88 protein-coding genes and 1 pseudogene (1 of these 89 running past the window's edge) are annotated in these 115,343 nt (G+C 61.4%); 33 read left to right on the top strand and 56 right to left on the bottom strand.

The annotated features are described in order from the left end of the window. On the bottom strand, positions 1-1,158 hold the 5' portion of the coding sequence (locus AOA60_RS15805; RefSeq protein ID WP_099585226.1) for a DUF6543 domain-containing protein. The gene continues 3,981 nt to the left of window position 1, outside the view; only the first 1,158 of its 5,139 coding nucleotides appear in the window; it begins with the start codon at positions 1,156-1,158; its stop codon lies off the left edge, out of view. A gap of 179 nt (positions 1,159-1,337) precedes the next feature. On the opposite strand from AOA60_RS15805, the gene AOA60_RS15800 reads away from it, so the two are divergent. Next, positions 1,338-2,375 (top strand): Ldh family oxidoreductase, encoded by a 1,038-nt coding sequence (locus AOA60_RS15800; RefSeq protein WP_099585225.1) that lies wholly within the window; start codon positions 1,338-1,340, stop codon positions 2,373-2,375. Positions 2,376-2,493: 118 nt separating this feature from the next. Here the strand turns inward: AOA60_RS15800 and AOA60_RS15795 are convergent, their stop codons facing one another. Continuing rightward, the gene (locus tag AOA60_RS15795; RefSeq protein ID WP_099585224.1) at positions 2,494-2,814 is read right to left on the bottom strand and encodes a YqjD family protein; all 321 of its coding nucleotides are present in this window, start codon (positions 2,812-2,814) and stop codon (positions 2,494-2,496) included. A 163-nt stretch (positions 2,815-2,977) separates the two neighbouring features. On the opposite strand from AOA60_RS15795, the gene AOA60_RS15790 reads away from it, so the two are divergent. Further along, positions 2,978-3,232, top strand: coding sequence for a hypothetical protein (locus AOA60_RS15790; protein WP_099585223.1), 255 nt, complete (start codon positions 2,978-2,980; stop codon positions 3,230-3,232). Here AOA60_RS15790 and AOA60_RS15785 read toward each other — a convergent pair. Next, a complete protein-coding gene (locus AOA60_RS15785; RefSeq protein ID WP_099585222.1) occupies positions 3,204-4,124 on the bottom strand; it encodes a LysR family transcriptional regulator in 921 nt (306 codons plus the stop codon). The genes AOA60_RS15790 and AOA60_RS15785 overlap by 29 nt on opposite strands. Before the next feature lie 91 nt (positions 4,125-4,215). Between AOA60_RS15785 and AOA60_RS15780 the strand changes: the two genes are divergently transcribed. Beyond that, positions 4,216-5,142 carry a carbon-nitrogen hydrolase family protein gene (locus AOA60_RS15780; protein ID WP_099585221.1) on the top strand — a complete coding sequence of 309 codons (927 nt, stop codon included), beginning with the start codon at positions 4,216-4,218 and terminating at the stop codon, positions 5,140-5,142. Positions 5,143-5,212: 70 nt separating this feature from the next. On the opposite strand, the gene AOA60_RS15775 is transcribed toward AOA60_RS15780, so the two are convergent. Genes AOA60_RS15775 through AOA60_RS15765 form a run of 3 tightly spaced genes read right to left on the bottom strand, consistent with a single transcriptional unit; the run spans position 5,213 to position 7,690 of the window. Further along, a complete protein-coding gene (locus AOA60_RS15775) occupies positions 5,213-5,770 on the bottom strand; it encodes a GNAT family N-acetyltransferase (protein ID WP_099585220.1) in 558 nt (185 codons plus the stop codon). A gap of 18 nt (positions 5,771-5,788) precedes the next feature. After that, complete coding sequence (locus AOA60_RS15770) at positions 5,789-6,250, bottom strand: LEA type 2 family protein (protein WP_099585219.1); 462 nt, start codon at positions 6,248-6,250, stop codon at positions 5,789-5,791. A gap of 12 nt (positions 6,251-6,262) precedes the next feature. Then, positions 6,263-7,690, bottom strand: a complete 1,428-nt coding sequence (locus tag AOA60_RS15765) for a nucleobase:cation symporter-2 family protein (RefSeq protein ID WP_099585218.1) — start codon at positions 7,688-7,690, stop codon at positions 6,263-6,265. Between the two features lie 232 nt (positions 7,691-7,922). On the opposite strand from AOA60_RS15765, the gene AOA60_RS15760 reads away from it, so the two are divergent. Next, the gene (locus AOA60_RS15760; protein WP_099585217.1) at positions 7,923-9,548 is read left to right on the top strand and encodes a methyl-accepting chemotaxis protein; all 1,626 of its coding nucleotides are present in this window, start codon (positions 7,923-7,925) and stop codon (positions 9,546-9,548) included. 90 nt (positions 9,549-9,638) lie between these two features. Here AOA60_RS15760 and AOA60_RS15755 read toward each other — a convergent pair whose 3' ends face one another. The 6 genes from AOA60_RS15755 to AOA60_RS34645 form a co-directional block, all read right to left on the bottom strand. Continuing rightward, a complete protein-coding gene (locus AOA60_RS15755; protein WP_099585216.1) occupies positions 9,639-10,616 on the bottom strand; it encodes an NAD(P)-dependent oxidoreductase in 978 nt (325 codons plus the stop codon). Next, on the bottom strand, positions 10,613-11,905 hold the full coding sequence (locus AOA60_RS15750; protein ID WP_099585215.1) for an MFS transporter: 1,293 nt from the start codon (positions 11,903-11,905) through the stop codon (positions 10,613-10,615). Before AOA60_RS15750 ends, AOA60_RS15755 begins: the two co-directional genes overlap by 4 nt. A 45-nt stretch (positions 11,906-11,950) precedes the next feature. After that, positions 11,951-12,892, bottom strand: coding sequence for a sugar kinase (locus AOA60_RS15745; RefSeq protein WP_099585214.1), 942 nt, complete (start codon positions 12,890-12,892; stop codon positions 11,951-11,953). Next, the gene (locus tag AOA60_RS15740; RefSeq protein ID WP_099585213.1) at positions 12,885-13,667 is read right to left on the bottom strand and encodes a sugar phosphate isomerase/epimerase; all 783 of its coding nucleotides are present in this window, start codon (positions 13,665-13,667) and stop codon (positions 12,885-12,887) included. The genes AOA60_RS15745 and AOA60_RS15740 overlap by 8 nt, the downstream gene beginning before the upstream one ends. 182 nt (positions 13,668-13,849) lie before the next feature. Next, complete coding sequence (locus tag AOA60_RS15735; protein ID WP_099585212.1) at positions 13,850-14,869, bottom strand: LacI family DNA-binding transcriptional regulator; 1,020 nt, start codon at positions 14,867-14,869, stop codon at positions 13,850-13,852. 360 nt (positions 14,870-15,229) lie between these two features. After that, complete coding sequence (locus tag AOA60_RS34645) at positions 15,230-15,316, bottom strand: lipoprotein (RefSeq protein WP_368731580.1); 87 nt, start codon at positions 15,314-15,316, stop codon at positions 15,230-15,232. 57 nt (positions 15,317-15,373) lie between these two features. On the opposite strand from AOA60_RS34645, the gene AOA60_RS15730 reads away from it, so the two are divergent. The 3 genes from AOA60_RS15730 to AOA60_RS15720 all read left to right on the top strand — a co-directional run bounded on the left by AOA60_RS15730 (position 15,374) and on the right by AOA60_RS15720 (position 21,089). Further along, a complete protein-coding gene (locus AOA60_RS15730; RefSeq protein WP_368731578.1) occupies positions 15,374-16,390 on the top strand; it encodes a hypothetical protein in 1,017 nt (338 codons plus the stop codon). A gap of 231 nt (positions 16,391-16,621) precedes the next feature. Beyond that, entirely contained in the window at positions 16,622-18,601 is a 1,980-nt protein-coding gene (locus AOA60_RS15725) for a hypothetical protein (RefSeq protein ID WP_099585211.1), read from the top strand. A gap of 220 nt (positions 18,602-18,821) precedes the next feature. Further along, a complete protein-coding gene (locus tag AOA60_RS15720) occupies positions 18,822-21,089 on the top strand; it encodes an autotransporter outer membrane beta-barrel domain-containing protein (RefSeq protein WP_099585210.1) in 2,268 nt (755 codons plus the stop codon). 57 nt (positions 21,090-21,146) lie between these two features. Here AOA60_RS15720 and AOA60_RS15715 read toward each other — a convergent pair whose 3' ends face one another. The 4 genes from AOA60_RS15715 to AOA60_RS15700 all read right to left on the bottom strand — a co-directional run bounded on the left by AOA60_RS15715 (position 21,147) and on the right by AOA60_RS15700 (position 26,864). Continuing rightward, the gene (locus tag AOA60_RS15715) at positions 21,147-21,608 is read right to left on the bottom strand and encodes a hypothetical protein (protein ID WP_099585209.1); all 462 of its coding nucleotides are present in this window, start codon (positions 21,606-21,608) and stop codon (positions 21,147-21,149) included. Positions 21,609-21,813: 205 nt separating this feature from the next. Next, positions 21,814-22,455, bottom strand: coding sequence for a DUF1345 domain-containing protein (locus AOA60_RS15710; protein ID WP_099585208.1), 642 nt, complete (start codon positions 22,453-22,455; stop codon positions 21,814-21,816). 136 nt (positions 22,456-22,591) lie between these two features. After that, a complete protein-coding gene (locus tag AOA60_RS15705; RefSeq protein ID WP_099585207.1) occupies positions 22,592-25,693 on the bottom strand; it encodes an efflux RND transporter permease subunit in 3,102 nt (1,033 codons plus the stop codon). 13 nt (positions 25,694-25,706) lie between these two features. Further along, the gene (locus AOA60_RS15700; RefSeq protein ID WP_099585206.1) at positions 25,707-26,864 is read right to left on the bottom strand and encodes an efflux RND transporter periplasmic adaptor subunit; all 1,158 of its coding nucleotides are present in this window, start codon (positions 26,862-26,864) and stop codon (positions 25,707-25,709) included. A 177-nt stretch (positions 26,865-27,041) separates the two neighbouring features. Here AOA60_RS15700 and AOA60_RS15695 point away from each other — a divergent pair, with 177 nt between their 5' ends. Next, positions 27,042-27,743: a response regulator transcription factor gene (locus tag AOA60_RS15695; RefSeq protein WP_099585205.1), complete on the top strand. Its 702-nt coding sequence runs from the start codon at positions 27,042-27,044 to the stop codon at positions 27,741-27,743. A 3-nt stretch (positions 27,744-27,746) separates the two neighbouring features. After that, positions 27,747-29,048: an ATP-binding protein gene (locus AOA60_RS15690; protein WP_099585204.1), complete on the top strand. Its 1,302-nt coding sequence runs from the start codon at positions 27,747-27,749 to the stop codon at positions 29,046-29,048. On the opposite strand, the gene AOA60_RS15685 is transcribed toward AOA60_RS15690, so the two are convergent. The 3 genes from AOA60_RS15685 to AOA60_RS15675 form a co-directional block, all read right to left on the bottom strand. Continuing rightward, positions 29,049-29,723 (bottom strand): anti-sigma factor, encoded by a 675-nt coding sequence (locus AOA60_RS15685; protein WP_099585203.1) that lies wholly within the window; start codon positions 29,721-29,723, stop codon positions 29,049-29,051. It lies immediately after the preceding gene. Next, on the bottom strand, positions 29,720-30,244 hold the full coding sequence (locus tag AOA60_RS15680) for a sigma-70 family RNA polymerase sigma factor (protein WP_099585202.1): 525 nt from the start codon (positions 30,242-30,244) through the stop codon (positions 29,720-29,722). The genes AOA60_RS15685 and AOA60_RS15680 overlap by 4 nt, the downstream gene beginning before the upstream one ends. 62 nt (positions 30,245-30,306) lie before the next feature. Continuing rightward, positions 30,307-30,828: a DUF3455 domain-containing protein gene (locus tag AOA60_RS15675; protein ID WP_099585201.1), complete on the bottom strand. Its 522-nt coding sequence runs from the start codon at positions 30,826-30,828 to the stop codon at positions 30,307-30,309. A gap of 194 nt (positions 30,829-31,022) precedes the next feature. On the opposite strand from AOA60_RS15675, the gene AOA60_RS15670 reads away from it, so the two are divergent. Beyond that, positions 31,023-31,808, top strand: a complete 786-nt coding sequence (locus AOA60_RS15670) for a sulfite exporter TauE/SafE family protein (RefSeq protein WP_099585200.1) — start codon at positions 31,023-31,025, stop codon at positions 31,806-31,808. A 28-nt stretch (positions 31,809-31,836) separates the two neighbouring features. On the opposite strand, the gene AOA60_RS15665 is transcribed toward AOA60_RS15670, so the two are convergent. Further along, positions 31,837-33,075 carry an acyl-CoA dehydrogenase family protein gene (locus tag AOA60_RS15665; RefSeq protein ID WP_099585199.1) on the bottom strand — a complete coding sequence of 413 codons (1,239 nt, stop codon included), beginning with the start codon at positions 33,073-33,075 and terminating at the stop codon, positions 31,837-31,839. 266 nt (positions 33,076-33,341) lie between these two features. Between AOA60_RS15665 and sfnG the strand changes: the two genes are divergently transcribed. Continuing rightward, the gene (sfnG, locus tag AOA60_RS15660; RefSeq protein WP_099585198.1) at positions 33,342-34,427 is read left to right on the top strand and encodes a dimethylsulfone monooxygenase SfnG; all 1,086 of its coding nucleotides are present in this window, start codon (positions 33,342-33,344) and stop codon (positions 34,425-34,427) included. Positions 34,428-34,440: 13 nt separating this feature from the next. Here the strand turns inward: sfnG and map are convergent, their stop codons facing one another. Next, positions 34,441-35,196 (bottom strand): type I methionyl aminopeptidase, encoded by a 756-nt coding sequence (gene map / locus AOA60_RS15655; protein ID WP_099585197.1) that lies wholly within the window; start codon positions 35,194-35,196, stop codon positions 34,441-34,443. After that, complete coding sequence (locus AOA60_RS15650; RefSeq protein ID WP_099585196.1) at positions 35,196-35,396, bottom strand: ParD-like family protein; 201 nt, start codon at positions 35,394-35,396, stop codon at positions 35,196-35,198. The genes map and AOA60_RS15650 overlap by 1 nt, the downstream gene beginning before the upstream one ends. A gap of 272 nt (positions 35,397-35,668) precedes the next feature. Here AOA60_RS15650 and ilvA point away from each other — a divergent pair, with 272 nt between their 5' ends. Both ilvA and AOA60_RS15640 read left to right on the top strand, forming a co-directional pair. After that, positions 35,669-36,700 carry a threonine ammonia-lyase, biosynthetic gene (ilvA, locus tag AOA60_RS15645; protein WP_099585195.1) on the top strand — a complete coding sequence of 344 codons (1,032 nt, stop codon included), beginning with the start codon at positions 35,669-35,671 and terminating at the stop codon, positions 36,698-36,700. Positions 36,701-36,918: 218 nt separating this feature from the next. Then, positions 36,919-37,188, top strand: a complete 270-nt coding sequence (locus AOA60_RS15640; RefSeq protein WP_099585194.1) for a DUF1652 domain-containing protein — start codon at positions 36,919-36,921, stop codon at positions 37,186-37,188. Here AOA60_RS15640 and AOA60_RS15635 read toward each other — a convergent pair. The 13 genes and pseudogenes from AOA60_RS15635 to AOA60_RS15580 form a co-directional block, all read right to left on the bottom strand. Continuing rightward, positions 37,185-37,583: a hypothetical protein gene (locus AOA60_RS15635; protein WP_099585193.1), complete on the bottom strand. Its 399-nt coding sequence runs from the start codon at positions 37,581-37,583 to the stop codon at positions 37,185-37,187. The two genes, AOA60_RS15640 and AOA60_RS15635, sit on opposite strands and share 4 nt — an antisense overlap. A gap of 78 nt (positions 37,584-37,661) precedes the next feature. Then, a pseudogene (locus AOA60_RS33930) lies at positions 37,662-37,742 on the bottom strand (DUF2790 domain-containing protein); the annotation flags it as partial. A gap of 15 nt (positions 37,743-37,757) precedes the next feature. Continuing rightward, positions 37,758-38,696, bottom strand: a complete 939-nt coding sequence (locus AOA60_RS15630; protein ID WP_099585192.1) for a carbohydrate kinase — start codon at positions 38,694-38,696, stop codon at positions 37,758-37,760. A gap of 12 nt (positions 38,697-38,708) precedes the next feature. Beyond that, positions 38,709-40,190 carry a xylulokinase gene (gene xylB, locus AOA60_RS15625; RefSeq protein WP_099585191.1) on the bottom strand — a complete coding sequence of 494 codons (1,482 nt, stop codon included), beginning with the start codon at positions 40,188-40,190 and terminating at the stop codon, positions 38,709-38,711. A gap of 126 nt (positions 40,191-40,316) precedes the next feature. Then, positions 40,317-41,798 carry a mannitol dehydrogenase family protein gene (locus AOA60_RS15620; RefSeq protein WP_099585190.1) on the bottom strand — a complete coding sequence of 494 codons (1,482 nt, stop codon included), beginning with the start codon at positions 41,796-41,798 and terminating at the stop codon, positions 40,317-40,319. A gap of 18 nt (positions 41,799-41,816) precedes the next feature. After that, the gene (locus AOA60_RS15615) at positions 41,817-42,926 is read right to left on the bottom strand and encodes an ABC transporter ATP-binding protein (RefSeq protein WP_099585189.1); all 1,110 of its coding nucleotides are present in this window, start codon (positions 42,924-42,926) and stop codon (positions 41,817-41,819) included. A 23-nt stretch (positions 42,927-42,949) separates the two neighbouring features. Further along, a complete protein-coding gene (locus AOA60_RS15610) occupies positions 42,950-43,780 on the bottom strand; it encodes a carbohydrate ABC transporter permease (protein ID WP_017848429.1) in 831 nt (276 codons plus the stop codon). A gap of 10 nt (positions 43,781-43,790) precedes the next feature. Continuing rightward, entirely contained in the window at positions 43,791-44,681 is an 891-nt protein-coding gene (locus AOA60_RS15605; RefSeq protein ID WP_099585188.1) for a carbohydrate ABC transporter permease, read from the bottom strand. Between the two features lie 150 nt (positions 44,682-44,831). Then, positions 44,832-46,154 carry a sugar ABC transporter substrate-binding protein gene (locus tag AOA60_RS15600; RefSeq protein ID WP_099585187.1) on the bottom strand — a complete coding sequence of 441 codons (1,323 nt, stop codon included), beginning with the start codon at positions 46,152-46,154 and terminating at the stop codon, positions 44,832-44,834. 242 nt (positions 46,155-46,396) lie between these two features. Next, positions 46,397-52,207 (bottom strand): hypothetical protein, encoded by a 5,811-nt coding sequence (locus tag AOA60_RS15595; protein ID WP_256592838.1) that lies wholly within the window; start codon positions 52,205-52,207, stop codon positions 46,397-46,399. Then, on the bottom strand, positions 52,180-52,692 hold the full coding sequence (locus AOA60_RS33045; RefSeq protein ID WP_178075365.1) for a hypothetical protein: 513 nt from the start codon (positions 52,690-52,692) through the stop codon (positions 52,180-52,182). The genes AOA60_RS15595 and AOA60_RS33045 overlap by 28 nt, the downstream gene beginning before the upstream one ends. A gap of 150 nt (positions 52,693-52,842) precedes the next feature. Further along, positions 52,843-53,748, bottom strand: a complete 906-nt coding sequence (locus AOA60_RS15585) for an AraC family transcriptional regulator (RefSeq protein ID WP_099585185.1) — start codon at positions 53,746-53,748, stop codon at positions 52,843-52,845. Positions 53,749-53,820: 72 nt separating this feature from the next. Continuing rightward, a complete protein-coding gene (locus tag AOA60_RS15580; RefSeq protein WP_099585184.1) occupies positions 53,821-55,110 on the bottom strand; it encodes a glycosyltransferase in 1,290 nt (429 codons plus the stop codon). 158 nt (positions 55,111-55,268) lie between these two features. On the opposite strand from AOA60_RS15580, the gene tpx reads away from it, so the two are divergent. The 7 genes from tpx (at position 55,269) to AOA60_RS15540 (ending at position 68,442) form a co-directional block, all read left to right on the top strand. Continuing rightward, entirely contained in the window at positions 55,269-55,769 is a 501-nt protein-coding gene (gene tpx / locus AOA60_RS15575) for a thiol peroxidase (RefSeq protein ID WP_099585183.1), read from the top strand. Positions 55,770-56,000: 231 nt separating this feature from the next. Continuing rightward, entirely contained in the window at positions 56,001-57,299 is a 1,299-nt protein-coding gene (locus AOA60_RS15570; RefSeq protein ID WP_099585182.1) for an MdtA/MuxA family multidrug efflux RND transporter periplasmic adaptor subunit, read from the top strand. After that, a complete protein-coding gene (locus tag AOA60_RS15565) occupies positions 57,296-60,397 on the top strand; it encodes an MdtB/MuxB family multidrug efflux RND transporter permease subunit (protein ID WP_099585181.1) in 3,102 nt (1,033 codons plus the stop codon). The genes AOA60_RS15570 and AOA60_RS15565 overlap by 4 nt, the downstream gene beginning before the upstream one ends. Continuing rightward, entirely contained in the window at positions 60,394-63,501 is a 3,108-nt protein-coding gene (locus tag AOA60_RS15560) for an efflux RND transporter permease subunit (protein ID WP_099585180.1), read from the top strand. The genes AOA60_RS15565 and AOA60_RS15560 overlap by 4 nt, the downstream gene beginning before the upstream one ends. Next, positions 63,498-64,967 (top strand): efflux transporter outer membrane subunit, encoded by a 1,470-nt coding sequence (locus tag AOA60_RS15555; protein ID WP_099585179.1) that lies wholly within the window; start codon positions 63,498-63,500, stop codon positions 64,965-64,967. The genes AOA60_RS15560 and AOA60_RS15555 overlap by 4 nt, the downstream gene beginning before the upstream one ends. A gap of 578 nt (positions 64,968-65,545) precedes the next feature. Continuing rightward, positions 65,546-67,642, top strand: a complete 2,097-nt coding sequence (locus AOA60_RS15545) for a bifunctional diguanylate cyclase/phosphodiesterase (RefSeq protein ID WP_099585178.1) — start codon at positions 65,546-65,548, stop codon at positions 67,640-67,642. 53 nt (positions 67,643-67,695) lie between these two features. Then, the gene (locus AOA60_RS15540) at positions 67,696-68,442 is read left to right on the top strand and encodes an SDR family oxidoreductase (protein WP_099585177.1); all 747 of its coding nucleotides are present in this window, start codon (positions 67,696-67,698) and stop codon (positions 68,440-68,442) included. Positions 68,443-68,565: 123 nt separating this feature from the next. On the opposite strand, the gene mapR is transcribed toward AOA60_RS15540, so the two are convergent. The 3 genes from mapR to AOA60_RS15525 form a co-directional block, all read right to left on the bottom strand. Then, positions 68,566-69,975: a GntR family transcriptional regulator MpaR gene (gene mapR / locus AOA60_RS15535; RefSeq protein WP_099585176.1), complete on the bottom strand. Its 1,410-nt coding sequence runs from the start codon at positions 69,973-69,975 to the stop codon at positions 68,566-68,568. Positions 69,976-70,012: 37 nt separating this feature from the next. Then, entirely contained in the window at positions 70,013-71,422 is a 1,410-nt protein-coding gene (gene ccoG, locus AOA60_RS15530; RefSeq protein ID WP_099585262.1) for a cytochrome c oxidase accessory protein CcoG, read from the bottom strand. A 184-nt stretch (positions 71,423-71,606) separates the two neighbouring features. Further along, positions 71,607-71,846 carry a DUF3203 family protein gene (locus AOA60_RS15525; protein WP_099585175.1) on the bottom strand — a complete coding sequence of 80 codons (240 nt, stop codon included), beginning with the start codon at positions 71,844-71,846 and terminating at the stop codon, positions 71,607-71,609. Positions 71,847-71,966: 120 nt separating this feature from the next. Between AOA60_RS15525 and AOA60_RS15520 the strand changes: the two genes are divergently transcribed. Continuing rightward, the gene (locus AOA60_RS15520) at positions 71,967-72,458 is read left to right on the top strand and encodes an MgtC/SapB family protein (RefSeq protein ID WP_099585174.1); all 492 of its coding nucleotides are present in this window, start codon (positions 71,967-71,969) and stop codon (positions 72,456-72,458) included. On the opposite strand, the gene AOA60_RS33040 is transcribed toward AOA60_RS15520, so the two are convergent. After that, positions 72,436-72,612 (bottom strand): hypothetical protein, encoded by a 177-nt coding sequence (locus AOA60_RS33040; RefSeq protein ID WP_178075366.1) that lies wholly within the window; start codon positions 72,610-72,612, stop codon positions 72,436-72,438. The genes AOA60_RS15520 and AOA60_RS33040 overlap by 23 nt on opposite strands. Positions 72,613-72,816: 204 nt before the next feature. On the opposite strand from AOA60_RS33040, the gene AOA60_RS15515 reads away from it, so the two are divergent. The 4 genes from AOA60_RS15515 to AOA60_RS15500 all read left to right on the top strand — a co-directional run bounded on the left by AOA60_RS15515 (position 72,817) and on the right by AOA60_RS15500 (position 81,698). Beyond that, positions 72,817-74,805 (top strand): alpha-1,4-glucan--maltose-1-phosphate maltosyltransferase, encoded by a 1,989-nt coding sequence (locus AOA60_RS15515; protein ID WP_099585173.1) that lies wholly within the window; start codon positions 72,817-72,819, stop codon positions 74,803-74,805. A gap of 93 nt (positions 74,806-74,898) precedes the next feature. Next, positions 74,899-78,246 (top strand): maltose alpha-D-glucosyltransferase, encoded by a 3,348-nt coding sequence (gene treS, locus AOA60_RS15510; RefSeq protein ID WP_099585172.1) that lies wholly within the window; start codon positions 74,899-74,901, stop codon positions 78,244-78,246. Continuing rightward, positions 78,243-80,480 carry a 1,4-alpha-glucan branching protein GlgB gene (gene glgB / locus AOA60_RS15505; protein WP_099585171.1) on the top strand — a complete coding sequence of 746 codons (2,238 nt, stop codon included), beginning with the start codon at positions 78,243-78,245 and terminating at the stop codon, positions 80,478-80,480. Before treS (AOA60_RS15510) ends, glgB begins: the two co-directional genes overlap by 4 nt. Positions 80,481-80,531: 51 nt before the next feature. Next, entirely contained in the window at positions 80,532-81,698 is a 1,167-nt protein-coding gene (locus AOA60_RS15500; protein WP_099585170.1) for a diguanylate cyclase, read from the top strand. A gap of 8 nt (positions 81,699-81,706) precedes the next feature. On the opposite strand, the gene AOA60_RS15495 is transcribed toward AOA60_RS15500, so the two are convergent. The 3 genes from AOA60_RS15495 to AOA60_RS15485 form a co-directional block, all read right to left on the bottom strand. Beyond that, positions 81,707-83,893, bottom strand: coding sequence for a GAF domain-containing protein (locus AOA60_RS15495; RefSeq protein ID WP_099585169.1), 2,187 nt, complete (start codon positions 83,891-83,893; stop codon positions 81,707-81,709). 172 nt (positions 83,894-84,065) lie between these two features. Next, positions 84,066-84,917 carry a CAP domain-containing protein gene (locus AOA60_RS15490; RefSeq protein ID WP_099585168.1) on the bottom strand — a complete coding sequence of 284 codons (852 nt, stop codon included), beginning with the start codon at positions 84,915-84,917 and terminating at the stop codon, positions 84,066-84,068. 81 nt (positions 84,918-84,998) lie between these two features. Then, positions 84,999-86,213, bottom strand: a complete 1,215-nt coding sequence (locus AOA60_RS15485) for an MFS transporter (protein ID WP_099585167.1) — start codon at positions 86,211-86,213, stop codon at positions 84,999-85,001. Between the two features lie 113 nt (positions 86,214-86,326). Between AOA60_RS15485 and AOA60_RS15480 the strand changes: the two genes are divergently transcribed. Further along, the gene (locus AOA60_RS15480) at positions 86,327-87,208 is read left to right on the top strand and encodes a LysR family transcriptional regulator (protein ID WP_099585166.1); all 882 of its coding nucleotides are present in this window, start codon (positions 86,327-86,329) and stop codon (positions 87,206-87,208) included. 56 nt (positions 87,209-87,264) lie between these two features. Continuing rightward, the gene (locus tag AOA60_RS15475; RefSeq protein WP_099585165.1) at positions 87,265-87,942 is read left to right on the top strand and encodes a GNAT family N-acetyltransferase; all 678 of its coding nucleotides are present in this window, start codon (positions 87,265-87,267) and stop codon (positions 87,940-87,942) included. 21 nt (positions 87,943-87,963) lie between these two features. Here the strand turns inward: AOA60_RS15475 and AOA60_RS15470 are convergent, their stop codons facing one another. The 3 genes from AOA60_RS15470 to AOA60_RS15460 form a co-directional block, all read right to left on the bottom strand. Further along, positions 87,964-89,211: an FAD-binding oxidoreductase gene (locus AOA60_RS15470; RefSeq protein ID WP_099585164.1), complete on the bottom strand. Its 1,248-nt coding sequence runs from the start codon at positions 89,209-89,211 to the stop codon at positions 87,964-87,966. 62 nt (positions 89,212-89,273) lie between these two features. Next, the gene (locus AOA60_RS15465; RefSeq protein WP_099585163.1) at positions 89,274-90,221 is read right to left on the bottom strand and encodes a dihydrodipicolinate synthase family protein; all 948 of its coding nucleotides are present in this window, start codon (positions 90,219-90,221) and stop codon (positions 89,274-89,276) included. Positions 90,222-90,239: 18 nt separating this feature from the next. Then, positions 90,240-91,181 (bottom strand): 4-hydroxyproline epimerase, encoded by a 942-nt coding sequence (locus tag AOA60_RS15460; RefSeq protein ID WP_099585162.1) that lies wholly within the window; start codon positions 91,179-91,181, stop codon positions 90,240-90,242. A 187-nt stretch (positions 91,182-91,368) separates the two neighbouring features. Here AOA60_RS15460 and AOA60_RS15455 point away from each other — a divergent pair, with 187 nt between their 5' ends. Next, positions 91,369-92,148, top strand: coding sequence for an AraC family transcriptional regulator (locus AOA60_RS15455; RefSeq protein WP_099585161.1), 780 nt, complete (start codon positions 91,369-91,371; stop codon positions 92,146-92,148). Between the two features lie 84 nt (positions 92,149-92,232). After that, positions 92,233-94,296, top strand: coding sequence for a maltose alpha-D-glucosyltransferase (gene treS, locus AOA60_RS15450; RefSeq protein WP_099585160.1), 2,064 nt, complete (start codon positions 92,233-92,235; stop codon positions 94,294-94,296). Between the two features lie 28 nt (positions 94,297-94,324). On the opposite strand, the gene AOA60_RS15445 is transcribed toward treS (AOA60_RS15450), so the two are convergent. Continuing rightward, the gene (locus AOA60_RS15445) at positions 94,325-94,804 is read right to left on the bottom strand and encodes a nuclear transport factor 2 family protein (RefSeq protein WP_099585159.1); all 480 of its coding nucleotides are present in this window, start codon (positions 94,802-94,804) and stop codon (positions 94,325-94,327) included. A 42-nt stretch (positions 94,805-94,846) separates the two neighbouring features. Beyond that, the gene (locus AOA60_RS15440; RefSeq protein WP_099585158.1) at positions 94,847-95,410 is read right to left on the bottom strand and encodes a TetR/AcrR family transcriptional regulator; all 564 of its coding nucleotides are present in this window, start codon (positions 95,408-95,410) and stop codon (positions 94,847-94,849) included. Between the two features lie 124 nt (positions 95,411-95,534). Here AOA60_RS15440 and pssA point away from each other — a divergent pair, with 124 nt between their 5' ends. Both pssA and AOA60_RS15430 read left to right on the top strand, forming a co-directional pair. Next, the gene (gene pssA, locus AOA60_RS15435; RefSeq protein WP_099585157.1) at positions 95,535-96,878 is read left to right on the top strand and encodes a CDP-diacylglycerol--serine O-phosphatidyltransferase; all 1,344 of its coding nucleotides are present in this window, start codon (positions 95,535-95,537) and stop codon (positions 96,876-96,878) included. Between the two features lie 104 nt (positions 96,879-96,982). Beyond that, a complete protein-coding gene (locus AOA60_RS15430) occupies positions 96,983-99,859 on the top strand; it encodes a hypothetical protein (RefSeq protein ID WP_099585156.1) in 2,877 nt (958 codons plus the stop codon). Here AOA60_RS15430 and efeO (AOA60_RS15425) read toward each other — a convergent pair. From efeO (AOA60_RS15425) to AOA60_RS15400, 6 genes are all read right to left on the bottom strand, one after another. After that, the gene (gene efeO / locus AOA60_RS15425) at positions 99,757-100,578 is read right to left on the bottom strand and encodes an iron uptake system protein EfeO (RefSeq protein WP_099585155.1); all 822 of its coding nucleotides are present in this window, start codon (positions 100,576-100,578) and stop codon (positions 99,757-99,759) included. The genes AOA60_RS15430 and efeO (AOA60_RS15425) overlap by 103 nt on opposite strands. A 29-nt stretch (positions 100,579-100,607) precedes the next feature. After that, entirely contained in the window at positions 100,608-101,915 is a 1,308-nt protein-coding gene (gene efeB / locus AOA60_RS15420; protein ID WP_099585261.1) for an iron uptake transporter deferrochelatase/peroxidase subunit, read from the bottom strand. Positions 101,916-101,929: 14 nt separating this feature from the next. After that, the gene (gene efeO / locus AOA60_RS15415; RefSeq protein ID WP_099585154.1) at positions 101,930-103,132 is read right to left on the bottom strand and encodes an iron uptake system protein EfeO; all 1,203 of its coding nucleotides are present in this window, start codon (positions 103,130-103,132) and stop codon (positions 101,930-101,932) included. 10 nt (positions 103,133-103,142) lie between these two features. Further along, entirely contained in the window at positions 103,143-103,988 is an 846-nt protein-coding gene (gene efeU, locus AOA60_RS15410) for an iron uptake transporter permease EfeU (RefSeq protein WP_099585153.1), read from the bottom strand. 115 nt (positions 103,989-104,103) lie between these two features. Next, positions 104,104-105,096, bottom strand: a complete 993-nt coding sequence (locus tag AOA60_RS15405) for a DUF3829 domain-containing protein (RefSeq protein ID WP_099585152.1) — start codon at positions 105,094-105,096, stop codon at positions 104,104-104,106. Continuing rightward, complete coding sequence (locus AOA60_RS15400; RefSeq protein ID WP_099585151.1) at positions 105,093-106,691, bottom strand: J domain-containing protein; 1,599 nt, start codon at positions 106,689-106,691, stop codon at positions 105,093-105,095. The genes AOA60_RS15405 and AOA60_RS15400 overlap by 4 nt, the downstream gene beginning before the upstream one ends. Before the next feature lie 130 nt (positions 106,692-106,821). Here AOA60_RS15400 and AOA60_RS15395 point away from each other — a divergent pair, with 130 nt between their 5' ends. Then, positions 106,822-107,838 carry an AraC family transcriptional regulator gene (locus AOA60_RS15395; protein WP_099585150.1) on the top strand — a complete coding sequence of 339 codons (1,017 nt, stop codon included), beginning with the start codon at positions 106,822-106,824 and terminating at the stop codon, positions 107,836-107,838. Positions 107,839-107,940: 102 nt separating this feature from the next. After that, positions 107,941-111,777, top strand: a complete 3,837-nt coding sequence (locus AOA60_RS15390; RefSeq protein ID WP_099585149.1) for a hypothetical protein — start codon at positions 107,941-107,943, stop codon at positions 111,775-111,777. Positions 111,778-111,874: 97 nt separating this feature from the next. Here AOA60_RS15390 and AOA60_RS15385 read toward each other — a convergent pair whose 3' ends face one another. The 3 genes from AOA60_RS15385 to AOA60_RS15375 form a co-directional block, all read right to left on the bottom strand. Then, on the bottom strand, positions 111,875-112,897 hold the full coding sequence (locus AOA60_RS15385) for a sel1 repeat family protein (RefSeq protein WP_099585148.1): 1,023 nt from the start codon (positions 112,895-112,897) through the stop codon (positions 111,875-111,877). Beyond that, positions 112,897-114,798 carry a phosphatidylserine/phosphatidylglycerophosphate/cardiolipin synthase family protein gene (locus AOA60_RS15380; protein ID WP_099585147.1) on the bottom strand — a complete coding sequence of 634 codons (1,902 nt, stop codon included), beginning with the start codon at positions 114,796-114,798 and terminating at the stop codon, positions 112,897-112,899. Before AOA60_RS15380 ends, AOA60_RS15385 begins: the two co-directional genes overlap by 1 nt. Then, positions 114,795-115,343, bottom strand: a 549-nt coding sequence (locus AOA60_RS15375) for a DUF2345 domain-containing protein (RefSeq protein WP_143522449.1), incomplete at its 5' end; no start/stop codon positions are given. The genes AOA60_RS15375 and AOA60_RS15380, both read right to left, overlap by 4 nt.

Genomic DNA, 115,343 nt, shown 5'->3' with positions numbered 1-115,343 from the left:
CGCGTGGGAGTTGCTGATCATCAGCGTACTGGCCAGCTCGACATAGTGGTGATAGGGCGCGTGAACCTGCACCTTTTCTATGCGCAGGTGGCGGGCAGATTCGGTCCTGGCGGCCTGGTTCGGGAGGAGCACGGCTCGCAGCGATTGGCTTTCCTCAGTGGACAGGATCTCGTCCTGGTGCTTGAACAGCAGGTCGGCGCGAAATTTTTCACTCATCACCTCGGCAAACAGCTTCAGGCGTGAATTGCCCGCGTTGATATCTTCGTTCCAATAGGTTTGCAGCAGGCTGCCGAGTAACTTCGCGAGAATACCGCTGGTTTGTTCGACCACGCTGTCCCAGCGTCGCTGGTCCTGGATCAGTTGCTCCTGGGTAAAAGCGCGGGTGTCATGCTTGGAGTTGAAAAACGTGTGGGTTTGATCCGTTGGCCAGGCTTGATTGACATAGAACCGCAACAGCACGTCGCGCAGAGGGTCTGAGGCGACCCAGCGGCTGTTCTCCCCGGCCGAGGCGAGGCTGAAGAAGTTTACCCGGGTATCCGCCTGGTTCAGGCCTGGAAAATAGGACCGCGCCATGATGCCGAGCAAGGTGTCGAGCATGCTGTGCAGGTTGGGCAGTTTGCGCAACTCGTCGAGCATCCACGCGACGTTTTTCTGTTGCGCGGCCAGGATGGCCTGCTCCTGGTCATGCATCACCGCGCCGAGGATGACTTCAGCGGTCACGGTAGGGCGTGCCGTCACCGGCAGTAGATCACGCTCGCTGATCGCCAGAAACCGCAGCAAATCGACGCGCTGCTCGGGTTGCGTGAGGCGCTCCTGCAATTCACTGAGCAGGAAGGCGCGGCTCTCGAACAGCTCCAGGCCGCCATAAGGGGTGTAAAGCACGGCTTTGTTATCGTCAGGGGTCGGGCTCATCATAAATGCGCCGGCCAGAGCAATGGCGGATTGCCCCGTGGGGTTGAGCAACAAGCGTTCCACCCGCATCGGGTAGCTGTGCATGGCCGGGTTCTGGCGTGCAGCGTCGTTGGCGCCGTACAGCGTGAACAGCCAATCGAGGTCCTTGACGGTAAGCCCCAGCGCGCGCTCACGCTGCGTGGGGGTTTTGCGCCTTACCGGACGCAGGAATTCATCGAGAAAGTACGGCGGGGTGATGTGCGCCATGGTACGCGTCTCCAACGTGGCGGGTAGTAAGCCCTCAAGGTAGGGGCTGCCACAGAGTGCTTGGCGGTACATAACTGGGTGGGTTCGCAAGCAGCCGTTGACAGCAAGCACGGCAGGCGTTGTTTAATCGACGGTCTGGATTGTTGTTGTCTCTTCCAATTATAAAATCGGAGCTACAGATGTCTGCCCAGTCCCCGATAGTTGAACATGCCACTGCCTTGATTGAGTTCAACGACCTGGTGGGGTTGTTGCACGCGGTGTTTATCAAGCACGGCACCTCACCCGAGGTTGCAGCGATCCTGGCGCACAATTGCGCCAGCGCCGAGCGCGACGGCGCCCATAGCCACGGGGTCTTCCGCATCCCTGGTTACCTCAGCACCCTGGCCAGCGGTTGGGTCAACGGCAAGGCTGTGCCTGTGGTCACTGACGTGGCGTCCGGCTTTGTGCGCGTCGATGCGTGCAATGGGTTCGCCCAGCCAGCCCTGGCTGTGGCGCGAGGGCTGCTGGTCGAGAAGGCGCGCAGTGCCGGCATCGCATTGATGGCGATCCATAACTCCCACCACTTCGCGGCCCTGTGGCCAGACGTCGAACCCTTCGCCGAAGAGGGCTTGGTGGCGCTGAGTGTGGTCAACAGCATGACCTGCGTGGTGCCCCATGGCGCCGACCGGCCGTTGTTCGGCACCAACCCCATCGCCTTTGCCGCGCCGCGTGCCGACGGTGCCCCGATTGTGTTCGACCTGGCCACCAGCGCCATTGCCCACGGCGACGTGCAGATCGCCGCGCGCAAAGGCGAGCGATTACCGCCGGGCATGGGCGTCGACAGCCTCGGCCAACCCACCACCGACCCTAAAGCCGTGCTTGAAGGCGGCGCGTTGCTACCGTTTGGCGGCCACAAAGGCTCGGCATTGTCGATGATGGTCGAGCTGCTGGCGGCGGCGTTGACTGGCGGCAACTTCTCCTTTGAATTCAATTGGGCTGATCATCCGGGGGCGCGTACGCCGTGGACCGGGCAGTTGCTGATCGTGATCGACCCGAGCAAAACCGCGGGGCAGAATTTTGCCGAGCGCAGCCAGGAACTGGTGCGGCAGATGCATGCGGCGGGGTTGCGACGGTTGCCCGGTGATCGACGTCATCGCACACGGGCGAGGTCGTTGGAGGCGGGAATTGAGCTACAGGCTCAGGACTTGGCGCAATTGCAGGCGTTGGTGATGGACTGAGCAGAGGCTGTGAGGCTGCGTTGGCGGCCCCGCAGATTGCGGGGTGTCAATACGTCCGCCACGCAGCCTCGCCAAGGCTCGACAGCTGCTACTCGAACCTGATGCGTATCGGGCTCGATCAGTTACGACGACCCAGCAACAGGCCCACTACCAGGCCAAAGCCCGCGGAAATCGCCACGGTCTGCCACGGGTGGCCACCGATGTAGGTCTCCGTGGCATCCACCACCGGCTTGCTGCGCTCGCGCACGCTGGACACCGAGTCCAAGGCTTGCTTGAGTTTGATTGCGACTTGCTCGCGCAGGGTTTCGCCTTCTTCGCCCACCAGGGCAGCGCTGCTTTTGAGCAATTTGTCCGACTCTTCGATCAGCGCGGTGAGTTCGCTGAAGGCTTGATCCTTGATTTGGTCTTCGACGGCTTGGGCAGCAGTTTTGCGGGCCATTGGGTGACTCCTTGCGAGTGAATGTGACAGTGAACAATGGAGTATCGCGTGATGGCAAAAGTTGCAGTTTTTTTGCCGTGGCGTGCTCTTGAGCAAAATCCGAATCAGGAAATTTCGACCTACAGTGTAAGATGTCGCCTATTTGTGCAGCAGGTAATTCAACATGAGCTTCAATCTCGCCAACAAGACCCTCGCCGAACGCGCCGAGCTGGAAGATGAAAAGTCCCGACTCTACGACCTGTGGCAAACCAACCTGGGCAAGGCCAAGGGCGAAGCGGCGCGGTTGTTTGGCGAGCGTGCCAAGCGCAAGGGCAAGTGGGCCGAGTGGGTTCGCGCAGAGCTTGATGGCATGTCGCCGCCGGAGTTTTCCGGCATGGTGCGCAGCGAAGTCAACAAGTTGATGGCGGCGGCGAAGTAAAGCTGGCGGCAATCGCTTCGCGTACTTTGAGCAGCATCGGATCCAACTGGGCCTGGGTGCGCCAGCCCAGTTCCACCGGGTAACGCGGCAGTGCCAGCGGGCAGGGCAATACGCGCAAGCCGGTCATCTCGGCAATCGCCTGTGCCGCATGCCCCGGAATGGTTGCCACCGCGTGGCCGCCCTTGAGCAAAAACGGCAGCGCGGCAAAATGGCTGGTCGACGCACACACTTGGCGACTCAGCCCTTGCGCTGCCAACCCCTCATCGGTGATGCCGATAAACCCGCCGGACGACACCAGCACATGCTCGCGGGCGACGAACTCGTCCAGGCTGATGCTCACCTGTTGCGGCGCGAGACTGTTGGGGTCCACCAGACAGCGGTAATCACCTTCTGCCAACACCTGCCGACTCAAGCGGTTCTGCGCAAACCCGCCGGCGGTAACTGCCAGGTCGAGTGTGCGGTCGAGCAGGGCGTCAGCGACGATCTGGCTGTGGGTCTGACGAAAAATCACACGCAGTTTCGGTAAACGTCGGGCGATCTCCTGCATCAAGCGGCGGCCGTAGGCAATTTCAAAGTCGTCGGACAGCCCCAGTACCACGGAGCGCCCCTGATAATGCGGATTGTCCGGGTTGACCATGGCCAGGCTTTGCCGGCAGCGCTCCAGCGCCTCAGTGATCACCGGCTTCAATTGGTTGGCCCGCAGCGTCGGCGCCAGGCCTCGGCCAGTGCGCACGAACAACGGGTCGCCGTAGACCTCGCGCAAGCGGCGCAAGCCCGCGCTGATGGCCGATTGCGTAACACCCAGGCGCAACGCTGCGCGGCTCGCGCTGGATTCGTCATGCAGGGCTTCGAAGGTTTTCAGCAGGTTCAAGTCGACCTGGGCGATATTCATTTGGCTCATATCATTCAGTGCTGAGGTGGGCTTTATTCATGATCACGGCTGGCCGGAGAATGGGCAACCCCCCTTCTTCGGAGTGATCGTGATGCCTGTTTCCACTGTAGCGGCTTTGCAAATTGGCTCATTGCCGGGCGGCAAGGCCCAAACCCTTGAGCAAATCCTCGGCTACGAGGACGAGATCACACGCAGCGGCGCGCAACTGGTGGTCATGCCCGAGGCGCTGCTCGGCGGTTATCCCAAAGGCGAAGGCTTCGGCACGCAACTGGGCTACCGCCTGCCCGAGGGGCGCGAAGCCTTTGCCCGTTACTTTGCCAACGCCATTGATGTGCCTGGCGTCGAGACCGAGGCGCTGGCCGGCCTGTCGGCGCGCACCGGGGCCAGCTTGGTGCTTGGCGTGATCGAGCGCAGTGGCAGCACGTTGTACTGCACCGTGTTGTACATCGAGCCAACGGGCGGCCTGGTGGCCAAGCACCGCAAACTGATGCCCACCGGCACTGAGCGCCTGATCTGGGGCAAGGGTGATGGCTCGACCTTGCCGGTGATCGACACGGCAGTCGGGCGGATCGGCGGCGCCGTGTGCTGGGAAAACATGATGCCGCTGCTGCGCACGGCGATGTACGCCAAGGGCGTGGAGGTGTGGTGCGCGCCAACGGTGGACGAACGCGACATGTGGCAGGTGAGCATGCGCCACGTGGCCCACGAAGGACGCTGTTTTGTGGTGAGCGCGTGCCAGGTGCAGGCATCGCCCCACACGTTGGGGCTGGAGGTTGCCAACTGGCCAGCAGACCGCCCGTTGATTGCGGGCGGCAGTGTGATTGTCGGCCCCATGGGCGATATTCTCGCCGGGCCATTGCTGGGTGGCGCGGGGCTATTGACGGCGCAGATCGATACCGATGACTTGGTGAAGGCGCGGTATGACTATGACGTGGTGGGGCACTATGCCCGCCCGGATGTGTTTGAGCTGACGGTAGATGAACGCGCCAAGCCAGGCGTGCGCTATATCACCGATTGAAACCGGGTCGACATGCTGGAGGCCGGCTTGATAAGCCGGCTTCACACGGTTTGAGTGTAAGAGGGCGCCCTCAGCGTTTGTGGGCTTGGGATTCCAACCACTCCTCGCGGGTCATCTCCCAGATATCCCGTAGGAAAGTGCCTTCGACAAACTGCCCCTCATCCGTCCTGATCAGCCGCATCCCCGTACGCTCGGAAATCCGCCGCGACCCCAGGTTGGGTGCGGCCTTGGGCACACGCATCAGCGGGCGCTGCAGCACGGTGAACCAATAGTCGGTCACCGCCGCACTGGCTTCGGTCATCAGCCCATGGCCCTGCCACGGTAGCGCCAGCCAGAAACCACGGTTGTTATCCACTTCATCCATCAGGCTGACATTGCCGATCAGTTGCTCAGGCGCGGTTTTGAGGCGGATTGACCAATGCCATTCCTCGCCCCGAACCATTGCAGGCAAAGCCACGTTTTGCAGATAGGAGAGGGCGCCGTCGACTGGGTAGGGCCAGGGCACGAGGGCGTTGAGGTAACGCACCACCTCCCAGTGGGGAAAGTGCTGTTGGACCGCGTCGGCATCGTCCAGCGTCAGCGGGCGCAGGATCAGGCGTTCGGTATAAAGGGTGGGCAGCGCATCCATGTTGCAGGAACTCCATGTTTACCAAGTGGCAGAGTTAGGCAGGTCCAGGGTACCGCGATCCACAAACCGCATCGTGCCAAACAACCCGCCCGCGAGTTTGCCGCGCAGTACATAAGGCAAATTGTTCAAGCTCTGGGTTTGGCTCAAGCCCAGGGTTTGGCGCAACACAGAGAACGCCGAAACGCTGACCGGTACCCTCAGCACCGTCTCCGAAAAGCGTGGAATGCTGCCGGCCTGATCGCTCACGCCGGAGGCTAACGGTCGGCCATTGACCTCCAGGTCCAGGGCCACGCCGTTGTAGTCGATCGCTGTTTCATTGGGGTTTTGCACCCGCAGTTTCACCACGAAGCGCACTTCCAGTTCCTGGCTTTGCAGGGGCTCGATGCCCACCACCGTGATGTTGACCGGGTCGCGGTTGGGGAACAGCGCGCAGGCGCTCAAGGTCAGCAGCAACAGTGATAGAACCATGAGCTTGCGCATACAAAGGTGCTCCTATTTCGTGACGTCCGGGTCCTGCATCACTTTGAGGGTAGAGGACTCCGGATCAAATTCATCTTCTTGCAGTGCTATGAACTCTTCCGGCAGGAAAATGTTCAGCAGGATGGCACAGAACGCGCCCACGGTAATCGGCGACTCGAAGATGTTGTGCAGGGCCTTGGGCAGGTCACGCAGCACTTCCGGCACGGCGGCGACGCCCAGACCCATGCCGAGGGAGATGGCCACGATCAGCACATTGCGCCGGTGCAGCCCGGCTTCGGCGAGGATCTTGATGCCCGCCACGGCCACCGTGCCGAACATGATCAGGGTCGCGCCGCCCAGCACCGGCTTGGGCATCAGTTGCAGCACTGCGCCGATCATCGGGAACAGCCCCAGCAGCACCAGCAAACCCGCGATGAAGTACGCCACGTAGCGGCTGGCCACGCCGGTCAGCTGGATCACGCCGTTGTTCTGGGCGAAGGTCACCATCGGCAGGCTGTTGAACGTGGCGGCCATCGCCGAGTTGAGGCCGTCGGCCAGCAGGCCGGACTTGATGCGCTTGATATACAGCGGGCCTTTGACTGGCTGCTGGGAAATCATCGAATTGGCGGTCAGGTCACCGGCCGCTTCCAACGGCGAAATCAGGAAGATCACCGCTACCGGGATAAACGCCACCCAGTCGAACGAGATACCGTACTTGAACGGCACCGGCACGCTGATCAAAGGCACGTGGGGCAGGGCGGCCAGGTCGACGCGGCCCATCCACCACGCCACCACAAAACCCAGGGTCAGGCCGATCACGATCGAACCCAGGCGCAGGAACGGGTTGTTGAAGCGGTTGAGCACCACGATGGTCACCAGCACCAGTGCCGCCAGGCCCATATTGCTTGCGGCCCCCAGGTCGCTGGCGCCAAAGCCGCCCGCCATGTCGGTGACCGCCACCTTGATCAGCGACAAGCCCATCAAGGTAATGATGGTGCCGGTCACCACCGGGGTGATCAGCTTGCGCAGCTTGCCGATGAACTGGCTGAGCACCACCTCGATAAACGCCGCGAAAAAGCAGATGCCAAAGATCGTCGAGAGGATTTCGTCGGTGCCGCCGCCACGGGCCTTGACCATGAAGCCCGCACTGAGGATCACGCTGATAAACGAAAAACTGGTGCCTTGCAGGCACAGCAGCCCCGAACCTATCGGGCCGAACTTACGCGCCTGTACAAAGGTGCCGAGCCCCGACACAAACAGTGCCATGCTCACCAGATACGGCACTTCGCTTTCCAGCCCGAGCACACCCCCGACGATCAGGGTTGGGGTGATGATGCCGACAAAACTCGCCAAGACATGCTGCAACGCGGCAAAGATCGCCGCAGTGAAGTGCGGGCGATCTTCCAGGCCGTAGATCAGGTCGGATTTATAGCGCGGGCGGGGGGCTTGAGCGTCAGACAAAATGCGGGCTCGGGTCAGAAAATGGAGGCGCAGGATGCCAGAAACGGTCGATCGTCAGAAGTGTAAAAAAATATTTATGAGTGCCCTGCGTAAAACCCTGCACTCAGCCGATAACGTGTATAGGCCCACCGATCAATAACAACAGTGGGCCGAGGTCTGAGCGGTGCGTTGACGCCGGCGGATCGTTTCGCGGCAAGGATGCGCGCAAACACTACTCCAGAGAGTCTCGTCTATGTCCCTCCGTCACCTGAATATCGCCCCTCGTGCTTCTCTCGGTTTCGCGTTTATCGCGTTGTTAGTGGTTGTTCTTGGCGTGTTTGCGGTCAACCGCATGACGCTGATCCGCGAGGCGTCGGTGGCCATGAGCGCCAACCAGCTACCCAGCGTGACGTACTTGGGCACGATCACGGAAAACGTGCTGCGCATGCGCATCCTGTCGTTTCGCGTACTGGTCAATCGCGATCCTGCCGCGTTGCAGGAAGCTGAAACCCGCATCGGCGTGCTGACCGACAAGGTCAAGACAGCCCAGGCCGGTTACGCCACGTTGCCTGCCGGGCCGGAAGAGGCGGCGTTGTACAAGACGTTTGGCGCCACCTTGGACAACTACTTAAAGGCCCAGGCCGACATGCTTACCCTGTCCAGACAAGGCAAAGTCGATGAGATGCGTGCGCTGATCAACAGCCGCATCAAGGACGGCACCGACCAGATGGGCGAGCAACTGAACAAATTGATCGCTATCAATGCCGCCGATGCCAAGGCAGCGGACGCTGAAGCCGGGCACGGCTACGACAGCGCGATCACCGGCGTAATCGTAGTCTCGGTCGCCGCCGCCTTGCTCACGGTGTTGCTGGCCTGGCTGCTGACCCGCAGCATCGTCACGCCGTTGCGCAAAGCCGTGGCCGTGGCCGAAACCATCGCCGCCGGCAACCTCAGCACCGCCATCGCAGACGACGGCAACGACGAACCGGCCCGTTTGATCGGCGCCCTGGCCGCCATGCAGGCCAACCTGCGTCAGACCATCCAGCACATCGCCGGCTCGGCCACGCAACTGGCGTCCGCCGCCGAGGAACTCAGTGCGGTCACCGAAGAAGCCTCCAAAGGCTTGCAGCAACAGAACAATGAAATCGATCAGGCCGCCACCGCCGTCAACGAGATGACCGCAGCGGTGGAAGAAGTGGCGCGCAACGCCGTGTCCACTTCCGAGGCGTCCAGCCAGTCCAACCAGGCTGCACGCGAAGGTCGCGACCGGGTGGTGGAAACCGTTGGTGCGATCCAGACCATGACCCAGGACGTGCAGAACACCGCCGCGATGATCGAAGGCCTGGCCACCCAGGGCCGCGATATCGGCAAGGTGCTTGACGTGATCCGTGCGATCGCCGAGCAGACCAACCTGCTGGCGCTCAACGCCGCCATTGAAGCGGCCCGTGCCGGTGAAGCGGGGCGCGGTTTCGCGGTGGTGGCGGATGAGGTGCGCGCCCTGGCCCATCGCACCGCACAGTCGACCCAGGAGATCGAAAAAATGGTCGCCGGCATCCAGAACGGCACCGGCGAAGCCGTGCAATCCATGCAGCAAAGCAATCAGCGCACCCAGAACACCCTGGAAATGGCGCGCGCCGCCGGTGTGGCGCTGGAGCAGATCACCCAGTCCATCAGCTTGATCAACGAGCGCAATCTGGTCATCGCCAGCGCCTCGGAAGAACAGGCCCAGGTGTCCCGCGAGGTTGACCGCAACCTGGTGAATATCCGCGACCTGGCTACCCAGTCGGCGGCGGGTGCCAACCAGACCAGCGCGGCCAGCCATGAACTGTCGCGCCTGGCGGTGGATTTGAATGGGATGGTGGCCAGGTTTGTAATTTGATTCACTTTGCAATGCAATCCAACTGTGGGAGGGGGCAAGTCGAATCGTCGCACCGCCCCTCCCACATTTGGTTTTGTGTTGTGTCAGGGGTTATTGCTTCCAGGACCCTGGATTCACCAGGTTTTTCGGCTTTTCCCCTGCCAGCGCCGCGAGCAGATTATCCACCGCACACTTGGCCATCGCCTCCCTTGTCTCATGAGTCGCCGAGCCGATATGCGGCGTTGCCACCACATTGTTCAAGCGCAGCAACGGTGAGGCGTGATTCAGCGGCTCCTTCTCAAACACATCCAATCCAGCTGCCCGAATCGTGCGTTGCTGCAACGCCTCGACCAGCGCCGCCTCATCCACCACTTTGCCCCGCGAGATATTGATAAAAATCGTCTCGGGGCCCATCAGTGCAAATTCCTCTGCGCCAATCAGTTTTTCGGTTTCTGCCGTGAGCGGCAACGTCAGGCAGACGAAATCGGCTTCTTTGAGCAATGCCTGCAAGCTGCGGTACTGCGCGCCAAAGCGCTGTTCCACCTGCGGCTTGGGTGAATGGCTGTGGTAGATCACCGGCATGCCAAAGCCAAAATGCCCGCGCTGGGCCAGGGCTTCGCCGATGCGGCCCATGCCGATGATGCCCAGGGTCTTGCCGTGCACATCGCTGCCAAAGTGCGCAGGGCCGATGTTCTTGTTCCATTGGCCGGCGCGCACCATATCGGCCAGTTCCACCACGCGCCGGGCGGTGGCGAGGATCAGCGCAAAGCCCGTGTCGGCGGTGGTTTCGGTGAGCACGTCCGGGGTGTTGCTGAGGAGGATGCCGCGCTGGGTCAGGTAGTCGATGTCGTAGTTGTCGACTCCGACCGACACGCTGGCCACGGCCTCCAGGTGCGGCGCGAGGTCCAGCAATCTGGCGTCCAGGCGCAGGCTGGCGCCCAGCAGGCCATGGGCGGCCGGCAGGGCGTCGCGCAACTTGGCCAGGCCGGTGTCATCCAGGGCTTCGATCAGCGTGACCTCGGCGTGTTCATGCAGGCGGGCCATCAGCGGCGCGGAGAGTTTCTTGTACAACACGACAGACTTTTTCATGAGGTCTTTACCTTCAACTCCAGAGTGGGTGCCGGCGAGCGGTCGCTGGCACCGGGCTTGAGGAAAATCGTCAGCACCACCGACAGCATCAACGCACCGCTCATCAGCAGGTACGAAGCGCCGGGCGAACCGGTGCTGCTATTGAGATAACCCACCAGGTACGAGCCGCCGAACGAACCGAGCGCGCCCATGCTGTTGATCAGTGCCATGGCGCCACCGGCAACGTTGGCCGGCAGGATTTCCGGGACGATGGCGAAAAACGGCCCGTAAGGCGCATACATGCAGGCCCCGGCAATCACCAGCAGGGTGTAGGACCACCAGAAGTGTTCGGCGCCGAGCACGTAGGAGGCGTAGAACGCGATGGACGCGATCAACAGCGGCGGCCATACAAAGCGTTTACGTTTTTGCAGCTTGTCCGAGCCCCAGCTCACCACCAGCATGCCGATCACCGCCGCCAGGTACGGCAGCGCCGACAGCCAGCCGGCCTCGACCATGTCCATCTGCAAACCGGCTTTGAGGATCGACGGCAGCCACAGCACAAAGCCATACACGCCGATGCTCCAGCAGAAGAACTGCAACGCCAGGATGATCACCTTGGGCGAGCGGAACGCTTCGGCGTAATTCTTCACGGCCTTGATGCCGACCTGTTCGGCGGCGAGGGTGGTTTCCAGGCTGTGCTTTTCGCTGTCGCTCAGCCACTTGGCATCCTTGGGCCGCTCATCGGCCAGCTTCCACCAGATAAACGCCCACAACACGGCTGGCAGGCCTTCGATGATAAACATCCAGCGCCAGCTGAAATGCTGCACCAGGTAGCCCGACACCACCGACATCCACAGCATGGTCACCGGGTTACCGAGGATCAGGAAGGTGTTGGCCCGCGAGCGTTCCGCACGGGTGAACCAGTGGCACAGGTACACCAGCATCGCTGGCATCACCGCGGCTTCGACCACGCCGAGCATGAAGCGAATGACGATCAGCATGTAGGCGTTGGACACCACGCCGGTCAGTGTGGCCAGGCCGCCCCACAGGATCAGGCTGACGAAAATCAGCTTTTTGACACTGCGCTTCTGCGCGTAGATCGCCCCCGGCACCTGGAAGAAAAAGTAGCCGAGGAAAAACAGTGCACCCAGCAATGACGACATACCGGGGGTGATCATCAGGTCTTCGGCCATCCCAGAGGCGGCGGCAAAGCCATAGTTGGCGCGGTCCAGGTAGGCCAGGCTGTAGGTGATAAAAACGATGGGCATGATGTACCACCAACGGCGGGTGGCGAGTTTCACGGTTTCCATGGGGTTGCTCCTGAGCTTGTTGTAGTTGTGGCAACAGGGTGTGGGTCACGCAACGGATCGGGTGGGTAGTTCTGCGCGGGTCGGCAGGCCTTCCATATCGCCACGGCTTTGCACGGCGCGGCTGCCGATCCAGTTGCCGCGTTGCACCGCCTCGGGGAAGCTGAGGTTTTCCAGCAGGGCGCTGATCATGCCCACGGCAAAGCCGTCGCCGGCACCGACGGTGTCCACCACCTTGTCCACGCGCACGGCGGCGACAAAGCCTTGGTCCAGATGGGTACGGAAGTAGGCGCCGTCCGGGCCGAGCTTGATGGCCACGGCTTCGGCGCCCTGGTCGAGGTAGAACGCGGCGATATCGGCCGGGTCGTCGAAACCGGTCAGCAGGCGGCCTTCGCTCAAGCCCGGCAATACCCAATCGGCCAGGCCGGCGAGGGTGTTGATCTGGCGGATCATCTGCGTTTGGCTGGCCCACAGCGACGGCCGCAGGTTCGGGTCGAACGACACACTGCGCCCGGCTTTGCGCATCTGGGTCATCAACTCGACCGACAGTTCGCGAGTGGCCTCGGACAGCGCGGGAGGAATCCCGGTGGCGTGCAGATGGCGGGCCTGCAGCAGCGCCGGGCTGATGGCCGCGATGGACAAATGGCTGGCGGCGGAGCCTTTGCGGAAGTACTCCACCTGCGGATCGGCGCCGGCTTCTTCGCGGGACTTGAACTGAAAACCGGTGGGGTGCAGCGGATCGACGGCCACGTGCTGGCAATCCAGACCTTCCTTTTGCAGGGTGTCGACCACAAAGCGGCCGAGCGAATCGCTGCCCACCCGACTCAGCCACGCCACATTAAAGCCCAGCCGCGACAGGCCAATGGCGACATTGCTGTCGGCCCCGGCAATACGCTTGTGAAACTGGCTGACCTGGGCCAGATCGCCAGGCTGCTCGGCGACCAGCATCGCCATGGTTTCACCAAACGAGAGGATATCGATCTCAGACATGGGCATGCTCCGCAGTGGGTTGGCCTAGGACGGCGAGGGCGGCGACCTGCTGCGCGGTCACATCGATCAGGTCATCGCCTTGCAGTGGAAATTCCACCGCCCGTGTAATGCCTTGAGTCATATGCTTGAGCAGTTGTTCCCACAGATGCAGGTCGGTGGCGCCGGGCGGCAGCGCCACCAGCTTGCCGTCCGGGCGACGGGCCACGGCCTTGCAGTGCAGGTAGTCCACATGCCGGCCCAACAGGCGTGCGGCGGTCAGGGCAGATTGGTCCTGCCACTGCCAGTTGCCGATATCGAAGGTCATCTTCACCGGCAGGCCCAGGCGCTCGACCTCGGTAAAGAACCGTTGCATCGGCTCGATGCGCCCGCCGTGCAGGGTCTGGTCGTTTTCCACCAACAGCTGGACCGGGTGGCGATTGAGCAGGGCGTGCAGGCTTTCCAGGTCGTTGGTGTCGGTGAAGTAACCGAGGGAGACTTTCAGCCAGCGCGCGCCGAAAGCCTGGGCGCGGTCCAGGGTTGCGCTCAGTTCGGCGTTGGGCTGGGCGCGGCCGGCAACCCATAATTCCAGGGGCGATGAGAACACCGCTTCCAGGCCTTGGGCGGCAGCGGCTTCGGCCAGTTCGGTGGGCTGCTCGGCGGTCAGCAGCTCTTCGCGCCATTCGATGCGCTGGGCACCGGCCGCGGCCAATAGCTGCACAAAGCTCAACTGGCCCTGTTGGCGTACCAAGTCCGCGCCGTAGCTGGAAAGGCTGATGGAGACGGGGTATTTATGCATTGTTGTGTACCTCTGAAACCGGTTTCATTTTTCGACGTGATAAAAATTCAATCAACCTTGACGCGTCCGCAAGTTTCGCCCCGTAGCAGCTGTCGAGCGCAAGCGAGGCTGCGTTAGGCGCCCCGCAGATCGCGGGGGTGTCAATACATCCGCTACGCAGCCTCGCCAAGGCTCGACAGCAGCTACGGGGAGGGGCACAGGGTTGAGCCTCTGATGATCAGTTGTGGCAGAAAATCCAGGGTGCGTGTTGGCGCAGCGTCACCGCGCAAACGCTTGAGCAGGCAGTCGAACGCGCTGGCGCCAATCGCCTCGGTCGGCTGGGCGAGGGCGGTGATGCCGTTGCCCACTAACGGATACCAATCCAGGTCATCCAGGGCGATCAGGCCCACGTCGTCGAACAGGTTGCAGCCCAACGCCTTGAGTGCGCGGGTGCAGGCCAGTGTGGCGACGCCGTTGGCACAGAACACCGCCTTGGGACCGGTTTTAGTGAGAAAGGCCTGCAGGCCGGTTTCAAGGTTGCCATCCAGTTCCAGCACCACGCCAGTCAGCGATGGGCGCCGGGCAATCTCGGCCTTGAAGCTGTCCAGGCGTTCTACCCGTGAGCTGGTGCCGTCGGCGGATTCGCTCACCAGCAATAGCTGGCGATAACCCTGTTGTTCCAGATGCTCCACCGCCATGCGCACCGCTGCCGGGTTGTCCAGCCCGACCAAGTCGCTGTGCAGCGGCTCGACCTTGCGGTCCACCAGCACCAGCGGCATTTCTCGTTGCAGTTCCAGCAGTTGTTCAAGGTGATGGCCGAGGGTGTTCACGATCAGCCCTTCGATGTTGTAAGAGCGCAGTGCGGCCAGGTGCTGGCGCTCCTGCTCGTCGTCGCGGTCGGTATTGCACACCACCAGGCTGTAGCCGTGCTGGCGGCAGGCGGTTTCGACGCCGTGCATCACAGCAATGGAATAGGGGTTGCGGATATCGGCCACCAGCATGCCGATCAAGCGCGTGCGCCCACGTTTCAAACCACGGGCCATCTGGTTGGGGCGGTAGCCGAGTTGCTCGATGGCCTGTTCGATGCGCAGGGCGATGGCGTCGGAGAGCAGGGCGCGGTCATCGCCGATGAAGCGCGACACGCTGGCTTTGGACACGCCGGCGTGTTGGGCGACGTCGAGCATGGTCACGCGGCTGCGTTGGGCGGCGGAGAATGAAGTCACGGCGGAGCCTTTCTTATTGGAATTCGCATTGCACTGAAACCGGTTTCAGAAGACACCAGCCATTGCTTTCAGTCAAGAGGAAATTCGCAGGATGACACCGTGTTCAGGTTGATAAGACCGACGGGCGGCAATTGCACCTGTTAGTTCTGACAGTATCCAGGTGGGCGTTTCGGGTGTTCAATCAGCCTCAAGTTAACGGCATAAGCGTGTTGGATGTCGGGTCCACAGGAGGGCGGCATGAGCAAGTCAAAACCGATAAAATCAAAGCCCAAAAAATCACTGGCGGGTAAGGTTGCTGGTGGTTCTGAGGCCCTCCTGGCTTTGGATGGCCCCCGGGTGGTTCGCGCGCGGTCAGATGGATTAGTACCTGCGCAGTACTATTTCAACAATCTGGAGTGCGAAATTGTTACTCCATGGACCTTTCTGCCCGCAGCCGGCGAGACTCATTACGTTATAGCCGTATGGGATGACCACGGCGCCACACCCGTCGACGTGCTACCGGCCTTGCCACTGGTTGGCCCACTCACCCCTGGGGACTTCCCTATTTCATTTGAAATTCCCCAGTCTTTCCTGCTGAACAGTGCGATTGTCGATCTCTCTTTTCGAATCCATCTCGACTCGCCAACCTCACCAAATTTCGATACTTCTAACCCAACGCTGCTCAGAATAGACCGCGATGCGCCTGGTGTGGGAGGGCCGCTGGCACCGGCCATTTTCCCGGTTGATCCGATCACTGACGCTTACTTGGGCATGACGCCACTGGTGCCTATGGAAGTTCCCGGGGGTTATCTGGGACGTGAGATTGGTGATGAAATACTGATGTATTTTTCGGATATGAACACATTACCGACCGGTGCTCCCGCTGTGGTTTCCCCGCCGCTGATCAGTGCTACTGGGCAAATATTCGTGAATGTCCCCAGTACGGTGTTCCAGAATTTCCCGGGTGCTGCTTTTATTTTTTGCTTCTACCGGCTGCGCGATCGCGCCGGTAATCTCAACCCAGAGTTTTCCCTGGTAGCGCAGGCCGCGCTGCGAGTGGGGCTGCCCGCCCCGACTTATATGCGGCCGCGCTTTCCGCAGGCTGACTCCGAACCGATATTGAACCCGAACAGATTTATGACGTGCGCCTGCACACCCAGAATCTGGTTCGGTGTCGAAATTCGCATTGACCCGAATACAGGCCCGGGCGCGGGTATCCTGCACGGAGACTTGGTCGTGATGCACTTTCAGGGATACCGCCAAGCCCCCGATGTGGATCCACTTCCTGACATCGTCGATACACAAAGTCACCTTTGGGACGAGGTCGCAGACGACTTGGGTTACTCCTTCTGGATTCTCGATGTAGAACGTTTGATCCGTCCGCTCAAGAAGGAGGCGGGAGGGGAGGCGAATTACAGGGTGTACAGGGGGGGGGTATTGATTGGCCGGTCTGCCTCCCGGTTCGCACGGTTTGACCGCGTAGTGCCGTCGGCGCCACCCACTCGCTATTGCTGGATTAACGGCAATGCGCCTGAGCCCTGACCCCGGGGCGCACGCGCACAACCCCCTGTGTATTTAGCGCTATCGGGGCGCTGAGGCGGATTTCATTGCAAGCATTTAGTGTTGTGGCTATGCCGCATATGAAGCGGTAGGGAGAGGTATTGCCGGGAAATGAGTTCGTTGGCACTTAATATCGGAGGTCGAACGCAGCCCGGCGGATGAGTGGTTTTTTTGTAAGAAACCTATATTGAACGAACGTGGAGATCATCAAAAATGAGCAGCAATCCGAATGTTCCACTGGATCCCCAGGCAGCTCCAGCCGCTCCCACTATCGTGGGTGCACTGGATGATGACTCCGGGACGATTTTGGCTATTAATGCGACGGCCGACCTCACTGTACGATGCAAAACTGGCGACATTTCAGATTACGATGATTTTATCCAAGTCGAAATGGCGGGCAGAACGCCACCGATAAGATGGGAGGAAGTGACACCGCCGATTCAAATGAGTACGGACCCTGCTTTCCCTATCCCTGATAGGTTCGATGTCACCGTACCCGCTCCAGCAGGTGGTTTCCAGCATGGTTTCTATCAGCTACGTAGCGTTCAATACCTCAATATCGGTGGTTTTCCGGCAGCGGTGGGAGAACATTCGGACCCTGGTAATTTTACCGTTGACCTGCTTTCGCCCTATTCCGATGCCTCCTTTCGTGAGCAGCCCGCTGCCGTAGTATGGCCCGCAACACTTCCCGTAGGTGCGGTGATCGACAATGACTATTTGATTATGCACCGCGGGGTGCAGTTCGATATTCCCGATAACACCTTCGTACCTGTCCCTGGCAGGTGGGCTGCCGGTGACTTCATTACCTTCTACTGGAGCCCGGTGATGTTCCCGCGCCCAATGGACATCGTCAGCCCCCCCGGTGGGATTCAAATGCTGCCGACAGGCAATATGTATTTCCTGCCGGCAGCAATGATTGATTTAAGCGGGGACTACTACGCGTTCTACACCCTCACAGACCGGGCGGGTAACGTCAGTCGCCCTTCGTTCGTCGAAACTCGGCGCGTTGCGTTGATCGACGATCCGGATCGCGGAACCCCGCATTTACCGCTGGCACCTGTACCCGATCCTGGTGAAACAGACAACTTGATTGATATCAAGGATTACCTGCTTAACCCTGAAGTATGGGTCAGGACGTATAACAATCACGCCCCCTCGCTTGATCGGCTGGAAGTGGATATTGGTGGCCTGGGTTACAACGGTCTGGGAACGCCATTCACAACGTTCCCGCAGATATTCGGTGGTTTGCAGGCTGCATTCCTTGCCGCTTATACCCAGGACATTGGGCCACAGCCGACGACCGTACAGTATCGAATTTCCCGCAATGGCACTCTTTTCCCTTCGTTCATTCACACGTTCATGCTCGATTTGTCGGTAGGCGGTCCCGTCAACCCTGGGACGCCAGGTTCACCCAACCCCAACCTTAACCAGGCCCACGTATTCGGTGCTATCTCGACGACTCCGGATGTATTGCTGCCTGCCGATGCTGGTCAACAGGTGCGCGTGGACATCGCGCCGTGGACCGTTGCAGTGTTGCCGCATCCGGGGTTGTCGATCATCTTCCTCTGGGAGGATGAGCGGGTCGGACCGTTCCCTGTTAGCGCGACGGCTAATCCGATCTCGTTCTTTATTGACTGGGACGTAGTCGCCCGTCATGGCAACAACATGAAGACCATCAAGTATCTGGTCCTCGACGCGGGGACAACCAACGAAAACGAGTCGCCACCCACCACGGTCGATGTGCAGGGCGCCGTCGTCGTGGAGTTGGCGAAAGCGGAGTATGTGGTTGCGACCGCGGGTCGTTGGTTCTGTTCGGACTTGGAGACCCGGACGTCCGGCACTCCGCCCGTGCTGTTTGGTAAGGTTTATGTGCCAGGCGATACACGCATGGCCCTCGGTGTGCCACTGACATTGACGTTGAGCCTTACCAATACCTTCGCCGGCCTGCCACCTGGGCCGTTCCCGTTGACGCTTACTCACCCGAGCTTGAGCCAATCCGACATCGACAACGGGATCACGTTTGAAATTGACTATCAGCCTTACCTGGCCCAGGCCCCGAGGGGCACATGCGTGGCGACCTATGAAACGGTTCTGAACAATGGAGTGACTGGCCATGGTGAGTTGTCGGACATACGGAGCACGCTGGCGAATACCCACTTCTTCTGCGACGGGACCAATATTCCCTCACCTTGATCAAGACTGAAAAGAATAGGGGAGCGCCGCTCCCCTTTTTCGCTTTGCGCAAGTATTTCCCTCTGCCCTGATCGCTGCTGGTTCACTCGCCTTAATAAGATAAGTCCTACATAGTTTGGGATGCTTGATCCGTACTCTCTGCGCCGCACAGGTAAGGCTCCATTCCTTGGGAACGAGCCAAACCGTTTTCATCGGCTCTACCCCCAGAGAGTGAACGACCATGCACGTACCAGCCCAATTCAAGCTCAAGCCCCTGAGCGCGATTATGAAAGTCCCGACCATGACCCTGCTTATGTTTGCAGCGGTTCATGGGGCTGCCCACGCCGATAATTTGAGTGGCGAACAAAAGACCATTGACGCCAGTGAAACGTCCAAAGACTGGCAACTGGATCATAAGTCCGAACTGACCCTTAATGGCGCCTCTGCACAGAGTATCCGGGTCAATGATTCTGCGTTGATCGTGAACGCCGGCAGTCGAGTGAATGATATCCGCGCTACGCAAGGCTCGACTGTCAGCCTCACGGGTGCACATGTGGAGTCGAGCAACCCGTCGTTTGGCGCCGTACGCCTGGATGACAGCAGCGCAACCATCACCGGCAGCACCCTGATCAGCCATACCAATTTTGGCTTGCAGGCGTTCCAGAGTGCCGGTTCGCTTAAGGGTGGGGTTGCTGAAGTGTTCAGCAGTGTCATCAAAGGCGCTACCGCCGGTGCGCTTGCGCAAGGTAACAGCGAGCTGCATTTCAACCAAAATACCTGGGTTGAAGGCACCGGTGCCGACAGTGCCGGCGTTCGACTGGACAGCGGCGCACTCGTAACCGCCAGCCAAAGTACATTGATCGGTGGCAAGAACGGTGTACTCATGACGAACCTGTTGAACAGCGCTGAAACCGGCAAGCTGGTGCTGGACAACTCGCATGTCGAAGGTCGTACGGGTTCCGCGATTCTTGTAGAAGGCAGGCCGGGTCGTGTTCCGACGGTCGACATCGACGTACGCAATGGTTCGACCTTGACCGGTGGTAACGGCACGCTGCTGGAAGTGAACGGTGGCGCGATCGCCAATATGAATATCGATAACAGTCGTTTGAACGGCAATGTCATTGTCGAGGATGGCAGCACCGCGCATTTGAGCCTGCAGAACAATGCCGGCCTTACCGGCCAGTTGAAAAATGTCACCAGCCTGAACGTGGGCGATGCGTCTTTTTGGGAGTTGACCGGCGACAGCCAGGTGGGCGCCTTGAACCTGGCTGGTGGTACGGTGAAGTTTGGTGCCACTGATGCGTTTTATCAGTTGGACCTGGACACCCTGGAAGGCAACGGCACCTTTGTCATGGGCACCGATTTTGCCCGTGGTATCACGGACTTTCTTAACATCGAGGGTGAGGCCAAGGGCAATCACAGCCTGTTGCTCGCTGCCAGCGGTGCGGAGCCGGTCAACCCTGAAGACATTCGCATCGTACACACCGGTGGCGGCGACGCCCATTTCTCCCTGGTGGGCGATGTGGTCGACGTAGGTGCCTACTCCTACGGCTTGAAAAAGGAAGGGACCGACTGGTTCCTTGACCCGAACAATCGCGTGATCAGCCCTGGCACGCGTTCGGTACTGGCGCTGTTCAATACTGCACCTACCGTGTGGTACGGCGAGGCAACTTCACTGCGTACCCGTATGGGTGAATTGCGCTTCGAACCGGGCCAGTCGGGTCTGTGGATACGCGGTTATGGCAACAAATACAAAGTGTCTGACAGCACGGGCGTAAGCTACGACCAGACCCAACAGGGCTTTACCCTGGGCGCCGACATGCCGCTGGCCGATAGCCAGTGGTTGGTGGGTGTGATGGCCGGTCACAGCACGTCTGACCTGAGCCTCAAACGCGGTACGTCCGGTAACGTGAAAAGTTACTACCTGGGCGCTTATGCCACCTGGCTGGACGAGGAGAGTGGCCTGTATTTCGATGCGGTCGCCAAGGTCAACCGGTTCCACAACGAGTCCAAGGTCGGTTTGAGCGACGGCACCACGTCGAAAGGCAAGTACAACAACACCGGTGGTGGTTTGTCGGCTGAGTTCGGTCGCAACATCAAGCTCGACGACGGCTTCTTTGTTGAGCCGTATGCCCAGGTGTCGACCGTGGTGATCCAGGGTGCCAATTACAACCTGGACAATGGCCTGCAAGCCAAGGGTGAGCGTACTCGCTCGATCATGGTCAAGGCGGGTGCAACGGTTGGGCGTGATATCCAACTCGACAGTGGCAGCGTGGTCCAGCCCTACCTGCGGGCGGCAATGGTGCACGAGTTTGCCAACAACAATAAGGTGTCGGTGAACAACAATGTATTCAACAACGACCTATCTGGCTCGCGTGCCGAGTTCGGTGCGGGGGTGGCGGTGAAGCTGTCGAAGAACCTGCAACTGCATGCTGACCTTGAACACAGCAGCGGCGGCAAAGTTGAACAGCCTTGGGGTGCCAACGTCGGTGTTCGTTACACCTGGTAAATCCCGATTAGGAAAAAGCCCGTATCGCTAGATACGGGCTTTTTTTTGTTTGCTGGTTCAGGTGTGAATGTCGAAGTTAATGACCAGCGAGTGTATCTCTCCGTTCGGGTCGGTTTCGGTGGTAACAACGGCGGAGCCTTGTACCTTGATAAGCTGCGGGGAGATTTGTTGAATGGACAAGGTGCCGATAGTGCCGCGAACAGCATAGTGTTCGTTCGCTGTCTTGACCGATAGCCAAATTCTGGTGGGGGGGGAGTAATTCTCCGCCAAATTTAACGTCGTGCCCGCCGGCGTGTGATCCGCAAACTCAATGTCGATTGTCCGCACTGTATCGTGGCCCACGGTGTTGCGCCCGGTAATACGCAGAATGCGTTGGGAGGTGTCATTCACAATAGTGATGGTTTGGATGTCGATTTCCTGGCTATCCAGGAACACAGAGAACGTTCCCTTTGCATTACGTAGCCGGGGGATCAATACGCTCTGTTGGTGGGGAGTCAGCGTTGCAGTTTGTGCTGGCATGATTGCGTCTCCATCTTTGATGAATAGGTCAAAAACACGGAACGGTGCCTGGCTTTATCAACAACTGTCCTCGAAACAGCCACCGTACCTTGGTTTCAATTAGACGCGTTTTCTTGAATAAATCTACTGTCAGATATGACAGCTCAATAGGTCGGTTCTTTATTTCTTTTAGGCTTAAGCAAGTGCTCAGCAGGAGGGGGATCGCTTAGCCGAAGAGCCCTGCCGCAATATTGATCGAGAATCCCAGGATCGCTGTATTGAACAGAAAACCGATCAACGATTGCCCCAGCACCACCTTGCGCATGCTGCGGGTGGCCACACCCACATCCGAGGTCTGCACCGCGACGCCGATGGTGAACGAGAAGTACAGGAAGTCCCAATAATTGGGGGTCAGCAACCCTTCGGCAAAACGCAACGCCGGCTCCTTGCCGTCCCAGGTGTAATACAGCCGGGCGTAGTGCACGCTGAAAATCACCCCGATCAGCAACCACGAACCGATCACCGTCAGCCCGGTGAAACCGTAGTGCAGCAGGCGTTCGCCGGTCGCCAGGTCCTTGCTGCCGACCAGTTCAAAGGTGATGGTGGCCAGGCTGGCGATGGCGGCGATGCAGACCATGAACAACACCAGGCCGGCGTTTTCGTCTTCGATCTCGGCAATGCGTTTGACGTCTGGCGCCTTGGCGCGGATGGTCAGCCAGAGCATCAGCACCAGGTAGGTCCAGACCCCGGCGTTCCAGCCGATGAGGATTTTGCTGGCGATTGTTTCGGCGGGTACCAGAATGCCCACGGCAAGGCCGAGCACGGCGGCGCTGGAGAGGCGAGGGTGGGTGCGGGCGAGGAAGGGCATGGGAGCTCACAGCTGACAGTGGGTCAACTGACTGTACCTCATCACGTGGGAGGGGGCTTGCCCCGATAGCAGTAGGTCAGTGAAAGGTATTTCAACTGATACACCGCCATCGGGGGCAAGCCCCCTCCCACATGTTTTAACCCGGGTTACCGGAAGATTTCTTCACCAGCTTCATGACCACCACAAAAAACACCGGCACAAACACCACTGCCAGCGTCGCGGTGATCATCCCGCCAATCACCCCGGTACCAATCGCTTGCTGGCTCGCGGAACTGGCCCCGGTGGCAATCGCCAACGGCACCACGCCGAGGATGAACGCCAGTGAGGTCATGATGATCGGGCGCAACCTGAGCCGCGCGGCTTTCAGGGTCGCGTCGATCAGATCTTCACCTTGGTCATACAAGTCCTTGGCGAATTCGATGATCAGAATCGCGTTCTTCGCCGACAGGCCAATGATGGTAATCAAGCCGACTTTGAAGAACACATCGTTGGGCATGCCACGCAAGGTCACGGCCAAGACTGCGCCGAGCACGCCGAGCGGGACCACCAGCAACACCGAGGTCGGGATCGACCAGCTTTCGTACAGCGCCGCCAGGCACAGGAACACGATCAGCAGCGACAGGCCCAGCAGGATCGGTGCCTGAGCGCCGGACAAGCGTTCCTGCAACGACAACCCGGTCCATTCCTGACCCAGGCCCGCCGGCAGTTGACTGACCAGGCGCTGGATTTCTTCCATCGCCTCGCCGGTGCTGTGCCCCGGCGCCGCTTCACCGCTGATGGCAATCGCCGGGTAGCCGTTATAGCGCGTCAACTGCGCCGGGCCCTGGGTCCATTTGGCCTCGACAAAGGCCGACAGCGGCACCATTTTCCCGGCGTTGTTACGTACGTTGATTTTCATCAAGTCCGCCACCTGGCTGCGCTGGTCGCCTTCGGCCTGCACCACCACGCGCTGCATGCGGCCCTGGTTGGGGAAGTCGTTGACGTAGGCAGAGCCAATCGCCGACGACAGCACATTGCCCACATCCGCAAACGACACGCCCAGGGCGTTGGCTTGCTTGCGGTCCACTTCCAACTGCACTTGCGGCGCTTCGGCCAGGGCGCTTTCACGCACGTTAGCCAGGATCGGGCTTTTTCCGGCGGCCGCCAGCAACTCGGTGCGCGCCGCCATCAACGCGGCATGGCCGACGCCACCACGGTCCTGCAAACGGAACTCAAAACCACTGGACGTGCCCAGGCCATCCACCGGCGGTGGCAGCACGGCGTAGGCAATCGCGTCTTTCAGCTCGCTGAACGCCATGTTGGCGCGGTCGGCGATGGACGCGGCGGAGTCTTCATTGCTGCGTTCGGACCAATCCTTCAAGGTGGTAAACGCCAACGCCGCGTTCTGCCCCGAACCGGAGAAGCTGAAGCCCATGATCATGGTGGTATCGCCCACGCCCGGTTCGCCGGCGTTATGCGCTTCGATTTGCTCCGCCACCTGCACCGTGCGGTTTTTACTCGCGCCCGGTGGCAACTGGATATCGGTGATGGTGTAGCCCTGGTCTTCCACCGGCAGGAACGAGGCGGGCAGGCGCATGAACATCAGCCCCAGGCCCACCAGCAGCACCAGATAGATCAGCAGGTAACGGCCGCTGCGCTTGAGGGCGTAGGCCACCCAACCTTCATAGCGGTCGGTGAGCTGCTCGAAGCGCTTATTGAACCAGCCGAAAAAGCCGCCCTTGGCATGGTGCTCGCCCTTGGCAATCGGCTTGAGTAGGGTGGCGCACAAGGCCGGGGTCAAGGTCAGGGCAAGGAAGGCCGAGAACAGGATCGAGGTGGCCATCGACAGCGAGAACTGCTGGTAGATCACCCCCACCGAGCCCGCCATGAACGCCATCGGCAGGAACACCGCCACCAGCACCAGGGTAATCCCGACGATGGCGCCGGTGATCTGGCCCATGGCTTTCTTGGTTGCGTTCTTGGGCGACAGGCCCTCGGTGACCATGATCCGCTCGACGTTCTCTACCACCACAATCGCATCGTCCACCAGGATGCCGATGGCCAGCACCATGCCGAACATGGTCAGCACGTTGATCGAGAAACCCAGCAACAGCATGGTGGCAAACGTGCCCATCAGCGCAATCGGCACCACCAGGGTGGGGATCAGCGTGTAGCGCACGTTCTGCAGGAACAGGAACATCACCGCAAACACCAGCGCCATGGCCTCCAGCAAGGTGTACACCACCTTGGTGATCGAGACTTTGACGAAGGGCGAGGTGTCGTACGGGATCTTGTATTCCACATTGGCCGGGAAGTAGCGCGACAGCTCATCCATCTTCGCCCGCACCAGGGTCGCGGTGTTCAGCGCGTTGGCGCCGGGTGCCAGTTGCACGCTGACGGCGGTGGAGGGCTTGCCGTTCAGGCGCGTGGAGAACTGGTATTCCTGGCTGCCGATTTCCACCCGCGCCACGTCGCCGACGCGCACAGTGGAGCCGTCCGGATTGGCCTTGAGCACGATGTCGGCGAATTCCGCCGGGGTTGAAAGCTGGCCCTTGACCAGGATCGCGGCGGTGATTTCCTGGGTCTTGGTGCCCGGCAGATCACCAATGCTGCCGGCGGAAACCTGGGCGTTCTGCGCGCTGATGGCAGTGTTCACGTCAGCCGGCGTCAGGTTGAAGCCGATCAGCTTCTGCGGGTCGATCCAGATGCGCATGGCCCGTTCGGCGCCGTAGAGCTGCGCCTTGCCCACGCCGTCCAGGCGCTTGAGTTCGTTCATCACGTTGCGCGCCAGGTAATCGCTGAGCGCCACGTCATCGAGCTTGCCGTCACTGGAGGTCAGGGTCACCAGCAGCAGGAAGCCGGCGGAGACTTTCTCCACCTGCAAGCCTTGCTGTGTCACCGCCTGGGGCAGTCGGGGTTCCACGGCCTTGAGCCGGTTCTGCACATCGACCTGGGCCATTTCCGGGTCGGTGCCGGGCTGGAACGTCGCAGTGATGGTTGCCGAACCAAGGCTGCTCTGGGATTCGAAATACAGCAAGTGATCGGCGCCGTTGAGCTCCTGCTCGATCAGGCTGACCACGCTTTCATCCAGTGTCTGGGCCGAAGCGCCGGGGTACACCGCGTAGATCTCGACTTTCGGCGGCGCGACGTTAGGGTACTGGGCCACCGGCAATTGCGGGATGGCCAGCACGCCGGCCAGCAGGATAAACAGGGCGACCACCCAGGCGAAAATCGGGCGGTCAATAAAGAACTGCGGCATGGTCGAATAATCCTTATTGGCCCAAAGCCTGGGCAGGTGTCGTCGGGCTGTCGTCTACCTGGACTTTTTCACCGGGCCGCGCGTGTTGCACACCTTCGACGACGATGCGATCACCGGGTTTGAGGCCGCTGCTGACGATCCAGCGGTCGTCGATCACCGCACCCAGTTCCACCGGTTGCTGGCTGACGGTCTGCTCGGCATCCAACAGCAACACCATCGGGATACCGGCACTGTCGCGGGTGATGGCGCGTTGCGGCACGCTGATGCCTTGCTTATCGACCGCTTGCTCCAGGCGCACCCGCACAAAGCTGCCGGGCAACAGGTCGAGGTCCGGGTTGGGGAACTCGCTGCGCAGGATGATCTGCCCGGTGCCGGGATCGACGCTGATGTCGGAGAACAGCAATTTGCCTGGCAGCGGGTAGAGGCTGCCGTCGTCCTGGATCAGCGTGGCCTTGGCCTGGTCCTGGCCGACCTGCTTCAAGCTGCCGGCGCGGAAGGCGCGGCGCAGGTCATTCAACTCGCGGGTCGATTGGGTCAGGTCGGCGTGGATCGGGTCCAGTTGCTGGATGATCGCCAGGGGCGTGGCTTCGTTCTGGCCGACCAGCGCGCCTTCGGTCACCAGGGCGCGGCCGATGCGCCCGGAAATCGGCGCGGTCACAGTGGCGTAGCCCAGGTTCAATTTGGCGCGCTCGACGGCGGCGTTGTTGGCGGCGACTTCGGCGTTGGTCTGGCGCACCGCCGCGCGGGCATTGTCGTAGTCCTGGCCGCTGATGGCGTTGCCTTCCACCAACTGGCTGTAGCGCTGCTCTTGCAGGCGCGCCTGGAACGCATTGGCTTGCGCCTTGCTCAGGTTGGCCTGGGCGCTGTCGAGATCGGCCTTGAAGGGCGCCGGGTCGATGCGAAACAGCACGTCGCCCTGTTTGACGTCGTGGCCTTCCTTGAACACCCGTTGCATCACCACACCGGCTACCCGCGCACGCACTTCGGCAATCCGCGGCGCGGCGATGCGTCCGCTCAGTTCGCTGGTGATGGACAGGGGCTTGGCTTGCAGGGTTTCGATACGCACCTTGGCCAGGGGCATTTCTGGCGCCTCGGCGGCGGAGTTGCCACACGCGCCCAGCGCCAGGGTGAGGGCCAACAGGCAAAACGGCGCCAACAGATTCTTCGACATGCTCTTATCCCAATAGTGACTGGCGCATCCTAAAGTCACCTGCGCCGTGGTGCTGTGAAGCTGTGTAGGTGGTGTGTGAAGAAATGTAAGGTACTGCACATCATCCCAATGGGGACGTATATCCTTACAAAATCTCGCAATTCCAAAGATCCCCCACTGTATTCATGGAACACCTTCATGCCCGACATCCTCCTGGTGGAAGACGACGCCGCACTTTCCGAGCTGATTGCCAGCTACCTGGAGCGCAATGGCTATCACGTCAGCGTGCTCAGCCGTGGCGACCTCGTTCGGGAACGCGCCCGCCTCAACCCGCCGGACCTGGTGATCCTTGACCTGATGCTGCCGGGCCTCGATGGCCTGCAAGTGTGCCGCCTGCTACGTGCCGATTCGGCCGGCCTGCCGATCCTGATGCTCACCGCCCGCGACGACAGCCATGACCAGGTGCTGGGCCTGGAAATGGGTGCCGACGACTACGTGACCAAACCCTGCGAGCCACGTGTGCTGCTGGCTCGCGTGCGTACCTTGTTGCGCCGCAGCAGTTTGTCCGAGCCCCAGGTGGCCAACGACCAGATCCTCATGGGCAACCTGTGCATTGATCTGTCGGAGCGTACGGTGGTGTGGCGCGAGCAGCCGGTGGAGCTGTCCAGCGGCGAATACAACCTGCTGGTGGTGCTGGCCCGGCATGCCGGTGAAGTGCTCAGCCGCGACCAGATCCTGCAACGCCTGCGCGGCATCGAGTTCAATGGCACCGACCGCTCGGTGGACGTGGCCATCTCCAAGCTGCGCCGCAAGTTCGACGATCACGCCGGCGAGGCGCGCAAGATCAAGACCGTGTGGGGCAAGGGTTATCTGTTCAGCCGTTCCGAGTGGGAATGCTGAGCCATGTTTCGTGTGCTGCTGCGCCTCTACCTGATCACCATCGTCACCTACAGTGCGGCGATGTACCTGATTCCCAAACTGGTCATCCAGCTGTTCGAACACCGTTACCTGGATTACAACGTCGAGCAGTCCCGTGGCCAGCAAACCCTGATCGTCAGGCAGTACCAACGGGCGCCGGTGGAGCGTTGGTCCCAGGTGACCGAGCAACTGGGCCGCGACTTTGCACCGCTCAAAGTGCAACTGCTGCTGCGCCAGGACGCCAGCTACACCCCGCAGGAAGCAGCGCTGCTGGAGCAGGGCAAACCGGTGATTCGCCTGGGGGAGTGGGGCTGGATGGAAGAAATCAGCTCGCCGCTCAACCAGCAGTTCGTGGTCAAGCTGACCGTCCCGCCAGACCCGCTGGACATGAACCTGCTGTACTGGTCGATGAATGTGCTGATCGGTGCGGCGTTGCTCGCGTGCCTGCTGTTCTGGCTGCGCCCGCACTGGCGCGATCTGGAACGCCTGAAAAGCACCGCTGCCCAATTGGGCAAGGGCAACCTGGCCGAGCGCACACGTATCCCGCCCAGCTCCAACATCGGCAGCCTGGCGGCGGTGTTCGACACCATGGCCGACGACATCGAACACCTGCTCAACCAGCAGCGGGATTTGCTCAACGCCGTCTCCCACGAACTGCGCACGCCGTTGACGCGCCTGGATTTCGGCCTGGCGCTGGCGCTGTCCGAAGACTTGCCCGAGGCCAGCCGCGAGCGCCTGCACGGCCTAGTGGCGCATATCCGTGAGCTGGATGAACTGGTGCTGGAGTTGCTCTCCTACAGCCGCCTGCAAAACCCGGCGCAACTGCCGGAGCGGGTGGACGTAGTGCTTGATGAATTTATCGACAGCGTGCTGGGCAGCGTCGACGACGAGTTGGAAAACCCCGAGATCGTCATCGACGTGGTGCTCGACTGCGCCGTCGAGCGCTTCAGCCTCGATCCACGCCTGACGGCCCGCGCCTTGCAAAACCTGTTGCGCAACGCCACGCGCTACTGCGACAAACGCATCCAGGTGGGGGTCAAGGTGTGTCCCAAGGGGTGTGAAATCTGGGTGGATGACGATGGTATCGGCATCCCGTTGGACCAGCGCGAGCGCATCTTCGAACCGTTCTACCGCCTCGACCGCAGCCGCGACCGCAGCACCGGCGGCTTCGGCCTGGGCCTGGCCATCAGCCGCCGCGCCCTGGAAGCCCAGGGCGGTACCTTGACGGCCCAGACATCGCCGTTGGGCGGCGCACGGTTTCGCGTGTGGCTGCCGTGCGTCGGTTGATCAGAGCACCTTGACCGCACGGCCGATGGCCTGGATCGGCCCGGTGGGTTTGCCGGTCGGCGAGCCGCGCGGGTCTTCCAGGGTCAGCTCGAACAATTGGTTGTGCGACAGCGGCGGGAGCCGGTCCAGCGGCACCGACAGCGTTTGACCCGGCTTGACCAGCCCCAGTGATACCGGACCTTGCCAGCCATCGCCCTTGGTCCAGAACTGCAGGGCCTTGTCCGCCGGAACCTCCATCACACCCAATGGAATCAGCTGGATGTTCTGGTCATTGCTGGCCTGGATCACCCAACCCGGTGCCTGGCTTTGCGGTGCCACCAGCACCACCACAAAGGCCGGATCCGCAATGGGCGGGCGGGTCAGCAATAACGTCGCCAGCACCACACCCGCCGCCAAGCCGGCAGCCGCCAGGCCACGCCACAACGCCAGCAGGTTCCACCAGGGGATGCGGGCGTCCGGGCTGGCGGTGTGGCGTTCGATACGCCGCCATAACTGTGCTGAAGGCAACACCGGTTCGGCCAACGCAGTCAGGGGCAGCAGGCGCTGTTCCCAGGCATCCACCGCCGAACGCAACTCGGCATCGTGGGGCAGGCGTTGCTCCACCTCGGCCCGTTGTTCGGCGGGCAGGGTGCCCAGCACGTATTCGCTGGCCAATTCGTCCAAGGGGTTGTTCATGCCATGCACTCCCGCAGCGCGGCGAGGCTACGTTTGATCCAGGCTTTGACGGTCCCCAGCGGGGTATCCAGCCTCGATGCGATTTCGCTGTGGGAATAGCCGTCGACATACGCATGCAGGATGCAGGTGCGACGGGCCGGGTCGAGCTGCTCCAGGCAGGTGTGGATCTGCCCGGAACGCGCGGAAAATTCAAACGTGTCAGTGGGCGCTGCGACCTGTTCGTGTTCGTCGCCCAGCGGCACCTCACGGTAATGATTGCGCACCAGATTCAGGGCCAGGTGACGGGTCACGCTGAATACCCAACCCCGCGCCGAACCACGGCTGGGGTCGAAACTGCCAGCGCCGCGCCAGATCCTGATAAACGCGTCATGCACGATATCCTCGGCCAGCGCCCGATCACGCACGATACGCAGGGCTACGCCGAGCAAATGGCTGCTGTCCTGCTCGTACAGTCGGCGCAGGGCGCGTTGGTCGCCACGGGCACAGGCCAGCAGACAGGCTTCGTAATCAAACACGCGCATCCCTCAAATGGCTGAACCCCTGTGGCGAGCGTGCCCGCCACAGGCAGCGTAGCGCAGTTTGCTCAGTTGGCCGCCCAGAAGATGTAGTCGGCCTGGTACTTCACCACTTCCTGCTTGCCCTTGTTGGCGGCTGTGCATTCGCTGCTCGGCGCCACGCCGCCTTTCAGGGCGACACGCTGGATGTAACTCACGCCACTCATCGCGCCTTTGCCTTCGGCCGGGTTGGCCTTGACCAGTTGATACGGCAGGTTGCCCGGACTCGATGGCGCCACGGCCAGTTGTGTACCGGTGATTTTCGAACCGTCCTTGGCTTGCCAGGTGGCAGGTGGGCCGAAGTAAGTGCCGACTGGCTTGCCGCTGCGATCATTGAGCACGGCCTTGGGGCCGACGAAGGTCCATTCGGTCTGGCCCGCAGCGTTGGCTTTATCACGGCACTCGTAGGTGATTTCGCCGACGCCGGTGGTTTCCATCGCCACTTTATGGCCGTCCGGCACCTTGATGCTGTCGGGCAGGCCGGCCTGGGCAAAGGCGGCAGGGCTGGCCACGAGCAAACCGGTGAAGCAGAGCAGGGCTTTAGCGTTCATGGGTGTTTCTCCATTAGATGAAACAGCAGGGTTGCTGCAAGGACTACCCATGGGCACGCCAACTGGATGCAGGGCTCGGCAAAAAAAACTGCATCAGGCGAAAAAGATCTAAAGTCAGATCATATTGGTATAAGTCGTTATAAGAAAAATCGCTATCCTGCCGCCAGAAATTTATAAGGCCGCGGGTAGCTGTAATGGAAGTGGGTAACTTTGGTTTCGTAATTGCCGGCCTGATCGTGGGTTTTATCGTGGGCATGACCGGTGTCGGCGGGGGCTCGTTGATGACCCCGATCCTGTTGTGGTTCGGCATCAACCCGGCCACGGCTGTGGGTACTGACCTGCTGTACGCCGCCATCACCAAGTCCGGTGGCGTGCTGGTCCACAGCAAGAACAAGAACATCGACTGGACCATCACCGGCTGGCTGACCCTGGGCAGCGTGCCTGCGGTGCTGCTGACCCTGTGGTTCCTCGCCAGCTTGCACACCGACCCGACGGCGATGAACGCGGTGATCAAGCAAGCCCTCGGCGTGGTGCTGCTGCTGACGGCCCTGGCGATCCTGTTCAAGAAAACCCTGTTGGCCTTTGCCCAGCGCCATGCGGGCGACAGCTATCACATGAACCCGCGCAATCTCAACGCGCTGACGGTGCTTACCGGCGCCATCCTCGGCACCATGGTCGCCCTGACCTCCATCGGCGCCGGCGCACTCGGTACCGTGGCGTTGTTTATCCTGTACCCGTTCCTGGCCACCCGCCGTCTGGTCGGCACCGAAATCGCCCACGCCGTGCCCCTGACCCTGGTGGCGGGCCTGGGCCATGCGGGCATGGGCAATATGGACTGGCACCTGCTGGGTTTTCTGCTGATGGGCTCACTGCCGGGCATTTATGTGGGCAGCCACATGACCGGCAAGATCCCGGACGGCGTGCTGCGCCCGTGCCTGGCGATCATGTTGATGGCGGTCGGGTACAAACTGGCCTTCTAGGCTATAGGCACTCCAAGTGTGCCAGGCCTCAGTGCTTTGCCGGGCCGTTGCCGATCTGCCATACGAACGGCGGCTCAGTTCCATTGATCACCCAGTCCCCCACAATCCGCGCCTTGTAGATCACCGGGTTGTGCGACGACACCGTCCGCGCATTGCGCCAGTGCCGATCAAGGGCCTTGCCCTGGCGCACATCTGACGCCCCCAGCGCATTGAACAGCTCGCTGGTCGCGCGCTGGATCAACTGCGACACCACCACCTGCGCCGTCGCCGATTCAATCTCGGCCGCCACATTGGCTTCGCGCTCCACCGCATCATCACCGCCAAACCGTGCCACGTAGGCCTGTTGTGCCGGTAACGTCGCCCTCAAGGCACTGGCTTGCGCGGCATACACCAGCGCCGCCACTTCGCCGACTACCTGTTGAATCTGTGCGTCCTGGCTCACATGGGGCGCATTGCCATGGCTGTAGATGCGCTTTCGGCTACGCACTTGATGGGCCACGTCGCGCAGGGCCGCACGGCCGATACCGGCCAAGCTGGCCAGCAGCACCAACTGGTAGAACGCGGTCTGGTATTTGAAGCGGGTGGCGAAGTCGATGACGTTGTCGGTCTCGACCTCGGCGTCGGTAAAGCGCGAAGTGCCGCTGCCAGTGGTGCGCTGGCCGAAGCCGTCCCAATCGTCGCTGTGCACCACGCCCGGCTGGCGTGCGCGGGTGGCGGCGATCACGTCGCCGCCGGTGTCGCTGCGCTGGGCGTACACGTCGATCCAGTCAGAGAAGATGCTGCCGGTGCTGTAGAACTTTTCACCGTTGAGTTTCCACTTGTCGCCGTCGGGGCTGACCTGGGTGACCACCTCCCCGATGGCCACGTTGCCGATTTCGGTCCAGGCGCAGCCGACGATGTCGCCGTCGACAAACCGCTTGAACCACAGGTCACGCCCGGCGCTCGGCGGCGCATTCAGGCGGTCTTCGGCAAAGGCGAAATGCCCGCGCAGCGCCTGCGGCACGTTGGAGTCGGCTTCGGCCAGTTCGATCAACAGTTCAAACAACTGGGGCAGGGACGCACCGCCGCCGCCGTATTCCACCGGGACGCGCACCGCGCCAAAGCCGGCCTCCTTGAGCCATTGGATCGGCTCATGGGGCAGGGTGCGGCTGAGTTCGCGCTGCACCGCACCGTCGGCAATGCGCTGGAAGATCGGCCGAAAACGCGCAGCCAGGGTGGGGTAATCGACGCCGATGGACAGCGGGTTGATGACGTGATGTTCAGTCATGGGCAAGGCTCCGGGGCAGTGGTCAATGCAGGGGGGATTGCACACTCCGTGCCGGGTGCGTGGCCCAATGTTTACGGGGGATTTGCCTGGATCACTGTTGCGCCAGCAACAGCAATCCGACAAACCGGCGCAATCCCTGACATTTGCCTGCGCGCCCACCATGGCCTGATTTTTGGCCGCAACCCTGATGGCGTGGGCGTTTGCGTCTGGCTGGCACGCTTGCTGCTCAAGCCCTGTTACATCCCTTTTGCACGAGGTACCGTTCGATGAGTCAGCAAGCCGTGAAATTTGCCTATTGGGTGCCCAACGTCAGCGGTGGGCTGGTGGTCAGCAAGATTGAACAACGCACCGACTGGGGCATCGACTACAACCGCAAACTGGCGCAACTGGCCGAAGCTGCCGGCTTTGAGTATGGCCTGACCCAGATCCGTTTCACCGCCGGCTACGGCGCCGAGAACCAGCATGAATCCGTGGCGTTCAGCCATGCGCTGCTGGCGGCCACCACCACGCTCAAGGTCATCGCGGCGATCCTGCCTGGCCCGTGGCAGCCGGCGCTGGCGGCCAAGCAACTGGCGACCATCGACCAACTCACCAATGGCCGCATCGCGGTGAATATCGTCAGCGGCTGGTTCAAGGGGGAATTCCAGGCCATCGGCGAACACTGGCTGGAGCACGATGAGCGCTATCGCCGCTCCGAAGAATTTATCCGCGCCCTCAAAGGCATCTGGACCCAGGACGACTTCACCTTCAAGGGCGATTTCTATCGCTTCAATAACTACACCCTCAAGCCCAAGCCACTGGGCCAGCCGGAAGTGTTCCAGGGCGGCAGTTCACGGGCGGCGCGGGACATGGCGGCACGAGTCTCCGACTGGTACTTCACCAACGGCAACACCCCGGAAGGGATCAAGGCCCAGGTCGATGACATTCGCGCCAAGGCGGCGGCGAATAACCATTCGGTCAAGGTCGGCGTCAACGCATTTGTGATCGCCCGCGACACCGAAGAAGAAGCCCGCGCTGTGCTCGCCGAGATTATCAACAAGGCGGACCCGGAAGCGGTCAATGCGTTTGGCGATGCGGCCAGGCAGGCGGGCAAGGCTTCACCGGAAGGCGAGGGCAACTGGGCCAAGTCCAGCTTTGAAGACCTGGTGCAGTACAACGACGGCTTCAAGACCAACCTGATCGGCACCCCGCAGCAGATCGCCGAGCGCATCATTGCACTCAAGGCCGTGGGGGTGGATCTGGTGCTGGCGGGGTTCCTGCACTTCCAGGAAGAAGTGGAGTACTTCGGCAAGCGCGTGTTGCCGCTGGTGCGTGAGCTGGAAGCCAAGCACGGAATCAGGGAAGTGGCCTGAGCCCAGGCCAGACTCAGGCGCCTGGCTGCAAGGTCAACACCTCGAACCCGTCCGCCGTCACCGCCACGGTGTGTTCCCACTGCGCCGACAGGCTGTTGTCCTTGGTAACCACCGTCCAGCCATCCTTGAGGCTGCGTGTCTTGGCGCCGCCCTGGTTGAGCATCGGCTCGATGGTAAACACCATGCCTTCGCGCAGCTCCAGACCGGTGCCGGGGCGGCCGAAGTGCAGGATCTGCGGTTCCTCATGCATCTGCTTGCCGATGCCATGACCACAGTATTCACGTACCACGCTGTAGCCGTTGGCCTTGGCGTGGCTCTGGATCGCGTGGCCAATATCACCCAGGCGGGCGCCGGGCTTGACCTGGCGGATGCCGGCCCACATCGCTTCGAAGGTCATCTCCACCAGGCGCCGGGCCTTGGGGGCAACGGTGCCGATCATGTACATCTTGCTGGAATCGGCGATGTAGCCGCCTTTTTCCAGGGTGATGTCGATATTGATGATGTCGCCGTCCTTGAGGATCTCCTTGGCGCTGGGCATGCCATGGCACACCACCTCGTTGATCGAGGTGTTGATCGAGAACGGGTAATCGTATTGCCCCAGGCTGGCGGGGCGGGCTTTGAGGTCGTTACGGATGAAGGCTTCGACGGCGGCGTCCAGCTCCAGGGTGGAGCGGCCGGCGGCGACAAAACCGTCGAGCATGCTGAACACCTGGGCCAGCAGGCGCCCGGCTTCGCGCATCACGGCCAGTTGGGCGGTGGTCTTGATCATCAGCTGCGCCCCCGGATCAGGTCGGGTTTGTCGAGCAACAATCGGTTAATCAGCTCGTTGTAGGGCAGGCTGGGGTTGAGTTCGGCGAGCAGGCCGATCTTGATCCAGAACTCGGCCTGAGCGTTGATGGAACGGTCCATCGTCGCGCTGGCCAGGCGCAGTTGTTCGTGCAGTTGGTCGGTGATCTTGACGATGCCCATGGGGTTCACTGTTTAAGTTGGATATACAAAGCATATACGTTTCGTATGTCCGGCGTAAACCCCACGGGCTAAATGGCGCTGGGTCATTGACTTGCACGGCAACGCCCGGTTAATTTCGTGACATGACATTTCAAGCCTTCCGCAGCCAGCCAAGCATTATTACCGCCATTCCTCATTTGGCGGGATAGCACACGGCTGCACCCAAACCCGCCTTAGAGGCGGGTTTTGTTTTTCCGTCTCCAGGGCCATCCAAAAAAAGCCAGGAGACACCGATGAACGCATCAACCCCAAGGGCTAGCCAAGACACCGCACTGCTTGAGCACTACGTGAAAAAGATCCTCGCCGCGCCCGTCTACGACCTGGCGGTGCGCACGCCGTTGCAGGCGGCGCCGGCGTTATCGGCGTTGCTCGGCAACACGGTGCTGCTCAAGCGCGAAGACTTGCAGCCGACCTTTTCCTTCAAGATCCGCGGTGCCTACAACAAGTTGGTGCAGCTCACCGACGAGCAAAAGGCGCGTGGCGTAGTGACGGCCTCGGCAGGCAATCACGCTCAGGGCGTGGCGCTGGCGGCGCGGGAGCTGGGGATCAAGGCGCGTATCGTCATGCCCTGCAGCACGCCGGAGTTGAAGGTCTTGGGTGTGCGCTCCCGAGGCGCCGAAGCGGTGCTGCACGGCGAGAGTTTCCCGTTCGCCCTGGCCCATGCGCTGCAACTGGCCGAGACCTCGGGCTGTACTTTCGTTTCGCCGTTCGATGACCCGGACGTGATCGCCGGCCAGGGCACCGTGGCCATGGAACTCCTGCGCCAGCAACAGGGCCCGCTGGACGCGATCTTCGTGCCGGTGGGCGGTGGCGGCCTGATCGCCGGCATCGCCGCCTACGTCAAATACCTGCGGCCCGAGGTGCGCGTCATCGGGGTCGAGCCGGAAGGCTCCAGTTGCCTGCTGGCCGCCTTGCGCGCCGGTGAACGCGTGGTGCTGCCCAGCGTGGACGGGTTTGCCGACGGCACCGCAGTGGCGCAGATCGGCGCCTACGGGTTTGAAATCTGCCGCGATTGGGTGGACGAGGTCATCACCGTGAGCAACGACCAGCTATGCAGCGCGATCAAGCTGATCTACGACGATACCCGCTCCATCACCGAACCCTCCGGCGCACTGGCGGTGGCGGGCATTCGCAAGTACGTCCTGGAGCATGGCGTGCGTGCCCAGACCCTGGTGGCGGTGAATTCCGGGGCGAATATCAACTTTGATAGTTTGCGACATGTTGCTGAAAGGGTCACAGCGTACGCACACGAACTGCAGGGTTAAACGTTTAATCGTGGCTGTTCGCCGATGATATAAACGCTTCGGGCGAGGCCAGGTTTAAGTTATATAAACTTGTACCGTTCTTATGAGGAATTGTTACTACACGCGCGCATTTTGTTGAGTACGCTGAGTGGATGAAGGCGTCTTCCAAGGCTGGCAAGCGCCTGCATGACACATAACAAAACACTCTGTTGGCAGTCTCAAAAAAGGAGAGGTTAGCCATGCTTTCGGAACTAGAGCTACGCAGCATTATTGAAGGAAGTTTCCTGCCCAAACGGTGCGAATGCACCAAAGCCGAAGATGCTTCGCTGACGATCAAGGTCTACGACGACCGCGACCGTGACCGGGTGGATTTGGAAGTCAAAGGCATCAACGCAGACAAACTCGACAGCAGTCGAGCGATTTGCAACCTGATCACCGGGTTGCGTGAAGACCTCAAACATGCCCATGCACCCGCCCTGAAAAGAGCGGGAGGTCGAGCCTATTACTAGGCAGACGCCTGAGAATGAACCACCGAAGACCTATGGGCCTGGACAAATGCCAGGCCCAGTACGGTTTCCGTTGCCACGGCCAGGAAAATCCCCGGCCCGGCATTGCCGCTGAACCACTCACACACGCCCAGCACAGCCAACACCAGGCAACCGATGGCAAAGCCACTGGTCATGGCGCGACGTGTGTCCGAGGGTGGCGCATGGCGGGCGCGGTAAAACATGATGCCGATGGCCAGGAACAGCGCGGCGCTGCGGCGGGCCACCAGGCCGGTGGCGTCTGACGGTGTCACACCCCACATGCCGAGCAGCAGCTCGGGGCGCAGCCCCCAGATAAGCGCGAGGGCGAAGCACAGCAGGGCGGTTGCGGTGGCGAGGGTACGAAAACTCAACGGCATGGCGATTCCTTTCGGCCTGGGGACAAGCCCGCCAGAATACGCCTATCTACGCGGGCTTGCTGTGTGACCGTACAAGGCTCAATTCTGGAAGCTGCACGCATCGGACAGCTTGCGATAGCCCACATCCTCGATTTTCCCGGCCTTGTCCACGAACTTGATCATGAAACCGGGCGTTCAGCCCAACTGCTGGCGATACGGCAAGTCCGGGCCGGTCTTGGTGCAGGTCAGGGCGGCTGCGCGAATCGCGAAGCCAAGCATGGCGTCGATCTGCGCCCGGGTGAGCTGTTGCAGGCCGTCGACCGAATCCAACTGCTGCTCGGTCAGCCAGGCAATCAACGCCGCCTGGAAGGTATCGCCGGCGCCCACGGTGTCGGCCATCACCACCTTGACCGCCGGTTGCGACCACGTGCCATGCTGGCGGCTGAACACCGTGGCGCCGTCGCCGCCACGGGTGAGAAACACCAACTGGCACCGGTGCTGCAACCAGCCTTGCAGCACGCTTTCGGGGGATTGGTCGGGGTACAGCAGGTGCAGGTCTTCGTCGCTGACCTTGATCAGGTCGGCATGTTTGGCCAACTCCGCGACGCGGTCGCGCCATAACTGGATATCCGGTTGCGGGTTGAGGCGCACGTTGGGGTCGAGGCTGATCAGGCGCCGGCCGCTTTCGCGCCGGACCAGGGCCAGCAGGGTGTCGCCAATCGGCTGCACCACCAGGGAGAACGAGCCGATATGCAGCCCACGCACGTCATCACCCAGCACGGGCAGGTGCGCGACTTGCAGCTGCCGGTCGGCGCAGCCTTCGCCGCGAAAACTGTACTGCGGCGAGCCATTGGCGCCCACGGCGACCATTGCCAAGGTCGTCGGCGCGGCGAATTCCACCAGAAATTGCTGACTCACGCCTTCATCCTGGAGCACCTGCACCAAGCGACGACCGAGGAAGTCAGTGGACACGCCGCCGAACAGCCCCGCCTCAATGCCCAGGCGGCGCAAGCCGACGGCGACATTGAACGGCGAACCGCCGGCAATCGACTTGTAGTTGACCTTCGACGCCAGCCCGCTGGCATCCTCTTCGCTGAAGAAATCAAACAGCGCTTCACCACACACCAGATACATAGTCGTTCGCTCTTAAAGGGTTGCCACTAGCTGTTGATAACGCTCGTACGCCTGTTGATAGGCGCGGACATTGGCCACGACCGGCAGCGTACGGCTGGCCGGATCGACGCTCACGCATTTGTCGCACAGGCTGGCCAGGGATTCGCCGGACTGGCTCCACGCCGCCTGGATCGCCGCGCCCAGGGCGGCGGCTTCGCTTTGTTCGGTGCAGATCACTTCGGTGTTCATGATATCGGCGACCATCTGCCGCCACACCGGGCTTTTCGAGCCGCCGCCGATCAGGCGGATACTCTGGCTTTGCAGGCCGGTCTGGCGCAGCAGGTCGAGGCCGTAACGCAGGCCGAAGGTGGTGCCTTCGACCACGGCGCGGCACAGGTTGGCGCGGGTCAGGTTGGTCATGGTCAGCCCGTGCAGGCTGCCGGTGGCGTGGGGCAGGGCAGGCACGCGCTCGCCGTTGAGGAACGGCAGCATGCTCACGCCGTCGGCGCCGATCGGTGCTTGCTCGACCAGGGCGTTGAAGGTGTTCAGGTCCAGCTCGAACAGCTCGCGCATCACCCCGGTGGCGTTGGTCAGGTTCATGGTGCAGATCAGCGGCAGCCAGCCGCCGCTGGATGAGCAGAAGGTCGCCACCGAGGCCTGTGGGCTCACGTGGGGCTGGTCCGAAAATGCGTAGACGGTTCCCGATGAACCCAGGCTCATGGTGATCACGCCCGGCGCGATATTACCGGTGCCGATGGCGCCCATCATGTTGTCGCCGCCGCCGCTGGCGACAATCGCATTGGGGTTGATGCCCAGGCGTTCGGCAATGGCCGGCAGAATCGTGCCGACGCTTTGATTGGCTTCAACCAATTGCGGCAGTGCCTTTTCAAGGCGTCCGCTCGGGTCGATGTGCTTGAGCAGCGCCACATCCCACTCGCGACTGCGCACGTTGAAGTAGCCGGTGCCCGAGGCATCGCCGTATTCCGCGACGGCACGGCCGGTCAGCCAGTAATTGAGGTAGTCGTGGGGCAGCAGGACATGGGCGATTTGCTTGAAGATGTCCGGGTGCTGTTCGCGGGTCCAGAGCAGTTTGGACACGGTGTAGCCCGGCGCGATGGCCACGCCCAGGCGCTCCAGCGAGCCGCTTTCGCCGCCCAGGTGCTGCAACAGGCGCTCGTTTTCGGCGGCGGTTTCGGTGTCGCACCACAACTTGGCCGGGCGCAATACCTGGCCCTCGGCATCCAGCAAGACCAGGCCATGTTGCTGGCCGGAAACGCCGATGCCGAGGATGTCCTGGCCGTCCACGCCGGCCTGTTGCAGGGCGCGGTGAGTGGCTTCGGTAAAGGCGTCCAGCCATTCCTGGGTGTGCTGTTCGCGGCGGCCGTTGGCGCCGCTGATCAGCGTGTGCGCGGCGGCGCCGAGGCCCAGCACCTTGCCGCTGGAAGCGTCGAGGACGATGGCCTTGGTGCCCTGGGTGCCGCAGTCGATGCCGAGGAACAGGTTTTGCTGGGTCATGATGGTGTGCTCACCAGTCTTGTTGGAGTGTAAATGTGGGAGGGGGCTTGCCCCCGATAGCAGTGTGTCAGTGACAGATTTATTAACTGATACACCCTCATCGGGGGCAAGCCCCCTCCCACATTGTTAAGCCGGTTTCTTCAGGAGGTTCTGTAGGGTTGCCGTGACGCCGTTGTCACGCAAGCTCACAAAACACCGCTCGAACGCTGCCACAAACTCAGGCGAGTTGGGAATAGCCGTGCCGAAAATCTCTTCAACGCCCAGCAAGCGCTTGCTGATCAGCGCGTCATCGCTCACCAGATCCTGGCAAAACTCGGCACGTGGATCCGGGATCTTGTAGCTCACGCGGTTCTCATCCACGCCCTTCAAATACAAGGCCCAGGCGGCGACCACCAGTGCAGCGCGTTCAGTCTCGCGGCCGTCCGCGATCAGACGATTGATGGTCGGCACGGTGAACTTGGGAAATTTCGACGAACCATCCGAGCACACGCGCTCCAACTGGTCGGCAATCGCTTGGTTGGAAAAACGGTCGACCAAGGTCTGTTTGTATTCGGTCAGGTCAATTCCCGGCACCGGCGCGAGGTTCGGCGTGACGTCCAGGTCCATATAGGCGCGCATATAGGCCGCAAACACCGGGTCGTTCATGGTCTCGTGCACAAACCGATAACCTTTGAGAAACCCCAGGTAAGTCAGGGCCAAATGACTGCCATTGAGCAGGCCGATCTTCATTTCTTCATAGGGCGTGACGTCATCGGTGAACTGCACGCCGACCTTTTCCCAGGCCGGGCGGCCGTTGACGAATTTGTCTTCCAGCACCCACTGCACAAAGGGCTCACACACCACCGGCCAGGCATCGTCGATGCCGTGCTCGTCGTGCAGTTGCAGGCGGTGGGCGGTGCTGGTCATCGGCGTGATGCGGTCGACCATGGCGTTCGGGAAGCTTACGTTGGCCTTGATCCAGTCGTGCAATTCGGCGTTGTGCAGGGCTGCGAAAGCCAGCAGCGCCTTGCGTGTGACGGCGCCGTTGTGGGGCAGGTTATCGCAGGACATTACAGTGAACGCGGGAATACCGGCGGCGCGGCGCTGGGTGAGGGCGGCGCAGATAAAGCCGAAGACGGTTTTGGGTGCGCTCGGGTGGGCCAAATCATGCTGGATCTGCGGCAGATGAGCCATGAACTCGCCGTTGCTGTCGTCGATGCAGTAGCCGCCTTCGGTGATGGTCAGGGAGACGATACGAATGGCCGGGTTGGCCAGTTTGTCGATCAACGCCTGGGCGCCGTCTTCGGCCAGCAGCATGTCGCTGATGGCACCGATCACACGCACTTCGGTGTCGTCGGTGTCGCCCAGTTCATACAGGGTGAAGAGAAAATCCTGACCCGCCAGGTCGTCGCGGGCCTTGCGGTCTTCGGCCCGCAGGCCGACGCCGCAGATGCTCCAGTCCAGACCTTCACCTGAGTTCATCAGCGCATCGGTGTAATACGCCTGATGCGCCCGGTGGAAACCGCCGACGCCGATATGGGCGATGCCCTGGCGGGTGTCGGCAATGGCGTAGGCCGGGATTTTCACCTGCCCAGCCAGTTGCGTGAGGTTCTGTTTATTCAGTTTCATAACGTAATACTCGCGAAATCAGGCGGCAGCGCGCAGTGGGCGGGCCACGGCCACGGCCACGCCGTCGGTGTCGAACAGGTGGCAGTGCGCCGGGTCCAGGTGCAGGTGCAGGGTTTCGCCATACTGGCTGGCCATGTCGCCGCGGATGCGCAGGGTCAACGGCTCGCCGTTGGCGGTGTTGACGTGGCAGAACGTGTCGCTGCCCAGGCGCTCGCCCACATCGGCGGTGACGGTCAGGGTGGTTTGGCCAGGCGCTGCGATTTCCAGGTGTTCCGGACGAATGCCCAGGGTGATCGCGCTGCCGACGTTCAAGGTCGGGCCACTGAGCGGCAGGGTGATCAAGGTGCCGGCGTCCAGTTGCACTTCGCAGGCCTGGGACTCGACGCGGGTGACCTTGCCCTTGAGAAAGCCCATCTTCGGCGTGCCGAGAAAGCCCGCCACAAACAGGTTGGCCGGCTGGTGATACAGCTCCAGCGGCGAGCCGACCTGCTCGATACGGCCGCTGTTCAGCACCACCACTTTGTCGGCCAGGGTCATGGCCTCGACCTGGTCGTGGGTCACGTAGATCATGGTCGCCTGCAGTTCTTTGTGCAGGCGCGCCAGTTCCAGGCGCATCTGTACGCGCAGGGCGGCGTCGAGGTTGGACAGCGGTTCATCGAACAGGAAAATCTTCGGGTTGCGCACAATCGCCCGGCCTATCGCCACGCGCTGGCGCTGGCCGCCCGACAGTTGCTTGGGCTTGCGCTCCAGCAGCGGGCCCAGTTCCAGGATGCGCGCCGCCTCGCTGACTTTGCTTTCGACCAGCTTCTTGTCAACGCCGGCCAGGTCCAGGGCAAACGACATATTCTTGCGCACGCTCATATGCGGGTACAGCGCGTACGTCTGGAACACCATCGCCAGGTCGCGCTTGGCCGGGGTCACTTCAGTGATGTCGCGACCGTCGAGTTCGATGGTGCCTGCGCTGACTTCTTCCAGGCCGGCGATCAGGCGCAGCAGGGTGGACTTACCGCAGCCCGACGGGCCGACGAAGACCACGAACTCCTTGTCGTTCACTTCCAGGTCGATGCCTTTGATGATCGAGAAACCTTCGAAGCCTTTTTGCAGATTCTTGATTTTCAGGTTGGCCATGATGGGCCCTCCGCTAGAAATTATTATTTAACGGCGCCGAAGGACAAACCGCGTACCAGCTGTTTCTGGCTGATCCAGCCAAAGATCAGGATCGGCGCACAGGCGAGGGTCGAGACGGCGGACAATTTGGCCCAGAACAAGCCTTCGGGGCTGGAGTAGGAGGCGATCAGCGCAGTCAACGGCGCGGCGTTCGATGAGGTCAGGTTCAGCGACCAGAACGCCTCGTTCCAGCACAGGATCAGCGACAGCAACACCGTGGAGGCCAGGCCGCCCTTGGCAATCGGCAGCAGCACGCGGACCATTTCCTGCCACAGGGTGGCGCCGTCCAGGCGGGCGGCTTCGAGGATGTCCTTGGGGATGTCTTTGAAGTAGGTGTAGACCATCCACACCACAATCGGCAGGTTGATCAGGGTGTAGATGATGATCAGCGCGATGCGCGTATCCAGCAGGCCAAAACTCTTGGCCAGCAGGTAGATCGGCATCAGCACGCCCACCGGCGGCAGCATTTTGGTGGACAGCATCCACAGCAGCGTGCCCTTGGTGCGCTGGGTTTCGTAGAACGCCATGGAGTAGGCAGCCGGCACCGAGATCAGTAGGCAAAGAGCGGTGGCGCTGAAGGAAATCAGCACCGAGTTCCAGGCATAGCTGAAGTAGTTGCTGCGCTCGTTGATGTGCAGGTAGTTCTCCAGCGTCGGCGTGAAGATGAACTGCGGCGGCGTGGCGAACGCGTCGATTTCGGTCTTGAAGCTGGTCAGCACCATCCAGAAGATCGGGAAGAAGATCAGGATCGCGATGGCCCAGGCCAATGTGCCGAGCAACAGGCTTTGCAGGCGGCGGGATTGTTGAAGCGTCATGGCGCGGCCCTCAAGGCTTGTCAGTCAGGTTTTTGCCGATCATCCGCACCAGGATGATCGCCGCGATATTGGCGATGACCACGGCAATCAAGCCGCCGGCCGACGCCATGCCCACGTCGAACTGCACCAGCGCCTGGTTGTAGATCAGGTAGGCGAGGTTGGTCGAGGCGTAGCCGGGGCCGCCGTTGGTGGTGGTGAAGATTTCGGCGAACACCGAGAGCAAAAAGATCGTTTCGATCATCACCACCACGGCAATCGGGCGGGCCAGGTGGGGCAGGGTCAGGTGCCAGAAGATCGCGATGGCGCCGGCACCGTCCAGGCGTGCGGCTTCCTTTTGTTCCTGGTCGAGGGACTGCATGGCGGTCATCAGCAACAGGATCGCGAACGGCAGCCATTGCCACGACACAATGATGATGATCGACAGCAACGGATAGTGCGCCAGCCAGTCCACCGGCTCGGCGCCGAACAGCTTCCATACGGCGGCAAGCACCCCCGACACCGGGTGGAAAATCAGGTTCTTCCAGATCAGCGCACCGACGGTGGGCATGATGAAGAACGGCGAAATCAGCAGCACCCGCACCAGGCCGCGACCGAAGAACTCACTGGCCTCCAGCAGGGCACTGATCAACACGCCGAACACCACGCTGATCAACAGCACGCTGCCCACCAGCAACAGGGTATTGGTGGCGCCGGGCAGGAAGCCCGAGTCCGTAATGAAGTAGGTGAAGTTCTCCAGGCCCACGAATTGGTTTTCGCCGGGGTAGAGCAGGTTGTAGCGGATCAGCGAAAAGTACAGGGTCATGCCCAGAGGCACGATCATCCACAGCAGCAGCAAGGCCACCGAGGGGCTGACGAGAAACCAGCCAGGGTTGGCCAGGCGGTTTTTGGCGGGTGTATTCATGGGGATCAAGACCAGTCAGGTACATGCAAACGCGGTCAGTGTGGGAGGGGGCTTGCCCCCGATAGCGGTGTATCAGTCACAAAATCATCAACTGGTAGATTGCTATCGGGGGCAAGCCCCCTCCCACATTTGACTGTGGTGAGGCTCAGGTTACTTGGGGTAACCGGCCCGCTTCATTTCACGCTCGGTGGTGGTCTGCGCCGCAGTCAACGCCGCATCCACCGTCTGCTGGCCGGTCAACGCACCGGAGAAGAACTTGCCGACCTGCGTGCCAATCGCCTGGAACTCGGGAATGGTCACCAACTGGATACCGATATACGGCACCGGCTTGAGCGTCGGTTTGGTCGGGTCCGCGACTTTCAGCGATTCCAGGGTCACCTTGGCGAACGGCGCGGCTTTCATGTACGCGTCGCTGTAGGTCGACTTGCGCGTACCTGGCGGTACGTTGGCCACGCCGTCGGTCTTGGCGACCAGTGCGCCATATTCCTTGGAGGTTGCCCAACTGGTGAACACTTTGGCGGCGTCCTTGGCCTTGGAGCTGGTCGGGATCGCCAGTGACCAGGAGTACAGCCAAGAAGTGCCTTTGTCGGTCTTCTCGTGTGGGGCGAAGGTGAAGCCAACGTTATCGGCCACCTTGCTCTGGGATTTGTCGGTGACAAACGAGCCGGCCACGCTGGCGTCGACCCAGATCGCACACTTGCCGCTGTTGAACAGCGCCAGGTTCTCGTTGAAACCGTTGCTGGACGCCCCCGGCGGGCCGGATTTTTTCATGTTGTCGACGTAGAAGTTCAGCGCGTCCTTCCACTCGGGGCCGTTGAATTCAGGCTGCCACTTCTCATCGAACCAGCGTGCGCCGTAGCCGTTGGCCAGGGTGGTGATCAGCGCCATGTTCTCGCCCCAACCGGCTTTGCCACGCAGGCACAGGCCGTATTGCTCTTTGGTTTTATCGGTGAGTTTGGCTGCGAATTCGCCGATCTGGGTCCAGGTCGGGTGTTCGGGCATGCTCAGCCCGGCGTCCTTGAACAGGTCGGTGCGGTAATAGGTGATCGAGCTTTCAGCGTAGAACGGCAAGGCGTACAGCGAGCCTTTGACGGACAAACCGTCACGCACCGAAGGGAACACGTCGTCGAGGTCGTAGGACGCCGGCAGATCCTTCATCGGCTCCAGCCAACCCTTGGCGCCCCAGAGTGCAGCTTCGTACATGCCGATGGTCAGCACGTCGAACTGTCCGCCTTGGGTGGCGATGTCGGTGGTCAGGCGTTGGCGCAGCACGTTTTCTTCGAGCACCACCCAGTTCAGCTTGATCTCCGGGTGCTCGGCCTCGAAGGTCTTCGAGAGCTTTTGCATGCGGATCATGTCGCTGTTGTTGACGGTGGCAATGGTCAGGGTCTGCGCGCCAAAGCTGACGGCGCTGAGGGTCATGCAGGTAGTCATGCAAGAACAGGCAAGCAGAGTTTTTGCTGTGAACTTCATCGCGCACTCCATTTCCGCGCCCAGGGGGCTACAGAAGGACAGTTATTGTTGTTGTGTCTTCCTACGGGGAGTCAGGAAGAGTGTGCGTTGATTACAGCCTTCAAACGGGGTTGTGACAAATCCTTGGGCGCACTTGAACTGATACTTTTTTGCACTGTAACGTAAGTCTGTTCACTGCAAGTCTGGGCAAAAGCGCTGCCCTCAGCAGCAGTCGCTTTTGCTCGTTATCTCAGTTGCCTATCTTATAAGAGGCTCTTCGGTTTTGTGGTAAACCCATTCACCCAGTCACTATCCATTGGACTTATGGGGCCAGTCCCCATCATTATTTGCATATTGTCGAGTTCCCATTGGCGCATGACTTCTACGAATTTCTGCGTGTACTCGCGGGCAGGGCAAGCGATGTCTGCCCACGGGTCGACAATCCATGCATCGGCCCACTCAGCGCCCGAGAAATTGATAGTTCTTGGCGGCTTTACACTAGGGCCGCCGACTACTGTAAAAGCGTGATCCACTGACGCCCTCCATCGGTACGCGCGGCCACCGCTTTTTTCAATGATGTCCTTGGACAGCAAGGCCATTTCGCCGCAGTTGCCGGCGCCCGTTTTCAAGATCAGGTCGGGATGGTTCGGTGCACCATGCTTCACTGTTTTGCGAATCCATCCAAGGGTCATTGCTGCTGCTTCTGTGCGTGCCTCGTCGGCTTTTGAGCGTATTTGATTGCTGGGCCCCAGCCCGGTGGCCTTCATGGAGCGATTCACGCTGTCTTTTGCCTGGCGGGCATAGAATTCGTTTTGCTTGGCAGGTGCCCACGTGGAAAACCCGTCGGGTTTGGGCAATGCGGTCACTTGATTTGGCCTCAATGCAATATTTGCCTTGAGCACCTTGGCTTGCTGCAACTGATAAACGACCTCACGTTGTTGTTCAGGGGTGAAGTTTTTACACCATTCCTTTAATTCATCGACTTCGTGTTTTGGGTATTTCAGGCGCTCCAGTTCGTCAAACGCAGTGTTGAGTTTGGGCAAGGCAATGAAATTGGCGTCAAACGGCACTTTGGTGACACCTTGGCGCAGTTTGAGTTTGTTCAGGTACTTGTCGACCAGTGGCAGCTCGCTAAACGTACATTTATTGAAGGTCAGTTCGTTGGGCGTGGGGGAACCCAGTTTGGCGTAGTAGAACTCGGCGGTATCAGCCTCTATTACCAGGACATTGTCGGCGCCGTCGTTGACGATTAGCCCCCGAACTTCACGTTTGTCGTTGCAGGCATCGCTGATCGCGTCCAGTTTGACCACGTGGGTTTCCTTTGCCAACTGGTCGTTGGGTTCTGCGCCGTAAAAGCCAAATTCCGGATCATGTTTGAGACTGCCGCTGATCTTTGATTTGTAAATGATGGGGTTGTTTTGAGGCGTGGGGATCAGTTGCGGGCCCATTTCACCGTCAACCATCTTGTATCGACGACGTTCGAAAATGACAAACTGATCCTTGCTCAGCGAGTCCAGTTCCGAGGGAAACAGGCGCTGGTGTTCAAGCGCTTGGAGTTCCTGGGCCAACTCCCCGGAAACCTCCGTGATGACTTTGGAAAAGCACGTGTCATTCGCCGCGCGCCGGACCCTTGCTGCCCCAGTGGCAGGCGCTGGGCAGACGGCCTCAAACCCTTCGAGCGGCTTGAAGTGGTCGGCAGACTCCAGGTCAGTCAGCACGCCAGGATTGCGCGCGTCATAACGATACACCTTGCCCTCATTGACCAGATCAAAGCCATGGGTGCGCGGCAGGGTGTAGGCGTCGGCAGCCAAGGGTCGTTGTGTTACCAACGCTTGAGTGCCGTCCGAAAACGTTTCTTGCCTCACGGCAGATGAGGTATCAGAGATGAAACCCTCCAGTGCCGGGCCGTAAGCCGCTTGCGTTTTAGCGTCGTAGGCGTACCAACTGCCGTCCTGATGCACCGCCGTGAGTTTGATCTGTGGCGTACTGCCGGAGCGAATCACAGCGCCATTGGCTTTGTCGGCCCCCATGGCAAGCTCATCGCCCAACTGTTCCCCAAGCGGGCTGCTCTGCATACGGCTGACAGCGCTGAGCGACTTCAGGGTGGTGGCGGTTGTCACATCCTTGAGCGCAATGTCTGCGCCTTCCTCGATACCAAACTTCTCGATGAACTTTGCCGAGGCCTTGGCGGCCGTCCAGGCCAATCCGGTTTTGGCCACTTTCCAGAGTTTGCCGGCGCCCTCTGTGGCGGCGTAAATCACGATGTCAATGGCCAGGTCTTTTACTGCTTCGGCATATTGGCCATGGTAGATGTCCACGATACTGGAACCGCCCGGCAAGAACCGTAAACCTTTCTGGAAGTAATCACTGGGCTCCAATCCATGTTCAACGGCGTTGCTCAACCCACGTTGTGAAGCTTTGAAAGACGCTTTATTCAGGTATATCGAGTCAACCAGCACCTCAGCCAGATGTTGTGTTCTTACGCTGTCGTAGTTGAGCGGCGTATGGGCTCCGCTCTCTTCATATAAGCGCCTCCTACCGTGATCTCGATTGGCTGGATCTACGAGAGCGTCTTGATCAATGCGCGTTAAAGTAGCCTCGGATTTGATTCCCGGCTGCGAGGATGTTTCGATGGTCAGCGTCTTGGTCTGGCCATTAATCACTGCCCGTTCAAGATCAGGGGCACGGACTATTTTTCCCTCTCCCGGATCAATCACAAACGCTCTTTGTTGCGGATAGTTGTTGACAATTAACGCGATGCCATCGTGGGCGCCTTTGACTTGAAAAATCCCCACATTTCCGTTGTTGATGCTTTTGCGATCCTCCAACGGCAGTTGGCTCAACATGTTCTTGAACAGAGAGATAGTGTGTGTTCTGCGCAGGGAGAAGTCGTCTTCGAACGCTTTGTCAAATTGCTCATTGATGTCAGGCAGCTCGGAAGCCTGAGCGCTCAAGGTATCGAAGTTGGGGCCGCGAGATTCCTCCCAGCGCCAACTTTCACCCAGTCGACCTGCTTCGTAAACATCGACAATGCTCGCTCGGATGCCGGAAAATATGCCCCCGGGCCCAAGCTTTTCGGTGAGGTACGGGCGTTCATAATTGATGTCGGTCCCCCATTTTTCCCTCAGTGCTTTAAGGGCCATTTTCCCTCTGTTTGGCGATTCAAAGGTCAGATAGTGTTTGGCTTCAGAGACGTCCTTGATGTGGCTTTTGAGCTTTTGCTGGCTGCTCGCGAGCTGTTCCAGGCTGTATTCGTCTTTGTCATTCCTCACGACATGGTTGTTCACGATGGCCCAATCCATGACCGGGTTCATCTGGGCGAAGGACTGCAGTTGGGCTTCACGTTCGTTGATGGGGGCGATCCGATGAAGTTTCATGACCTGCTGGAAGGTCATGTCCGCAGCCGCCCCGGGAGCGCTCAGTTCGATCCGATTGACGGCGGTGGTAAAGCTGACCCATTCGGGCGAGCCCATTGTTACGGTCGATGGCACATCGTTAACCAGCAGATAGGGCGCCGCCCCGCTCATCAACAGGCGCGCGGCGACTGGCGCAAGGTTTGCCGGGATTTTTTGTTTATCGGTCAAGTGTTGGGTGAACTGTTCACGAATCTTATCCGTGCCCAACCCCCAGTTATCCGACTGCATCAAGTCAAAGCCCGCAAGGCGATTGCGGGAGGTGCCGGCTGCTGGGTCAAGGTCCAGCACCAGGGCGGACAATAGCCATTGTTTAAGGCTGGTGACGGTTGCGACGCCTTTCATCTCGGTTTGCAGGTTGGTGGCGAGCTCAAGGGCGCCATTGCTGGAGAGAAGCCGGTCCAGTGCTCGGGACGGGCTGCTGTTATCGAGGTTGGGGACTTGAGTGCTCAGGTAGTCGAGGAGATGGGTGTTGGGACCTATCGTGGTTTTAACGACCGCGTTCATTTTGTCGCGTTGGGCAGGGCTCAGGGGCAGGTCGGTGGAGAGAAACCCCCAGCGGTTACCCAGGGCCGGCGCCTGCGGCAGCGGCGTTTGCAAGGCCTGTAACAGGTTATTGATCTGTGCGGCTGACTTCGCCTCGTACCAACCCTGATCCGCGAGAAACTTCTGTACGGTCGTCACGCCTTTGGGGCGGTGGGATGAATCTTGATCGACAATGAAACGGGTGTCGTCGTCGTTATCGATATTGCCGTTCTTGAGCTGGTTGATGAGTGCATACCGATCATTGCTATTGCCCAATGCGGTTTTTTGCTGGCTGAGCGAGCTCTCGATGCGCTCCGGGTGCCTGGGGCTATCGGGGAATCTCTTGGTGCGCTCCAGCAGTGACATGCTGCTTTCGAATGCCTGGGTGCCTGATTGCGCACTGATGCTGTAGAAATTGCACACCCATTCCAGCGGTGCGCTGCTGCTGGTGGTCTGAGCCAGGGTGATTGGCCTGTCGTTGGCGAATGTCCTGGCGGCGGTCAACACCGGTTCGAGGACGTCGAAATAGTCGGGGTATTTTGCTGCAAAGTCGGCGGCCGTAAAGCGTTGATCGACGCCACGGACTTTGCCTGTCAGCGCATCGCTTATTGGGTCATAGCGCAGTGAAGACAAATCCACCTGATGGGTTTTGGCCCATTCAGTGAAACCTGTCCCGTTGATGGCTTTGCTCAGGATACTGCGCCATTGGCCGAACAGGCTGTCAGCCGGGATCGGCCCGACCCTCTGTGGCGGCTCTTGGGTGGGGTTGGATTTCAGTTCGCGCATCGCGCGCAGCGTAGCGGCGGCCAGTGCGCTTTCGGCACTCGCCTCGATGTTTGCCTGGCGGTCTTCGAACGGTTCTGCGTCATTTATAGACTCGCCCGCCGCGTTCGCCAGCGTTTCGAGAGGGGATAAGGTGAGGGGCTGTTCAGCAAGCTGCAAGATGATGGCTTGCTGGGTTTTCTTCACGCTTCTGGAGTCGGCATCGTCCGCCTGCGGACGGGTCAGGGCCTTGAATCCGTCGTTGCGGGCTATCTCTGTGCTGCTGCGCAAGCAGGCAAGGTGTTGTTTGCGCTGTCGGTCAGCTTCCGGGGGCGAGAGCGGGAGGTATTCGTTGTAAAACCGCATGACCGAGTGAAGCGATTCAGGTGCGGTGGAAGGGAAATCAACCAGGCTGTTGGAGCCCCCCGCCCACTGTCGCACTGCATGCTGGACCTCAACCCATGCGTCATCCCAGCCTGAGAGGTCGTTGCGCAGGAAGGTGGTGTCCACACCATTGACTTTGGCGATCAAGGTACCTGTCACAGGGTCGATGCGCATGCTGGACCGGTCAACGTTGTTGTCTTGCACAAACGTTGTAACCGCAGCGCCGTTCAGCGCAGCCGCCAGATTTTTGCGGGCTTGGCCGAATGTCGAATATTCCGGGATTGCGGGCAGGTCAGGCCAGAAGCCCTGAATCAGTGCCGCGCTGCACTGGCGGGCGAGCTCACGGTCGGCCTCCTGGACTTTTGCCGCTGCGGTCCCAGAGGCGAACCGTTCAATACGTTGGTTTAGTGCGTGTGGGGGTAACTGTGCGAGCTGTTGTTTGGCCGCCCTTTGACGCTGCTTGATCGGTGCGTATTGAGTGGCGTAAAGGGGGTCGTCGCTGACGAGCGCAGGGAATGTCTCTTTGCTGAGCAGTTGTCGGGCCATGAAGAGTGTGTCGTCACTGCCGATGCGACCCAGTGCAACGCCGTAGAACGCAGCGACGTTGTAAGCCGATGCATGTTCACGGCCAAAGAACCTGATCTCGCCCCCGTCGGTTCCTGTCAGCTTCCTGGCTGCGGCCAACACGGTCGCTGAGGCCGCCGCCCAGTCGGCGTCTCGGAATTGCTTGTAGGAAATCGCCCGTCCATTTCTATGTTCGGTCAGCACGCCGCTGGGATCAACGGACACCTGGGAAATATCAATCTTCCTGGCTTCGGCAAAAGATTTGAACGGTTCAGCGTGCAGTGCATCTGCCAGTTCAGCCCAGGCCTGGCTGAACGTGGAGTCTGGCGTGATGGCGACCTTATCGTCATCGTCACCCCGGCGAATATCAGGGTCCAGGTACGAGAGTCGCAAGCGGATCAGTGCGTTGCCGACATTAATCGCCAACTGCCGGTCCGCATGGTCAACCAGCGCATCGGCGAATCGGCCAATCGAGGCCGAGCGCGGGTCTGGAGAAGAACCTGGGTTCTGCAGGTCCCGGCGTGATCGTGAGGGCACCTCGTGCGGGGTAAAGGGTTATCGAGAATGTCCTGAACCAGCTCGGCGTAGGTCTTTTGCGAATTGAGGGCGCTTGGCTGATTCAAAAGTTGCGCCGCCTCGTTGCGCAGTATCGGGTCCGTCAACGGATCGGCGCTGTTCTTTACGCGTTGATCAATCTGCTCGGCCAGGCTTGGCTGGTCTTTTGTTTGCGTCTGCCGGAGCAGGTACTCGATACGCTGCCAGGCAGGAGCGTCAGTGTGCTGGCTGTTGTGGCGTGAATGAAAAAATCCGATAACCCTGGCTGCTGCCGAGACGGCAGGCGTTGTGGTTGGGGCCTGTCCAACGGGGCGCAGTGAAGTGACAGGCGGGAGTGAAGTGTGAGTACTGATCATGCCAAAAAACCTATTGCCGGGTTATCAGGAAGGCGTCAGTCGCTCCATTGAGCGAGCAGACATGCCGTAGCTGAGTGGCAAAGGCTTTGTGACGGTTCCAGCACTCTCAGATGCGTCCTCCCGGTACGCGACAATCAATATTCAAAATATTCAAGCCAGGTTCTGCTCCGTCAGCCGCTGTACCGCCAGGCGCCGGTAGTGGGAAGGGGTCATGCCTTTAAGCTGCTGAAAGCGCCGGTTGAAGTTGGAAATATTGTTGAACCCCGACTCAAAGCACACATCGGTGACGGCCTTATCGCCATCTGCCAGCAGTTCGCATGACTTGCTGATGCGCAGCCGATTGACGAACTCGATAAACGTGCGCCCGGTGGCCTGTTTGAACACCCGCGAAAAGTACGTCGGCTTCATGCCCAGGTACTCAGCGACTTCCTCCAGCGGCAACTCGCGGGCGTAATGGGCAAAGATGTAGTCCACCGCCCGGTTGGTGCGGTCGATGCTGTGCTCGTCAGCCAGCTGTGGCGTGGTCACGCCGGACAGAAGCTGATAGTCCTCACACGCGCTGAGCACTTCCAGCAGGATAAAGAAGTGGCCCAGGCGTGCCATGCCCTGGGCGTCTTCGATGCGTTGCATCAGGGTCACGGCCTGGGCGATGGTCTTTTTGCAGCGAAACTCGATGCCGTACTGCGCCCGTTCCAGCAGCGGGGCAAGGGTCTTCAACTCGGTGAAGATATGGCTGCCGTTCTCCAGCAAGTCATCGGTGAAGTTCACCAGCATGTCGCGCTTGGGCACCACTTCGTCTTCCTCCACCTGGCTGATCCAGTTATGGGGCAGGTTGGGGCCGGTGAGGAACAGACTTTCAGGGTAGAAGTTGCCGATGTAGTCGCCGATAAACACCTTGCCGGAGCTGGCGACGATCAGGTGCAGTTCGTATTCCTTGTGGAAATGCCAGCGCACCAGCGGGCAGGGGAACCCGTGCTGGCGATAGATGATGGACAGACCGTTGTGGTCGTCCATCAGTTCGTAGGAAGGATCGGTGATGCGCGCTGCTCGGGTCATGCTGGCGTCGCTTTATTGTTGGTTGCGACCCGAATAATGCCCCCTTGTGCGCGACCCTGCCAGCGTCGGCGTTTAGAACGTGCGGTTTTTCGCCTCGATCCACTGGGACATGTACTGGGTACTTTTGTGGGCATGATGACGCAGCATGCTGCCGGTGAAGTTGTCGCGGCGATGAGCGGCGAGGTGACGGCGGCAATGCTCCAGGCACTCCACCAGCGCGGGGCCGTGGACGTTCTGGTCGTAGCGGCGGGCAATCAACTGGCGCCCGTCTTCCTGGGCCTGGGTCCAGCGCTCGCGGTCCTGGTACAAGGCCACCGCGGCGGCGGCCAGGGCCGGCGCGCTGGGTTCGATCATGCCCGGCCATGGCTGCTCATCACCCATGGCCTCGGCGCCGATGGGCGTGGTGATGTTCGGCGTGCCGCACAGCATCGCGTCCGCCAGCTTGCCCTTGATGCCCGCGCCAAAGCGCAGGGGGGCAAGGCAAATGCGTGCGGCGCGCATCACTTGCAGCGCATCTTCGGCCCAGTTCATCACATGAAAACCCTGGGCCGGGTTGTGCAGGGCGGTGGCCTTGGGCGGGGTATAGGCGCCATAGATATGCAGTTGCGCGCCGGGTAACTGTTGTCGAATCAGCGGCCACAGGCTGTTCTTCATCCACAGCACGGCGTCCCAATTGGGCGCGTGGCGGAAGTTGCCGATGCTGAGGAAGTGCGCGCGGTCCTCAAAGGGAACGAAGGCTTCGGTGGCGGGCTCCAGCATCAGCGGGCACCAGTGGAACAGGGCGGCCGGCACCTTGAACTGCTCGGTCAGCAGGCGTATTTCCACATCGGAGATCATCAGGTTGATGTCGCAGCGGTAAATCGCTGCGATTTCGCGCTTGGCCACTTCGGAGTCGGCCATCAGCTGGAATTCTTCCTCCAGCGCGGGCGCAAACAGGGCGCTGAAGTCGTCGCTGTCGGGATAGGTCTTGAGGTGGTTCTTGAGCCGTTGCTGGCGTGCGTCGCGCAGGCTATGCAGGTCGCAGGTCTCCAGCACGCGCAAGGCGTCGGGGCAGTATTTTTCCACCCGCCAGCCGAACTGCTCTTCCATCATGAAACGGTCGAACAACACGATATCCGGGGCGAGTTGGCAGATAAAATCATCGAAACTGCTGTTATTGAGCTCGATGGCGCATTCGGCGATGCCCAGGGCGAGCAGGTCGGCCTTGTGTTCGCCGAGTGCGGCAGGGCTGCTGAAGGTAACCTCCCAACCTTGCGTAAGAAAAGTTTCCAGAATCTGCATCATGTGCCCGCCTGCGGCCGAGGAACGCGGCTCCGGCCAGACATAACCAATGACCAGAACTTTGGTGGCAGGCGGTTTCATCAACAACAGCTTCCTTAAAGGGCGGGCGAAAAGCGCGCAATTAAACCACAACCGGCACGCATGACAATTTGTGTCTGGCGGTAGGTCGCCACGGCACTTTGTGGTTAACTTCCGCCTCTTGAATTCGTTTAACCAAAACCCGCATAAGGATTCCGTTCATGGCTCAAGTCACCCTCAAAGGCAACCCGGTCCAGGTTGAAGGCGAATTGCCGAAAGTCGGCGCCAAAGCTGCAGACTTCACTCTGACCGCCGGCGACCTGTCCAACGCCACCCTGGCTACGTTTGCCGGCAAGCGCAAAGTGCTGAACATCTTCCCTAGCGTCGATACCCCGACCTGCGCGACGTCGGTGCGCAAATTCAATGCTCAGGCCAATGATCTAGAAAACACCGTGGTGCTGTGCATTTCCACCGACCTGCCATTCGCCCAGGCACGCTTCTGCGGCTCCGAAGGCCTGGAAAACGTGAAAAACCTGTCGGATTTCCGCGATTCGGATTTCGCCGTTGATTACGGTGTGTCGATTGCCGACGGCCCGCTCAAAGGCCTGACCGCCCGCGCCGTCGTGGTGCTGGACGAAAACGACAATGTGCTGCACAGCGAGTTGGTCAAGGAAATCGCTGAAGAACCGAACTACGAAGCAGCATTGGCTGTCCTGAAGTAACTGTTTCTGCGCATGTCTGTCGTTTTGCAGTAACACCCGTGATACATGATTGCGGCCTGGCCTAGTCCAGGCCGTTTTCATTTGTGCTTCAGACGTTTAGGGAAATAGCCGACGGACTAAGCCCAGACGTTAAAAGATGTAAGCCCAAGGTAAATAGCCGGTAAAGGCGCTTTTCTTAATGCGCCCCAGTGCTTATCTTTCAGCCTCCCAAAGAAGAAGCTCTCGCGCCCAATGGTTGATCACTCCATGCAATCCTCCCCCCGCAACTCCCGTCGTTGGCTGTTCGGCCTGCTCGTGCTGCTGGTTATCGCCGGTCTGTGCTGGAAATTCTGGCCCGGCGGCGCGGCCCAAAAAGACGCACCGGCCGGGCACACCGGCAAAACCGGCATGGCGCGCCCCGGCTTCGGCGGTTCCACTGGCCCGGTGCCAGTGCGTGTGGCACCGGCGGTGCTGGGAGAGTTTCCGGTGTACTACAAGGCGTTGGGCACGGTCACCGCGCTCAACACCATTAATGTACGCAGCCGGGTGGGCGGAGAGCTGGTGAAGATTGCCTTTGAAGAAGGGCAGATGGTCAAGGCCGGTGATCTGCTGGCCGAGATTGACCCGCGCAGCTATCAAAACGCCTTGCTCCAGGCCCAGGGCACGCTGATGCAGAACCAGGCCCAGCTGAAAAACGCCCAGGTCGATGTGGAGCGTTATCGTGGCCTGTACGCCCAGGACAGTATCGCCAAGCAGACTCTGGACACCGCCGAAGCGCTGGTTTTGCAATACCAGGGCACGGTCAAGACCAACCAGGGCGCGGTCGACGACGCCAAGCTCAACCTTGAATTCACCAGGATCCGTGCCCCGATCGCCGGTCGCGTCGGCTTGCGCCAGCTCGACGTTGGCAACCTGGTGGCCGCCAACGACACCACCGCCCTGGCCGTGATCACCCAGACCCAGCCGATCAGCGTGGCCTTCACCCTGCCGGAAAATACCCTGGAAACCGTGCTCGCCCGTTACCACGCCGGCAACAAGCTACCGGTGGAAGCCTGGGACCGTGGCGACGTAAAACAGCAGGCCATCGGCGTGTTGCAGAGCCTGGACAACCAGATCGACGTCACCACCGGCACCCTGAAATTCAAGGCGCGGTTCGATAACAAGGACAAGGCGCTGTTCCCCAACCAGTTCGTCAACGTGCACCTGCTGGCCGACACCCTGCACAACGTGGTGCTGGCGCCGTCTGCGGCGATCCAGTTCGGCAACACCGGCACCTTCGTCTACAAGCTCGATGGCGACAAGAAGGTCAAGGTCCAGCCCCTGGTAGTCGGCGATACCGACGGTGAAAACACCGTGATCAAGGAAGGCCTGGTCGCCGGTGACCGTGTGGTGCTCGAAGGCACCGACCGCCTCAAGGAAGGCAGCGAAATCGAAGTGGTCAACGACAGCACCGAAGTCCCGACCACGCCAACTGAACACCTGCAAGGCAAACCCGCGGCGAAAGGGGAGACCGGCGCTGACGCCGGCAAGGCGCAAAAGGTCGGCGCATGAACCTGTCGCGGCTGTTTATCCTTCGCCCGGTCGCCACCACGCTGAGTATGCTGGCCATCGTCCTGGCTGGCATCATCGCGTACCGCTTGCTGCCGGTTTCGGCCTTGCCCCAGGTGGATTACCCGACCATCCGGGTGATGACCCTGTACCCCGGCGCCAGCCCCGACGTGATGACCAGCGCGGTGACTGCGCCCCTTGAGCGCCAGTTCGGGCAGATGCCCGGCCTGACCCAGATGGCGTCCACCAGCTCTGGCGGCGCGTCGGTACTGACCCTGCGTTTCAACCTCGACATCAATATGGATGTCGCCGAGCAACAGGTGCAGGCCGCGATCAACGCCGCTACCAACCTGCTGCCCAAGGATTTGCCGGCACCGCCGGTGTACAACAAGGTCAACCCGGCAGATACCCCGGTGCTGACCTTGGCCATCAGCTCCAAGACCATGCTGCTGCCCAAGCTCAATGACCTGGTCGACACGCGCATGGCGCAGAAAATCGCGCAGATCAGCGGCGTCGGCATGGTCAGCATCGCCGGCGGCCAGCGCCAGGCCGTGCGCATCAAGGTCAACCCCGAGGCCCTGGCGGCCAACGGCTTGAACCTGTCGGATGTGCGCACCTTGATCGCCGCGTCCAACGTCAACCAGCCCAAGGGTAACTTCGACGGGCCGACGCGGGTGTCGATGCTGGATGCCAATGATCAGTTGGTCTCGCCCCAGCAATACGCCGAACTGATCCTGGCCTACAACAATGGCGCGCCGTTGCGCCTTAAAGACGTCGCGCAAATCGTCGACGGCGCCGAAAACGAGCGTCTGGCCGCCTGGGCCAATGAAAACCAGGCGGTGCTGCTGAACATCCAGCGCCAGCCGGGCGCCAACGTCATCGAGGTGGTAGACCGCATCAAGGCGCTGCTGCCGAGCATCACCGACAACCTGCCGGCCGGCCTCGACGTTACCGTACTCACCGACCGCACCCAGACCATCCGCGCCTCGGTCAAGGACGTACAGCACGAATTGCTGATCGCCATCGCCCTGGTGGTGATGGTGACCTTCCTGTTCCTGCGCCGGGTCAGCGCGACGATTATTCCGTCCATCGCCGTGCCGTTGTCCCTGGTGGGCACCTTCGGCGTGATGTACCTGGCCGGGTTCTCGATCAATAACCTGACGCTGATGGCCTTGACCATCGCCACCGGCTTTGTGGTGGACGATGCCATCGTGATGCTGGAGAACATCTCCCGTTACATCGAGGAAGGCGAAACCCCGATGGCCGCCGCCCTCAAGGGCGCCAAACAGATTGGCTTCACCCTGATTTCCCTGACCCTGTCGCTGATCGCGGTGCTGATCCCGTTGCTGTTCATGGCCGACGTGGTGGGGCGCCTGTTCCGTGAATTTGCCATCACCCTGGCAGTGGCGATCCTGATTTCCCTGGTGGTGTCGCTGACCCTCACGCCGATGATGTGCGCGCGGTTGCTCAAGCGTGAGCCCAAGGAAGCAGAGCAGGGCCGTTTCTACAAGGCCAGCGGCGCCTGGATCGACTGGATGATCGAAGCCTATGGCCGCAAGTTGCAGTGGGTCCTCAAGCACCAGCCGTTGACCCTGCTGGTGGCCATCGCCACCCTGGGCCTCACCGTGGTGCTGTACCTGGTGGTGCCCAAAGGCTTCTTTCCGGTGCAGGACACCGGGGTGATCCAGGGCATTTCCGAGGCGCCGCAGTCGATTTCATTTGCTGCGATGAGCCAGCGCCAGCAGGCACTGGCCAAGATCATCCTGGCGGATCCGGCGGTGGAAAGCCTGTCGTCCTACATCGGTGTGGATGGCGATAACGCCACCCTCAACAGCGGCCGCCTGCTGATCAACCTCAAGGCCCACGGCCAGCGCGACTTGAGCGCAGCCCAGGTCATCGCCCGGCTGCAACCGGAAATCGACAAGTTGGTGGGTATCCGCCTGTTTATGCAGCCGGTGCAGGACCTGACCATCGAAGACCGCGTGAGCCGCACCCAGTACCAGTTCAGCATGTCCTCCCCGGATTCCGAGCTGCTGGCGCTGTGGAGTGACAAGCTGGTGCACGCCCTTGGCCAGTTGCCGGAACTCACCGACGTTGCCAGTGACCTGCAGGACAAAGGCTTGCAGGTGTACCTGGTGATCGACCGTGATGCGGCCTCGCGCCTGGGCGTCAGTGTGTCGACCATCACCGACGCGCTGTACGACGCCTTCGGCCAGCGCCAGATTTCCACGATCTACACCCAGGCCAGCCAGTACCGCGTGGTGTTGCAGGCCCAGGCCGGCGAAACCCTCGGCCCGGATGCGCTGAACCAGATCCATGTGAAAACCACCGATGGCGGCCAGGTGCGACTGTCGAGCCTGGCCCGTGTCGAGCAGCGTCAGGCGCAGTTGGCCATCGCCCATATCGGCCAGTTCCCGGCGGTAATGATGTCGTTCAACCTGGCCCCTGGTGTGGCGCTGGGCAAGGGCGTGGAGCTGATCAACCAGACCCAGAAGGACATCGGCATGCCGGTGGGCGTGCAGACCCAGTTTCAGGGCGCGGCCCAGGCGTTCGAAGCCTCGCTGTCGAGTACCTTGCTGCTGATCCTGGCGGCGGTGGTGACCATGTATATCGTGCTCGGCGTGCTCTACGAGAGCTATATCCACCCGATCACCATCCTGTCGACCTTGCCGTCGGCGGCGGTGGGCGCCTTGCTGGCCTTGCTGCTCAGTGGCAATGACCTGGGCATGATCGCGATCATCGGCATCATCTTGCTGATCGGTATCGTCAAGAAGAACGCGATCATGATGATCGACTTCGCCCTCGACGCCGAACGCAACCAGGGCCTTGACCCGCAGACCGCGATTTACCAGGCCGCGCTGTTGCGTTTCCGGCCGATCCTGATGACCACCCTCGCGGCGTTGTTCGGTGCGGTGCCGCTGATGCTGGCCACCGGCTCCGGCGCGGAATTGCGCCAGCCGCTGGGCCTGGTGATGGTCGGCGGCCTGCTGGTGAGCCAGGTGTTGACGCTGTTCACCACGCCGGTGATCTACTTGTACTTCGATCGCCTGGGGCGCCGCTGGCGCAAAGAGCCGCAACGCCTGGAGCCGGTTGAGCCATGAACCTGTCCGGACCTTTCATCCGCCGGCCGGTAGCGACCCTGCTGCTGAGCCTGGCGATCATGTTGCTGGGCGGGGTGAGTTTCAACCTGTTGCCGGTGTCGCCGCTGCCGCAGATCGACTTCCCGGTGATCGTGGTTTCGGCAAGCCTGCCGGGGGCCAGCCCTGAGGTGATGGCCTCGACCGTGGCCACACCGTTGGAGCGCTCCTTTGGTGCGATTGCCGGCATCACTACTATGAGCAGTTCGTCGAGCCAGGGCTCAACCCGGGTGATCCTGGCGTTCGACTCCGACCGTGATATCAACGGCGCGGCGCGGGAAGTGCAGGCGGCGATCAACGCCTCGCGCAACCTCTTGCCCAGCGGCATGCGCAGCATGCCCACCTACAAGAAGATCAACCCGTCCCAGGCGCCGATCATGGTGCTGTCGCTGACCTCGGACGTGTTGCAAAAGGGCCAGCTCTACGACCTGGCTTCGACCATCCTGTCCCAAAGCCTGTCCCAGGTGCCGGGCGTGGGCGAAGTGCAGATCGGCGGCAGTTCACTGCCGGCGGTGCGCATCGAGCTGGAACCCAAGGCCCTCGACCAGTACGGCGTGGCCCTGGACGATGTGCGCACTACCATCGCCAACGCCAACCAGCGCCGGCCCAAGGGTTCCCTGGAAGACAGCGAGCGCAACTGGCAGATCCAGGCCAACGACCAACTGGAAAAAGCCAAGGACTACGAACCGCTGCTGATTCGCTACCAGAACGGCGCGGCCCTGCGCCTGTCGGATGTGGCGAAAATCACCGACGGCGTTGAAGACCGCTACAACAGCGGCTTCTTCAACAATGAGCCGGCGGTGCTGTTGGTGATCAACCGCCAGTCCGGCGCGAACATCATCGAGACCGTCCGCCAGATCAAGGCGCAACTGCCGGCGTTGCAGGCCGTGCTGCCGTCCAGCGTCAAGCTCAGCCTGGCCATGGACCGCTCGCCGGTGATCACCGCCACCTTGCACGAAGCCGAGATGACCCTGCTGATTGCCGTCGGGCTGGTGATTCTGGTGGTGTACCTGTTCCTCGGTAACTTCCGCGCCTCGCTGATCCCGACCCTTGCGGTGCCGGTGTCGCTGGTGGGCACCTTTGCGGTGATGTACCTGTACGGGTTTTCGCTGAACAACTTCTCGCTGATGGCGTTGATCCTGGCCACCGGCCTGGTGGTAGACGACGCCATCGTGGTGCTGGAGAACATTTCCCGGCATATCGACGATGGCGTGCCGCCCATGAAGGCGGCGTACCTGGGCGCCGAGGAAGTCGGCTTTACCTTGCTGTCGATGAACGTGTCGCTGGTGGCAGTGTTTCTCTCCATCCTGTTTATGGGCGGGATCGTTACCAGCCTGTTCCGTGAGTTTTCCATCACCTTGTCTGCGGCGATCATTGTCTCGCTGGTGGTGTCCCTGAGCCTGACCCCGATGCTCTGCGCCCGCTGGCTCAAGCCCCGAGTCAAAGGCCGGATGACCGGCTTGCAGCGCTGGAGCCAGAAGATCAACGACCGCATGGTCGCCGGCTACGCCACGAGCCTGGACTGGGTGCTGCGCCATCGGCGCCTGACCTTGCTCAGCCTGTTGATCACCGTGGGCGTGAACATTGCGCTGTACGTGGTCGTGCCGAAAACTTTCATGCCCCAGCAGGACACCGGCCAGTTGATCGGCTTTGTGCGCGGCGATGATGGCCTGTCGTTCAGTGTGATGCAGCCGAAGATGGAGATCTTCCGCCAGGCCGTGCTCAAGGATCCGGCGGTGCTCAGCGTGGCCGGCTTTATTGGCGGCAACAACGGCACCAACAACGCGGTGATGCTGGTACGCCTCAAGCCTATCAGCGAGCGTAAAGTGTCCGCCCAGGCGGTGATCGAGCGCCTGCGCAAGGACGTGCCGCTGGTGCCGGGTGGGCGCCTGTTCCTGATGGCCGACCAGGACCTGCAATTTGGCGGCGGTCGCGACCAGACCAGTGCGCAGTATTCCTACATCCTGCAAAGCGGTGATCTGGCCGCACTGCGCCTGTGGTACCCGAAAGTCGTCACCGCGTTGCGCGGGCTGCCGGAACTCACCGCTATCGACGCCCGTGAAGGTCGCGGCGCGGCCCAGGTCACGCTGATTGTCGACCGTGACCAGGCCAAGCGCCTGGGCATCGACATGGACATGGTCACCGGGGTGTTGAACAACGCCTACAGCCAGCGGCAGATTTCCACGATCTACGACAGCCTCAACCAGTATCAGGTGGTGATGGAGGTCAACCCCAAATACGCCCAGGACCCGATCACCCTGAACCAGATGCAGGTCATCACCGCCGATGGCGCGCGCGTGCCGTTGTCGACCATTGCCCATTACGAGAACAGCCTGGCGGATGACCGTGTGAGTCACGAAGGCCAGTTCGCCTCGGAAAACATCGCCTTCGACATGGCCGAAGGGGTGACGGTGGAGCAGGGCACAGCGGCTATCGAACGGGCGATTGCCAAGGTCGGTTTGCCCGAAGATGTGATCGCCAAGATGGCCGGCACCGCCGATGCCTTTGCGGCGACGCAGAAGGGCCAGCCGTTCATGATCCTCGGCGCGCTGGTGGCGGTGTACCTGGTGTTGGGCATTCTGTACGAAAGCTACATTCACCCGCTGACAATCCTCTCGACACTGCCTTCGGCCGGTGTCGGCGCGTTGCTCGCCATCTACCTGACGGGGGGCGAGTTCAGCCTGATCTCATTGCTGGGCCTGTTCCTGTTGATCGGCGTGGTGAAGAAGAATGCGATCCTGATGATCGACCTGGCACTGCAACTGGAGCGCAATAACGGGATGGGCCCCCTTGAATCAATTCGCAGCGCCTGCCTGCTGCGGTTGCGGCCGATCCTGATGACCACGTTGGCGGCGATTCTCGGTGCCTTGCCCTTGCTGCTCGGCATGGGCGACGGCGCGGAAATGCGCCGGCCCCTGGGCCTGACCATCATTGGTGGCCTGGTCTTCAGCCAGATCCTGACCCTTTACACCACTCCGGTGGTTTACCTTTATCTCGACCGCGCGCGCCATCGTTTCAACAAATGGCGCGGCGTGCGGACCGATGCTGCCCTGGACACTGCGCTATGACCGATTCAACCTTTGCCAAATTGGCCATGACCCGCGGTTCCCGCGTCGCGAGCCTGGTGCTTTGCGGTGCATTGCTCAGCGCCTGCGCCGTCGGCCCGGACTACAAACGCCCGGATGTCATCGAACCGGTGCAATTCAAGGAAGCCCAGGGTTGGCGCCAGGCCACGCCGAGTGACTCACTGGCCCGTGGCGCCTGGTGGGAGTTGTACGGCGACCGTCAGCTCAACGACCTGGTGGTGCGCCTCAATACGGCCAACCAGACCGTGGCCCAGGCCGAGGCACGTTTTCGCCAGGCCCAGGCGTTGGTGCGCAGCTCACGCGGGGCGTTTTACCCGACGGTCGACCTGAGCGCCGGTAAAACCCGCGCCAGCCAGGGCACCGGCAGCAGCAGCGCCAGCCTCAGCAGTTCCAGCAGCGGTATCCGCGACACCCTCAATGCCCAGCTCGGGGTGAGCTGGGAAGCCGACATCTGGGGCAAACTGCGCCGAGGCCTGGAGGCCAACGAGGCCAGCGCCGAAGCCAGCTCGGCAGACTTGGCGGCGATGCGCCTGAGCCAACAGTCCGAACTGGTGCAAAGCTACCTGCAACTGCGGGTCATGGACGAGCAGACCCGTCTGCTGCAAGCCACGCTGGACACCTACCAGCGTTCCCTGCAAATGACCGAAAACCAGTACCGCGCCGGTGTCTCCGGCAAGGACGCGGTGGCCCAGGCGCAAACCCAGCTCAAGAGCACCCAGGCCAGCCTGATCGACCTGATCTGGCAGCGTGCGCAACTGGAAAACGCCATCGCCGTATTGATCGGCGAAGCCCCGGCCAACTTCAACCTCGCCGTGAGCAAGGACATTCCAGCATTGCCGCAGATTCCCGTGAGCCTGCCGTCGCAACTGTTGGAACGCCGCCCGGACATCGCCTCGGCCGAACGCTCGGTGATCGCCGCGAACGCCAATATCGGCGTGGCCAAGGCGGCGTACTACCCGGACCTGAGCCTGAGCCTGGCCGGCGGCTATTCCAGCAGCACCTACGCCGACTGGATCAGCCTGCCGAACCGCTTCTGGTCGGTGGGGCCAAAACTGGCGATGACGTTGTTCGATGGCGGCCAACGCTCGGCTGAGGTCGACCGTACTGTGGCCAGCTACGACGAAACCGTGGCCAAGTACCGCCAGACGGTGCTGGATGGCTTCCGCGAAGTGGAAAACTACATGGTCCAGCTCAAAGTGCTGGAAGACGAGGCGGTGGTAAGCAATGAAGCGCTGGACGCGGCACGCGAGTCGCTGCGCCTGACGCAGAACCAGTACAAGGCGGGGCTGATTGCCTATCTGGATGTGGTCACCGTACAAGCGACTGCCCTGAGTAACGAGCGTACCGTATTGACCTTGCTGCAAACGCGCCTGGTGGCCAGTGTGCAGTTGATCGCGGCGTTGGGCGGTGGCTGGGACGGTCAGACCGCGATTGATGCCAAGGACTAGCATCGCGCTCCAAATGTGGGAGGGGCGGTCCGACGATTCGACTTGCCCCCGATCGCGGTGTTTCAGTCCCTACATCCATGACTGATCCACTGCCATCGGGGCATGGGTATCTACACAACTCTCAAAGGCTTATACATAACGCTGTGGTGAGCGGGCTTGTCCCGCGCTGGGCTGCGCAGCAGCCCCAAAACCAGGCAACTTGGTTTTTCTGAAAAAACGCGGTGGCTTTGATGGGGCTGCTTCGCAGCCCAGCGCGGGACAAGCCCGCTCACCACAACAGCCCAGTTGCCATAGATTCAGCATCCACGGGAAGTTGTGTAGATACCTATGGCCATCGGGGGCAAGCCCCCTCGCACATTTTGATCTCCACAGATCAGATACGTCTCAGGTTGCTTTTGATCCAGCCCACCCCTGCCAACCCGCCCGTTTTTAGCCGTTTAAAAGCCAGTCCTTTGACGCCAAATTAAAGGTGATGGCCCTCTGCTAATTAATCACCTGTTCAAGATTTATTCTCGCTACAATCGCGCGCTTTGCCACTTGGTACGGACGTTTCAAGACCGTTGCCCGCGAGAAATCCCATGCTCATCGGTAGTTATTCCACCCCCCTCGTCGTGATCTCCCTGTTCGTCGCGATCCTGGCGTCCTATACCGCGCTGGACCTGACCGGCCGCATCGCGACCGCCAGGGGCCGTGGCGTTTATTTGTGGATGGCCGGCGGTGCGTTGGCGATGGGCGTGGGCGTCTGGTCCATGCACTTCATCGGCATGTTGGCCCTGCGGCTGCCGTTTGCGCTGGGTTTTGACATCGGTATTACCGCGCTGTCGTTGCTGATCGCGATGCTGTCCTGTGGCTTTGCGTTATGGCTGGTCAGCCAGGCGCGTTTACCGGCATGGCAGCTGGTGTTGGGTGCGTTGGTGATGGGCACCGGCATTGCCAGCATGCACTACACCGGCATGGCGGCGATGCGCATGACCCCAGGCATCGACTACGACCCCACGTTGTTTGGCCTGTCGCTGCTGATCGCCGTGGTGGCGTCCGGTGCGGCGTTGTTGATTGCGTTCAACCTGCGCCGTAACACGCCGTACGTGCGTCTGGCGCGTGGCGGCGCAGCGGTGGTGATGGGCTTTGCCATCGTCGGTATGCATTACACCGGCATGGCGGCTGCACGCTTTGCCGATGAAAGCTACTGCGCCGCTGCGTTGGACGGCTTGACCGGCAACGGCCTGGATAACCTGGTGCTGGTCACCACCCTGGCGGTGCTCGCCATTGCGTTGCTGACGTCGCTGCTCGACGCACGCCTGGAAGCCCGCACCGCAGTGCTCGCCGATTCCCTAAGCCTGGCCAACCAGGAACTGACTCACCTGGCCCTGCATGACATGCTCACCGGCCTGCCCAATCGCACCTTGCTGGCCGACCGGATTCAACAGGCCATGCAGGCGGTCAAAGAGCAGGGCGGTTGCTTCGCCTTGATGTTTATCGACCTGGATGGCTTCAAACCGGTCAACGATGCCTTTGGCCATCATATGGGCGACCAATTGTTGCGCGAAGTCGGCCTGCGCCTGCGCGAGGACTTGCGCAGCCATGACACCCTGGCGCGCATCGGTGGTGATGAGTTTGTGCTGCTGGTGCAATTGAGCCAGCCGGACGATGCCCTGCGCTTGGCCGAGCGCCAGGTCGGGCTGATCAACCGCGCATTCCATGTGGCCGAGCACGAGCTGAAAATCTCGGCCAGTGTCGGTATCGCATTGTTCCCCGGCAACGGTGGCAACCCCCAGGAACTGTTGATGAACGCCGACGCCGCGATGTACCACGCCAAGGGCATGGGCAAGAACGGCTACAGTTTTTTCGATGTGTCGATGAACACCAATGCGCGCAAGCAATTGCAGTTGTTGCAGGACCTGCGCAATGCCCTTGAGCAAGAGCAGTTTCGCCTGTACTACCAGCCCAAGTTCGATGCGGTCAGTGGCATCCCCGTGGGCGCCGAAGCGCTGGTGCGTTGGGAACATCCGCAGCAGGGCCTGTTGTTGCCGGTGACCTTTATCGAACTGGCGGAAAAGACCGGCTTGATCATTCCCATCGGCGAATGGGTGCTCAATGAAGCCTGTCGCCAGATGAGCGTGTGGTATGCCCAGGGTTATGAGGATTGGCGCATCGCCGTGAACCTGTCGGCGCTGCAGTTCTGCCATGCGGGGCTGGTCAAGAGCGTGGCCAACGCTCTGGATCGGCATCAGTTGCCGGCCAACAGCCTGACCCTGGAAATCACCGAGACCACCGCCATGAGCGATGCCGACGCGAGCATGACGGTGTTGCAGCAGCTCTCGGACATGGGCGTCGACCTGTCCATCGATGACTTCGGCACCGGTTATTCCAGCCTGATGTACCTCAAGCGCCTGCCAGCCAACGAGTTGAAGATCGACCGCGGTTTTGTGCGCGACCTGGAGCACGACAGCGACGACGCGGCCATTGTTTCGGCCATCGTTGCCCTCGGCCAAGCCTTGGGATTGCGCATTGTCGCCGAAGGTGTGGAAACCGATGCGCAGCAGAACTTCCTGACGCGGCTGGGTTGCAACTCCCTGCAAGGTTACCTGCTGGGGCATCCGCTGCCGGCCGATGGTTTCATGGCGAATATCCAACGGGCCGAGGACGTATTGGCGCCTGACAAAAACCGTGCGTGACGGTTAGTATTGGATCCAACCCTATCACCAGGTTGGACCAGGAGACCGCACGCATGGACAAAGTTGTCATCATCACCGGGGGCAGTCGTGGCATAGGCGCCGAAACGGCATTGCTGGCAGCGCGTGAAGGCTATCGCGTTTGCATCAACTACCGCTGCGACGAAACAGCCGCCCTCAGTGTTCTGGAACAGGTGCGTGGCCTGGGTGCCCAGGCGATTGCGGTGCGGGCGGATGTCAGCATCGAAGATGAAGTGATCGCCTTGTTCCACCGCGTCGACGCCGAATTGGGCCGCGTGACCGCCCTGGTCAACAACGCGGGCACCGTGGCACATAAGTCACGGGTCGATGAAATGTCCGAATTCCGTATCCTCAACATCATGAAAACCAACGTGCTGGGGCCGATCCTGTGCGCCAAGCACGCGGTGCTGCGCATGTCGCCCAAGCACGGCGGGCAGGGCGGCAGCATCGTCAACGTTTCGTCAGTGGCCGCGCGCTTGGGCTCGCCGAATGAGTACGTGGACTACGCCGCCTCCAAGGGCGCGCTCGATACCTTCACCATCGGCCTGTCCAAAGAGGTGGCGGGCGAGGGGATACGCGTCAACGCCGTGGGCCCCGGCTATATCTTCACCGACTTCCATGCCCTGAGCGGCGACCCGGACCGGGTCAGCAAGCTGGAGTCCGGCATTCCCATGGCGCGTGGCGGCCGACCGGATGAAGTGGCGGAAGCGATTATCTGGTTGTTGTCGGATAAGGCCTCGTATGCCACCGGGACGTTTGTCGATCTGGGCGGCGGGCGGTGAGTCGGTAGCGTCTGTTCGGGCGCCATCGGGGGCAAGCCCCCTCCCACATTCAGATGTGTGAACACCCTCAAGTGTGGGAGGGGGCTTGCCCCCGATGACGTCAGAAAGAACACCACCCAGCCCTCAAAACGACCGCACAATCCGCCCCAACGTCTCCATCGCCTTCTCCGACGCCTCGGTCCACGGGCTGCCGTAGTTCAGCCGAATGCAATTGCGAAAGCGCTGGGTCGCCGAGAAGATCGGCCCCGGCGCAATGCTGATGCCTTGGGCCAAGGCCATCTGGAACAACTTCAGTGAATCCGTCTGTTCCGGCAATTCCAACCACAAGAAATACCCCCCGGCCGGCTGGCTGACGCGGGTCTGTGCGGGGAAATACCGGGCAATGGCGGCGAGCATGGCGCTTTGCTGCTCTTCCAGGGCATAGCGCAATTTGCGCAGGTGCCGGTCGTAGCCGCCATGTTGCAGGTAATCGGCAATCGCCGCCTGGGCCGGCATTGACGGGCACAGCGAGGTCATCAGCTTCAGGCGTTCGACTTTCTGCGCATAGCGCCCAGCGGCCACCCAGCCCACGCGATAGCCGGGCGCCAGGCTCTTGGCGAAGGAACCGCAGTGCATCACCAGGCCCTCGGTGTCGAAGGCTTTGGCCGGCTTGGGGGCCTGTTGGCCGTAATACAGTTCGGCGTAGACATCGTCTTCGATCAGCGGCACCTGATGGCTGCGCAACAACTCCACCAGCGCCTGTTTCTTCGCTTCCGGCAGGGTTGCGCCCATGGGGTTCTGGAAACTGGTCATGGTCCAGCAGGCCTTGATCGGGTAGCGCTCCAGGGCTTGCGCCAGGGCGTTGAGGTCGATGCCGTCGCGCGGGTGCACGGGGATCTCCACCGCCTTGAGCTTCAGGCGTTCGAGCACTTGCAGGCAGGCATAGAACGCCGGGGCTTCAATGGCTACCAGATCGCCGGGCTCGGTGACGGCTTGCAGGCACAGGTTCAGCGCTTCCAGGGCGCCGTTGGTGATCAGCAGTTCTTCCATCGGCAGCATCAGCCCGCCGACCATGTAGCGCAGGGCGATTTGCCGACGCAGTTGGGGGTTGCCCGGCGACATGTCCGTGACGACCAGGCGCGGGTCCATCTCACGGCTGGCGCTGGCCAGGGAGCGGGCCAGGCGCGGCAGCGGGAACAGCATCGGGCTGGGGAACGCCGAGCCGAAGGGCACGGTGTTGGGGTCTTTGATCGAGTCGAGTACCGAGAACACCAACTCGCTGACATCCACCTCGGTGGACTCGTGCACCTGTTCGCTCACCACCGGCTCGGAGAACGGGCTCGGCGCATGGGTGTTGACGAAGTACCCGGAACGCGGCCGCGCGCGGATCAGGCCACGGCGCTCCAGCAGGTAATAGGCCTGGAACACCGTGGACGGGCTGACGCCGTAGGTCTGGCTGGCGTAGCGCACCGACGGCACGCGCTGGCCGGGCCCGAGGACGCCGGAGCGGATCAGTTCGGCAATGTCTTCGGCGAATTTTTCGTAGCGTTTCATGTTGGCCTTAAACAAGTGTTTTTTTGATACCGAGGTATCAGCGGTTGAGCGGCGCCACAAACCGGCTGTCGGCAACGCTGTAAATGCCCGGTTCATCCACATCCATGACCTTGAAGCGCAACGTCTGCGAACTGCTCGCCGGTTTATCCGCGAGCAACGCCACCGACACCGGCACATCAATGATTTCCCCCGGCGCCAGGCTGACCTCGGTCTTGCCGTGTAGCTGGAAACCGTCGGCGTCGATCAGTTCCACCCGGTAATCCTGGCGCTGCTGGGTTTTGTTGATGACCTTGAGGCTGTAGATGTTTTCGATCTGGCCCACGGCGTTCTCGCGGAACAGGCCACGGTCCTTGGTCACGTCCAACGACACCATCGGCCGTTCCACCAGGGCTACCACCAGCGCGGCAATCATCACCAGCAGCACCGCACTGTAGCCGATCAGGCGGGGCCGGAGCAGATGGGTCTTGCCGCCTTGCAGTTGATGTTCGCTGGTGTAGCTGACCAGGCCACGGGCATAACCCATCTTGTCCATGATCGAATCGCAGGCATCGATGCACGCCGCGCAGCCGATGCACTCCATTTGCAGGCCGTCGCGGATGTCGATGCCAGTGGGGCAGACCTGTACGCACAGGTGGCAGTCAATGCAATCACCCAGGCCGACATCGGCCGGCCTGACCTCGCGTTTGCGCGGGCCGCGGCTTTCGCCACGGGCGCTGTCGTAGGAAATGGTCAGGGTGTCTTTATCGAACATCACGCTCTGGAATCGCGCATACGGACACATGTGCATGCACACCGCCTCGCGCAGCCAGCCGGCATTGAGGTAGGTGGCCGCGGTGAAAAACAGCACCCAGAACAGGCTCACGCCGCCTATTTCCAGGGTCAGCAGTTCCTCGGCCAACGGGCGGACAGGCGTGAAGTAGCCGACAAAGGTCAGCCCGGTCAGCACGCTGATGCCCAGCCACAAGGTGTGCTTGGCCGAACGCCGCGCCAGTTTGTTCAGGCTCCAGGGCGCCGCTTGCAGCTTGATGCGTTGGTTGCGTTCGCCCTCGGTGACCTTTTCGCACCACATGAACAACCAGGTGAACGAGCTTTGCGGGCAGGTGTAGCCACACCACACACGGCCGGCAAACACCGTGATCGCAAACAGGCCGAAGGCGCAGATGATCAGCAGCGCTGACAGCAGGATGAAATCCTGGGGCCAGAAGGTCGCGCCAAAAATATGGAATTTGCTCTCCGCCAGATCCCACAGCACGGCCTGGCGCCCGCCCCAGTTCAGCCATACGGTGCCGAAAAACGCCAGGAACAGAAAGCCCGCGCCCGCCACGCGAAAGGTGCGGAACAGGCCGGTGAAGCTGCGGGTATGAATCAGGGTGTCGCTGGATTTGGCCTTCACCTTCTTGGGGTGAATGGGTTCAAAGGTTTCCACGGTTGGGATGCGTTCGCTCATGGTCATTCGCTCATCAGCCTCCATCAGGCGGATGAACTATGGGCCGGCGGCTGTTTGCATAACAGACTCAGCTAAAGCGATAAAAAGCGGATCAGATGGCCTGCGGGCCGGGCGCTGCGACAATCTGCTGCACCCCGGCGCGCCTGGGGTGCAGGTTGATTCCAGTGGTGATGACACGGATCAATCAAATCAGCGAACCAGGTTCGGTGGCCTTCACATGCTTACGCCCGTCCGTCGCGCCTTCGACCGTCAGGGCGTCTGCTTCGGCTTCGGTGATGTAGATGCGCTCGCCCGCGAGTTCTACGTAGGACATGGACTTGTCATCGTCCGTCACTATCTTCACGCGGGTGGCAGGCACGCTTTGCTCCTGGCCACTGGAGTCGAGCTTGAAATAGCACAGGTGGTTTTCAATACGCAGCGTCATGTTGGACTCCTTTTTCATCGGCTATGCACCTTAGGGGAGAGTGGCGAGGCAGGGTTCAAGGCAACTGACTGGCGGTAGGCGCTGTCCATGAATTATCGACTTCTTTGAAGGACAGCTTTCATGGACGCTTGGTGGCATGAAGTGTGGCAAACCCTGCAGGCCGAATTCGCCGATATCGGCGATGCCAGGCAACTGACCCAGGTCACCGTGCGCCTGCTGATCGCCGCCTTGCTGGGCGGCATCTTGGGCTTTGAACGCGAGAGCAAGGGCAAGGCGGCCGGGATACGCACCCATATGCTGGTGGCCTTGGGCGCCGCGCTGTTTGTGATGGTGCCGCAGATGTCGGGCAATCAGGCGGACGCCATGAGCCGCGTGGTGCAAGGCGTGATCGCAGGGATCGGCTTTCTCGGCGCCGGCACCATCATTAAAGGCAAGGATGATGAAGAGGGGCATGTCAAAGGCCTGACCACCGCCGCCGGCCTGTGGATGACCGCTGCGATTGGGGTCTCGATCGGGTTGGGCCGGGAATCGACAGCGGTCCTGAGTACGTTGTTGGCGTTGGCGGTGTTCCGCGTCATGCCAAAAATCGTCAAGCGCTTCGAGAAGGACTGACGATCACCGGGGGCATGGTTGTCGGCGGCTCTTCCACGGGGGGTGGCAGATTTTCCGGGGGCTCTTTTTCGGGAATCGGTTCCGGTTCAGTGGGCGGCAGGGTCGGGTTGTCGATATTCGGGTCAGGGGTTTCAGCCGGGATCGGGATATTCATCGGTGTGGCCTCCTTTGTGCTTTGCTCTACCGGTGGACAACCGCCTGGGGGATTTGATTCCCCGCTCAATGGCGGCACATCCACCTGAACTTTTGACCAAGGCTCAGGCTCGGACCTATGACGGCCTTGCTCAGGGAGATCACTGCCGTTTCAGAATTCGGATCAAGCAAAGAGCGTCCACAGGGCGTAAGGGGAAGATGCTCGATGACTGCTGACACTCAGGTTCCAGATAATTGCTCACTGCCGCTGTCCCAGGCGCTGTTGCTGCCCAGGATCGCGATCGAAAGCACCATGCCGGTAATTGATGGCGGTGAATTCGCCGTCAAGGCCGTCGTGGGCCAGCGCGTCAACGTGACCAGCAAGGTATTCGCCGACGGCCACGACAAGCTCGCTGTCCTGATCCGCTGGCGGCCGTTGCAGGACGAAAGCTGGCACAGCGTGGTGATGACCGACGTGGGTAACAATGGCTGGGAGGGCGCGTTTACCGTCACCACCCAAGGCCCTCACGAATACTGCATTGAAGCCTGGATCGATACCTTTGCCAGCTTCTGCTACGAGCTGCGCAAGAAGCACGAAGCCGGCGTGCCGGTCAGCCTGGAGTTGCAGGAAGGCCGCAGCCTGGTGCTGCAGGCCGCCGAACGCAGTGACAACGAACTGCGCGACCGCCTGATGTTGCTGCACCACGAACTCTCCGGCCTGCTGGAAACCGAACAGGTCGCGCTGTTCCTGCACGAAGACAGTGCACACCTGATGACCCAGGCCGATCACCGCGCCTATTTGAGCATCAGCACCGTTTACCCGATCGACGTGGAGCGTGAGGCGGCGCAGTTCGCCAGTTGGTACGAACTGTTTCCGCGCTCGATCACCGACGATCCAGCGCGTCACGGGACCTTCAACGATGTGCACGCACGGCTGCCGATGATCCATGACATGGGGTTCGACGTGCTGTACTTCCCGCCGATCCACCCCATCGGCCGCAGCCACCGCAAGGGCAAGAACAACTCGCTGACCGCCGGCCCCGATGATCCGGGCAGCCCGTACGCCATTGGCAGCGAGGAGGGCGGTCACGAGGCCATTCACCCGCAACTGGGCAGTCGCGACGACTTTCGCCGCCTGGTCCAGGCGGCCGCCGACCACGGGCTGGAAATCGCCCTGGACTTTGCCATCCAGTGCTCTCAGGACCACCCGTGGCTCAAGCAGCATCCGGGCTGGTTCAACTGGCGCCCCGACGGGACGATCAAATACGCTGAAAACCCGCCGAAAAAGTACCAGGACATTGTCAACGTCGACTTCTATGCGGCGGATGCGATTCCGGGTCTCTGGACCGAGTTGCGCGACATCGTGGTGGGCTGGGTGGAAGAGGGCGTGAAGACCTTTCGCGTCGACAACCCCCACACCAAGCCGCTGCCGTTCTGGCAATGGCTGATCAGCGATGTGCGCTTAAAGCACCCCGAGGTGATTTTTCTCGCCGAGGCCTTCACCACGCCGGCGATGATGGCGCGGCTGGGCAAGGTCGGTTATTCCCAGAGCTACACCTATTTCACCTGGCGCAATACCAAGGCCGAGCTGAGCGAGTACTTCACCCAGTTGAACCAGTCGCCGTGGCGCGAGTGCTACCGGCCGAACTTCTTCGTCAACACCCCGGACATCAACCCAGGCTTCCTGCATGAGTCCGGCCGCGCTGGCTTTCTGATCCGCGCCGCGCTGGCGACCATGGGCTCGGGCCTGTGGGGCATGTACTCGGGCTTTGAACTGTGCGAAGCCGCGCCGGTGCCGGGCAAAGAGGAATACCTGGACTCCGAGAAGTACGAGATCCGCGTCCGCGACTTCACCGCCCCCGGCAACATCATCGCCGAGATCGCCCAGCTCAACCGCATCCGCCGACAAAACCCGGCGTTGCAGACACACCTGGGGTTGAAGCTCTACACCGCATGGAACGACAACATCCTGTACTTCGGCAAACGCAGTGAGGAGGGCGACAACTTCATCCTGGTCGCCATCAACCTCGACCCGTTCAATGCCCAGGAAGCGCATTTCGAATTGCCGTTGTGGGAGCTGGGCCTGCCCGATGACGCGCAGACCCAGGGTGAGGACTTGATGAACGGCCATCGCTGGACCTGGTACGGCAAGACCCAGTGGACGCGCCTTGAGCCGCAGATGCCATTCGGGATCTGGCGCATCACCACCTCCTGAGCCTGGTGAAGATCAACATGTGGGAGGGGGCTTATCCCCTCCCACATTGACCGAGTTCAGTTTGAAAGAATTTGAGTATTCCAGGAGTTTCCAATGGCGAAGAAACCCAAGGCTGCCAGCTTCATCAAGGACCCGCTCTGGTACAAGGACGCGGTGATCTACCAGGTTCACGTCAAGTCCTTCTTCGACTCCAACAATGACGGCATCGGTGACTTTCCCGGGCTGATCGCCAAGCTCGACTACATTGCCGACCTCGGCGTGAACACCATCTGGCTGCTGCCGTTCTACCCCTCGCCACGCTGCGATGACGGCTACGACATCGCCGAGTACCGTGGCGTGCACAGTGACTACGGCACCCTGGCCGACGCCAGGCGCTTTATCGCCGAGGCCCACAAACGTGGGTTGCGGGTGATCACCGAGCTGGTGATCAACCACACGTCCGACCAGCACCCGTGGTTCCAGCGCGCCCGCAAGGCCAAGCCCGGTTCGGCGGCGCGAGATTTTTATGTGTGGTCCGATGACGACCAGAAATACGACGGCACGCGGATCATCTTCCTCGACACCGAGAAGTCCAACTGGACCTGGGACCCGGTCGCCGGCCAGTACTTCTGGCACCGTTTCTACTCCCACCAGCCGGACCTCAACTTCGACAACCCGCAAGTGATGAAGGCCGTGCTGTCGGTGATGCGTTACTGGCTGGACATGGGCATTGACGGCCTGCGCCTGGACGCCATCCCGTACCTGATCGAGCGCGACGGCACCAATAACGAGAACCTTGCCGAAACCCACGATGTGCTCAAGCAGATCCGCGCCGAAATCGACACCCATTACCCGGACCGCATGTTGCTGGCCGAAGCCAACCAGTGGCCCGAAGACACCCAGCTGTACTTTGGTGACAAAAAGGGCGACGACGGCGACGAATGCCACATGGCTTTCCACTTCCCGCTGATGCCGCGCATGTACATGGCGCTGGCCCAGGAAGACCGCTTTCCGATCACCGATATCTTGCGCCAGACCCCGGAAATCCCCGCCAACTGCCAGTGGGCGATCTTCCTGCGCAATCACGATGAACTGACCCTGGAAATGGTCACCGACAAAGAGCGCGACTACCTGTGGAACTACTACGCCGCTGACCGTCGCGCGCGCATCAACCTGGGCATTCGCCGACGCCTGGCACCGCTGCTGGAACGCGATCGCCGCCGCGTGGAACTGCTCAACAGCCTGCTGCTGTCGATGCCCGGCACGCCGACCCTGTATTACGGCGACGAAATCGGCATGGGCGATAACATCTACCTCGGCGACCGCGACGGTGTGCGCACGCCGATGCAGTGGTCCATCGACCGCAACGGCGGCTTCTCCCGCGCCGACCCGGCCAGCCTGGTGCTGCCGCCGATCATGGACCCGCTGTACGGCTACCAGTCGGTCAACGTCGAAACCCAGACCCAAGACCCGCACTCACTGCTCAACTGGAACCGACGCATGTTGGCGGTGCGCAAGCAATCCAAGGCGTTTGGCCGGGGCAGTCTGAAAATGCTCTCGCCGAGCAATCGCAGAATCCTCGCCTACACCCGTGAATACACCGGGGAAGACGGTCGCACGGAAATCATCCTGTGCGTGGCCAACGTGTCCCGCAGTGCCCAGGCCGCCGAACTGGACCTGTCGGCCTTCGCCGGGATGGTGCCGGTGGAGATGCTCGGCGGCAACGCGTTCCCGCCCATCGGCCAGTTGAATTTCCTGCTGACCCTGGCGCCCTATGGCTTCTATTGGTTTGGATTGGCGGCGCAGAACCAGATGCCCAGCTGGCATGTGGAACCGGCTCAAAGCATCCCCGACTTCACTACTCTGGTACTTAAAAAACGCATGGAAGAATTGCTCGAAGACCCTTGCCGCACCACCCTGGAGCAGACTTCCTTGCCGGCCTGGCTGCCCAAGCGGCGCTGGTTCGCGGGCAAGGACACCGCTATCGACAACGTGCACATCGCTTACGGCGTGCGGTTTGGCGACCCGGAGCATCCGGTGTTGCTCAGTGAAATTGACGTTACCAGCGGCGGCCAGGTCAGTCGCTATCAACTGCCGTTCGGTTTCCTGAGCGAAGACCAGTTCACCAGTGCCTTGCCGCAGCAATTGGCCCTGGCCCGTGTGCGGCGCACGCGGCAGGTAGGGTTGGTCACGGATGCCTTCAGCCTGGAGCACTTTATCCGCGCCGTGATCCAGGGCCTGCAGGCCGGTACGGTGCTAAGCTCCAGCGAAGGCGACCTGCGCTTTGAAGCCACGCCCCATCTGGCGCCGTTGCAACTGACCGATGACGCCCAAGTGCGCTATTTGTCGGCCGAGCAGTCCAACAGTTCGGTGGTGGTGGGCGAGTGCCTGGTGCTCAAGCTGATCCGCAAAGTCAGCGCCGGTGTGCACCCGGAGCTGGAAATGAGCGCCTACCTGACCGCCGCCGATTACCCGAACATCTCGCCGCTGCTGGGCTCGATGATTCGCCGCGACGCCGACGGCCAGGACAACCTGCTGATGATCGCCCAGGGTTACCTGAGCAATCAGGGCGACGCCTGGAGCTGGACCCAGAACAACCTGGAACGCGCCATTCGCGACGAACTGGCGCAGGCCATCTCCGAGCAGGACCAGCACTACAACGCCTTGGGCGAATTGGCGGACTTTGCGGGGCTACTCGGCCAGCGCCTGGGGGAAATGCACTTGGTGCTGGGCGCGAAGACCACCAACAAGGACTTCAAGCCCGAGGTCACTACCGCCAAGGACACCCAGGCCTGGGCCAAGGACGTCGGCGCGCAGATCGAACGTGCGTTGCAGTTGCTCAAGCTGCATCAAACCCAATTGAACCCTGCGGATCAGGCGTTGGTCAGTGACTTGCTGGCGCAGAAAAAAGCCATCGGCGCCCAGGTCCAGGCGTTGGCGAAAGCCACGTTGGGCGGTCTGCGCATTCGGGTCCACGGTGATTTGCACCTGGGCCAGGTGCTGGTGGTGAAGGGCGATGCCTACCTGATCGACTTTGAAGGCGAGCCAGCCAGGCCGCTGCATGAGCGGCGTGGCAAGCACAGCCCGTATAAAGATGTGAGCGGTGTGCTGCGCTCGTTTGATTACGCAGCGGCCATGGCCCTGAATGTGCAAGGCGCGGATCACTCGCCACAAGCCGATCAGGCCCGCCGGCGTGTGACCGAACGCTACCTGAATGAAGCACGCGAGGCATTTATCCAGGCTTATCAGGCAGCTACGTCTACACTGGCGCATGACTGGCAGGATGCCAAAGGCCAGGACGCCGCGCTGACATTGTTCAGCCTGGAAAAGGCCGCGTACGAAGTGGCTTACGAAGCGGAAAACCGCCCGACCTGGCTACCGGTGCCCCTGCAAGGGCTGCACGGTCTGCTCAGCGGGCTAATACCTCTATCTGACACTGCACGCGGTGGGGAGACGTCATGAATTACACGCATAAAGAACCGCTGCAGCCCAAGTTGACTGCCATGCCGGCGTCCAAGGACGTCGATGCGCTGGTGCGCGCCGAGCACCACGACCCGTTCTCGATCCTCGGGCCCCATGAAGACGAGCAGGGCGGGCAATTTATCCGCGCATTCCTGCCCGAAGCCCTGAGCGTCCAGGTGTTGGCGCAAGGCAGCGGCGAGCCCATCGGCAGCCTGGACGCGACCCAGGTGCCGGGCCTGTTTGTCGGGCACTTCATCACGCGCCAGCCCTACCTGTTGAAAATCCAATGGGCCGGCGGTGAACAGATCACCGAAGACCCTTACAGTTTCAGCCAATTATTGCTGGGGGAAATGGACCTGTACCTGTTTGCCGAAGGCAACCACCGCGACCTCAGCAGCTGCCTGGGCGCCCAGGTGACCAGCGTCGACGGCGTGCAGGGCGTACGCTTTGCCGTATGGGCGCCGAATGCGCGGCGGGTGTCGGTGGTGGGCGACTTCAATATCTGGGACGGGCGCCGTCATCCGATGCGCCTGCGCCATCCTTCGGGCGTGTGGGAGTTGTTTATCCCACGTCTGCAACCGGGCGCTGCCTACAAGTACGAGATCCTCGGCGCCAACGGAATCTTGCCGCTCAAAGCCGACCCCATGGCACTGGCCACCCAACTGCCGCCGGACACGGCGTCGAAAGTTGCGCCGCCGTTGCAGGTGGACTGGCAAGACCATGAGTGGATGCAGTCGCGTAGCGAGAAGCAGAAACCCACCGCGCCGCTGTCGATCTACGAGCTGCACGTCGGTTCCTGGCAATGCGAGCTGGACGAAGCCGGCGAAGTCGCCCGCCAATATGGCTGGCGTGAACTGGCGGAACGCCTGGTCCCGTACGTGCAGCAATTGGGTTTCACCCATATCGAATTGATGCCAATCATGGAGCACCCGTTTGGCGGCTCCTGGGGTTATCAGGCCTTGTCGCAGTTCGCCCCAACTGCGCGCTTTGGTTCGCCGGAAGATTTCGCCTATTTCGTCAACGCCCTGCACCAGGCCGATATCGGCGTGATTCTGGACTGGGTACCGGCGCATTTCCCCACCGATACCCACGGCCTCGCCCAGTTCGACGGCACCGCGCTGTATGAATATGCCAACCCGCTGGAAGGCTTCCACCAGGATTGGGACACGCTGATCTACAACCTGGGCCGCACCGAGGTGCACGGCTTTATGCTGGCCTCGGCCCTGCACTGGCTCAAGCATTTCCATATCGACGGCCTGCGTGTGGATGCGGTGGCGTCGATGCTGTACCGCGACTATTCGCGCAAGGCCGGCGAGTGGGTGCCCAACCGCCACGGCGGCCGCGAGAACCTGGAAGCCATCGACTTCCTGCGCCACCTCAATGACGTGGTAGCCCTGGAAGCCCCCGGCGCCCTGGTGATCGCCGAGGAATCCACCGCCTGGCCCGGCGTGAGCCAGCCCACCCAACAGGGCGGCCTGGGGTTCAACTACAAATGGAACATGGGCTGGATGCACGACTCGCTGCATTACATCCAGCAAGACCCGGTCTACCGCGCCCATCACCACAACGAACTGAGCTTCGGCCTGGTGTATGCCTGGTCCGAGCGTTTCATCCTGCCGATTTCCCATGATGAAGTGGTACACGGCAAGCATTCGTTGATCGACAAGATGCCCGGCGACCGCTGGCAGAAGTTTGCCAACCTGCGTGCCTACCTGGCGTTCATGTGGATGCATCCCGGCAAGAAACTGTTGTTCATGGGCTGCGAGTTCGGCCAGTGGCGCGAGTGGAACCACGACCAGCAACTGGACTGGTACCTCTTGCAGTACGCAGAGCACAAAGGCGTGCAGAAGCTGGTCGGTGACTTGAACCGTCTGTACCGCGAAGAGCCAGCCCTGCACGAACAGGACGATGCGCCACAAGGCTTCCAATGGCTGATCGGCGATGACGCGATCAACAGCGTCTACGCCTGGCTGCGCTGGAGCAAGGACGGTAAGCCCGTCCTGGTGGTGGCTAACTTCACCCCGGTGCCCCGCGAGGCCTATGCCGTCGGCGTGCCGTTTGCCGGACGCTGGAGCGAAGTGATCAACAGTGATGCGGACATGTATGCCGGTTCCAATTTCGGCAACGGCGGCGAAGTCTTTACCCAGGATGAGCCGCGCCATGGTCAACCGGTGTCACTGTCGCTGAATTTACCGCCGCTGGGCGTGCTGATTCTGCGGCCTGAAGGGGCTTGACCGCTCTGCTGTGCGGGATTCAGTTGTCCGCGGTGCTGGCAGGGTGCCACAATGGCGCCTTTGTCGCGGCAGTCGAATCAGGCGAATTTCATGAATGGCCTTGGGCGTGAGCAGGACCAGGATTGCTTTATAGAGCAGCAGGTGCGGACCGACCGTCTGCACCAGCTGTTCCGGCAGTCATTTGCCGCCATCTTCGGCAGTTACCTGGCGGCTGTCATGCTCTGCTGGCTGTGTTGGGAACGCTTCGATCGCGATGTCATGCTGGTGTGGCTGGCGGTGCTTTCGGTGTCGTCGCTGCTGCGGGTCAAGATGTTCATGGACTGGTTTCGCTGCCCCAACAGTGAGCGCACGCCGGATCGTTGGGAGCGCCGCTACTGGGTTACGTTGATGCTGTCCGCCGGCGTCTGGGGCATCGGTGCGTTAGCGGTGATGCCGCCGGATGACCGGCTGTCCCAGGCACTGGTCATGTTGTTCACCGTGGGCATGTCGGTCAGCGCGGTGTCGTGTTATTCGGCCTATCGCTACATGACGCTGGTGTCCATCGGCCTGGTGTTGCTGCCTTGCACTGTGTGGCTGCTGTTCCAGCCGTCGTCCATGCAGGTGGGGGTCGCCATCGCGGTGCTGGTGTTCGCCACCTTTGTCGCCAGCGCCACGCGTAAATTGTCCGATGCGCTGGAGAAGGCGTTTCGCCTGACCCGGCAAATGGAACGCGCCCACAGCATTTCCGCGCGCGCCGCACAAACCGACGAACTGACCGGGCTGATGAACCGCCGCGCGTTTTTCGAACATGCCCACCTGCTCTACGCGCAGTGCCGACACAACCAGCAGCCGCTGTGCGCGCTGATGATGGACATGGACCACTTCAAGCACATCAATGACACCTACGGCCACCAGGCCGGCGATCAGGTGTTGCGCCAGATTGGCGGCGTGATCAGTGCCTCATTCCGTAAATCTGATGTGTATGGCCGCCTGGGCGGCGAGGAGTTTGCGGTGTTGCTGCCCAATACCTCGCTGGAAGCCGCGCAGGCCATTGCCGAGCAGTTGGTCGAGTCGATTTCCGGGCTGGCGGTCGAGCCGGTCAAGGGGCTTTCGGCAAGCTTGGGCGTGGCCTCGACCCAAGCCCAGGATGAGGACCTGCATGGCCTGATGAACACCGCCGACAAAGCGCTGTACCGGGCCAAGGCGCTGGGCCGCAATCAGGTGGCCGTGGCGCAGTAGGGTGGCGTTCAGTCCTTGAGCATCGCCTTGACCAGCACCCGCGACACCTGCTCGGCCGAGTAAGGCTTGGGCAGGAATTCGAAGCCTTCGTAGCCGCAGTCTGCCAACTCGTCGCTGTAGCCCGAGGTCAACACCACTGGCAGGTCTGCCCGGCGCTGGCGCAGCAATTTGGCCATGACGACGCCCGTGATACCGGGCATGACCACGTCGGAGAAAATCACATCGAAGGCCATTGCATCCTGGCCGGCCAAGGTCAGGGCTTGCTCGGCATCGGTCGCCCAGGTGGTCTGGTAGCCCAGGTCTTGAAGGATCTGGCTGGCAAAGCGCCCGACTTCCAGGTTGTCCTCCACGATCAGCACCCGGCACTCGGTGGTGTCGTGGGGCGCGGCGAGCGTTTCCTGAGGGCTGGGCGGTTGCGATGCCTGGGCTTCGACCTGGGGCAGGTACAGGGTGAATACGCTGCCTTGGCCGGGCGTGCTGGACACATCGATATTGCCCCCCGACTGCTTGGCAAACCCGAAGACCTGGGACAGGCCCAGTCCCGTGCCCTTGCCGACTGCCTTGGTGGTGAAGAACGGTTCGAAAATCCGCTCCACGGCGTCGGCCTCGATACCCGGCCCGGTATCGGCGATGGCGATGGCGATGTAGGGCTGGCGTGATCCCGCGTCGCCACGGATGCGTGGCAGCGCCTGTCGGCCGGCGACCCGCAGGCTCAGCGTGCCCTGGCCGCCCATGGCGTCCCGTGCATTGAGGGCGATGTTGATCAGGGAGGTTTCGAATTGGCTGGCGTCGATACGTGCGAAACAGGCCAAGGGCGGCAACTCGACCTGCACCTGAATGCGTGCGCCGGTGACGCTTTCGAGCATCTCGCCAATGTTCTGGACCCGCTGGCCCACGTCGAAGACTTCCGGGTTGAGCGGTTGGCGGCGGGCAAAGGCGAGCAACTGGCTGGTCAGCTTGCTGGCGCGCTCCACGGTATCCGACACCGCGCCCATGTAGCGCTGGCGCCGTTCTTCCGACAGGCCTGGCTGCCGCAGAAAATCCACCGACGAGCGAATGATCGTCAGCAGGTTGTTGAAGTCATGGGCGACGCCGCCGGTCAATTGGCCGATGGCTTCGAGTTTCTGGGATTGGCGCAGCGCAGCTTCGGCCTGGGCCAGCGCCTGGGTGCGTTCTTCCACCCGTTGTTCCAGGTAGGTGTTCAACTCTGCATACGCTGCCAGGCCTTCACGCACATCGGCATCAGCGCGCACGCGCTCGATATGCGCCCAGGAACGTTCGGTGACTTCGCGCAGCAAGGCCAGGTCGTAGGGTGACCAGGCCCGTGCGGATTTGTCGTGGACGGCCATCAAGGCAGTCAGGCGGCCGTTCTTGATCAGCGGCATGCAGATGGTGGCGGTTACCCCCAGCGCCTGGAAAGCCGCAGATTCTTCCGGCGGCAGCTCGCGCAGGTTGTCGTAGATCACCAGGGGCTCGCCGCCCCGCAGGCAGTTGACGGCCTTCTCGCCGAACCCCGCCAGGCTGTAGCGGCCGATGATGCTCGGCGAGCCGGGCGCGGTCCAATTGTCGCGGATGGTAAAGCCGTCTTCATCGGCGTCCATGTCGGCGTAGGCGCAATTGCTCACTTGCAGGTGTTCGGCGAGCAACTGTGTGGTGTGGGTCAGGATGGCTTGGGCATCAGTCGCATTGACCACCGCATGGCCGATGGCATCCAGCACCGCCAGGCGCCGGGCGAGGAATACGGTGGGCGTGGTTTCGGTCACGGTGTCGAGCAGGCCGACCACGCGGCCCTGGGAGTCGCGGATCGGGCTGTAGCAGAAGGTGAAATACGCCTGTTCCCGTGCCTGGCCGCGTTCAATCACCAACGGGAAATTTTCAATATAAGTCGCGTGCCCCTGGAACGCCGCGTCGGCGATGGGGCTGATGTCGGACCACGCCTCGCGCCAGATGTCACTGAACGGGCGGCCCAGGGCATAGGGCTTATTGCCCAGGATCGGAACGAACGCGTCGTTGTAGATCGTGATGAGATGCGGGCCCCAGACAATGGCCTGGGGAAAGCTCGACGCGAAACACAGCGCAACGGTGGTTTTCAAAACGTCCGGCCATTGCTCCAAGGGACCGAGCGGCGTGTTGGCCCAATCATGCTGACGTACCCGTTCAGCCATGTCGCTGCTGCTTTGCAGCCAATTCATCATTGGGGAAACACCTTGTAATCCAGAGTCTTCAGCGCGCCTTTCAGTGTGTGGCGCAAAGCTACAGACCCGCTTGGACGCTGCCAGTTCAGCATAATTATCCAATAGATGGCAATTTGATGCTCTATTCATTTGAGTAGAGTTGAGCCGCTGGGGTTGGGCAATTGCCCACCCCTTATTGCGTGCCGAACAAACCGGTCCAGTAGATGCCCGCATCACTCTTCGGGTCCATGGCGTAGGCCGCGCCCAGTTCGCGAAATTGCGGGTTCATCAGGTTGGCACAATGGCCGGGGCTGGCGAGCCAGCCGTCGACCACCTTGCGCGGGGTATCGAGGCCGGCGGCGATGTTTTCGCCGATGTTCTTCGCGATGTACCCGGCCAGTTCGGCGCGATCGCCCGGCGTGCGGCCGTCGTGGTCCAGATGGTCGAAGAAATTGCCGTTGGCCATGTTACGTGTGTGGCTGTTGGCGGCGCTGGCGAGGGTGTCATTCCACGACAGCGGGGTGGTCGCGGTAAACGCCTGGGTGCCGCATTGGCGCGGCTGAATGCGGGCGGCGTTGATCAGGTCGAGCAGTTTGCGGCCTTCGGTCTGCCAATCCCCCAGGCCGCTGGACAGCAAGGGGCGGGCCAGCACGATGCGCCAGTCCTGGCCGCTGTTGCTCACGCCGATGTCGATAAATTGCGGGTCCAGGACCACCCGGCAGAAACTCTCGCGCACCGCCTTCATGGCAGCCTGGGCATCCTTGGGACCGGACAGGCTGATGGCCTGCACATTCACCATCGGGTACGCGGCCCGGGCCAGCGCCTGCTGCAGGTCGCCGACGTTAGTGGCCGGCAGCACCAGCCGGGTGTCGCTGGCCAGCGGTGGCAGTTCCTGGGAACCCTGGTCGCCGCAGCGCTGGACCTGGCTGCGGTACTCGTTGATCTGTTGCACCAGCTGACTTTCTTCATTCGCCATCGCGCTGGCGCAGAACACCGAACTGGCGGCCAGCGTCGTAAGACCCATCATCAATGACAGAACGCGCATGGACGTTACCCTTGAGCTTGAAAGCGCCCATGATGCGCGATGTAACCCGGTCTGGCGCAACGCCTTTTTTGTTTTTTTGCCTCAACGGAGGTGATGAAGGCCATTCACGGCGTGGTTGCGGCCCCATGCCATCACTGCGGCAAGAAGGATCAGCCCGGACGCTGCGCCGAAGGTAGCGTGCAGGCCATTTGCCACGGACTGCGCGGTGGCGTGGGTCACATCCGGGGTTGCCCATGCGAACACCGCGCCGAGTGCCGAAGCACCGACAATCAGGCCGAGGTTGCGCGACAGGTTCAACAGGCCCGAGACAGTACCGCGCCGCGTCGCCTCGACATCGCGCATCACCGCGGTGGTGTTCGCCGCCTGGAACAGGCTGTAGCCCGCAGTCAACACAATCAGCGCGCCCAGGTAGCTGAGCAACCCTGAAGCCACCGTCAGCCACAGCGCGCCGCACAGCAGAATGCCGAGCCCGCCGCAGGTCATGCGTTGGCTGCCCAGGCGGTCGGTCAGGCGTCCCGCCGGTATGCCGGTGACAGCCGCGACGCATGGCCCGACGGCCATGGTCAGGCCCATCCAGGCGGGGTCAAGCCCCAAGCCACGAGACAGGTAAAACGGCCCGACGACGAAAGTGGCCATGATGACCGCCGCCACCAGCGCACTCATCGCCAGGCCTGTGCGCAATGGCGGATCCTTTAATAGCGCCCAGAACCGGTGGCCGCTGGAGGCTGGCGCAGGGTGTCGATCCACCGGCAGAAAACGCCAGGCAAGGGCAGCCGCCAGCAGTCCGAGCGGGACGCCCACCAGAAACAATGCCCGCCAGCCCAACAGGCTTAGCAGCACTCCGCCGACGCTGGGGCCCATGGCGGTGCCCACGGCCGACATCGTGCCGAGCAAACCCATCACCCGGCCGGTGCGTTCCTTGGTCACGGTATCGCCGACCATGCCCAGGGCCATGGCCATCATGACCGCCGCGCCAAGCCCTTGCAGGATGCGTGCAGCAATCAGCATGTCGAGAGTGGCCGCCGCGCCGCACAGCCCGCAGGCCAGACTGAACAGCAGCAAGCCGCCGAGCAGCAGCCGACGCCGTCCCAGGCGATCACCCAGGCGGCCGGCGCTGACAATCACCGCCGTGATCGCCAGCAGATACGCCAGCACCACCCACTGCACGGCGTGAAACGACGCGTCGAACGCCTGCGCCAGGCTGGGCAGGCCGACATTGGCGATGCTGGTGCCCAGTGACGCCAGCAGCATGGACAGCGACAGGCTGATGAGGCTGCCGCGTGGGGAAGGGGACATGGGCAATTCCTTGAGTGAAAGCAACTGTCACAACTCTACGGCGTCGCCTAATATGGCGGAAGACGCAGGTTATGCAGCAAATACCTGCACCCAACGCCTGATGAGGAGCGCTGATGCCTGATCTGAATCTGCTGGTCACCCTGGATGTGCTGCTCGCCGAAGGCAGCGTTGCCGGCGCGGCCAAGCGCCTGGGGTTGAGCCCTTCGGCCATGAGTCGCGCCTTGGCACGCCTGCGTGAAACCACTGGCGACCCGCTGCTGGTGCGCGCCGGTCGCGGCCTGGTGCCCACGCCTCGTGCTGTGGCGTTGCGCGAACAGGTCAGCCGCCTGGTGCAGGACGCCCAGACGGTGCTGCGTCCCGCGCAGGCTGTGGACATGGCCGTGGTGGCGCGCACGTTCACCTTGCGCACCAGCGAAGAATTCGTCGAAAGCTTTGGTCCGGCGCTCCTGGCGCGTATCGCCCGAGAGGCCCCCGGCGTGCGCCTGCGTTTCGTCAACAAGACCGACAAAGACAGCACGCTGCTGCGCGACGGTAGCGTCGATCTGGAAACCGGCGTGGTCGATCCCACCGCCAGCCCCGAGGTGCTGACCCAGGCGTTGTTCCGCGACCGCCTGGTTGGCGTGGTGTGCAGCGGCCATCCCTTGAGCCAGGGCGACATCAGCGCTGCGCGATTTGCCGAGGGCGAGCACGTCTACGTCTCGCGGCGCGGGCAGGCGCGTGGGCAGATCGACGATGCGCTTGAAACCCTGGGCTTTACGCGGCAGATCACCAGCATCGTCGCCGGGTTCTCCACGGCCATTGCCCTGGCGCGCGACACTGACCTGATCGCCAGCGTGCCGCAGCGCTACGTCGCCAACCGTCGCGACGTGTTCTGTTTTGCCCTGCCGCTGAGGTTGCCGACCTTTACCGTGGCGATGCTCTGGCACCCACGGCTGGACGCCGACCTGGCTCACCGCTGGCTGCGCGGGTGTGTACGCGAGGTGTGCGGGCAATAAACCGTGCGCAACAGGTACAATCGCCGCTGCCTAGACGCGAAACCCCAGGAATTTGCATGTTCAGCCTTACCCGTTACACCACGCCATGCCCCGAGCCCATCAATGGCCAGATCCTGCAGATGGTGGTGGACAACCTCACCGACATCAGCAGCATTGCGCTGCCGCCGAGCAACCTGCTGTACAACATCTACCAGTACGCGATTGGCTTTGAGGTGCACCTGTACCTGGAGGCGCTGAATGGCGAGAAGGGCATTGCCGTCGAACTGATCGTCGCCACCGATGCCCAGGACGCGCAGAAGGTCATCGGCTTTTTACTGTGCCTGCCGGTGAAGGATGATCCCGACGCCTGTGGTGTTGCCTTTATGGCAGTGCAAGCCGGCATGCGCCGCCAGGGTGTGGCGCGGGGCATGATGCAGGACGTGCTGACACGCTATCCCCATGCGGAGCTGGGGTGTGCGGTGGAAAAGGTGCCGGTGTTCGAGGCCCTGGGCTTGCAGGTGCGCGGCGCACGCGGCACCCAGGTGCTGATGAACACGCGTGACTACGGCACCGATGGCTTGATGGGCGTGCTGGATGTGGCCGCGATCTACAACTCCCTGGAAGTGCGGCAGATCCACACGTATTTGCTGCAAAAACACGGCAAGCGCGCGATGGTTGACGCGGAGAAGCAGCGGGATCGGCATCTGGATCAATTGACGCGCAAAGCCCGGTTGTTCGTGCAAGCGCGTGACTGAAACCCCATCAGCCCCCGGCGATCAGAAGCGATCCAGCCGATACAGCCCAGGCGCCGGTAAACCTGTTTGCTCGGGTGTTTGCGACACCCGTTGACAGACCATCTGCGCTGTCACCGCCGCCTGGGTCAAACCCAGATGCTGGTGCCCGAACGCGAGCAGCACTTTGCCGTCGCACACCCGGTCAATGATCGGCAGTGAATCCGGCAGTGACGGTCGAAACCCCATCCATGGCGTGGCGTCCTGTGCATTCAGCTCATCGCGGAACAATCCCTTGCTCAACCGATGCAGTTGCCAGGCGCGTTGCATGTTGGCCGGGCGTTCGAGGCCGGCGAACTCTACGGTGCCGGCCAGGCGCAGGCCGCCTGCCATGGGCGTCATGATGAATTTGCGTTCCAGCGAGGTCACGGCGAACGGCAGGCGTTGCTGCTCGTGAGGCAGCATCAGGTGATAACCACGCTCGGTGTCCAATGGGACTTTTTTGCCGGTCAGCGCGGTGGTGAGCGCGGCTGAATGGGCACCGCAGGCAATCAGGACCTGGCCCGCGCAGAACGCGCCTTGATCGGTGACCAGCTCGACGCCATCGTCGACAACCCGCGCATCCAGCACCTGGCGCTTGAGGAACTGCACCCCGCTGGCCCTGGCGGCATCCACCAATTCACAAAGAACCTCGTACGGGTCGAGAAAGTGCCCGGTACCCGGAAAAAACAACCCGCCCTGGATCTTCTCGCTTAATTGCGGGGCAGCCTGGCGGATGGCCTCCGCCGACCAGAGCGCCACCGGCACGTGTTGCTGCTGCATGCGCCGGTGCAGGCGATCGAGCGCCTCACGCGATTGCGCCCGCTCATACACCAGCAGCGAGCCATCCTCGCGCAACAGCCCAGGCCGATCGATGCTGGCCAGCAAACGCTGCCAGGCGCCCAGGCTGCGCTCATTCAATGCACGAATGCCGGCCACGGTTCTCTGATGACGGGTGGGTCGCAGGTTCAGCAACAGCCGGACAAACCAGGGCAGGGCGCGGGGCAGGTATTTCCAGTCCAGGCGCAGCGGCCCCATGGGATCCATCAGCATCGCAGGCAAGCGCTTGAGGATCGACAGATCGGCGATGGGGAACACCTGTTCGGTCGCCAGGTGCCCGGCGTTGCCATAAGACGCACCCATGCCAGGTTCCTGGCCGTCGAGCACCACCACGCGCCGCCCTTGGCGCGCCAGTTGCAGGGCACAGGTGACGCCGATAATGCCGGCGCCGACCACCACGAAATCTTCAGCCATGGCTTATGCCTCTCTCTGGCCATCGAGTAGGCCGCCGTGAACAGCCCTGCGGCGCGCAAACATCAGGCGACGTTCTGTTCTGCCGACCAATTGGCGTACCACTGGCGGAACAGCGCGTACTGATTTTCCGCGTAGCGGCGCTGGGCGTCACTGAGCACGTCGGTTTCGTTGAAGTGCAGGGCGTAGCCCTTGTCGCCGTTGAGCACCATCAGGTGCTTGTAATACAGCACCAGGTCGCAGCCTTCATCGAAGGATGACAGCACCGCCAACGCGGCCTCCAGCTCACGGGCCAGGCGCCGCGCCTTGGCATCGCCCTTGGCCGCCTGCGTGCTCAGGGCCACCAGTTGCAGCACTTCCCGTGGCAAGGCATTGCCGATACCGGTGATGGCGCCCGTGGCGTTGCAGTTGACGAAACCGTGCACCACTTGGGTGTCGACGCCGACCATCAACGTCACGCTGTCGTCCTGGGAAGTGATGTGTTCGGCGGCGTAGCGCAGGTCGGCGCCGCCGCCGAACTCCTTGAAGCCGATCAGGTTCGGGTGCTCGCGGCGCAGTTCAAAAAACAGCTCGGCGCGGGTGGCGAAGCCGTAGTACGGGCTGTTGTAGATCACCGCCGGCAGGTCCGGCGCGGCCTTGAGGATCGCCGAGAAGTGAGCCTTTTGCGCAGTGGCAGACGCGCCACGGGACAGTACGCGGGGAATCACCATCAAGCCATGGGCGCCGACCTTGGCCGCATGGGCGGCATGGGCCACCGCTTCACGGCTGTTCACCGCGCCAGTGCCGACAATGGTCGGCACGCCGGCCGCCACCAGGCGCGCCACGCCTTCCTGGCGTTCGGCCTCGCTGAGCAGCGGCCAGTCGCCCATGGAACCGCAATACACCACCGCGCTCATGCCGGCCCCGATCAACTCGCGGCCTTTGGCGACCAGTGCGTCGAAGTCCGGCGTGCGCGCGGCCGTGCACGGGGTCATCAGCGCCGGGATGCAACCGGTGAAAATGTTGTCGCTCATGGTGCTCACTCCGTTCAGTCAAATAGAGGGGGCTCCGATGCCCCAGGCGAAAGGGTCCTGCTCGTCGATCAGCAACGTGCTGTCGGCGGTCATGTAGGCGCGGCCGGTGATGAAAGGGATGACACGTTCGCCGTCCCATTCATAACGGCCTTCGAATTGGCTGCCGGTGATGCTGGCCTGTACCCAGGTTGCCCCGGCGGCGAGCTTGCCGTCGGCGGCCAGGCACGCCAGTTTGGCGCTGGTGCCGGTGCCGCACGGGGAGCGGTCGTAGGCCTTGCCGGGGCACATCACGAAGTTGCGGCTGTCGGCGTGGGCGTCGTCGGCAAACAGTTCGATATGGTCGATCAGCGCGCCGTCTGCACCGCCGATGCGCTGGTCCTCCAAGGCCTTGAGCATTGCCCAGGTGTAATCGGTGAGCGCGTCGACGTTGTGCATCTCCAGCGCCATGCCGTGCTCGGACACCAAGAAGAACCAGTTGCCGCCCCAGGCGATATCGCCGTGCACCACGCCATGCCCTGGCACCGCCACTGCCACGTGCTGGCGATAGCGATAGGCGGGCACGTTGCGCAGGGTCACGGCGCCGTCGTCGTGCAAGGTGGCGGTTACCGGGCCCACCGGCGTGTCGATGCGGTGCACGCCCGGCTGGATACGCCCCAGGTGGTGCAAGGACGCGACCAGCCCGAGCGTGCCGTGGCCACACATGCCCAGGTAACCGGCGTTGTTGAAGAAGATCACCCCGCAGGTAGCCCCTGGCGTGACCGGTTCGCAGTACAGCGCGCCGACCAGCACATCGTTGCCACGGGGTTCCAGCAGGCAAGCGCGGCGCCATGGGTCGTGTTCACTGCGCAGGTTGTGCAACTGGTCGGCAATGCTCGCACCCTTGAGCGCGGGAAAACCGGTCATCACCAGGCGCGTCGGTTCGCCGCCGGTGTGGGAGTCGATCACATGCAGTCGCTTCATAGCGTTGCCTTCTGGTGGGTGATTGGATCGGCAGGCAGTGGCGTTATCGTGAACGCGCAGGCGGCGCGGCGATTGATGTTTTTTGCCGACATCGATGACGAATTCAGCACAGTTTTCCTCCCTCGACAGCACTCGGGGCATCGGGCAATCTGCTATGCGTCGAGGGATCAGCAGGGGGAATACCGTCATGATGCACAGCGCGTTTGCGACCCTTTGCCAAGGCGGCGGTGCGAATCGCCCCCATGACATCGAGCAGTTGGTGGCCGGCGTAGCGCAGTTGCTGCCGATGCTGGATGTGATCCCCAATGCGGCCCTCTTCATCAAGGACCTGGACGCCCGTTACGTGCTTGCCAACAGCACGTTGGTGCAGCGCTGCGGCCTCAAGCATCTGCAACCGTTGCTGGGCAAGACCAGCGCCGAAGTCTTCCCGGCACCATTGGGGCCGGGCTACACCGAGCAGGATCGGCGTGTGCTGGAGCAGGGGTTTGTGCTTGAGGACCAACTCGAACTGCACCTCTACGGCAGCCGTGAACCCGGTTGGTGCCTGACCCACAAATGGCCGTTGTACAACCATGAAGACCGCATCATCGGCCTGGCCGGCATCTCGGTGGACCTGCAATCGGCCAGCCAGACTCACCCGGCCTACCAGCGCCTGGCCGCTGTGGACGAGCACATCCGCATGCACTTCAACCGCCGCGTCAGCCTCAGCGAACTGACACGCATCGCTGGAATCTCCGTGGCGCAGCTGGAGCGCTACTGCAAGCGCGTGTTCCACCTCACACCTCGGCAGATGATCCAAAAGGTGCGGCTGGAACATGCCCATCGCCTCTTGCACGGCGACCTGCCGATCACCGAAGTGGCCTTGCAGTGTGGTTATACCGATCACAGTGCGTTTACCCGGCAGTTCAAGGCTTCGACCGGGTTTACGCCACGCCAGTATCGTCAAGCCACGGAGGGAATGGCGTAACGGCGGCCATTGCAATGCAACGAATGGGCTGCGTCCCCCTCATATGTCTACGAGTAACGTTTTACGACGACAGGTACCGAGCTTATGACCGCGGCTGAAAACAACCATGTGAACTGGCTGGTAGAACAATCGATGCTGCATGCCGCCCGCCAGCGCGCCAAGCTCTATTCCGGGCAAGGCCGGTTGTGGCAACAGCCCTTTGCACAGACACGACCGCGCGATGCCACGGCCCTTTCGTCGGTGTGGTTCACCGCGTACCCCGCGTCGATCGTGACCCGCGAGGGCGGTACGGTGCTGGAGGCGCTGGGGGATGAAACCCTGTGGCATACCTTGTCGAAGATCGGCATCCAGGGCATTCACAACGGCCCGCTGAAAAAGTCCGGCGGCCTTAGCGGCACCCGGCACACGCCGACCATCGATGGCAACTTCGACCGCATCAGCTTCGAGATCGACCCGCAGTTGGGCACCGAGGCCCAGTTGCAGGCGTTGACGCGCATGGCAGCGGCGCACAACGCAGTGATCATTGACGATGTGATCCCGTCCCACACCGGCAAGGGGGCGGATTTCCGCCTGGCCGAGATGGCCTACGAGGATTACCCCGGCCTCTATCACATGGTGGAAATTCGTGAGGAAGACTGGCCGTTGCTGCCCGACGTGGCCGAGGGCCGTGATGCCCAGAACCTCAGCCCCTTGCAGGTGGACGCCTTGCGCGACAAGCACTACATCGTCGGTCAGTTGCAGCGGGTGATCTTCTTTGAACCTGGCGTCAAGGAAACTGACTGGAGCACCACCGCCGAAGTCATCGGCGTGGATGGCAAGCCGCGCCGTTGGGTGTACTTGCACTACTTCAAGGAAGGCCAGCCGTCGCTCAACTGGCTGGACCCGACCTTCGCCGCTCAGCAAATGATCATTGGCGACGCCCTGCACGCCATCGACGTGATGGGTGCCAAGATCCTGCGCCTGGACGCCAACGGCTTCCTCGGTGTGGAGCGCAAGCTCGATGGTACTGCCTGGTCCGAAAGCCATCCGCTGTCAATCACCGGCAACCAACTGCTCGGCGGGGCGATTCGCAAGGCGGGCGGGTTCAGCTTTCAGGAACTGAACCTCACCGTCGACGATATTGCTTCCATGTCCCACGGCGGCGCCGACCTCTCCTATGACTTCATCACCCGGCCTGCGTACCAGCATGCGCTGCTGATGGGCGATGCCGAGTTTCTGCGCCTGATGCTGCGCGAGATGCACCGCCAGGGCATCGACCCCGGCTCGCTGATCCATGCCTTGCAAAATCACGACGAGTTGACGCTGGAACTGGTGCACTTCTGGACCCTGCATGCCCACGACAGCTTCCTCTACCAGGGCCAGACCTTTCCCGGCAATATCCTGCGCGAGCACATCCGTGAACAGATGTACGAGCGCCTGACGGGCGAGCATGCGCCGTATAACCTCAAGTTCGTCACCAATGGCGTGTCCTGCACCACGGCCAGCATCATCACGGCGGCGCTGGGTATCCGTGACCTGGAGGCGATCACGCCGGCGGATATCCAACAGATCCGCCAGATCCATTTGCTGCTGGTGATGTACAACGCCATGCAGCCTGGAGTATTTGCCTTGTCCGGCTGGGACCTGGTGGGGGCGCTGCCGTTGGCGGCTGACGACGTTGCGCACTTGATGCAGGACGGCGACACCCGCTGGATTCATCGCGGGGCTTACGATCTGGTGGACCTGAACCCCGATGCCGAACTCTCTGCCGGCCAGATGCCGCGCTCGAAAAGCCTGTACGGCAGCCTGAACAGCCAACTGCTGGACCCCGACTCATTTGCCTCGCAACTGCAAAAAATCCTGGCCGTGCGCCGCGCCTACGACATCGCCGCCAGCCGCCAGATCCTGGTGCCGGACGTGGAAAACCCCGCGCTGCTGATCATGGTTCACGACTTGCCGGCCGGGAAGGGCACGCAAATCACTGCGCTGAACTTCGGCCCTACGCCGATCACGGAAACCCTGCACCTGCCGGATATCGCCGCGGGGATGGTGGTGGACATCATCAATGAACGGGTTGAGGGCGACCTGACGGCGGAGGGTGAATTCACCATTACCCTGGATGCCTATGAAGGGCTGGCACTGCGGGTCGTGAGCAGCTCACCGATATAACGGTGGCCAGATCCAAAGCCACAGCGTGCTACAAACCCAGTTCAGACAACCCCGGATGGTCATCCGGGCGTCGGCCCTGCGGCCAGTGGAACAGGCGTTCGCTTTCCTGGATCGGCTTGTCGTTGATGCAGGCAAAACGGTTGGTCATCAGGCCGTTTTCGTCGAATTCCCAATTCTCGTTGCCGTATGAGCGGTACCAGTTGCCGGAGTCGTCATGCCATTCATAGGCGTAGCGTACGGCGATGCGGTTGTCGGTGAAGGCCCACAGTTCCTTGATCAGGCGGTAATCCAGTTCCTTGGTCCATTTGCGGGTGAGAAAACCTTTGGCTTCTTCGCGGTTATGGACGAATTCGGCGCGATTACGCCACTGGGTGTCCAGGGTGTAGGCCAGGGACACCCGGTGTGGATCGCGGGAGTTCCAGCCGTCTTCGGCCAGGCGGACTTTTTCGATGGCCGATTCGCGGGTAAACGGCGGCAGCGGCGGGCGTGTTTCTGGGGTGGATGACATTTCAGCGCTCCTGTTTCAGACAAAGTTGCTCGGCCGGTGGATTCAAAGCGCCAATAATGTTCGCGCCATGCCTTGCGCATTATCCGCAGCGGTTGAATCGCCCATGACCAGGGCAACGGTAATGGCGCCATCGATCAGGATCAGCAGTTGTGCGGCCTGCCGTTCGGGGTCGGGGGTGCCGTGGGCTTGGCACAGTTCGAGTGCGTACTCGAACAGTTTGTGTTTATGCGCTTTGGCCAGCTGGCGCACGGGGTTGTGCGGGTCGCCGGTTTCGCCGCTGGTGTTAATGAAGGCGCAGCCGCGAAAATCCGCCGAGCCAAACCAGGTTCTGAGTGCGTCGAACAGCGCGAGCAAGCGTTCGCCGCTGCCGTCGATGCGTTCCACTTCGCCCCGCAGCCACTGCATCCAGCGCTCGTCGCGGCGTTGCAGCGCAGCGATGACCAACTCGTCCTTATTGGCGAAGTAGCGGTAAATACTCTTGCGCGAGACACCAGCGGTTTTCACCAGCAAGTCCATGCCGGTGGCGGCGATGCCGTGGCGATAGATCAGTTTCTCGGTGACGTCGAGGATAATGTCGCGGGTTTCATTGCCAGTCATGTCGTTCATGCGAGAGACAGTAGAACGATCGTTCTTCATGGTCAATTAACTTTTTCCATGTCAGGCAACGAGACCTGAGCAACCCCATGGTGTAAGCTCGGGGCCTCTTCGGATTCGACCCATTGCGAGCCCTATGCCGTCGTTCTTCAAACGCTCCCTGTTGCCCAAGCTGCGTGGTTTCCCCCTCACTCCCGACGCGCTCGACGTGTTGTCCGGTGCCGATGCGTATCGCCGCTGCCTGCTGGAAAAAATCTCCCAGGCCACTCGGCGTATCTACATCGTGGCGCTGTACCTGCAACAGGACGAAGCGGGGCAGGAGATCTACGATGCCCTGCACGCCGCCAAGGTTGCACGGCCGGAATTGGACATCGTGGTGGTGGTCGACTGGCTGCGTGCCCAGCGCGGGTTGATCGGCGCGGGCAAACAGCCGGGCAACAGCGCCTGGTACCAGGCCATGACACACAGCCATGCCAGTGAAGTGCCGGTGTACGGCGTACCGGTGCAAACCCGCGAGCTGTTTGGCGTGCTGCACCTCAAGGGTTTTGTGATCGATGACAGCGTGCTGTACAGCGGTGCCAGCCTGAACAACGTGTACCTGCACAAGTTCGACAAGTACCGGTTTGACCGTTACCACCTGATTCACAGCAAACCCCTGGCCGATTCGATGCAGCACCTGGTGGAACACGGCCTGGTCGCCTCCAAGGCGGTGCACCGCCTCGACCTGCCGAACCCGCCCACCACCCGCAGCCTGCGCAACGATATCGGCGACCTGCGCAGCCGCCTCAAGCACGCGGTGTACGACACCACGGCCGGGCAGTTGCCCAATGGCCACCTGTCGGTCAGCCCGTTGCTCGGCGTCGGCAAGAACAACCCGCTGAGTCGGGTGATCCTGGAGCTGATCGCCAGCGCCCAGCAGCAACTGACCATCTGCACGCCGTATTTCAACCTGCCGCTGCCGGTGACCCGCGAGATCAACCGTGCCCTGGCGCGTGGCGTGAAGATCGACATCATCGTCGGCGACAAGACCGCCAACGACTTCTATATCCCGCCCAGCGAACCGTTCAAGGTCATCGCGGCGCTGCCTTATCTGTATGAAATCAGCCTGCGCCGCTTTGCCAAGCGCCATCAGCCGATGATCGACAGCGGGCAACTGAACCTGCATCTGTGGCGCGACGGCGACAACACCTACCACCTCAAGGGCATGTGGGTCGACGAACGCTATACCTTGCTCACCGGCAACAACCTCAACCCTAGGGCGTTCCGGCTCGACCTGGAAAACGCCTTGTTGATCGACGACCCCAGGGCCGAGTGGCTGGAGCCGCGTCGTACCGAGCTGGCACAGATTTTCCAGCACACCACGCGGATCGAGCGTTACCAGCAATTGCAAACCCTGGTGGACTACCCGGAAGCCGTCGGCAAGTTCCTGCGCCGGGTCAGCCGGGTGCGGATCGAGCGGTTGCTGTACCGGATCCTGTAATCCGGCGCAACGGAATACGTGGGGCGGCCGGACTCGGCTTACAGTCAGCATGCTTCAACGGTTCTTAGATAGCCTCTCCAGACAACGTGCAGAGAGGCTTTCACATGTTGACGTCACTATCGAACACCGGCTCGCCCGTTCCACAGGCCCCCATCGTCGCCAAACACAGCACCAGCCCAGCGATTCAGGCGCCGCGCCAACGGGCCGGCCTGGAACATACGCCGCGCCTGACGGCTGAGCGGGTGGAACGCGAGGCGCTGGCCGAGCGCCTTGAAGCAGGGCTTGGCGACCTCCTCGACGGCGAAATCACCGACTGGTCTTCAGAGGCCTGTGATCTCCCCCCCACATCGGCGCTGCCCGCGCTCAGCCAAGCCGCGATGGCGCGTCTGCAGGCACTTGTGTCTCGCCCGGAAATGCTCAGCCTGTTGCAACGTGAACGATTCGACTGGGACGGCAAGCCCTTCCGTGTGTCTGAAGGCCGTCTTGAACGCTTGACCCCGGTGGGCGGCTGGGTGGACTTGACGCGTTACGTCAACGCAGTGGAGACGTTGCGCGATGAACTGGCGGCATTGACCCCGCTGACCGAACCACTGGGCAATGCGGTGTACTCGACGCCACGCTTTGATGTGCGCCAGCTCCTGGAACTCAAGGGCCTTGGGTCGCCACGCACCGTGGCCGAGACACGCAATGTCATCCGCTGGTTACGGCTGTCGTTGCCGCCGGCGCCCCCGGTGGGCGACTACACCGGGCCGTTTGCGCCCGACACGTTGAGCGCCGCTGACAAGGCCACATTGACCAAGGTCGCGCGAATCAATCTGGGCGGCGTCAAACCTGGCCATATCGCCGGGTATTCGATCTATCAGCCGGCGAACATGGGCCGCACGTTCAGCGAGGTGCGTCGCGATATCGAGCGCCACCTGCAGCAACAAAACAAGCTGACACCGGCCCTGGCAGCGCGGTTGGCCGCGGTATACCTGGCGCAAGCAGCCCCGGAAATGCTGGTCATGGAGGTGCCGGACGCGGTGCGCATCGGCACTCCGGCCTGGATGGAATTACGCCTCGGCTGCGCGCTCGCCGATCATGCCGCACCGGGCACGTCACGGATGATGAGTGAGCACCAGGTCCGCGAGCTGACCCTCCTGGCGCCCACCTCAGAGGCACAAGCCCAGTTGATGCAACTCAATGCACTGAAAATCCTCGCCGACTGGGGCGTGTTGAACGGTGCCGTCAGGCTGCGCAGTGACGGCGAGTATTCTCAACACGACATTGAGGACGCTTCGCGGGCGTTGTTCAAGCAGCAGAAAGAGACGGTCGAGGCCTTCGCCAGCGCCAGCGCGGAGCTGCCGACCCGCAAGGCGCTGGCCATCAGGGAGTTGCTGCGGGCATTTCCGGACAGCACGGCGGCTGAGCTTGAGGGCATGTGCCTGGAATTGGCGAGCGCTGCGGATCGCCGCAACGCACCGGTTACGGAGCCGCGCCGCCGTTCGCTGGTGGAAACCTACATGACCGGCGACCTCACACCGGGAAAATGGGTGCACAGCGAGGATCCGCTTGCCCCGCCGGCGCCGGCGAAAACGCCCTATCAGTCAGGTCGTGCGCCGCAGATTGCGCAGGGCGACCAGGAAGCACTGGACCGACGTATTCGTCATCTGCCCGAGCTGGATGCGCTGCTTGAAAGCGCTGTCGGCAATCACCTCCAACAGCTCCAGGGCGCCTATGCAGTGAAACTCAAGTTGATGCTTGCCCAGTTGCCGCTGGCCGAGCGCACGATGATCGAGCTGGGCAAGGTCCAATTGTTCACCCTGCGCGGCGAGACCGACGTCATTCAGGTCGAGGAGACCCAGGCCCACAGAGATGCACAGCGCGCTCGCCAGGCAACCCTGATGCGCGTGGAGCATGATCAGGCGGTGGTCTATTACGAGGTCTTTGCCAGCGGCAAGCTGATCAAACGCACGGACCTGCCCGACGCCCTTGAGCTTGGCGGAGTGACCGGCAAGAAACCTATTGGCACGCGCCGTGGTTCGTCGAATGTGCTGGTAACACGTGGCACCCAGATGCCTTTCGACTTTGCTGCCTACACGACCGGCTCAGCGCCAAGGCCAGGGGTAATGACGTCATCGGTTATCGTCGAACCGCTGGGAGGGGCGATTGCATCACGCAAGTTGCCGGCCAACCACACACTGCAAAGCTATGTTCCCAACACCTATGGCTCGCGAAAGATCGCTGCAATTGCCAACAGGATTGCCCGTGACAACTTCTATGAGCCCGCCGAGGCCCTGATGCAACGTGCGCGCGAGCCGTTGCCGCTGGAGAACCGTCGCGAAGCCCGGGCCGGCGAGCATGAGTTTCTGTTGGGATTCGTGCCGTTTCTGGGGGCATATCAGGCGTTCAAACGCGGCGATATCGCCCAGGGCCTGGGCAATCTGGCCCTGGATATGGTCGGTGTGGTCATCGGCGCCGGGGGGCAGGCGCGTGGGCTGCTGCGGTCGGCCAAGGCCTTGCTGCCCAACCCGGTGCAGCGCCTCGTCGCACGGTTCAGACCGCCCGCCGCTGCGCTGGCCGCCACCAAGCCGGTGGCCACGTTCGGCGAGCGTGCGTTCGACTTCATCAAGCATTCCGGGTTGTTTGCCAATGCGGTGTTAAACCCGTTGGACGGTTACCCGCAACTGATCCGGGCCGCAACCAAGGGGCTGCTGAAGCTGCCGATGTTACTGGCCGAGGGCGGGGTGAAATGGGGCAAGGCGGCGCCGCATCTGATCACGGCGGAAGAAAAGCTGCGTAGCTACCTGATGGTTTCAGCGGGGCAGGAGAGCTGCGCCCAAGCGCCCAATGCGGTGACATCCCGCGCCGGAACGCAGGACGTCGAGTCAGGTGTTGATCAGTTCAGCCCCAGCTTACCGCGCAGTGTTGAAAGGTCTTCAGCCAGGGTGTTGACCGGACCCACGAGCGCCTTGCGGTCGTTTTCCTTCACTTTGTCGTAGGTCTCGAAGCCGCCGCCCTGGGTCTTGTACTTGGCCAGGATCTTGTCCACGGCGGCAAAATTCTTGTCGACCTTGGCCAGGAAGGCCTTGTCTTGTTTCTCGATCTGGCCACGGAACAGGTCGACGATTTTCTTCGCGCCGTCGATGTTGCCCTGGAAGTCATACAGGTCGGTATGGCTGTAGCGGTCTTCTTCGCCGGAGATCTTGGTTGCAGCGACTTCTTCAAGCAGGGCTGCGGCGCCACCTACGACTTTTTCCGGCGGGAAGGTCAGGCCTTCGACGCGGGTCTTGAGGTCGTTGACGTCGGTGTTGAGCTTGGCGGTCAGCGTTTCCAGGCCCTTGGTCGAATTCTGCGAGAACAGTGCGTATTCGATGCGGTGAAAGCCGGTGAAGTCTTCGGCGGTCACGCCTTTTTCATGGTCATCGACGCGGGAGTCGATGGACGCATCCAGGTCGCTGAACAGCTCGGCGATCGGCTCGATGGACTCATAGTGCACACGGGTCGGCGCGTAGAGTTTCTTGGCGGTGGCCAGGTCGCCTTGGTTGATGGCATCGGTGAACGCCTGGGTCTGGGTCACCAGCTCGCCGATTTCCTCGGTGACGTAGATCTTGTAGTCCGACACCGGCCCTACCAGGTCCAGCGGCGCCGTGGTGGCGGCGAAGGCGGCCAGGGGCGAGAGGGTCATTAACAACGACAACGCGAGAGTCGACTTCTTCATGGGGCGGTTTCCGCTGTGGGGGTTTGGTTTCAGGTGTTGGCAGTGGTTTGGGGATGCGTGGCGGCGAGCAGCGTGCGGCCAATGAAGTCCTTGGCGCCGGTGACGCCCGGCAAGGTGAAGAAGTACCCGCCGCCGACTGGCTTGAGGTATTCCTCCAGGGGCTCGCCGTTGAGCCGGGTCTGCACGCTGATAAAGCCTTTCTCCAGGTCAGCCTGGTAGCAGATGAACAACAGCCCCATGTCCAGCTGACCGTTTTTATTGACGCCGTTGGAGTAGTTGAACGGCCGGCGCAGGATCAGGTTGGCCTGAGTCTGCGGGGTGCGCGGGTTGGCCAGGCGTATGTGCGCATCGAGCTTGGTCAACTTGCCTTCCGGGTCCTTGCTGTAGTCGGGCACCTGGCTTTCCTGGCGGCCATCCATCGGCGCGCCGGTGGTCTTGACGCGGCCGATGATGCTCTCTTGTTCTTGCAGGGGCGTGCGGTCCCAACGTTCGACGAAGTTGCGGATGATGCGCACCGCCTGATAGCTGCCATGGGCGGCCCAGGCCGGTTCGTCGCTGCCGGTTTGCACCCAGACGATCTGGTCCATGGCCTTGGCGTCGTTGGAGTTCGGGTTAGCCGAACCGTCACGAAAACCCAGGAAGTTGCGTGCGCTCTGCGCCGGCTCGCCGGGTTTGGCCGGGGCCTGGGGCGGCACGCTGCCTTCCTGTTTCCAGCGCACCAGCAACAGGTCGGGGAGGTTTTTCACGATGTCGCGCAGGGCGTGGATATTGGTGTCCGGGGTGTTGGAACAAAATTGCAGGCTCAGGTCGCCGTGGCACTGCGCCGGTTCCAGCGCGTCGTTGGGGAAACCGACCATGCGGCTCAGGCGCTTGGGTTTGGCGACGCCCAGGCCGAAGCGCTCATCGAACAGCGACTCGCCGACGGACACCGTGATGGTCAGGTTGTCCGGCGTGACCACCGGGCCAAGAATCCCTGAATCGGTAGGCGGCAGCTTCGGGTCGATCTGGGCGACGGTGCCGCCGGTCATCAGGAAACTGATGCGTTCGTTCAAGGTACGGAACAGGCGCTCCAGGTCTTCGCGGTCGCTGGCCAACACGTCGAATGCCACGAGCATGCCGCACGCCGGGCGCGGGGTGACGATGCCGCTTTGGTGCTGGCCGAAAAAGTCGTGGTGGTCCTGGGTCTTGTCACTGCGCGGCGCGGTGGTGACTTGTTCCTGGGCGGTGGCGGCCATGGCCGGGCAGCTCAGGCTGCTGCCGGCAATCGCGGCGCCAGTAGCGGCCATGCCCAGCAGGACACGGCGGCGTTGTAGATCAAACGGTGTTGAATCACTCATGTGTGCGGTCGTCTTCACTGCAGGCCGGAAAGGCCAAGGGCGGGGTCGATTCCATCGAGTGCAACGGCCAGAGCCTTGGCCTTGTCGGCGATCTGCTTGCGCTGATCGGCGGTGACGCTGTCATACGTGGCGTAGCCGTTGTCGACCTTGAAACCCTGGAGTTCGGCATCGAAAGCGGCGAGGGCGCTGTCGATATGCGGCAACAGGTCGGCGGCGGACTTGGTCAACAGTGGACGCATCAACTCGACCACCTTGTGCGCAGCCTCCAGATTGGCGGCAAAACCATTCAGGTCGACATGGCTGTAGCGTTCTTCCTCACCGCTGACGGCACGCACATCGGCCAGGCTGTTGAGGTTGCGCACCACGATGCTGACCAACTGCTCCGGCGGCAGGGACTGGGCCAGCAATTGCTGTTTGAGGGTGCTGACATCCGTTACCAGGCGCTGCGCCACCGGGGCCAGGCCATCAAGGCTGCGTTGCTGGAACAGGCTGTATTCGAGGCGATGGAAACCGCTGAAGGCCGGGTCTTGCTCACGTTTTTCAAAATAGTCGGCACGCGCGTTGATTGCGTTGTCCAACTCGGCCAGGCGCTGGGAGGCCGGTGCCAGTCGTTGGTAAGCCTCACGGGCCGGCACATACAGCGCCTGGGCCTGGGTCAGGTCACCGGCGTCAATGGCCTGCTGCAAGGCGGTCGCAGCCTTGACCAGCGCGCTGCCCTGGCTGCTCAAGTACACGCGGAACTCCGACAGCGGGCCGATAAACGCCACCATCGATGGCTTGGCCTTGGCCTGGGCATCGGAGGCGGCCGTCGGCGTCACATGCAGGGTGCCACGGGGGTTGCTCAGCAGGCCGCAGGTGATCGCATAGTCGCCGGGCAGCAGGTTGGCGTTGATCACCTGGCTCAGGCCGGGGGCGATGTTTTCCCGTTCTTCGACTACCAGCACGCCGTCGAGGATTTCCCATTCCACGGCGCGGTCGGAGCGGTTGATGATGCGAAAGCTCGCACGCCCGGCCGGCACTGTCAGTGCATTGGGCTCGCAGGCGTGGCCATGAATAGTCACAGCGATTTCATTGTTGTTGGTCTGGCGCTTGGCGGCGGCCAATTGCGAGGCGTAATAAAACAGGCCACCGGCGGCGATCATCACGACCACCGAGCCGGCCACCGCCCAGCGCAAGGCGCGGGGAGGCGAGGCGGGTTGAGGCGTTGGGCTGGACAAGAGACGGTCCTTACTGGCTGGAAACGGAAGAGGGCGTGTGGGCGGGTTTGGCCGGTGCGGCAGGCAGGAAGAACATCACCAGCGCCACCACCAGATAAATCAGGTAGGCCCCCAGGGTGCTGACGGTTGGCGCTTCCTGATAGCCGAACATGCCGGCGAGCACCGAACCCAGCGGGCTGTCCATCGGCAAGGCGGCGCTGAAGTCGAACAGCACGGTTTGCAGGTGGTTCCACACGCCGGCTTCGTGCAGGGCCTGTACCGAATTGGCCAGGATGCCGGCGGCAACCACCAGGATAAACAGCCCGGTCCAGCGGAAAAACGCGCCGAGGTTCAGGCGCATGCTGCCGCTGTAGATCAGGAAACCCACGATGATTGCCAAAACCAGGCCGAGCAGGGCGCCAATCGGCGCGCCCGGCCCTTCGCTTTGCTGGAACACGGCGAGCAGGAAAAACACGGTTTCCAGACCTTCACGGGCCACGGCGAAAAACACCATGAGGATCAATGCCGTGACCTGGTGTTTAGAGCCGGTCAACGCCTGATCAAGAGAGGCGTGCAGCGAATGCTTGATGGAGCGCGCCACTTTGCGCATCCAGAACACCATGGAACTGAGAATGCCCACGGCCACCAGGCCGACAATACCTTCGAACAGTTCCTGTTGTTTTTGCGGGAACTCGGCGCTGACCAACTCCAGGCCACCGCCCACCAACAACGCCAGCGCAGCGGCGAGAAATACCCCGATCCACACCGCCGGCATCCACTGGCCACGGCCGGTCTGTTGCAGGTAACTGGCGATGATGCCAACGATCAATGCTGCTTCAATGCCTTCGCGCAGCATGATGAGAAAGGGGACAAGCATTCGGCACCAGAACGTAACTAGATAGGAGCCTAAGTTGTAACATAATGATACTCATTACTAAACAGCCAATCTTGACGTTTGCTGAACAGGGGCTGAACGGCCCTGAGAAGGCCGTTCAGTAGTCCTGCCCGACGGCCTGGTTATAGGTATCCACCAGCAAGTCAAAGCGCCGTTGAGTTTCAAAGTAATCAGCGTCCAGCCGCTCTGGGTCGGGGTTTTCGCTTGAATGCCGGGCAAGTGTTTGCAGCGCGCCGAGGTAGGCGTAACCGGGTTGTTTAATCTGCTGCCACAGCCGTTGGGCCTCGGCCTCGGAGGTCGGTTGATTGGGGCGCAGGTACCGCTGGGCGTAATCCCAGGTTTGCTGTAAGTCGCTCAACGCATCCGTCAATTGCTGGGGGGATCGCGGGTCAAGGCTGTGCATCGTGTCGCGGGTTTGCAGGATCAGGCCAGAGATAAGTGCCATCTGGTGTTTGTCACGGACCTGCAAGTGCTGCAGTTGTTGCAAGCGTATCTGGCGGTCGGCTTTGTCCACGGCGGCGCGCAGTTCGGATGAGACTGCGAGGAATTTTTCCGCCACGGGGAAGAACCGCGCATCGCTGATCGCTCGCTGCGCAGGGGCGAGGCCAGGAGTGGTTGCGTTGGGGTAGAAGTCGAACTCCTTCACCGATGAATAGACCTGCAGCAGGTGGTCCATATAGTCATCGCGAAGCGCGGCGACCTTCGGCAGGTATTTGCGCAGCGCGCTTCTTTGCGAGGATGTCAGCAGGCACAGGTCCGGGCGCTTGGCGTCGTAGTCCAGCAGGCTTAATTGAGGGCCTTGTGCGCGCTGGTACAGCTCGGGAAAACGCTCGATGAAGTCCAGGCTGGGGTCGTTGGCGCGGGCGCTGCGATTGCGGTAGTTGAAGTACGCCAACCGCCAATTGCTGTCGACTCGGTTAAGGCAATCGATCACCGGGCGCAGCGCCTGGGCTTGCTGGTGTTCAAGCGCGGCCTGGCGGTTGGCCCAGGTTTTCAGTGGGGCGAGCAGATCGGTATTCGTCAGCAGGCCCACGGCGCTCAGCGTCAGGGGCACGAGGGTGCACAGGGCGGCAATGGTGATGCGGTTCATGGTGTACACCCCGGCGCGCCCGCTTTGAGCGCACTGCAAGGGCTCATCAGGTACGGTTGCAAGCCCTCGTCACGGTGGATACGTTGACTGTTTGCGTACATCAGCGCGGCGCTCAGCAGCAGGGCGCCGAGGCCCAGGCAGGTGGCCCATTGGCGTGTCGACGGTCGCGCAGGCCAGCGCCACGTCAGCGCTGCACGTATCGACGGTCGCCCGAGTACGCGCTGCGCCAACCCCAGGCCCTGCAGCGTCAGCACATAGCCGGCGAACGCGTAATTGCCCAGGATGATCCAGATCAGCAGGCCAAGCACCCAGCACGGCAGAATCTCGCGGATCACCAACGGCGGCGGCCGGCGAAAGCTCAGCCAGGGCGACAGGTGCGCGGCGAGCTTCTCGTCGATTTCACCGCAACCGTCAGTAGCCGGACGCCAGATGGCCAGGATGAGCAGCGCCGGTATGGCGATCAGGAAGGCCCAGGTCGGGGCCATGCCGAGGGATTCCATCAAGGTGTGGTCGGTCAGTTGCTGGTCGTGGATCGCCCAGCCTGCGGCCATGCCCAGCAGCGCCACAAACATTGGCCAAGGGCGGCTGATGCGCTCCCAGTCGCGCCAGAAGTAAGGATCCTCATCGGGCATTTGCGCGCACAGCGCCGGGTATTGATTGAGCAGGGTTTCGCTGAGGGTGCGGCAGGCGTTCCAATCGGACTCGCCAAAGCGCCGGGCATAGCGTTGGCGTTGTTCCAGCGTCAGCTCGCCGAACAGCAACCTGGCCGCGCGCGCCTGCGGGTCACGGCTGTTCAGGCTGGCCTGGTGGTAGGCCTGCGCTTTGAAACGCTCCAGGGCGTTGCGCTCCTTTAACGCCGACCACTCGGGCTCTGGGCAGCGGTTTTCCAGGTACTGATCGGACCAGGCCTGCTCAGTGCACAGGGTGTCGAACAGCGCCTCGGACCAGAAGCTGCTCGCCAGCAGCGTACGGGCCAGCGCGTCATTGAGCCGTGCATGGCGCGCCAGGGGCTTGAGCCATTCGGTGTTATGCAAGTCGATCAAGGCGGCGGTGAAGGCCTCGACCTGTTGTTGATCAAGCAATTCGGTCAGTTGGTGCTCGACCTGGGCAAACATCTGCTCCAGCAGCGCGGCCAGGCGGTAGTCAGGCAGCCGCGCCGGCGTTTCCCGCTGCCAGGGGCTGAGCCAGTGCAGGTGAGTCACGGCCCAGTCCGCAATCGCGGGTTCCGTGCCACTCAGGCAGCGTTGCAGCAGCAAGGCTTCAAATGCCTCGGCGCATTCATTGTCCTGGGCTTGTTGATAGAGAAACGCGAGATTGGCCGGCGTGGCATTGGCCACCAGGGCTTGCGCCTGGTCGTAGCGCGTGTCGGGCTCGGCGGCGGCTGGCTGCACGGTGTCGACCGGCAGGGCTTGCGGCACTTCGACGGGCGCCTCATAACGGCTCCACTGCAACGCGTGCTCATAGGCCTCGCGCAGGCGCTGGAAGCCGACAGGGTCTTCGTCCGGGCGATGCTGTTTGAGCAACACCGCGTATTGGCGCTTGATACTGCGGGTATCGGCGTCGGACGGCAGCCCAAGTACTTCCCAGCAACTCATCGATTCAACTCCCTGTCGGTAAAAATCCCGGCGCAGAATACCCGAGACCGGCCACCCTCTGCCTACTCTTTTGCCGCGTGACTGCCTAAGATGGCCGCACTTCACGTCACACAGGGCACGGACTGCACCCATGTCGGAAAAAGACACCATCTCCCTCCACCTCGTGCGCGAGGCCTTGTTGCAGAGCTGCGCAACCGGTGCGGCCACCGTGGAGGTGTTGCGCAAGGTCGGGATTGATCCTGGGTTGCTGGAACAGCCGGCTGCGCGCATTCCGGCTACGGCCTATGCACGGTTATGGCGCCTGCTGGCCCGGCGCACGGACGATGAGTTCTTCGGCATGGACCCGCGCAAGCTCAAGTCCGGCAGCCTGGCGTTCCTCTGTCGCGCCTGCGTGGCGCAACCCACGCTTGCCGCCAGCCTGGAGACCGGATTGGGGTTTCTCTCGCTGATGCTGGAACGCATGCCCGCCCAACTGGTGCGCCAACAGAGCCTCGCGGAAATCGTGTTGCTGGAGCCTGAAGATGAACCCAGTCGCGCTTTCACCTATTTCACCTACTGGATGATCGTGCACGGCGTGGCCTGCTGGCTGGCGGGACGGCGCATTCCGATCCTGGCCATTGAACTGCGCTGCCCACCGCCGGATTTTTGCGATGACTATCAGGTGATGTTTTCCGACAACCTGCGCTTCGACCGACCGCGCACTCGCATGATCTTTTCCGCCGACTGCCTCGATTTGCCGATCAAGCGCAGCCCGGAAGAACTCAAGCGCTTCCTGGCCCATGCGCCGGCCAACATCCTGGTCAAATACCGCGACCCCGACAGCCTGGCCAACCGAATCAAGCACGACCTGCGCCAGATGCCCGCCGACACCTGGCCGGAAACCGAAGGCCTTGCGGCCACCTTGTGCATCTCCGCCTCAACCCTGCGCCGACGTCTGGCGGAAGAAGGGCAGAGCTATCAGGGCCTCAAGGACAGTGTGCGCAAGGAGTTGGCGATTGTATGGCTGGCTGAACCGCAGATCAGCTTTGCCGAGATTGCCGCGCGGTTGGGGTTCGCCGACACCAGTTCGTTTTATAAGGCGTTTCGCAAGTGGGCGGGGTCCAATCCTGGGCACTATCGGAGTTTGATTTTGGGGGAGCCCCGTTAAACAGCGCACAGGACTGCTGGCGGCCAAGACTTTTCCTATCCCATCTATACGATTCCCTGCGGCAGGGTAGGCACTCTTCAATCGTGAAAGCGTGCTCCCCAAATGCCCAAGGTCGCTGCTACCCCTGAGCCTGTTGTCGTAGGTTTGCTGTTTACCGCCGCCCGCACTCAGCCAGAGCGTTCCGCTGAGATCAACCGTCCAGAACCGTTGCTACGCCCTTCGACGCTGCTTCATCACATCCCAGGCCAATTGCAGGGCATCAGCGATTTTTCACAAGCCATGCTCGACACGGCTGTACTGGATGCCAGAAACAAGGAACGCTGGCTCGTTGCCTTGGAGCAAGGCGTGCAGGGCAAGGCTGATCAGGACCGTATCGACCTCGCGGACATCCGTTTTTCAAGCGTCACGGGGTCCACGCTGGCCACTGACGTTCAACGCGGGCGCAAGGTTCTGGTAGCCCTGGCGAATCGTCCAGGCATGCAGGTGCTCTGGCGCAACCATGGAATCGACGGCCAGACCGCCCGTCTACGCATCTGCGATGGCCGTTTGCAGGCGTTGGGCAGTGCAGGTCGCTGGATCGATATGAGCGACGATGTATCGGCCCGACCCGGCTTGAAGAAGCTCTTCGACAGACTGCTGAAAATGGCGCAAACCACCGGACATGTTCTGCACTCCACGGGCGAAGTCGACGCGTTGCAGGTACTGCGTGTGATGCTACCCGAAGCAGACGGGCAGGACGTACTCCGCTCGGCCGGGGCCATTCGCAATCTGATTGGCTGGCAGCGCCATCCGTTTCCGGCCAGCCCGCCGATGGGCAACTACACCGGGCCATGGCTGGCGCTGGACGCGCCGCTGAAACTGAGCCTGGAAGACCGCCGAACGCTGGTGGAGTCTTTTGAACGCTTCGTCGGCCCACAGTGGCTGGACCAACTCCAGTCTCTTTCCGGTAACGTCGATGCGCATATCCCTGGGCTATTACACCGTCAGAAAAATCTCAATGTGTATCGCCAGCATCGTTTGCTGGAGGGGTTGAAGCTTCCCCGCGCTGGTTTACGCGAAACACAGCTCAATCAGTTGCTGATCACCGCGCACCTTTTACGTATTGATCCGCACCTGGGACAGCGGAGAAATCACGTGGCGGGTTATGACGTGTACTCGGTACAAAATACCGGGCTCAAGATGGCCGATGTTCGCAACGACCTGCAAACGCACCTTGTGCACAACAAAGGCGTGCATCCGGACGCCGTGGACGCTGTAAGCCATCTATTTCTGGCGACTGTCGCGCCAGAGTTTCTGGTGCGTGATACCCCGGACACCCTGCACATAGGTTCTCCCGCCTGGCTGGTGTTGAGGAAAACCGTTGCCCTGCTTGAAGCGCACGCGCCAGGGTCGAGTCGGACCCTGACGTATGCTCAAGTGCTGGAGCGTGCGGCTCTCCAGCCGCCAATACCCGCGCTGATGCCGTTTTTCCTGGCGGCCGAGGCCGATCCGTTGCTGGATTGGGGCGTGCTCAATGGTGTGATCGTGGGCCGCGCGGATGACCATTACACCGTCGAAGATCTGCGCAAGAGCGCTCAGAAATACAACGACTATATCGAGACCACTCATAAAGCCACTGCCGCCCTGCAGACGGCTCCCCTGACACGCAGAGAATTGGCAAAAGCGGACCTCAAGGTGGCGTTCCCAAAGCGGGACCTGGAAAAACCCGTGCAAAAAGACACCTATCCGATGCCCTTTTTCATGGCCGACCCCGAGTATGAATTGAGCTTGATTGACCTGCATATGATGGGCGCGTTGAAGAGTGGCGAGTATGCGCAACACGTGGCCAACGGCCCGTTTGGCGGCATTACGGTGGACGTGGCCGGGGATCTCGCCGATCTGCAATCGGGTTTTGATCGGCTTCGCTTTACCAAAGACCGACTCGAGCAGTCTGTAAAGTTGGGTGTCGACACGTTCAGTTCGGCCATCACTACACGTATCAAGGACTTATTCAGCAAAATGCCTTTCCAGGACCGACAGTTGCTGGAGCGAGAAGAACTGACGTTTTACAGGGTGGAGGCCGAGTCCATCACTGCCGAGGGAAAGTCCATCAGCAGTGCGGATGAACAAAAGGAACGCGTAAAGGGGCGTTATGGTTTTATCGTCCAGGCGGGACAGGGTGAAGAGGCAAAGTGTTTTGAGTTCTGGCCCTTGAGGGGCCAGTACTTCGAGCGTCCGGCGTTCCTGAAGACACTGGCCCGAGGCGAAGCTGTCGTGCCCCGTCTGTGGGTGACAAAACTGCAATCCCATGTGGACGGCCAAGGGGCTGCGGAGTCCGAGGTACAGATACGAGCCTTGCACGAAACCCTGCCGGCCGGTGGCGGGCGTGGATTAATGGCAGACGGCGGATATTTTTCGCAGAAGAGCAGGGATTTTGCCGCCTATGTGCGGCGCCATGATCTGGTGCTCAATCGACAGGAACTCCTGGGCTCCGCCATGGGCTCAACGGCGCGTGAGCGTTTCGAGGCACGCACGCAAGAAGCGGTACAGACGATTGAAAACCTGCTTATTCCCTTTAAGGGCTGCTATGACGACATCTCCTCCGGTCGCGTAAAGACCGACCTTGGCGCGCTCACCGGCTGTGCGCTCGACGCCTTGATGATCGGTTCAGTGGTTGCGGGCGAGGCTGTGGAAGGGGCACAGGCTGTCAGTCGGGCAGAAACCGCATTGTCCAAGGTGTCGGCGGCTACCAGGGCGTTTGGCAAGCTGACCCATAGCCTGTTCAATCCTGTTGCGGGCTTGGAGCAACCGTTACAGCAAGGCTACGAATGGTTGAGCAAGCGCAGTTTCTTTCGTCTGGGCAAGCCCTTGGGTGAGCTTCGTACAACCTGGAATACCGCGCTGAAAGAGCAACTGGGCCCCCGGCCCTTTACCACCGAGCGTCCTCGGAAAATGCGCAGGCCGTCTGTTGACGGTGAGCATCTGCGTTCACAGGATCCCGCTCAACTGCCTTCCCTGGCGACCGCCGAAGCGTCCACCGCAACAACCCCGCTTGAACAAAGCCGTCAAGCCATTGAACGGGCACTGCCCATCGCCCGGGAGCGGCTCAATGGCGCCCTGCGTGCGCTGTCCGATCCTGAGTTGGAGAAAGACCTCAAATTTGTGTGCAAAACGTTCTTCGGTTCGGACTCCGATGATGCAGTAGCTGCCTTTACGCGCAAGCAGCGCACCATGAAAGCGGACTTGGATAAACTGGATCTTTCCAACATCAACTTCCTTGAAAACGAGGGTCCCGAGTGGCAGGCCCAGCTCCTGCCGTCGTCCTACAGCCGCTACAAGGCAGGCAACCTTCAGGAAAAATATATTGAAGTGAATGTGGACGGCGCCACGCACTATTACCGCTACATGGGGCGTAGCGATGAGGCTATGGCCAACACCCTGATCTATGAACAGGCCCATGGATTTCCGGGTGATGAGGATTACGTGTATTCCGGCGCGATCAAGGGGGGCCGCGAGGACATCGCAGACCTGCTCAACCTGGGGAAAACAACGGACCCCAACCATTTTCGCCACTTGGGTGACGAGGTGCAGGAGGCGACCTTGAGCTTGTTCGCCAAGGCGCCCCAAGCGCATAACGCCGACTCGACCCTGTTTGGCATTGCGTTGCTGGACCAGGCTAAAAACAACCGGGCGTTGTACGAGGAAAACGTGAAAGCGATTCAACAGGCGCTGGAAAAGGCCAAAGACAATGGCGGCGTGATCGCCGAACACTTGCCCGTCAGAATTATTCGCAAGCGTGCAGTACGCAGCACACCTTTGCCGCGCTTTGTACTGGTGCGCCACGATCAGACGGGCAACATCGTCCAGGTGTTGGAGCGGCTTCCACGGCCAGGGGGGCACGGGCCTCATGCTTCACGGCCTGTCAGTGAGGTTGTGCAGGAGGTGTTCAAGTGGCATTGAAGCGCGTGTTCGAATGCACTGGGAAAAAACGGCTTGGCTGAGCCGCGCACAGCTTTGCCGGGCGACTGGGAATGGCGGGATGCGCCCAGCCTTATCGTTAGGGTCTGCCGGTTGCCGGTTCCAGGAGTTTGGCCTTGGCTAGCTGCTGGATCAGTGCTTCGCTGGGTTTTGGCGGGGGGATATTGGCCAGGCGTGCTTCCAGCCATTGCAGCTTGCCGTCCCAGGCGGGGAGTTTGGCGGGGGGGAGGGGGAGGATTTCGTTGATTTCGGGGACTTTTGGGTCGGCGTAGGAGTACCTCGCAAGCACGCGCCAGATTGTTTTATAGCGATCAGCGCGTTCGAGGTCTTGCTGTTGGTTGAGGTAGTACAACCTATCGGATGAGGGGGGACCGCGAAAGGCCTTATCCAACCTACTAGCAGCGCTCTCGCGACCTGCCACAACGCCCATCTGGAAGACCTCAAGCGCTTCTTGGTACCGACCCTCGATTTTAAGATCGACCCCCAAAGCGACAGCTGCCTTGCCATGACCTTGTTCGGCCGCACAGCGGCGCATCTGCCGTGCAACATCAGGCGCGATGTCAATCGGCGCCAGTATGTCGCCCACATCGTATTGCGCTTGGGCACTGCCTCCGTCAGCCGCCTTTCGAATATAGCGCAGCGACATAGCAGCATCCTGCTTCAGTCCGGCTGAACCGTTCTTCAGGAAAACGCCGATAAAGTAGTACCCCGTCGCCACATTCGCATCGATCAGTTGCTGGCTCAGACGCAGGTGATCCGCGCCACGGAGCTTGAACTGACCGCGCATGGTGCCGTTTTGCAAGTTGATATTGGCTTTGTAATGACCATTCTCGGCAGCAATCCGGTACAGTCGCTCGATCTCGGTATCCACGCTTTTGTCCTGCTTGAGGAGGTTGTTTTTTTGTAGCCAGCGAGCGTACTGGAATAGCTCATCGGCCTCGGCGGACGATGCAGGAATTTGCTCGTGTACACAGGTAAAGGTCAGCCGGGCTTTGATCTCGGTCAGTGGGTTCATGGATATGCCCTGGGTCGGGTGGGTAGGAGCGGCGCCGTTGTCGCAGGCGGCCAGCAGCAGGCTTGTAAGCAATAGGAATCTGCGCATCAGTCAAGGTCCTTCACGGTCTTTTCGCCGTAATAAAACTCGACGAGCGGAGTGTCGGGCGCCAAGTTCTTCGATTGGCGTTCTTTGTTTTCCTTGATGATGTTGTCCCAAGCATCGAACGCCTCCTCCGCATCATCCTGCGCCCCCCTCCCATCCGTATGCAGATTCCACAACCTGCGCCGCAACCCCCGCGTCACACTCATCCACTCATGGGCAATATTCAGCTCGCTATCCACCTGCATGCTGCGGGTGTTGATGTTGGCTGAGCCGTGGGTGGTGAACACGTCATTGACGATCATCAGTTTGGAATGGATGTACACCGGCATCCACGGCTTGCCGGCAGGCGAATCCGGTGCGACCAGTGAGCACACGTGCACTTTCAGGCCTGTGCGCGATTCTGGTTTAACCGTGCTGTCTTCGATTGCCGCAATCTCTGCTCTGAGATCCATCTGTCGAATGGCATTGTTTCTGGCGGCCACGCGTTGGGCTTCTCGGGCTTTGTCGCTCATCTCGCCACCACCGAGTGCGTCGGTGAGGCTGGTCAAGGTGAGCAAGGCCTGTCGTTCGAGGAGTTCCGCCAAGGTCGGCGTCTGCGCTTCGGCTTGGGCTTTGACCCTTTCAATGCGCTGCAACTTGGTGATTTCAGGAATGGTCTCACCGCGCCCGAGGCTTTCGAGCATGCGCTGGGTGTTCAAGCTTCCAGGGCCTACGCCGTCAGTGCTGGCATTGGTGATCACAAACAGGTGCAGGTTGCCATGCAGGCCCGGATCGCGCCCTGCACGGGTCTGGTCAGCCGCCGCTTTTTTGATGGCCTCGGCCAGCGGTGGCCAGCGAAAGTACTGGTTCTCGATGTAGATGAACTGCGTCGCGTTGTTGACCGCCTTCAGGTAGACCTTTTCGATATCGCGCTTGCCGTCTTGTGCCTGGGTGCGCAGGATTTGAGCCACTTGCCGGGTGATGCCGGGAGTGCATTGCAGTTGTGGTCCCAGCACCATCGCCTTGCGCGATGCGAGCAGGTCCTCGCCGGTTTCCTTGCGCCAGGCGCTGGCGAAGTTATGGTGCAGGTGCTCCAGAATCGGCCCGCTGACCTGGCTGGAAATATCCTGACGAGGGGCATCGCCACGGGGGCCGCAATCAGGTGCAGGTTTGCTGCCCTCGGTGCGATTGAGCGCCGAGTGCCGGTCGGTGTCCCAGTACTCATCGAGCATATTGTGGCCCATGACAAAACCAACGGCGCTGTCCGGCAGTTCGTAGTCGACCAGCACTGTTTTCTGATGGTGAGTCGCGGCGACGGCCAGGGCGCCCAACGTGCTGTGACTGAGCTGCGGGTCGAGGCTTTTGTATTTGGCCTGATAGGCGATTTCAGCCCGCTCATAGACGCTGAAACCACGGCCGACAAATACCGGAATACTGCGCGCCGCCCTAAGCCCTGCCGCGATGTAATCGGCCGTCGCACAGCGGGCAAACCAATAGCGGTCATAGGCGTACTGATCCTGCGTGGCGTTTTGCAGCGCCCGATCCGAGATACGCAGCGGGCCTTTGCCGGGCAGGTTGGCCTCACCCCCTAAGCCAGCACTATTAAACGGTGCTTCCCAGCCCAGCACCCGCACCTCAATCCCTTCCCGCGCTTTGGCCATCAGCAGTTCACCGATGCACGGCGCACGGCCATCACGGATGAAGAACATCGACGGCTGGAAGCCCCAGCAGATGATGTCGACCGTTTTGGTTGCCTGGGCGATCGCCAGGTGCACGGCCTTAAAGGCTTCTTCACCGTTAATCAGAGGTTGATAGGTCGCCATCGCGGGCGGGTATTCGGTGCTCTGCACGTACCAGGGCGGGGTGCAAGTGACCTGCTGGGCGTGTTGCAGGGCGACGGGGCTGATGATGTCGGGTTCAATCATGAGGTTTTCCCTTCCTGGTCACTGATTGCGCTGATCGCTGCGGCGTACAGGGCACGATGGTCGGTGTGCGAGGTGGGCTGGCTTACCTCGGCGTCGGCTTGCGAGCGGTGGTTATGCATGCCGCCATTGGCAAGATGGCCTTGTTCGGCGTTTCGGTAGTCGGTGGGGACCGGGATCTGGCAGCTCACGCCGTTGGCCAACGCGATTCGGTATTGCTGGGTGACGACCGCGTGGTCGATTAACACGTGCCCGGACTTGTCCAATACGCCTTGCTTGAGCACGACACCGTCGGCGTACAGCGTGTACGGCATGCCTGCCCAGCCTTGATCAGAGGCATTGGGGGTTTGCGGCATGCTGAGCCGCAGCGGTTGTTTGAAAAGGTTTTGCGGATATTCGGGATGTGCGGCTTTCAGGCTGGCGGGGCCGGAGAACGCGTAGTGCTCCGACTTGATGAGGTAGTCGCCCAACGTCCCAGACTCGATGCTGCTTTGATCAAGGGTGATGTAACTGCCCCCTGCGTTGAGGGTGATTTTCTTTTTCGCCGT

Source organism: Pseudomonas sp. 2822-17 (assembly GCF_002742485.1).
Taxonomy (GTDB): Bacteria; Pseudomonadota; Gammaproteobacteria; order Pseudomonadales; family Pseudomonadaceae; genus Aquipseudomonas; species Aquipseudomonas cyclaminis.
Note: the sequence above shows the minus strand (reverse complement) of the source record. Positions and strands in the feature narration are given on the sequence as shown.

Coding starts and splice junctions, on each gene's coding strand:
- AOA60_RS15800 (WP_099585225.1), top strand. CDS start 1,338: ATGTCTGCCCAGTCCCCGATAGTTGAACATGCCACTGCCTTGATTGAG.
- treS (WP_099585160.1), top strand. CDS start 92,233: ATGACCGCGGCTGAAAACAACCATGTGAACTGGCTGGTAGAACAATCG.
- AOA60_RS15610 (WP_017848429.1), bottom strand. CDS start 43,780: ATGACGCTTCAACAATCCCGCCGCCTGCAAAGCCTGTTGCTCGGCACA.
- AOA60_RS15630 (WP_099585192.1), bottom strand. CDS start 38,696: ATGTATCTGGTGTGTGGTGAAGCGCTGTTTGATTTCTTCAGCGAAGAG.
- AOA60_RS15675 (WP_099585201.1), bottom strand. CDS start 30,828: ATGAACGCTAAAGCCCTGCTCTGCTTCACCGGTTTGCTCGTGGCCAGC.
- AOA60_RS15525 (WP_099585175.1), bottom strand. CDS start 71,846: ATGACGCTGCGTATTGAAAACCACCTGTGCTATTTCAAGCTCGACTCC.
- AOA60_RS15690 (WP_099585204.1), top strand. CDS start 27,747: ATGTTTCGTGTGCTGCTGCGCCTCTACCTGATCACCATCGTCACCTAC.
- AOA60_RS15385 (WP_099585148.1), bottom strand. CDS start 112,897: ATGCGCAGATTCCTATTGCTTACAAGCCTGCTGCTGGCCGCCTGCGAC.
- AOA60_RS15585 (WP_099585185.1), bottom strand. CDS start 53,748: ATGACCCGAGCAGCGCGCATCACCGATCCTTCCTACGAACTGATGGAC.
- AOA60_RS15755 (WP_099585216.1), bottom strand. CDS start 10,616: ATGAAAAAGTCTGTCGTGTTGTACAAGAAACTCTCCGCGCCGCTGATG.
- AOA60_RS15380 (WP_099585147.1), bottom strand. CDS start 114,798: ATGATTGAACCCGACATCATCAGCCCCGTCGCCCTGCAACACGCCCAG.
- AOA60_RS15750 (WP_099585215.1), bottom strand. CDS start 11,905: ATGGAAACCGTGAAACTCGCCACCCGCCGTTGGTGGTACATCATGCCC.
- ccoG (WP_099585262.1), bottom strand. CDS start 71,422: ATGAGCGAACGCATCCCAACCGTGGAAACCTTTGAACCCATTCACCCC.
- AOA60_RS15400 (WP_099585151.1), bottom strand. CDS start 106,691: ATGAGTTGCTGGGAAGTACTTGGGCTGCCGTCCGACGCCGATACCCGC.
- AOA60_RS15665 (WP_099585199.1), bottom strand. CDS start 33,075: ATGACTGAACATCACGTCATCAACCCGCTGTCCATCGGCGTCGATTAC.
- AOA60_RS15795 (WP_099585224.1), bottom strand. CDS start 2,814: ATGGCCCGCAAAACTGCTGCCCAAGCCGTCGAAGACCAAATCAAGGAT.
- AOA60_RS15705 (WP_099585207.1), bottom strand. CDS start 25,693: ATGCCGCAGTTCTTTATTGACCGCCCGATTTTCGCCTGGGTGGTCGCC.
- AOA60_RS15650 (WP_099585196.1), bottom strand. CDS start 35,396: ATGGGCATCGTCAAGATCACCGACCAACTGCACGAACAACTGCGCCTG.
- AOA60_RS15470 (WP_099585164.1), bottom strand. CDS start 89,211: ATGGCTGAAGATTTCGTGGTGGTCGGCGCCGGCATTATCGGCGTCACC.
- AOA60_RS15745 (WP_099585214.1), bottom strand. CDS start 12,892: ATGTCTGAGATCGATATCCTCTCGTTTGGTGAAACCATGGCGATGCTG.
- sfnG (WP_099585198.1), top strand. CDS start 33,342: ATGAGTCAGCAAGCCGTGAAATTTGCCTATTGGGTGCCCAACGTCAGC.
- AOA60_RS15780 (WP_099585221.1), top strand. CDS start 4,216: ATGCCTGTTTCCACTGTAGCGGCTTTGCAAATTGGCTCATTGCCGGGC.
- AOA60_RS15570 (WP_099585182.1), top strand. CDS start 56,001: ATGGTTGATCACTCCATGCAATCCTCCCCCCGCAACTCCCGTCGTTGG.
- AOA60_RS15580 (WP_099585184.1), bottom strand. CDS start 55,110: ATGAAACCGCCTGCCACCAAAGTTCTGGTCATTGGTTATGTCTGGCCG.
- AOA60_RS15685 (WP_099585203.1), bottom strand. CDS start 29,723: ATGAACAACCCCTTGGACGAATTGGCCAGCGAATACGTGCTGGGCACC.
- AOA60_RS15670 (WP_099585200.1), top strand. CDS start 31,023: ATGGAAGTGGGTAACTTTGGTTTCGTAATTGCCGGCCTGATCGTGGGT.
- AOA60_RS15710 (WP_099585208.1), bottom strand. CDS start 22,455: ATGCCCTTCCTCGCCCGCACCCACCCTCGCCTCTCCAGCGCCGCCGTG.
- AOA60_RS15545 (WP_099585178.1), top strand. CDS start 65,546: ATGCTCATCGGTAGTTATTCCACCCCCCTCGTCGTGATCTCCCTGTTC.
- AOA60_RS15405 (WP_099585152.1), bottom strand. CDS start 105,096: ATGAACCGCATCACCATTGCCGCCCTGTGCACCCTCGTGCCCCTGACG.
- AOA60_RS15775 (WP_099585220.1), bottom strand. CDS start 5,770: ATGGATGCGCTGCCCACCCTTTATACCGAACGCCTGATCCTGCGCCCG.
- mapR (WP_099585176.1), bottom strand. CDS start 69,975: ATGAAACGCTACGAAAAATTCGCCGAAGACATTGCCGAACTGATCCGC.
- treS (WP_099585172.1), top strand. CDS start 74,899: ATGGCGAAGAAACCCAAGGCTGCCAGCTTCATCAAGGACCCGCTCTGG.
- AOA60_RS15495 (WP_099585169.1), bottom strand. CDS start 83,893: ATGATGAATTGGCTGCAAAGCAGCAGCGACATGGCTGAACGGGTACGT.
- pssA (WP_099585157.1), top strand. CDS start 95,535: ATGCCGTCGTTCTTCAAACGCTCCCTGTTGCCCAAGCTGCGTGGTTTC.
- AOA60_RS33040 (WP_178075366.1), bottom strand. CDS start 72,612: ATGAATATCCCGATCCCGGCTGAAACCCCTGACCCGAATATCGACAAC.
- efeB (WP_099585261.1), bottom strand. CDS start 101,915: ATGAGTGATTCAACACCGTTTGATCTACAACGCCGCCGTGTCCTGCTG.
- AOA60_RS15520 (WP_099585174.1), top strand. CDS start 71,967: ATGGACGCTTGGTGGCATGAAGTGTGGCAAACCCTGCAGGCCGAATTC.
- AOA60_RS15395 (WP_099585150.1), top strand. CDS start 106,822: ATGTCGGAAAAAGACACCATCTCCCTCCACCTCGTGCGCGAGGCCTTG.
- AOA60_RS15720 (WP_099585210.1), top strand. CDS start 18,822: ATGCACGTACCAGCCCAATTCAAGCTCAAGCCCCTGAGCGCGATTATG.
- AOA60_RS15680 (WP_099585202.1), bottom strand. CDS start 30,244: ATGCGCGTGTTTGATTACGAAGCCTGTCTGCTGGCCTGTGCCCGTGGC.
- AOA60_RS15540 (WP_099585177.1), top strand. CDS start 67,696: ATGGACAAAGTTGTCATCATCACCGGGGGCAGTCGTGGCATAGGCGCC.
- AOA60_RS15715 (WP_099585209.1), bottom strand. CDS start 21,608: ATGCCAGCACAAACTGCAACGCTGACTCCCCACCAACAGAGCGTATTG.
- tpx (WP_099585183.1), top strand. CDS start 55,269: ATGGCTCAAGTCACCCTCAAAGGCAACCCGGTCCAGGTTGAAGGCGAA.
- AOA60_RS15640 (WP_099585194.1), top strand. CDS start 36,919: ATGCTTTCGGAACTAGAGCTACGCAGCATTATTGAAGGAAGTTTCCTG.
- ilvA (WP_099585195.1), top strand. CDS start 35,669: ATGAACGCATCAACCCCAAGGGCTAGCCAAGACACCGCACTGCTTGAG.
- AOA60_RS15465 (WP_099585163.1), bottom strand. CDS start 90,221: ATGAGCGACAACATTTTCACCGGTTGCATCCCGGCGCTGATGACCCCG.
- AOA60_RS15725 (WP_099585211.1), top strand. CDS start 16,622: ATGAGCAGCAATCCGAATGTTCCACTGGATCCCCAGGCAGCTCCAGCC.
- AOA60_RS15635 (WP_099585193.1), bottom strand. CDS start 37,583: ATGCCGTTGAGTTTTCGTACCCTCGCCACCGCAACCGCCCTGCTGTGC.
- AOA60_RS15615 (WP_099585189.1), bottom strand. CDS start 42,926: ATGGCCAACCTGAAAATCAAGAATCTGCAAAAAGGCTTCGAAGGTTTC.
- AOA60_RS34645 (WP_368731580.1), bottom strand. CDS start 15,316: ATGAGTCTCGCCGGCTGCGGGCAGAAAGGTCCATGGAGTAACAATTTC.
- AOA60_RS15445 (WP_099585159.1), bottom strand. CDS start 94,804: ATGTCATCCACCCCAGAAACACGCCCGCCGCTGCCGCCGTTTACCCGC.
- AOA60_RS15390 (WP_099585149.1), top strand. CDS start 107,941: ATGCCCAAGGTCGCTGCTACCCCTGAGCCTGTTGTCGTAGGTTTGCTG.
- AOA60_RS15560 (WP_099585180.1), top strand. CDS start 60,394: ATGAACCTGTCCGGACCTTTCATCCGCCGGCCGGTAGCGACCCTGCTG.
- map (WP_099585197.1), bottom strand. CDS start 35,196: ATGATCAAGACCACCGCCCAACTGGCCGTGATGCGCGAAGCCGGGCGC.
- AOA60_RS15760 (WP_099585217.1), top strand. CDS start 7,923: ATGTCCCTCCGTCACCTGAATATCGCCCCTCGTGCTTCTCTCGGTTTC.
- AOA60_RS15695 (WP_099585205.1), top strand. CDS start 27,042: ATGCCCGACATCCTCCTGGTGGAAGACGACGCCGCACTTTCCGAGCTG.
- AOA60_RS15740 (WP_099585213.1), bottom strand. CDS start 13,667: ATGCATAAATACCCCGTCTCCATCAGCCTTTCCAGCTACGGCGCGGAC.
- AOA60_RS15555 (WP_099585179.1), top strand. CDS start 63,498: ATGACCGATTCAACCTTTGCCAAATTGGCCATGACCCGCGGTTCCCGC.
- AOA60_RS15460 (WP_099585162.1), bottom strand. CDS start 91,181: ATGAAGCGACTGCATGTGATCGACTCCCACACCGGCGGCGAACCGACG.
- AOA60_RS15490 (WP_099585168.1), bottom strand. CDS start 84,917: ATGCGCGTTCTGTCATTGATGATGGGTCTTACGACGCTGGCCGCCAGT.
- AOA60_RS15785 (WP_099585222.1), bottom strand. CDS start 4,124: ATGAATATCGCCCAGGTCGACTTGAACCTGCTGAAAACCTTCGAAGCC.
- AOA60_RS15605 (WP_099585188.1), bottom strand. CDS start 44,681: ATGAATACACCCGCCAAAAACCGCCTGGCCAACCCTGGCTGGTTTCTC.
- AOA60_RS15515 (WP_099585173.1), top strand. CDS start 72,817: ATGACTGCTGACACTCAGGTTCCAGATAATTGCTCACTGCCGCTGTCC.
- AOA60_RS15480 (WP_099585166.1), top strand. CDS start 86,327: ATGCCTGATCTGAATCTGCTGGTCACCCTGGATGTGCTGCTCGCCGAA.
- AOA60_RS15565 (WP_099585181.1), top strand. CDS start 57,296: ATGAACCTGTCGCGGCTGTTTATCCTTCGCCCGGTCGCCACCACGCTG.
- glgB (WP_099585171.1), top strand. CDS start 78,243: ATGAATTACACGCATAAAGAACCGCTGCAGCCCAAGTTGACTGCCATG.
- AOA60_RS15475 (WP_099585165.1), top strand. CDS start 87,265: ATGTTCAGCCTTACCCGTTACACCACGCCATGCCCCGAGCCCATCAAT.
- AOA60_RS15700 (WP_099585206.1), bottom strand. CDS start 26,864: ATGTCGAAGAATCTGTTGGCGCCGTTTTGCCTGTTGGCCCTCACCCTG.
- AOA60_RS15485 (WP_099585167.1), bottom strand. CDS start 86,213: ATGTCCCCTTCCCCACGCGGCAGCCTCATCAGCCTGTCGCTGTCCATG.
- AOA60_RS15440 (WP_099585158.1), bottom strand. CDS start 95,410: ATGAACGACATGACTGGCAATGAAACCCGCGACATTATCCTCGACGTC.
- efeO (WP_099585155.1), bottom strand. CDS start 100,578: ATGAAGAAGTCGACTCTCGCGTTGTCGTTGTTAATGACCCTCTCGCCC.
- xylB (WP_099585191.1), bottom strand. CDS start 40,190: ATGACCCAGCAAAACCTGTTCCTCGGCATCGACTGCGGCACCCAGGGC.
- AOA60_RS15620 (WP_099585190.1), bottom strand. CDS start 41,798: ATGAAACTGAATAAACAGAACCTCACGCAACTGGCTGGGCAGGTGAAA.
- AOA60_RS15600 (WP_099585187.1), bottom strand. CDS start 46,154: ATGAAGTTCACAGCAAAAACTCTGCTTGCCTGTTCTTGCATGACTACC.
- AOA60_RS15770 (WP_099585219.1), bottom strand. CDS start 6,250: ATGCGCAAGCTCATGGTTCTATCACTGTTGCTGCTGACCTTGAGCGCC.
- efeU (WP_099585153.1), bottom strand. CDS start 103,988: ATGCTTGTCCCCTTTCTCATCATGCTGCGCGAAGGCATTGAAGCAGCA.
- AOA60_RS15455 (WP_099585161.1), top strand. CDS start 91,369: ATGATGCACAGCGCGTTTGCGACCCTTTGCCAAGGCGGCGGTGCGAAT.
- AOA60_RS15790 (WP_099585223.1), top strand. CDS start 2,978: ATGAGCTTCAATCTCGCCAACAAGACCCTCGCCGAACGCGCCGAGCTG.
- AOA60_RS15500 (WP_099585170.1), top strand. CDS start 80,532: ATGGCGCCTTTGTCGCGGCAGTCGAATCAGGCGAATTTCATGAATGGC.
- AOA60_RS15430 (WP_099585156.1), top strand. CDS start 96,983: ATGTTGACGTCACTATCGAACACCGGCTCGCCCGTTCCACAGGCCCCC.
- AOA60_RS33045 (WP_178075365.1), bottom strand. CDS start 52,692: ATGATCAGTACTCACACTTCACTCCCGCCTGTCACTTCACTGCGCCCC.